The sequence below is a fragment of the Streptomyces neyagawaensis genome, assembly GCF_023516595.1.
Taxonomy (GTDB): Bacteria; Actinomycetota; Actinomycetes; order Streptomycetales; family Streptomycetaceae; genus Streptomyces; species Streptomyces neyagawaensis.
This window is the reverse complement of record NZ_JAMGBG010000119.1, coordinates 1-93,354: the sequence shown is the minus strand read 5'-3', so window position 1 is coordinate 93,354 and position 93,354 is coordinate 1. Positions and strand designations below refer to the sequence as shown.

Annotated in this window: 87 protein-coding genes and 6 pseudogenes; 60 read left to right on the top strand and 33 right to left on the bottom strand. The window is 69.5% G+C overall.

The window, feature by feature from the left end; all coding sequences use genetic code 11:
* Positions 1–129: 129 nt before the first annotated feature.
* From M8J73_RS35175 to M8J73_RS35165, 3 genes are all read right to left on the bottom strand, one after another.
* On the bottom strand, positions 130–618 hold the full coding sequence (locus M8J73_RS35175) for a hypothetical protein (RefSeq protein ID WP_055539165.1): 489 nt from the start codon (positions 616–618) through the stop codon (positions 130–132).
* Positions 615–1,226 (bottom strand): DUF4913 domain-containing protein, encoded by a 612-nt coding sequence (locus tag M8J73_RS35170; RefSeq protein WP_055539166.1) that lies wholly within the window; start codon positions 1,224–1,226, stop codon positions 615–617. Before M8J73_RS35170 ends, M8J73_RS35175 begins: the two co-directional genes overlap by 4 nt.
* A gap of 204 nt (positions 1,227–1,430) precedes the next feature.
* Positions 1,431–2,186, bottom strand: coding sequence for a DNA-methyltransferase (locus M8J73_RS35165; RefSeq protein ID WP_055539167.1), 756 nt, complete (start codon positions 2,184–2,186; stop codon positions 1,431–1,433).
* A gap of 374 nt (positions 2,187–2,560) precedes the next feature.
* Between M8J73_RS35165 and M8J73_RS35160 the strand changes: the two genes are divergently transcribed.
* The 31 genes and pseudogenes from M8J73_RS35160 (at position 2,561) to M8J73_RS35015 (ending at position 29,118) form a co-directional block, all read left to right on the top strand.
* Positions 2,561–3,676 carry a C40 family peptidase gene (locus tag M8J73_RS35160; RefSeq protein ID WP_055539168.1) on the top strand — a complete coding sequence of 372 codons (1,116 nt, stop codon included), beginning with the start codon at positions 2,561–2,563 and terminating at the stop codon, positions 3,674–3,676.
* A 272-nt stretch (positions 3,677–3,948) separates the two neighbouring features.
* Complete coding sequence (locus tag M8J73_RS35155; protein WP_055539169.1) at positions 3,949–4,257, top strand: DUF6112 family protein; 309 nt, start codon at positions 3,949–3,951, stop codon at positions 4,255–4,257.
* Complete coding sequence (locus tag M8J73_RS35150) at positions 4,257–4,940, top strand: hypothetical protein (protein ID WP_055539170.1); 684 nt, start codon at positions 4,257–4,259, stop codon at positions 4,938–4,940. Before M8J73_RS35155 ends, M8J73_RS35150 begins: the two co-directional genes overlap by 1 nt.
* A gap of 37 nt (positions 4,941–4,977) precedes the next feature.
* Positions 4,978–6,330, top strand: a complete 1,353-nt coding sequence (locus M8J73_RS35145) for an SCO6881 family protein (RefSeq protein ID WP_249829510.1) — start codon at positions 4,978–4,980, stop codon at positions 6,328–6,330.
* Between the two features lie 91 nt (positions 6,331–6,421).
* Complete coding sequence (locus M8J73_RS35140; protein WP_055543007.1) at positions 6,422–7,894, top strand: SCO6880 family protein; 1,473 nt, start codon at positions 6,422–6,424, stop codon at positions 7,892–7,894.
* Positions 7,895–7,961: 67 nt separating this feature from the next.
* Positions 7,962–8,420 (top strand): DUF6238 family protein, encoded by a 459-nt coding sequence (locus tag M8J73_RS35135; protein ID WP_055543008.1) that lies wholly within the window; start codon positions 7,962–7,964, stop codon positions 8,418–8,420.
* A gap of 28 nt (positions 8,421–8,448) precedes the next feature.
* Positions 8,449–9,963 (top strand): putative type IV secretion/conjugal transfer ATPase, encoded by a 1,515-nt coding sequence (locus M8J73_RS35130; RefSeq protein WP_055543009.1) that lies wholly within the window; start codon positions 8,449–8,451, stop codon positions 9,961–9,963.
* Between the two features lie 557 nt (positions 9,964–10,520).
* Positions 10,521–10,892, top strand: coding sequence for a hypothetical protein (locus M8J73_RS35125; RefSeq protein ID WP_240501770.1), 372 nt, complete (start codon positions 10,521–10,523; stop codon positions 10,890–10,892).
* Positions 10,893–11,300: 408 nt separating this feature from the next.
* Positions 11,301–11,609, top strand: a complete 309-nt coding sequence (locus M8J73_RS35120) for a hypothetical protein (RefSeq protein WP_055543012.1) — start codon at positions 11,301–11,303, stop codon at positions 11,607–11,609.
* 379 nt (positions 11,610–11,988) lie between these two features.
* Complete coding sequence (locus tag M8J73_RS35115) at positions 11,989–12,339, top strand: hypothetical protein (RefSeq protein ID WP_055543013.1); 351 nt, start codon at positions 11,989–11,991, stop codon at positions 12,337–12,339.
* 250 nt (positions 12,340–12,589) lie between these two features.
* Positions 12,590–12,937, top strand: a complete 348-nt coding sequence (locus M8J73_RS35110; protein ID WP_055541437.1) for a hypothetical protein — start codon at positions 12,590–12,592, stop codon at positions 12,935–12,937.
* A gap of 47 nt (positions 12,938–12,984) precedes the next feature.
* Positions 12,985–13,482, top strand: coding sequence for a hypothetical protein (locus M8J73_RS35105; protein ID WP_206187980.1), 498 nt, complete (start codon positions 12,985–12,987; stop codon positions 13,480–13,482).
* A gap of 106 nt (positions 13,483–13,588) precedes the next feature.
* Positions 13,589–14,026 (top strand): hypothetical protein, encoded by a 438-nt coding sequence (locus M8J73_RS35100; protein ID WP_055541436.1) that lies wholly within the window; start codon positions 13,589–13,591, stop codon positions 14,024–14,026.
* Positions 14,027–14,977: 951 nt separating this feature from the next.
* Positions 14,978–15,724 (top strand): hypothetical protein, encoded by a 747-nt coding sequence (locus M8J73_RS35095; protein ID WP_055541435.1) that lies wholly within the window; start codon positions 14,978–14,980, stop codon positions 15,722–15,724.
* Positions 15,721–16,386, top strand: coding sequence for a hypothetical protein (locus M8J73_RS35090; protein ID WP_055541434.1), 666 nt, complete (start codon positions 15,721–15,723; stop codon positions 16,384–16,386). Before M8J73_RS35095 ends, M8J73_RS35090 begins: the two co-directional genes overlap by 4 nt.
* Before the next feature lie 29 nt (positions 16,387–16,415).
* A complete protein-coding gene (locus M8J73_RS35085) occupies positions 16,416–16,820 on the top strand; it encodes a hypothetical protein (protein WP_055541433.1) in 405 nt (134 codons plus the stop codon).
* 318 nt (positions 16,821–17,138) lie between these two features.
* Positions 17,139–17,528: a hypothetical protein gene (locus M8J73_RS35080; RefSeq protein WP_249829509.1), complete on the top strand. Its 390-nt coding sequence runs from the start codon at positions 17,139–17,141 to the stop codon at positions 17,526–17,528.
* A complete protein-coding gene (locus M8J73_RS35075) occupies positions 17,525–18,340 on the top strand; it encodes an SPDY domain-containing protein (protein ID WP_055539293.1) in 816 nt (271 codons plus the stop codon). Before M8J73_RS35080 ends, M8J73_RS35075 begins: the two co-directional genes overlap by 4 nt.
* Positions 18,341–18,398: 58 nt before the next feature.
* Positions 18,399–18,521 carry a hypothetical protein gene (locus tag M8J73_RS45010; RefSeq protein WP_274757697.1) on the top strand — a complete coding sequence of 41 codons (123 nt, stop codon included), beginning with the start codon at positions 18,399–18,401 and terminating at the stop codon, positions 18,519–18,521.
* Positions 18,512–19,372, top strand: a complete 861-nt coding sequence (locus tag M8J73_RS35070; protein ID WP_055539292.1) for an SPDY domain-containing protein — start codon at positions 18,512–18,514, stop codon at positions 19,370–19,372. The genes M8J73_RS45010 and M8J73_RS35070 overlap by 10 nt, the downstream gene beginning before the upstream one ends.
* A gap of 15 nt (positions 19,373–19,387) precedes the next feature.
* A complete protein-coding gene (locus M8J73_RS35065) occupies positions 19,388–19,981 on the top strand; it encodes a hypothetical protein (protein ID WP_055539291.1) in 594 nt (197 codons plus the stop codon).
* 5 nt (positions 19,982–19,986) lie between these two features.
* Positions 19,987–20,256: pseudogene (locus M8J73_RS35060) on the top strand (SPDY domain-containing protein); the annotation flags it as partial.
* A gap of 101 nt (positions 20,257–20,357) precedes the next feature.
* Entirely contained in the window at positions 20,358–20,756 is a 399-nt protein-coding gene (locus M8J73_RS35055; protein ID WP_107423988.1) for an SPDY domain-containing protein, read from the top strand.
* Between the two features lie 35 nt (positions 20,757–20,791).
* The gene (locus M8J73_RS35050; protein ID WP_079054900.1) at positions 20,792–22,621 is read left to right on the top strand and encodes a type IV secretory system conjugative DNA transfer family protein; all 1,830 of its coding nucleotides are present in this window, start codon (positions 20,792–20,794) and stop codon (positions 22,619–22,621) included.
* A 14-nt stretch (positions 22,622–22,635) separates the two neighbouring features.
* Positions 22,636–23,226 carry a hypothetical protein gene (locus M8J73_RS35045; RefSeq protein ID WP_055539290.1) on the top strand — a complete coding sequence of 197 codons (591 nt, stop codon included), beginning with the start codon at positions 22,636–22,638 and terminating at the stop codon, positions 23,224–23,226.
* Between the two features lie 30 nt (positions 23,227–23,256).
* Complete coding sequence (locus tag M8J73_RS35040) at positions 23,257–24,105, top strand: hypothetical protein (protein ID WP_055539289.1); 849 nt, start codon at positions 23,257–23,259, stop codon at positions 24,103–24,105.
* 83 nt (positions 24,106–24,188) lie between these two features.
* A complete protein-coding gene (locus M8J73_RS35035) occupies positions 24,189–24,506 on the top strand; it encodes a hypothetical protein (RefSeq protein ID WP_208921735.1) in 318 nt (105 codons plus the stop codon).
* A 98-nt stretch (positions 24,507–24,604) separates the two neighbouring features.
* Positions 24,605–25,480, top strand: a complete 876-nt coding sequence (locus tag M8J73_RS35030; RefSeq protein ID WP_055539379.1) for an adenine nucleotide alpha hydrolase family protein — start codon at positions 24,605–24,607, stop codon at positions 25,478–25,480.
* A 5-nt stretch (positions 25,481–25,485) separates the two neighbouring features.
* Positions 25,486–26,757, top strand: coding sequence for a DNA cytosine methyltransferase (locus M8J73_RS35025; protein WP_055539380.1), 1,272 nt, complete (start codon positions 25,486–25,488; stop codon positions 26,755–26,757).
* Complete coding sequence (locus M8J73_RS35020; RefSeq protein ID WP_208921737.1) at positions 26,757–27,866, top strand: DnaB-like helicase N-terminal domain-containing protein; 1,110 nt, start codon at positions 26,757–26,759, stop codon at positions 27,864–27,866. Before M8J73_RS35025 ends, M8J73_RS35020 begins: the two co-directional genes overlap by 1 nt.
* Positions 27,867–28,080: 214 nt before the next feature.
* Positions 28,081–29,118 (top strand): SPDY domain-containing protein, encoded by a 1,038-nt coding sequence (locus tag M8J73_RS35015; protein WP_055540936.1) that lies wholly within the window; start codon positions 28,081–28,083, stop codon positions 29,116–29,118.
* A 144-nt stretch (positions 29,119–29,262) separates the two neighbouring features.
* Here the strand turns inward: M8J73_RS35015 and M8J73_RS35010 are convergent, their stop codons facing one another.
* A complete protein-coding gene (locus M8J73_RS35010; protein ID WP_055540937.1) occupies positions 29,263–30,150 on the bottom strand; it encodes a DUF5655 domain-containing protein in 888 nt (295 codons plus the stop codon).
* Between the two features lie 201 nt (positions 30,151–30,351).
* Positions 30,352–31,593: pseudogene (locus M8J73_RS35005) on the bottom strand (IS3 family transposase).
* Between the two features lie 95 nt (positions 31,594–31,688).
* Here M8J73_RS35005 and M8J73_RS35000 point away from each other — a divergent pair.
* Positions 31,689–32,833: pseudogene (locus tag M8J73_RS35000) on the top strand (IS3 family transposase).
* Positions 32,834–33,079: 246 nt separating this feature from the next.
* On the opposite strand, the gene M8J73_RS34995 reads toward M8J73_RS35000, so the two are convergent.
* Positions 33,080–34,063 carry an aldo/keto reductase gene (locus M8J73_RS34995; protein WP_107467889.1) on the bottom strand — a complete coding sequence of 328 codons (984 nt, stop codon included), beginning with the start codon at positions 34,061–34,063 and terminating at the stop codon, positions 33,080–33,082.
* Between the two features lie 93 nt (positions 34,064–34,156).
* Positions 34,157–34,417 carry a hypothetical protein gene (locus M8J73_RS34990; protein ID WP_055539549.1) on the bottom strand — a complete coding sequence of 87 codons (261 nt, stop codon included), beginning with the start codon at positions 34,415–34,417 and terminating at the stop codon, positions 34,157–34,159.
* A gap of 1,277 nt (positions 34,418–35,694) precedes the next feature.
* On the opposite strand from M8J73_RS34990, the gene M8J73_RS34985 reads away from it, so the two are divergent.
* From M8J73_RS34985 to M8J73_RS34970, 4 genes and pseudogenes are all read left to right on the top strand, one after another.
* On the top strand, positions 35,695–37,125 hold the full coding sequence (locus tag M8J73_RS34985) for a glycoside hydrolase family 43 protein (protein WP_055539551.1): 1,431 nt from the start codon (positions 35,695–35,697) through the stop codon (positions 37,123–37,125).
* Positions 37,126–37,435: 310 nt separating this feature from the next.
* Positions 37,436–38,317 carry a histidine kinase dimerization/phospho-acceptor domain-containing protein gene (locus tag M8J73_RS34980; protein ID WP_055539552.1) on the top strand — a complete coding sequence of 294 codons (882 nt, stop codon included), beginning with the start codon at positions 37,436–37,438 and terminating at the stop codon, positions 38,315–38,317.
* Positions 38,295–38,465, top strand: a pseudogene (locus tag M8J73_RS34975) (helix-turn-helix domain-containing protein); the annotation flags it as partial. The gene M8J73_RS34980 and the pseudogene M8J73_RS34975, both read left to right, overlap by 23 nt.
* Before the next feature lie 100 nt (positions 38,466–38,565).
* The gene (locus M8J73_RS34970; protein WP_308408372.1) at positions 38,566–38,730 is read left to right on the top strand and encodes a helix-turn-helix domain-containing protein; all 165 of its coding nucleotides are present in this window, start codon (positions 38,566–38,568) and stop codon (positions 38,728–38,730) included.
* Positions 38,731–39,131: 401 nt separating this feature from the next.
* Here M8J73_RS34970 and M8J73_RS45795 read toward each other — a convergent pair.
* From M8J73_RS45795 to M8J73_RS34950, 4 genes and pseudogenes are all read right to left on the bottom strand, one after another.
* A pseudogene (locus tag M8J73_RS45795) lies at positions 39,132–39,343 on the bottom strand (transposase); the annotation flags it as partial.
* A gap of 62 nt (positions 39,344–39,405) precedes the next feature.
* The gene (locus M8J73_RS34960) at positions 39,406–40,920 is read right to left on the bottom strand and encodes a carotenoid oxygenase family protein (protein WP_079054921.1); all 1,515 of its coding nucleotides are present in this window, start codon (positions 40,918–40,920) and stop codon (positions 39,406–39,408) included.
* 34 nt (positions 40,921–40,954) lie between these two features.
* Positions 40,955–42,424, bottom strand: coding sequence for a benzaldehyde dehydrogenase (locus M8J73_RS34955; RefSeq protein ID WP_055539553.1), 1,470 nt, complete (start codon positions 42,422–42,424; stop codon positions 40,955–40,957).
* A 53-nt stretch (positions 42,425–42,477) separates the two neighbouring features.
* Complete coding sequence (locus M8J73_RS34950) at positions 42,478–44,121, bottom strand: MFS transporter (protein WP_055539554.1); 1,644 nt, start codon at positions 44,119–44,121, stop codon at positions 42,478–42,480.
* A 220-nt stretch (positions 44,122–44,341) separates the two neighbouring features.
* Between M8J73_RS34950 and M8J73_RS34945 the strand changes: the two genes are divergently transcribed.
* The 4 genes from M8J73_RS34945 (at position 44,342) to M8J73_RS34930 (ending at position 48,222) form a co-directional block, all read left to right on the top strand.
* Positions 44,342–44,836 (top strand): VOC family protein, encoded by a 495-nt coding sequence (locus tag M8J73_RS34945; RefSeq protein WP_055539555.1) that lies wholly within the window; start codon positions 44,342–44,344, stop codon positions 44,834–44,836.
* 4 nt (positions 44,837–44,840) lie between these two features.
* Positions 44,841–46,517 carry a bifunctional 3-(3-hydroxy-phenyl)propionate/3-hydroxycinnamic acid hydroxylase gene (locus tag M8J73_RS34940; protein WP_249829508.1) on the top strand — a complete coding sequence of 559 codons (1,677 nt, stop codon included), beginning with the start codon at positions 44,841–44,843 and terminating at the stop codon, positions 46,515–46,517.
* Entirely contained in the window at positions 46,514–47,356 is an 843-nt protein-coding gene (locus M8J73_RS34935) for a fumarylacetoacetate hydrolase family protein (protein ID WP_249829507.1), read from the top strand. Before M8J73_RS34940 ends, M8J73_RS34935 begins: the two co-directional genes overlap by 4 nt.
* A gap of 80 nt (positions 47,357–47,436) precedes the next feature.
* The gene (locus M8J73_RS34930) at positions 47,437–48,222 is read left to right on the top strand and encodes an IclR family transcriptional regulator (RefSeq protein ID WP_107467897.1); all 786 of its coding nucleotides are present in this window, start codon (positions 47,437–47,439) and stop codon (positions 48,220–48,222) included.
* Between the two features lie 176 nt (positions 48,223–48,398).
* Here the strand turns inward: M8J73_RS34930 and M8J73_RS45630 are convergent, their stop codons facing one another.
* Positions 48,399–48,851: an ATP-binding protein gene (locus M8J73_RS45630; protein WP_332836409.1), complete on the bottom strand. Its 453-nt coding sequence runs from the start codon at positions 48,849–48,851 to the stop codon at positions 48,399–48,401.
* Between the two features lie 195 nt (positions 48,852–49,046).
* Between M8J73_RS45630 and M8J73_RS34920 the strand changes: the two genes are divergently transcribed.
* The 9 genes from M8J73_RS34920 (at position 49,047) to M8J73_RS34880 (ending at position 59,109) form a co-directional block, all read left to right on the top strand.
* Entirely contained in the window at positions 49,047–50,528 is a 1,482-nt protein-coding gene (locus M8J73_RS34920) for a carotenoid oxygenase family protein (protein ID WP_107467898.1), read from the top strand.
* A gap of 6 nt (positions 50,529–50,534) precedes the next feature.
* Positions 50,535–50,912, top strand: coding sequence for a nuclear transport factor 2 family protein (locus M8J73_RS34915; protein WP_107467899.1), 378 nt, complete (start codon positions 50,535–50,537; stop codon positions 50,910–50,912).
* A 45-nt stretch (positions 50,913–50,957) separates the two neighbouring features.
* The gene (locus tag M8J73_RS34910; RefSeq protein ID WP_308408371.1) at positions 50,958–52,262 is read left to right on the top strand and encodes an MFS transporter; all 1,305 of its coding nucleotides are present in this window, start codon (positions 50,958–50,960) and stop codon (positions 52,260–52,262) included.
* Positions 52,263–52,428: 166 nt separating this feature from the next.
* Entirely contained in the window at positions 52,429–53,874 is a 1,446-nt protein-coding gene (locus tag M8J73_RS34905) for a FadR/GntR family transcriptional regulator (protein WP_107467901.1), read from the top strand.
* A 146-nt stretch (positions 53,875–54,020) separates the two neighbouring features.
* Positions 54,021–54,872: a DUF8021 domain-containing protein gene (locus M8J73_RS34900; protein ID WP_229913974.1), complete on the top strand. Its 852-nt coding sequence runs from the start codon at positions 54,021–54,023 to the stop codon at positions 54,870–54,872.
* A 34-nt stretch (positions 54,873–54,906) separates the two neighbouring features.
* Positions 54,907–56,211 (top strand): acyl-CoA dehydrogenase family protein, encoded by a 1,305-nt coding sequence (locus M8J73_RS34895; protein ID WP_055542665.1) that lies wholly within the window; start codon positions 54,907–54,909, stop codon positions 56,209–56,211.
* Between the two features lie 18 nt (positions 56,212–56,229).
* Positions 56,230–57,030 carry an SDR family NAD(P)-dependent oxidoreductase gene (locus M8J73_RS34890; protein WP_249829506.1) on the top strand — a complete coding sequence of 267 codons (801 nt, stop codon included), beginning with the start codon at positions 56,230–56,232 and terminating at the stop codon, positions 57,028–57,030.
* Positions 57,031–57,060: 30 nt separating this feature from the next.
* A complete protein-coding gene (locus M8J73_RS34885; RefSeq protein ID WP_249829505.1) occupies positions 57,061–57,579 on the top strand; it encodes a flavin reductase family protein in 519 nt (172 codons plus the stop codon).
* Between the two features lie 66 nt (positions 57,580–57,645).
* Positions 57,646–59,109, top strand: coding sequence for an aldehyde dehydrogenase family protein (locus M8J73_RS34880; protein ID WP_249829504.1), 1,464 nt, complete (start codon positions 57,646–57,648; stop codon positions 59,107–59,109).
* 208 nt (positions 59,110–59,317) lie between these two features.
* Here M8J73_RS34880 and M8J73_RS34875 read toward each other — a convergent pair whose 3' ends face one another.
* The 17 genes from M8J73_RS34875 to M8J73_RS34795 form a co-directional block, all read right to left on the bottom strand.
* On the bottom strand, positions 59,318–60,538 hold the full coding sequence (locus M8J73_RS34875) for an MFS transporter (RefSeq protein ID WP_249829503.1): 1,221 nt from the start codon (positions 60,536–60,538) through the stop codon (positions 59,318–59,320).
* Between the two features lie 56 nt (positions 60,539–60,594).
* Positions 60,595–61,809 carry a PucR family transcriptional regulator gene (locus M8J73_RS34870; protein ID WP_249829502.1) on the bottom strand — a complete coding sequence of 405 codons (1,215 nt, stop codon included), beginning with the start codon at positions 61,807–61,809 and terminating at the stop codon, positions 60,595–60,597.
* 77 nt (positions 61,810–61,886) lie between these two features.
* Positions 61,887–62,903 (bottom strand): amidohydrolase family protein, encoded by a 1,017-nt coding sequence (locus tag M8J73_RS34865; protein ID WP_249829501.1) that lies wholly within the window; start codon positions 62,901–62,903, stop codon positions 61,887–61,889.
* A gap of 4 nt (positions 62,904–62,907) precedes the next feature.
* Complete coding sequence (locus tag M8J73_RS34860; RefSeq protein WP_123994214.1) at positions 62,908–63,429, bottom strand: 3-hydroxyanthranilate 3,4-dioxygenase; 522 nt, start codon at positions 63,427–63,429, stop codon at positions 62,908–62,910.
* A gap of 26 nt (positions 63,430–63,455) precedes the next feature.
* Positions 63,456–63,881, bottom strand: coding sequence for a RidA family protein (locus M8J73_RS34855; protein ID WP_123994215.1), 426 nt, complete (start codon positions 63,879–63,881; stop codon positions 63,456–63,458).
* Positions 63,881–64,642 carry a 2-keto-4-pentenoate hydratase gene (locus M8J73_RS34850; protein ID WP_055539665.1) on the bottom strand — a complete coding sequence of 254 codons (762 nt, stop codon included), beginning with the start codon at positions 64,640–64,642 and terminating at the stop codon, positions 63,881–63,883. The genes M8J73_RS34855 and M8J73_RS34850 overlap by 1 nt, the downstream gene beginning before the upstream one ends.
* A complete protein-coding gene (dmpG, locus tag M8J73_RS34845) occupies positions 64,639–65,676 on the bottom strand; it encodes a 4-hydroxy-2-oxovalerate aldolase (RefSeq protein WP_055539666.1) in 1,038 nt (345 codons plus the stop codon). The genes M8J73_RS34850 and dmpG overlap by 4 nt, the downstream gene beginning before the upstream one ends.
* Positions 65,661–66,623 (bottom strand): acetaldehyde dehydrogenase (acetylating), encoded by a 963-nt coding sequence (locus tag M8J73_RS34840; protein ID WP_055539667.1) that lies wholly within the window; start codon positions 66,621–66,623, stop codon positions 65,661–65,663. Before M8J73_RS34840 ends, dmpG begins: the two co-directional genes overlap by 16 nt.
* Positions 66,620–67,471, bottom strand: coding sequence for a 2-keto-4-pentenoate hydratase (locus M8J73_RS34835; protein WP_055539668.1), 852 nt, complete (start codon positions 67,469–67,471; stop codon positions 66,620–66,622). Before M8J73_RS34835 ends, M8J73_RS34840 begins: the two co-directional genes overlap by 4 nt.
* A complete protein-coding gene (locus M8J73_RS34830) occupies positions 67,468–68,943 on the bottom strand; it encodes a 2-hydroxymuconic semialdehyde dehydrogenase (protein WP_055539669.1) in 1,476 nt (491 codons plus the stop codon). Before M8J73_RS34830 ends, M8J73_RS34835 begins: the two co-directional genes overlap by 4 nt.
* Positions 68,933–70,429 carry an amino acid permease gene (locus tag M8J73_RS34825; protein WP_055539670.1) on the bottom strand — a complete coding sequence of 499 codons (1,497 nt, stop codon included), beginning with the start codon at positions 70,427–70,429 and terminating at the stop codon, positions 68,933–68,935. The genes M8J73_RS34830 and M8J73_RS34825 overlap by 11 nt, the downstream gene beginning before the upstream one ends.
* Positions 70,426–71,715, bottom strand: coding sequence for a kynureninase (gene kynU, locus M8J73_RS34820; RefSeq protein WP_055539671.1), 1,290 nt, complete (start codon positions 71,713–71,715; stop codon positions 70,426–70,428). The genes M8J73_RS34825 and kynU overlap by 4 nt, the downstream gene beginning before the upstream one ends.
* Before the next feature lie 128 nt (positions 71,716–71,843).
* Positions 71,844–72,734, bottom strand: a complete 891-nt coding sequence (locus M8J73_RS34815) for an alpha/beta hydrolase (RefSeq protein ID WP_055539672.1) — start codon at positions 72,732–72,734, stop codon at positions 71,844–71,846.
* Positions 72,731–73,900 carry an indoleamine 2,3-dioxygenase gene (locus M8J73_RS34810; protein WP_079054936.1) on the bottom strand — a complete coding sequence of 390 codons (1,170 nt, stop codon included), beginning with the start codon at positions 73,898–73,900 and terminating at the stop codon, positions 72,731–72,733. The genes M8J73_RS34815 and M8J73_RS34810 overlap by 4 nt, the downstream gene beginning before the upstream one ends.
* 100 nt (positions 73,901–74,000) lie before the next feature.
* Positions 74,001–75,116, bottom strand: a complete 1,116-nt coding sequence (locus M8J73_RS34805; RefSeq protein WP_055539674.1) for an ArsR/SmtB family transcription factor — start codon at positions 75,114–75,116, stop codon at positions 74,001–74,003.
* A gap of 6 nt (positions 75,117–75,122) precedes the next feature.
* Positions 75,123–76,415, bottom strand: a complete 1,293-nt coding sequence (locus tag M8J73_RS45625) for a threonine aldolase family protein (protein WP_372504069.1) — start codon at positions 76,413–76,415, stop codon at positions 75,123–75,125.
* Positions 76,416–76,432: 17 nt separating this feature from the next.
* On the bottom strand, positions 76,433–76,966 hold the full coding sequence (locus M8J73_RS34795) for a helix-turn-helix domain-containing protein (RefSeq protein ID WP_229913975.1): 534 nt from the start codon (positions 76,964–76,966) through the stop codon (positions 76,433–76,435).
* Positions 76,967–77,481: 515 nt separating this feature from the next.
* On the opposite strand from M8J73_RS34795, the gene M8J73_RS34790 reads away from it, so the two are divergent.
* The 11 genes and pseudogenes from M8J73_RS34790 to M8J73_RS45620 all read left to right on the top strand — a co-directional run.
* Positions 77,482–78,297: a polyphosphate polymerase domain-containing protein gene (locus M8J73_RS34790; protein ID WP_055539686.1), complete on the top strand. Its 816-nt coding sequence runs from the start codon at positions 77,482–77,484 to the stop codon at positions 78,295–78,297.
* Positions 78,294–78,971 (top strand): DUF4956 domain-containing protein, encoded by a 678-nt coding sequence (locus tag M8J73_RS34785; protein ID WP_055539676.1) that lies wholly within the window; start codon positions 78,294–78,296, stop codon positions 78,969–78,971. Before M8J73_RS34790 ends, M8J73_RS34785 begins: the two co-directional genes overlap by 4 nt.
* Positions 78,971–80,755 carry a CotH kinase family protein gene (locus M8J73_RS34780; protein ID WP_055539677.1) on the top strand — a complete coding sequence of 595 codons (1,785 nt, stop codon included), beginning with the start codon at positions 78,971–78,973 and terminating at the stop codon, positions 80,753–80,755. The genes M8J73_RS34785 and M8J73_RS34780 overlap by 1 nt, the downstream gene beginning before the upstream one ends.
* A gap of 86 nt (positions 80,756–80,841) precedes the next feature.
* A complete protein-coding gene (locus M8J73_RS34775) occupies positions 80,842–81,588 on the top strand; it encodes a response regulator transcription factor (RefSeq protein WP_055539678.1) in 747 nt (248 codons plus the stop codon).
* The gene (locus tag M8J73_RS34770; protein WP_055539679.1) at positions 81,585–83,156 is read left to right on the top strand and encodes a sensor histidine kinase; all 1,572 of its coding nucleotides are present in this window, start codon (positions 81,585–81,587) and stop codon (positions 83,154–83,156) included. The genes M8J73_RS34775 and M8J73_RS34770 overlap by 4 nt, the downstream gene beginning before the upstream one ends.
* Positions 83,157–83,187: 31 nt before the next feature.
* Positions 83,188–84,024 carry a fumarylacetoacetate hydrolase family protein gene (locus M8J73_RS34765; protein ID WP_055539680.1) on the top strand — a complete coding sequence of 279 codons (837 nt, stop codon included), beginning with the start codon at positions 83,188–83,190 and terminating at the stop codon, positions 84,022–84,024.
* Between the two features lie 152 nt (positions 84,025–84,176).
* A complete protein-coding gene (locus M8J73_RS34760) occupies positions 84,177–85,466 on the top strand; it encodes a bifunctional glycosyltransferase family 2/GtrA family protein (protein WP_079054937.1) in 1,290 nt (429 codons plus the stop codon).
* Between the two features lie 17 nt (positions 85,467–85,483).
* Positions 85,484–87,730, top strand: coding sequence for an ArnT family glycosyltransferase (locus M8J73_RS34755; protein ID WP_055539681.1), 2,247 nt, complete (start codon positions 85,484–85,486; stop codon positions 87,728–87,730).
* Positions 87,731–87,781: 51 nt separating this feature from the next.
* A complete protein-coding gene (locus tag M8J73_RS34750; protein WP_055539682.1) occupies positions 87,782–88,525 on the top strand; it encodes a response regulator transcription factor in 744 nt (247 codons plus the stop codon).
* Positions 88,522–90,057, top strand: a complete 1,536-nt coding sequence (locus M8J73_RS34745; protein WP_249829500.1) for a sensor histidine kinase — start codon at positions 88,522–88,524, stop codon at positions 90,055–90,057. The genes M8J73_RS34750 and M8J73_RS34745 overlap by 4 nt, the downstream gene beginning before the upstream one ends.
* Before the next feature lie 307 nt (positions 90,058–90,364).
* A pseudogene (locus M8J73_RS45620) lies at positions 90,365–90,600 on the top strand (IS110 family transposase); the annotation flags it as partial.
* Positions 90,601–91,101: 501 nt separating this feature from the next.
* Here the strand turns inward: M8J73_RS45620 and M8J73_RS34735 are convergent.
* From M8J73_RS34735 to M8J73_RS34720, 4 genes are all read right to left on the bottom strand, one after another.
* The gene (locus M8J73_RS34735) at positions 91,102–91,287 is read right to left on the bottom strand and encodes a hypothetical protein (RefSeq protein WP_229913984.1); all 186 of its coding nucleotides are present in this window, start codon (positions 91,285–91,287) and stop codon (positions 91,102–91,104) included.
* Between the two features lie 556 nt (positions 91,288–91,843).
* Positions 91,844–92,431 carry a TetR/AcrR family transcriptional regulator gene (locus tag M8J73_RS34730; protein ID WP_055539685.1) on the bottom strand — a complete coding sequence of 196 codons (588 nt, stop codon included), beginning with the start codon at positions 92,429–92,431 and terminating at the stop codon, positions 91,844–91,846.
* 133 nt (positions 92,432–92,564) lie between these two features.
* Positions 92,565–93,050, bottom strand: coding sequence for an SRPBCC family protein (locus tag M8J73_RS34725; protein WP_249829499.1), 486 nt, complete (start codon positions 93,048–93,050; stop codon positions 92,565–92,567).
* Between the two features lie 31 nt (positions 93,051–93,081).
* The coding region (locus M8J73_RS34720) for an FAD-dependent oxidoreductase (protein ID WP_249829498.1) at positions 93,082–93,354 on the bottom strand (273 nt) is incomplete at its 5' end.

Below are 93,354 nucleotides of genomic sequence, written 5' to 3'. Positions count from 1 at the left end.
CGTCGAGTTCCTCGTCGAGGTCCTGGCAGTCCCGGGCTATGTCCAGAATCATCAGGTGATGTGGGTTGGCGAGCGGGGGCTCGACGGCCAGCACCTCCGCGACGCGGTCGAATATGAAGGGCGGACGGGTCAACGGGCAGGGCCTTTCAGGGGCGTGGGTGCGGAGGGCGGAAGACCGGGCCTCACGTACGGCGGCGGGCTCGGCTTGGGAACCGGCGGCCGTTGGGTGTCCAGCTGCGGTGAGCGGGCGCGGGCGGCGTGCGACCGCGCGCTGGTCGGACGCCGGGCGATGCCAAGGCGGTTTCGGGCGGTCTCGTAGACATCGTTTTGGATGCGCGGGCGTACGGCGACGACGTGGATCTCGGTGCGGTGGTCCGCGCCGGGCGGAGCCGGGCGCTGAGCGTAGACGATGCGCCAGGCGTTGCGGTGATCGACGTAGAGCTTGCGGTATCCAGCGAGTTCCTCGGTCAGTTTGCCGCCGAACAGCTGCGCGTTGACGACCTTCTGGAGCTGGCCGAGGGCCAGGTCGCGGATGTCGCCGGGGGCCTGGAGCAGGTCGCTCAGCGCGCGCGGGTCGAAGGACAGGCCGAAGGCCGGCCGGGCGTCGGGGCCGCTCATGCGTCGGTCCGGCCCGGATCGTCGGCCGACTCCGGCCCTGCGCTGCGGGAACCTGTCGAGCGCCCGGAGGGTTGGGGGCCGGGCAGCAGCCGGTGGGCAGGCCGGTCCTGGTCGGTCATGCACGCCGACAGCGGCCCGCCCGGAGCGCGGACGGCGGTCATGGCGTGGGTGAGGAAGTCGCGGTGCCACACGAACAGACCCGCCATACCCGCATCGGGGTCCTTGTGTTGCTGGTAGGACAGCCACAGGGCATGGAGCCAGGCGACGACGTCCTCGTGTTCCTGCCACTGCTGGCACCACGGGGTGGCGGTGGTGACCTCCGCGCCGTAGATGGGCATCAGGAAGTCGTCCACCCAGTCGGAGAGCGAGTCGAGTTCGTCCTCGTACTCCTCGCCGTCCAGTTCCAGGATCGGACGCGGCTCTGACGGGGCGGACGGCACCGGCAGGCCGGCGAACCCCGGAAAGTCGAAGCCTCCGAACGCGCGTGGTCCGGGTTCAGTGGACAGGCTGTCGAGCTGCTTGGCCTGCTCCGCCGACTGCGCCAGCAGCCTGCGTACGCCGGCCTCGATGCTTTCCAGTTCCGCATCCGGCAACCGGACCGGTTCCATTTCCCCATCGTCCGGAGAATTTATGGACTCAGGCACGAAAGGGTCCTCCTTGAAACCACTTCCAATGGGTCGATATGACGGCTACAACCATCGCGATAATCCCCGGTTTCGCTAACCGGGAGTCCGGTGCTATAACGCGTACACGCAGCGCCGAGGAAGGAATCCGAGACTTTACTTCCGGCTGCGGCAGCGAGTCCGTACAGGTCAGGAGGACAGGACGAAATCGTCCTGGTTCAGGGTCCGTTGCAGAGTCTCGTTGAGCCGGTCGGCGGCGATCGTCGCGTAGTGTTCGGTCTTCTCGACGCCGATGAAGTCACGGCCTTCCAGAAGGGCGGCGACGCCCGTCGAGCCGGAGCCGGCACAGAAGTCGAGCACCGTGCCCTGTTCGGGGCAGATCTTGACGAGCTCGCGCATCACCTCGACCGGCTTCTGCGTGATGTGCTGCCGGTTCTTGCCCGACGGCTGCGACGCGCTGTAGAGGCCAGGCAGGTAGACCGGATTGCGAGCGGCATCGATGGCCCCCTTGGAGGCCCAGACGACGAACTCGCAGTTCTGTGTGAAGCGGCCCTTCTGGGGCCTGGCCTGCGGCTTGTGCCAGGCCAGCACTCCACGCCACAGCCATCCGGCAGCCTGGACCGCGTCCGTGGTGATCGGCAGCTGCCGCCAGTCGGTGAACAGCAGCGCCGTCCCACCGGGACGTGCCAGGCGGTGGGCTTCGGTCATGATCTGCGTCAGCCAGAATCCGTACGACCGCTGATCCATGTTCTCGCCGGTGAAGTCGGCGAGTCCGTGGCCGGCATCGGCGGAGGTGTACTTCTGCTTGGCGCTGCGGGACGTACGTTCCTTCGCGGTCCGGCCACCCGAGTTGTAGGGCGGGTCGGTGATGACGGAGTCGACGCAGTTGTCCGGCAGGTCGGCGAGAACGCTGAGTGCGTCTCCGTGATGCAGGGAAAAAGGCAAAGAGGTGCCCCAATTCGAGTCGGGTGAGATGCAGGGAGTGAACTCCGGCTCGCGGACGTACCCCAGGCAGGCCGAATGCGGGCAGGACGGCACCGCAGACCTACAAATGGAGGGGCGAGGGGAGGGACCAAAACTGTAAGGCACGATCCCCGGTTGAGACGCATCGCCCGTCTCCCCGTCCCGGAAAATCGGTCTCTGATCGCCCGCGATTTCGGCAACCGGGGATTCGCCCTTACTGTTGTGGAACTGCCCGGCGAACACCGCCGGTGGCCCCATCTCTTTTTTTCGAAGGAACCCCTTGTGACAGCTCTGCACTCTCCCCTGCCCGAAAACCGGTCCCCGGACCGCAACCATCGCTCCGGAGGCGCCGCCGCTTGAAGGGCATAGCCGCCGGCATCGGCGTCGTCGTCCTCTCCCCCTTTCTCCTCGCCGGCACAGCCATGCTGATGGCCTCCTCCAGCCAGGCCGCCCAGACCACTTACTCCCCCCTCGGTTGCGTGGACGACGTCGACAGCGACGCAGTCGTCGAGCAGGTCACCAAAATCCTCAACGGCGCGTCCGCCAAGGACGTGCACATCGAGGGCCTGTCCCTGCCCGAGGAACAGATTCCCCACGCCCAGACCATCGTGGCCACCGGGATCAGCCTCGACGTCCCGAAGAAGGGCCAGGTCATCGCGCTGGCCACTGCCATGCAGGAATCGCGGCTGCGCAACCTCAATTCGGGTGACCGGGACTCGCTGGGGTTGTTCCAGCAGCGTCCGAGCCAGGGCTGGGGCACTGCCGAGCAGATCCGCGATCCCGTCTACGCGAGCGAACGGTTCTACAAGGCGCTGCTCGCCGTGGAGGGTTGGCAGCAGCTGACCGTCACCCAGGCCGCGCAAGCAGTTCAACGATCGGCCTACCCTGACGCCTACGCCCAGTGGGAGCCCCTCGCGACCGCCCTCCAAAAGGCAATCGCCGCCACCTTCCCCGACGCTGACCAGAACGCGACGGAGACGGAGACCGCCTCCAGTACCACGTCTTGTACGGCCACCGAAGACGGCCCCGGTTACGGCACCATCCCGGAGGGCGCCGTGCCGAAGGGCTACTCGATCCCCAAGGACGCCGACCCGAAGGTCCGCAAGGCGATCGCGTGGGCGATGGCGCAGCTCGGCACGATGTACCAGTGGGGCGGTACGTGCACGGCGCCGCACGGCCCGGATCCGATGGGCCGCTGCGACTGCAGCTCGCTGACCCAGCAGGCGTACGCGCACATCGGCATCACGCTGACCCGCACCACGTACACCCAGATCAACGAGGGCAAGGCCGTGTCTCCCAAGGCACTCAAGCCCGGTGACCTGATCTTCTCCCGCGGCAGCGCCGCCCGCCCCGAACACGTCGGCATGTACATCGGCTCGGGCCTCGCGATCGAAGCCCCCCGCACCGGAAAGCCCGTTCGGATCAACCCGCTGGCGGACTGGGTCATCCTCGCCGCCCGCCGCGTCATCTAACCCGGCGCTGTCCGGGTCGGGCTCCCCCAGGAGCGGAAGACGCCCGGAACCGCCCCGCAGTTCAACACGGGAACGGACGCGAACCCGCACGACGTCGCTGGTGCGCCCCAGTCTCGGCACGAACGCTGCTGTGCCCTCGCGGGCCCTTCGTGCGCGCCGACTGGCCCGTCGGGTCCCGCGCGGCTGTCCGCCCGCAACTCCTCAGCCACCACATCCCCTCCCTTCTTCTTTGATTCCCGCGCGTCGGCTCGGCGCGCGCAAGGAGCCTTCCTTTGCACCTGCTCGACACCGTGCACTACCTGGCCTACGACCCCGGCATCACGCCCTCGGGCGGTGGCCTGCCCGGCCTCGCCGTGCTGAAGAACGTCGTCAACAGCATCAACATGTTCGCGATCGTCGCCGTAGTCGGAGCGCTCGCCGTCTCACTCGGTGTGTGGGCCTGGGGCCATCACACCGGCGGCCACCAGGCCGAGGCCAACGGCAAGAAGGGCGCCGTCGTTTCGGCCGGAGCCGCCCTCGGCCTCGGCGCCGCCAACGGCGTCGTCGCCTTCTTCTCGGCGCTGGGATCCCAGGTCCACTGATGCCGAACCGATTCCCTTCCCTGTCCGGCTACGGCGTGGGCTGGTCGACCCGGCGGCGCATCACGGTCATCGTGATCTGTCTCGCCGTCCTGCTCGCCCTCGCCGCCGCCGTCGCCCTGCTCACGGGCGGCACAGGAAACAGCAACAGCCGGTCGGGCGCTCCCTCCGGAACGGGCACTACTGCCTCCGCGTCCGCCCGCCCGACGGCGTCAGCCGGTGCCGGAACGGTGGCCAGGCCCCCGTCGTCGGCCGACCCCGTGGCCTTCGCCGAGGCCGCCGCGGCGATGCTGTGGTCGTACGATACCCGCAGCACCAGCCGCGCTCAGCAGCTCGCGGCGATGAAGGCGTGGCTGACGGCGGAGTCCAAGTACGCCGACTGGACGTCGATCGCCGCCCAGGTGCCGGATCCAGTGCTGTGGTCGCGGATGGCCGATCAGGACCAGTACGCCACCGCCACCGTGGATGAGGCGCATTACCCATCCGCGTTCAAGCAGGCTCTGGCGGACGATCCGTCGGCGATCACCGAGGCGTACATCTACGCCGTCACAGTCACCGGCAAGCAGCAGATCACCTGGACGAAGGGTGGCGCCGGCGCCGAGGGCCGCTCCATCACCCTTGCCGTGCAGTGCCGCCCGAACACCGACTGCTCCCTGGTCTCCCTCGCCCCCCGCGTCGTGCCCTGACCGCCCCAAGCACCTGAGAAAGGAGGGCTGACTCCCTGTGGGTTTCTGCGACCTCCCCCTGACCGACACCCTGTGTGCCGTCGGCGAAGCGGTCGACTTCGCCTCCGACCCGGGCGCGGCGATCGGCAACTGGATGGCCAAGAGCGCGGGCGAACTCGCCGCCGCCGCAGCCGACCTGGCTGCCGAGGCGGTCGACACCACGACCAAGGTCGACCTGAACGCCGCCTGGTTCCGCGACAACTACAAGATGATCCTGCCCATCGGGCTGATCGTCCTCGTCGCCACGTTCTGCGCCCAGCTCGTACGTGCCGCGATCCGCCGCGACGGCCATGCGCTCACCCAGGCATTCACCGGCACCGCCACCGGCGTGCTGTTCGCCTTCACCGCGATCGCCTTCACCACCGTCGCCATCGAAGTGGTCGACGCCTTGTCCGCCGGGCTGTTCAAAACGGCGAACCTGTCCATCGATTCCGCCGTACGCCGCCTGATCAAGGTCGCCCTGATCCCGGGCCTGTCCGCCATGGGCTGGCTCGTTGCCGTCTTCGCCGGGATCGGCGCCGCCCTGGGCGCCTTCCTCTACTGGTGCGTGATGATGGTCCGCAAGGTCGGCATCCTCGTCATGGTCACCCTCGCCGTCTTCGCCGGGGCTGGCGGCGGCTGGGAGGTCGCCCGGCGCTGGCGCAAGGGCTGGATCGAAGCCACCGCGACCCTCGTCGTCTCCAAGCTCCTGATGACCGTGATCTTCGTCCTCGGCATCTCGGCGATGGGCAAGACCGAGGCCAAGGACGGCGTCGCCGCCCTCGCCGACGTCATGGCCGGCATCGTCATCATGGCGCTCGTCCTGCTGTGCCCGTACGCGACGTTCAAGTTCGTGCACTGGGCCGCTTCCGAGGGCTCCGACGGCGAGACACTGCACCGCTCTGGCGGAGCGGGCGCGCAGCTCGCCCGCCAGCATGCCGAACGCGCCGGGCGTAAGGCCGCCGCTGCGGTCGCGACCGCCGGAACCGGCGGTGCCGCAGCTGGAGCGAGCGCCGCTCCCCAGGGCCCGGACGCGGGCGGCTTCCCCGGCGACATCGCCACCAACTCCACGTCGGACACCGGCAAGGACGGTGGCGGTTCGAACGCCCCGTCGTCCGGAGACGACGGGATCAAGGGCGGTGTGGAGAAGGCAGTTCAGCCTCCTCCGACCAGTCCGCGGGACGACACCAGCGGCCATCTCGGGGGCAGCCCCGGACCTCAGTCCGGTGGGGGATCGTCTGGCGGCAACGGCTTCATGTCCTCACCCCCGGCCGCCGCCCCCGCCCCTGCGCCGCAGGGCACCCCGCCGGCCCCGGGCTCCACGACTACGGCTGGAACCGGTACTCCGCCGCCCCCGCCCACCGGCTTGTAACTCCGCCCCGTGCTGGGACGGCGCCCCCACACTCCTACCACAGGGACGCCGTCCCAGCTCCCGCCCCGCGCCTTCTCGGAAACCGGCTCCTTTGTCTGAACTCTCCGTCTCCCCTATCACGGTCAAATTCCCGCACCGCTCACGGCGCGGCATCCTCCTCGGACTCTCCCTGCCGCAACTCATCATCATGTCCAGCGCCTTGGCGCTCCTCCTGGTGACGGTGATAACCACGGGGCTGCTCGGGGCAATCGCCCTTGCCCCACTCTGGGCGATCGTCACCGCCCTGGTCGCCGTCCGCCGCAACGGCCGCTCTCTGATCGACTGGGCGCCGATCGTCGCCCGCTACGCCCTCCGGCGCCGTACCGGCCAGACTCTGTGGCTGGCCCGACCCGTTTCCCGACCTCGGCAGGAGGGCGTGCTCCATCTACCGGGCAGTGCCGCCTCATTGACGGTCGTCACCCCTGGTGACTCCGCGAACAAGGCCGCCGCCGTCCACGATCCTCACCACCAACGGCTCACCGCCGTCGCCCGTGTCAGCAGCCGCGCGTTCGCACTGCTCGACCCCGCCGCCCAGAATTCGAACGTAGCGGGCTGGGGCCGGGCCCTGGCCGGCATTGCCCGCACTGGGCACGTCGCCACCGTGCAGGTCCTGGAACGCACCGTTCCCGACTCCGGCGACACTCTGGCCCGGCACTGGGCACAGCACGGTCGCCCCGAGGCCCCGGTCGCCGGGCGGATCTACTCCGAGCTGGTCTCCTCCGCCGGCCCGGCCGCCGCGCCGCACGAGGCCTACCTGGCCATCAGCCTGGACCTCAAGGCAGCCAAACGGCTCATCAACCAGGCCGGCGGCGGACTGCCCGGCGCGTTCACCGTGTTGGAGCAGACCACCTCCGCCATCGCCCTCGCCGCCCGCAACGCCGGGCTGATGGTGACCGGCTGGCTCAACGCGCGAGAGATCGCCGCGGTCATCCGTACTGCCTACGACCCAACCGCACTGTCCGCCCTCCAGCAGTGGTCCCCCTCCGGGCGGGCCGAGGCTGACCCTGCGGCGGCCGGGCCCGTCATCCAGGTCGAGGAGTACGACCGCCTCGGCACCGACAGCGCCCGCCACGCCACCTACTGGATCGAGAACTGGCCCCGCACGAAGACCAACGCCGGCTTCCTGCACGGGCTTATGTTCACCGCCGGCGTTCGCCGCAGCCTCTCCCTTATATACGTGCCCCAGGGGCTGGAGTCGGCGCTGCGCGATGTCCAGCGCAGGAAGGCCGCGATCATCGCCGACGCCAACGAACGTGCCCGCCGCGGACAGGTCGACTCCGAGGCCGATTCCATCGAGTACGCCGACGTCAAGCAACGCGAGCGGCAGCTGATCGCCGGGCACGCCGACGTCGCGCTGACCGGGCTGCTGACCGTGTCCGCCGCGACCGACGCTGCGCTGGATGCGGCGTGCGCGACGATCGAGACCGCCGCCGTCACAGCCCAGGTCGACCTGCGACGGCTCTACTATCAGCAGCCCGATGCCTTCACCCTCGGCGCTCTGCCTTTGGCTCGCGCCGTCCTGTGAACACCCTCACTCAGCCATCCAGCCTGCCCGGCGCTGACTTCGCCGCCCCGCGGCAACAAGGATCCCGTTGAACGCACCCCACCCCACTGACGCGTACCCCTACCTCCGCGCCGCCACCGCCGGCCTGCGCCACCACACCCGCGCCCACACCGCTGGTGGCGGAACGGCCGACCGCCTGCACCTGGACACGCTGCACGCCCACCTCACCGCCGCCCACCATCTGCTCGAACAGCTCATGGACACCACTCGGCCCCCGTATCCGGCTGCCGGGCGTCATCTGGCCGCCGCGCACCTGCGGCTGTGGCAGGCCACCGCTGCCGTTCACGAGGCCTTCCACACTCTGCCCAGCGGCGAGAAAGACCGCGTCAGCACAGAGGAGTGCCAGCCCGAACGGCTCCCGGACGGCCCGCTGGTGCTGACCATCTGCCAGCGGCACCTGGCCGCCTCCCACGCAATTCGCCGCAAGACCACCCCCACCGACCTCTCCACCCCGCTGCACGGCCACAGCAGCAGCTGTGCCCAGTAGTCCCGCGCCGAATCGAGCACGCCCTGCCATGACCCACCGGCCCGCCCGACGCGCACGCCGCGCCTCGGCCTCTCCCCTGTTCACCCCCCACGGCGCCGATCGGGCCAGCCGCAAGGCCGCACGCCGTCAGCTCGCCGAAGCGGAAGCCAAGGCCCGCGCCGAAGCCGTCGCCCACCCCGACGGCACCGCGCAGGTCGAGCCCGAGATGCCACCGCCCCTGTATCCGCCCCACGGCCGTCCCGGGCCCGGCTCCGCCCGCGGCGGCCGGCTGAAGCTCCCCCAGCACCGCATGACCACCGCGGTCGCCGCGGGCGCCTACCCCTTCCTCGCCGAAGGCGGCCTGGGCGCCGACGGCGTCTACATCGGTCGCGACGTCCACGCCGAAGCCTCCTTCACCTTCGACCCGTTCACGCTGTACGGCCGCGTCGAGGGCTTCACCAACCCCAACGTGTTGCTCGCCGGTGTCATCGGCCAGGGCAAGAGCGCCCTCGCCAAGAGCTTCGCGCTGCGGTCGATCGCCCACGGCTACCGCGTGTACGTGCCTTGCGATCCCAAGGGCGAGTGGACACCGGTGGCCAGCGCCCTGGGCGGCACGTCCATCGCCCTCGGCCCTGGCCTGCCGGGACGGCTCAACCCTCTGGACGCCGCCCCGCGCCCGTACAGCGTGTCGGAAGCCGATTGGGCGGGCGAGATCCGCAAGCGCCGCCTGCTCCTGCTCGGGTCCCTCGCCCGCACCGTCCTCGGCCGCGATCTGCTGCCCATGGAGCACACCGCTCTCGATGTCGCCCTCGACGCGGTCGTCACCCAGGCAACGGCCTTCCCCCGCACCCCGCTGCTGGGCGACATCGCCGCCGCGCTCAACCATCCCGACCAGCTCGACGCCGCCGCCGGTCTCATGTCCGGCCGCCTCGGCGAAGCGGCCCGCGATCTCGCCCACGCCATGCGCCGCCTCGTCCACGGTGACCTCGCCGGCATGTTCGACGCCCCCTCCACCGTCGCCTTCGACCCCACCAGCCCCATGCTGACCATCGACCTGTCGCGGCTCGGCGGCTCTGGCGACGACACCGCCCTCGTTCTCGCCATGACCTGCGCAAGCGCCTGGATGGAATCAGCCCTCATGGACCCCAACGGCGGCAGACGCTGGATCGTCTACGACGAAGCCTGGCGCCTCATGCGCCACCCCGGACTCCTCCAACGCATGCAGTCCCAGTGGAAACTCTCCCGCGGCCTGGGGATCGCCAACCTCATGGTCATCCACAGATTGAGTGACCTGCTCACCGCGGGCGACGCCGGATCCAAGGGCCGCGCCTTGGCAGAGGGCCTCCTCGCCGACTGCTCGACCCGCATCGTCTACCGCCAGGAGACCGACCAACTCCACGCAGCCGCAGCCCTCCTGGGTCTCACCACGGTCGAATCCGAGGCCATCGCCCACCTCAACCGCGGACGAGGTCTGTGGAAGGTCGCCGGGCGGAGCTTCATCGTCCAGCACCTCCTCCACCCCCACGAACTGTCCCTGTTCGACACTGACGCCCGCATGCACTGAAAAAGCGCCGAGTTCACGAAAACTGAAGCGCCTTTGCTGCTTCTCCGGCTCCGCTTCGTCCTGTGCTCCGCCACCTCCCACCCCCCTGCCTGACAACCCGCTGCCCGTACTGGACCTGGCTCCCTACCTGACGGCACTGGCCGCAGCCCAGACGCCCGCCGAGTTGAGCTTCGTCACCAACGCTCAGCTGGACGCCGTCGAGCCCTTCCTCGACACGGTCGTCGACTACCTGGCCGCCGCCGCACAATGGCGTCGGGTGTGAACCTCCGTCCCGCCGCTTCCGCCGCCGCAGTGCCGCCGCCGTCACCGTCGCCCACGAAGGCAACACCGACACGGAGCCGCTGACCTCGAAGGGGCCGGCCCTCCCGTCACCCGCGCCGGAACTGGAACCGCCCTTGTCTTCTGATCTTGACCAGCGAATGTTGCTGCATTCTGTGGCCGACCGGCTCAACACTGTGGCCGACCACCTACCGCTCCCCGACCAAATCCGCCCTGGTCCCGGGCTGAGCGAGATCCTGGACGACGAAGTTCGCCGTCTGGCACGCCTACTGGCTCACTTGGCCGGGGAACACGCCTTCCGCCACCGGGCCGCCACTCGCTATCCCGCCCAGATCACGGCCACCCAACGTCGCACCACCCTCGCACTCGCCCGGGCCGCCGAGCCCACCGGTGCGGCGCTCGCCGCCCTTGGCGCCGCCATCCAGCACCTCGGACTGCTGACCTATCTCACCCAGCGGTCCCGCAGCCCCACCCGAGCCAGGGCGATCACCGCCGCGCACCAGGGGCTTGAGGACCGGCTCGGGGCAACCCGTTCGCACCTTGCCTATGCCGCGAAGCAACTGCGTGCCGTCGCCGACACCCAGTCGACACCAGCCGCGGCAGCACCCTCCCCTTCAGCGGCCTCTGCCACAGCGCCCCATACTCCCTGACCCACCATTCCAAGGAGCACCTCATCGCCCTGCCCGCCTTCGCCCGCCGCACCGCCTCCTGCTCACCCTCGAACCCGTACTACTGACCGCGCTCGCATGTGGAACCTCCGGCAGCACCGCCATCGACAGCACCACCGAGGGCACCCGCACCGCCTCCTCCACGCCGAGCGCCATGACGCCGCCGCCGAGGAAGGAACTCGCCCAGATCGCCCACCGCTCCGAGACCATGACGAGAATCGCTCCGAGCAACGTCTCACCCGATCAGGCCGAGCGCCAGCTCCACCGCAGCGTGGGGCGCTTGAAGAGCCTCGGTTTCGTCGTTGCCGTCCGCCCCGTCGCCGACCCAGCGCGTACCGACGAGCGGTCTGTTCCTGCGCCTCCGACCGGCCGGTCCCCGGGCAGGCACCGATGAGTTCTGCCGACGACACCTTCACCGAAGCCCGCCGGACCTACTGGAAGCGTCACATCACCCAAACGGCCATGAACCTGGTCCCGCGGACCACCGGTGTGGCGCAGGCGGCCTTCTCGCCCGTGCTGGAGCAGCTCGTCATTGTGTACAACCTCGCCTCCGGCCTCGTCGCCGGCCTACGCCTCTCCGCCGACAGTCCTCTCGCCCGCGGGACCACGCCCGACGACCCCACGCCGGTGACCAGCAAAAGGATCTATCTCTGTTCCACCACTTCCACTTCCGGGCCGCTCCCGACCACGGGTACATAGCCACCGCCGATCCGAGCTTCCCACCCCATCTGGCCGAATGGCTCCTCGTCCGCGAGCAGTTCGAGCCTGTCCCCTTCTCCCCCGGCCTGTTCAGGCTCGCCGAGCCAGAACGCGACGGGCTGCGCCGCGTCGGCCAAGCCGTCCACGACCTACGCAGCCTCGGCTACGAAGTGCGAGACGACAGCGCACACAACGCCGTCCCTACCCGGGCGCCTGCCGGGCCAACGACCTGCAACGACTGGGCGGAACGGCGCTCCCGCATCGCGCGGACCGCAGCCGTGCGCCCCTCCGGCATCACGGCCCTGGCCACCACCGCACCGACACCACCGACTGCGGCCGCCGCCGAGGCGAACTCGGGGCGAGGACGGGGAAGGTAGGCATGAGCGAGCCGATCCGCATCATCCGTGGCGACGGTGGCGAGGTCGAAGTCGAGGGCACATGCGACGCGTTCGCCGCGCGGATCCTGACCCGCGCCGGCTTCCTGACGTTCCCCACTTTGCGCGGGCGGTGGATCCGGCTGCCCTTCGACCTGGGCCGGGCTTGGGAGAACGAGCACGCCAGCTGGGCAGCCGACATGCTCACTGCCGCCCGCTACGCCGTCGATCTCGACCCGGACCTACGCACTGCCCCGCTCGCCGCAGCCACGCCACCGTCGGACCCGAGCCGTACGAAGGCCGCGATGACCGCCCAGCCGCCCCGGCCCTCCGGCGCACGACGCCAGCCCCGCTGACCTGACCACGGCCTATACGGCTCTGACGTTTATCCCCGCGCGACGGTGCTCAAGCGTCGGTCCCCCCAAGTGACGGCCATCAACCGGCCCAGTCCGACACGCCTACCTGCCGGGGTGACGTCATCCTCGCCCCGCTCTTCATCCGCCCCGCATTTGCAAGGTCCTTTTAGCCATACCCCTCCCGTCCCCGCCCTCTTGGAACTGTCACAACTGGAGCTGCCGGATCTGCGCTTCACCGCACCGCGATGAGATGACCCTGCTCCGCTGCGCCATCGTCACGCTGTTGGAGCACGGCCGCTGGATGGCCTCCGACGAGATCCCCCTGACCGAAATACTCAGCGGAGCCAGCGACTACCTGGCCCGCTTCGCCGGCCCCGGCAGCGACGACACCCCGGTCCCCTCAGCCGGCGAGCGGGCATGGGTCGACGCCGAACTGCGCCTGGCCGTTGCCCGTGCCGCCGGGCTGGATGCCGTCAGCACTCTCGATCCCCGCATCGACAGCACCCTGGCCACCGAAGCCTCGCGGTGCTGGCGGCGCCACATGGACCTGCTCGACCGCGCCGCCCAGCACTACCCACGCCCCTCTCACACCCACTGAACCCACTGGCGCCGCAGACCGCACCCCGACACGAGGAGATTCCGTACTTGGGAGTCCGAACCCACTGGACCGTCACCCACATCTGTACCCACGACGTCGTCCACGATCTGTCCGACCGACCGGCCGACCAGCGCGCCGGCTTCGCCCGCTGGCTCGCTTCCAGGGACTGCACCGACTGCTGGAAGGCGGCCCGCGACGCCGACAGCCTCGGGAAGGAGGAGTGGCTGGCCGCGAAGCGCGCTGAGGAACAGCAGGCCGCCGCCATGTGGGCCGAGCAGTTCAAGATGCCACCGCTGGAGGGCACCGAACGCGCCCGAGGCTGGGGCGAGCGCTCCCGCCACCAGTTCGCTACCCGCGCTTATGCCGCCCTGGTCGTTGAGGGAACCTGGGACGAGGCGGACTGGACGGTGCTGGAGGAGAAGATTCGCACTATCACCCGGGCCGGATGGTGGATCGACCAGCGTGATGCGGAGGGCACCGATCTGCCCGAACTTCTCGACGCCGCTTCCGAGAACGACCGCGGCACCGAGAACCCGTACCGGTAGACGATCAGCGGTTATACCCGACGATCCCCGGTTAGTGAAACCGGCGATCCTCCGGAGCATTGATGCTCCCACCGCCACCGAGCTGCTCGTAGAAGGACCGGCTGCCTTGCCCGACGCTCCCCACCCCTCGCCCATACCCTCCACCTGGCGACCATCCCAGGAGACGCTGACCGCTGAGAGGGACATCACCCACGCGCACTTCACCCCCGGCGACCAGGTCGTGATCCCGCGACGCGTCGCCAACGGCGTCCTGTCGGGCGACATCATGACGATCGTCGCGCCCTCCTGGCACCTACCCACGGACGAGAACGGCTGGCGGTTGCGCAACCCGCACGGCGGTGACCGCACCTTCATCACCGCCCATCCCCGCTACCTGATCCACCGTGGCCACCACTGCCCCGACTGCCTGATCCACCGGCGCGCCCTGGAGGACTTCGTACTGCCCAAGCTGCCCATCGGGAGCGGGCCCTTCGACTGCGGGTGGTACTCGATCAACCCCCTCAACCAGCTCGTCCACATCACCGATACCCAGGGCGGCCGATGACGCTCCCTGTCCGGCGCCCGGGACTCACCGCCGGCACGCTGCGGGAGCACCCGCACCGCCACAGCGACAGCGACAGCGACAGCGACAGCCGGCGATCTAGTCCGAGAGTGCCCCTGATCACGGCCGGCCACGGCATCCACGAGTCGGACGGACGCAGCGCCCATGGGTACGTACGTGATCGTGCGCGTGGCACCCCTGGGGTGCCCCCACCTCCGAGGCGTTCGCCGAAGCCTGGGCCGTCCCGTCTCCGGTCGAGAAGGGGCTGACCAAGCACACGGTGGTCGCCCACTGACCGGGCCGAGCAGATTACGCCTCGGACCGCCCCGTGTGGACGGAGGCGCAGAAGTTCGACGAGTGGGCCGAGCACCTGGACGTATCTTGCTGAAAATGGCCGGCCACCACCGACCGGCACGGCGACGGCATGCCATCTGGCACGCGGCAGCGCGGCTGCCCCCTGCCGACCTAGCTCTGAACGGATCCTCCCCAGCGCCCCAGCGCCCCAGCCCACGCGCTCCGCTCCACCATGACGGACTCCATGTCCTCGACGCCCGTCGTCCCAGGCGCTGCGGTGCAGTTTCCGGCGAACCGTACGACCGCCCGGTCAGCACCCAGGTCGCGCACCTCGCCGAGGCGTCTCCGCCAGGTCACCGCTACGGACGAAGCCGCTGACTTTTCACGAAGGTGGACGCCACGCACAAGGGCGTCCTGGCCTCCTTGGGTAACCCGCTTTGCCCGGCAGCCGACTCCTGCGAAGGGCACGGCCAACCCACGAAGCGGAACACCTCGCCCCGCCCGGCAGCCGTGCCCAGCCGAGGCTGGCCCGAGCGAGACGGAAGCCTGCGCCGTCTGTGTCTGCCCGCCACCCCGCATCCCACCAGTCCGCGTCCCCTGCCCACCGCGCCGGCCCCACCGGCAGTGGGACATGATCCGCGCTCTTTCTCAAGGAGACTCTTGTCCGCCCCCGACGACTCCATCGCTTCCTTCGCCGCAGTCCTAGCCGGCGAACTGCCTGGCCAGTGGAGCAGCCAAACCCAGCCGGACCTCAACGGCCACGCCGCTGAGGACGACCTGACCGCCGCTGTCTGGGACATGGACCAGGTCGCCGACGCCCTTGCCAAGCACAGCGTCAACCACTGGGCGGTCGTGACTCGACCCGCAGATGGCACAAGGCTGTTCGTCATGGACCGCAAGGGCCGCGACGACGGCTTCCTCATCGCCGCCATGGCACCCGAGAACCTTCCCGCTGAGGCGTTCCGCGGAGTCCGTGAGCCTGATGGCCTCGCCGTCGACGCGAACCCGTTCCGTGCCGCCAAGCATGTCCGCCTCCGGCTGTTGCCCCGCTATGAGCAGGCCCTCGCCCAGGTACGGGACAACGCCTCCCGCCTCGCCGCCGCAGCTCGTGTCAAGCAGACGGTGGTGATGACGTGGTCGGGCGAGGACATCGTGACCGCCGAGCCCGATCGCGACGACATCGTCCAGGCGCTCACCGAGTACGGCTTCGCACTCCACGAGGACCGGCATGTGTTCGTGCTGTCCGACGGCGATTCGGCTCGGGTGGCCGCCGCCGTCCGCGCCGTCGGCCACCGGCTGTCCGAGCTGGGCGTCGGCGTCCTTCTCTCCCGCCCGGCCGGTCGGCCAGCACTCGCCACCGCTCCGGTCCAGCCGCCCGCCTCACCGGTCCCTCACCGGGTCCGGTGAGGGGCCGACCGCCCGGTGACGAGCCGGAATTCCTCGTCACCGACTACGTCACGATCACCCGGGATCCGCGCACGCGTCTCGTCGTCGCGATCGGGGGCGACGATCGCGCAGCGGGCATCCTGCAGCAGTCGGGCGGGTTCATCGACGCTCCCGGGCCCCGTGGCCCCTACCACCGCCAGCCACACACCATGCGCACCGAAGATCAGTGTCTTGGTTCGACCGCTGCGGCCCTGTCCCTGCTGCAGGCCGGATACAGCGTCCACCTAGACCCCGAACTCAACATGCTGAGCACGAAGGACGAGGACCGGAAAACCGCCCACCGATACCTCGACCAGCTCGCCGACCGCGCCAGGAACGCCACGAGCGGCCACGAATTCGCCGCAGTCCTCACAGAACTCGTCGCCCCTCACGACGACGTGCTCCACCGCCTGCACAACATCCTGGTCTCCGCCTTGGTGACCTGGGCCGACCGTGTCCACGGGCCTGGACGCGACACCGATCCCGCCCAGCAACTGATCAACGCAGCCCGCAGTTTGTCGCGCTTGACTCGCCAACTGGAAGACATCCGCGCCCTGGCCGCCCGTACACCGACAACCACCCCAGCGCCCAGCACGGCGCAACCGCCCAGCCCCCACCCACCGGCTGTGGGCCGGCACCGCTGACCGCCCTTGCCCAGCAGGAGATCGACCCCATGGGAAACCGTGCCGACGAAGAAGGCACCGACGTCGAGTTCTACCGAAAGCCCCTGACCGACACCGTCCACGCCGACACTCCGACCGGTGCTCCCGCGCAGCTTCTGGACCTACTCGACCGTCTCGGCTTCGAACGCAAGACGGTCGAGACCGCAGGCCCGGTCTACGTCTGGCATGAAGCCCCCGCCGACCTCAGCGAGGACGGGAAGAAACGACTCGCCACCCGCGCCCTTCCCACGCTGCTGCTGGCCGGGTACGTCGTGCACATCCCCGACGACCTCTTCGACCCGGCCGCCTACGAGGACGCCGTGTCCCGTCTCAGGACCCCGTCCACCAGCAGCACGCCGGGCTCGGTGCCGACCTCCATGGCCGGAGCCGAGGACCGCGCTGCCCGACGGCGGTGAATTCGCCGTCGGGAGCACCGTGCCCGAGGCACCCTGCCCAAACGCCTCTGTATGCCCGGCAGCCCCGCCAAGGCCGGCCCCGCGCCCACCCACAGGAGTTTCGTCATCCCCGCCGTCGGCCCCACACCGCCGCCCATCACCGTGTACGACGCACCCCGCCTGGCCACCGCCCTCTTCCGCCACTACCTACGCGCCTGCATCGTGCGCTCTCCCGACGCAGCCCATCCTCTCTCCGGAGGGCGCCCTGAGGCAGCACTGGATGAATCCCGGCGCCTCGGCCACCACACCTGACCCTTACCTGCCTGCTTCAGGAGGCCCGTGACCGACTCCCCCATCCGCCCAGTCCCGTACGCCCGATCCATCGCCGAACAGATCGGCCGACTCAACGAGCAACTCGCGCTCGCCCCACCGCGCGAGGCCGCCCGGGTCCTCGCTGCCGTCCTCAACCCCGAGGACGGCATTCTTGGCCGGCTCACGGGCCTGATGATCACCGGCGCCCAGTTCGCCAAGCACCATTCCGAGCAAGGCATCCTCCCGCCCGAGGTCTGCCTGGCGATGGGCCGCGCAGCCAACGAACTCCATGACATCGTCCTGGACCTCGACGAGCACGTAGACCAGTTCGGCACCTTCGCCAGCCCTGGGGCCTCGCCTCCTCCGACGACACCGAAACCGGTCGCCTCCGCGCTCGTCGTCCGGAGGCGCCGGTGAGCCGGAAGCAGTGGACCGGCTGGGGCACCCGACGTACGGGCGGCGAGCAGGCCGAGCAGCACTACCTCATCGAGCCCCGCCATCTCGCCGGCGGGGGCGACATCGGTCACGTCATCGAGTTTCTGCGCGCCTGCGGCTGGAAGGGTTCTGCTCACCGCGGTGGCCCGTTCGTCCTCGAGAGCCCCGACCGCACCATCCGCATCGGCTACGACCCGCACACCCAGCCTGGCGGCTGGACCATCTCCGGCAAAGCCGTCGGCGCCCAGCAGCCGTGGCACGCCACCTTCGGTCGGCAAACCCCGGTGGAGATCGTGGCCAGTGTCACGGACGCCCTCACCCGACCCCGCTCGGCGCACGCGCCCAACGCCTGGGCGCCGCTTCAGCAGCAGGGCTGGACCAGTGAGCGCGGCGAGGACCAGACGTTCACCGCCGTCCACCCCGGCCGGGACACCTGGCTGCTGTACCGCCAAGACGAGCGCGGCCAGGCGATGTGGTGGGCCGGCGCCCGCTCCGAACACGGGCGGACCTGGGACGCCGTGTTCACGCCCACCACCCCGCTGCACCTCATCGAGGCGTTCGCCACGGCGCTGGCCGACCCGCAGCCGGTGATGCGCCCGCGCGGACACGTCCCGCCCAGCAGGCGGATCCGCACCACGTCGGTCTCGGTCCTGCCCTCCCAGCTCACCTCGTGGCAGCAGGCCCGCATCACCGCCGCCCGCGCCGCCACCTGGGCCCGCTTCGCCACCACCCGCACCCGCGCACAGCCCAGGGCGAGCGGCCCGTACACATACGCCGGTGGCCGACGCCGCTGACCCACCTCCGGCGGCCTCGCTCGCTCCTTCCCCAACACCCCACCCACGAGGAGGGTTCATGACCGACGCCACAACCGTCGACCAACTGCGCCACCCGCTGAACGACACGGTGCGCGTGCTGGAACGCACCCCGAGCCATACGGTGCACGGCACTACCGAGCGGTGTCGTACATGCCGGTGACCGCGCGTCAGCTGGCCGCCTTCCGGCGCGATCACGAGTCGACGATCCCCCGTGCCACCAGCCCCCGCTACCTCGCAGGAGCGGGCGACGCCCGCCACGTCACGCACGCCCTGCTCGCCGCTGGATGGAACATCACCTCCGACCCGGCCTCCCCCGAGACCGAGCTGACCAGTCCCGACCTGCAAACTCGGCTCCAGGCCGCACCCCAGTTCACCCCGTCGGGCAACTGGTGGCGCCTGACTGTCGAGCCGCCCAACTCCCGCACCTGGTACGCCTCGTTCACCCGTCACGTGCCGACCGAAATCCTGGCCGGTCTCACCGACTCACTCCTCACTCCCGTCCCCGAGGACGTGGCCGACCCGTGGGACCTCTTCCGCTCGGCAGGCTGGAGCGTCACCCAGAGCGAGAACGGCACCGGCTTGGAAGCCCGCTCCCCCGACCAGAGGGCGATCGTCGAATACAGCCGTCCCCAATACGACGAGACCCGCGCCTGTTCCTGGCGCATCCGTGCGAAGGAGTACCCCCTCGACGCCGCCGAGTCCTCCTTCGTCGGCCGCTCGATCTGGGACGGCTGGCTCGACGGGCACACGCCCGGACACACCATCGCCGGCTTCATCACCGCCCTGACGAGCGACGAACCGCTACTGCGCGGCTGGGGCCACCACGGCTGGCATCACGCCGTACAGCACGAACCGACCAGCCGCACCGGCAGGGACGTCGCCGACGCCCACCAGCAGCGGCTCAAGCACGTCCAGGCCCGCGTACGCGCCGCCCACCGCCAGCGGCTGAATGCCGCCCCCTCCCCGGCCGTCGCCGCTCCCGCCGCTGCCTCGACTGCTCGCGCCCGATGACTGAAGAAAGCCCCTGTGACCACCCCACCCTCCTCTCCGAGCATCGTCCACCAGCAGCGCCTCGACCAACTCGCCGCGTTCCTCCGCACCAGCGAGCAGGTCCTGGCTTCTTGGGACGTTTATTCCGACCAGCACACCGATCCTGACGGCTGGCCGTACGACGACGAGACCTACGGACAGCGCGCGGCCCGACAGGACGCCGACACCTGGCAGGCTGCCGCCCAGGTCCGGCCCTTCGCCCGCGAACTGCTCTCCACCGCTGAAGACCAGTTGCAGCAGCTCCCCGCCCAGGCCGTCCAGACGCACTGGCCGTGGCACCTGGCAAGCGCCGAAGCCGCCCTCGACGAACTCGACGCCTTCGAGGAGCACTACCGCGCCCGTCTCGACGACCTTCCGCCCTCCGCCCATCCAGGGACGGAGGTGTACGACGACCTGATCGACGCCCGCAACGCTGAGGCATGGCACGCACTGGACGAACTGGCCCTGCACGCCCCGGCGATCCTCGCCATCCACACAGCCACCCGGAACGCCCGGCCCCGCCTCGAAGCCCTCGCGCCCCGTCCGGCGCCCTCGGCCTCCGGCGCCCCGGAGCCCGTGGCCCGGAGGTGAACCGGATGCGCTTCCTGTCCCAGGACGCAGTCGACGAGGTGCTCGTCAGCCCGCCCTGTCTGGCCGACGGCGGGGATCCACGCTGGATCACGGTGGCCCTCCACCAAGCCAGCGGCTGGCGCTACGACCACGCCCCGCTCTCCCCGGTCGTCCATCTGGTCCGTCCCGACCAACAGGCCGAACTCAGCCTGTACCCGGACCCGGACAAACCATGGTGGACGATCCTCCACGCCCTCACCACTGAACACCCGGCCTGGTACGCCCGATTCGGCGCTCGCGCCCCGGTGGAGATCCTCGCCGCGTTCACCGACGCCCTCACCGACCCCACCCCCGCAACGGAGCCGAGCGATCCCTTCGAGATCCTCTACGCGGCCGGATGGGTGGAACACTCCGACGTCTCGGCCTCCTCCCCGACGGACCAGTCCGAGTCGAGCGCGTCGGCCAAGGGCGAGGCAGTTGGTTCATCACCACCTCCCTCCCCGGCGACCCGGACGCCGTGCTCTGGCACGCCCACCTCGACGCCAACACGCCGCTCCACCTCGTCGCCGCGTTCACCCGGGCCCTCACCGATGCCACGCCGCTGCGCCGCGACCTGCTCGGGCTTCCGCCTCAAGCCCGACCCCACATTCACACGACCCCCGCGCCGACGGACCTGACCGACGACGCACTGGATCCGTTGGAGGAGCGCGTCCAAGTCCTCGCCGCCCGGCGCCGACGCCGGGTGCCCGCTCTGCCGCCGCGTCCGCCGGAGCCGCCACCGCGGCGTACACGCTGAACCGGCGCCACGTCCCTACCCCGAAGACTCTTCCCTTGCCTAACGCCTCCCCCGCTTCGCCCACCGGCGACGGCTACGACATTGCCTTCAAGGTTCTCCTCGGCGTACTGGTCGTCGCTGTGCCCCTGTCCAACCTCGCCTGGTTGTCCGGCAATCTCACCGCCCGGTTCACCGGCCCCGGCCCGTGGGCGCCGTACCGACCGATCGACGCTCTCCTCCACCCGGACCAGCTCTGGCCAGCTGCGGGAGAAACGTCCCTGCTCATCGGTACCCGCATCATCCCAACCGTGGCGTTGATCGTCCTCGCCGCCACCGTCGCGGTCGTCTGGTCCCGGCACAAGAACTCCGGCGGCGGCCGGAAGAAGAAGATCGCCGGGATGGCCAAGGCGAAGGACATCGAGCCGCTGATGGCCAAGGCGATCACCGCCAAGGCCCGCTCGCTGCGCCCGAGTCTGAAGGGTGCCAAGCACATCGACGTCGCCGATACCGGCGTCCTCCTCGGCAACCTCCAGGGCACCCGTCTCGAAGTCCGCATGGGGTACGAGGACGTCGCCGTGGCCATCATGGCGCCGCGCTCCGGCAAGACCACCTCGCTGGCCATCCCCTCCATCCTCAATGCCCCCGGCCCGGTCCTGCTCACCTCGAACAAAGCCGCCGGCGACGCCTACACGGCGACCGTCGAGGCAAGGCGGCAGGCAGGGCGGACGTGGTCGATGGACCCGCAGCAGATCGCCCATGCCGAGCGACAGATGTGGTGGAATCCGCTCGCCGACGCCAAGACTCTGGACGGCGCGGGCCGCCTGGCCGGCCACTTCCTGGCAGCGTCCGTGGACGCCAGCCAGCAGGGTGACTTCTGGTCCAAGGCCGGATCCAACATCCTCTCCCAGCTCTTCCTGGCCGCCGCACTGGACGAGAGGCCCATCACCGACGTCATGCAGTGGCTGGCGTTCCCCGCCGACCGCACCCCGCTGGACATCCTGCGCGACCACGGCTTCAGTGCCGTCGCATCCCAGCTCAAGGGCACGGTCGAAGGCCCGCCCGAGACACGGGACGGTATCTACGAGACGGCCCGCCAGTACGCCGCGGCCCTCCTCGACAGCGAGATCGCCGCCTGGGTCACCCCCCAGCCGGGCATAAGGGAGTTCATCCCAGCCGAGTTCGTCACCTCCACCGACACCCTCTACCTGCTGTCGAAGGACGGCGGCGGCGGAGCATCGGCGCTCATCGCGGCGTGCGCGGACTCCGTGATGCGGGCCGCGACCGCGCAGGCCGAACGGGCCGGCGGGCGCCTGGACCCGCCGATGCTCGCAATCCTCGACGAGGCCGCCAACGTCTGCAAGATCAGCGACCTCCCCGACCTGTACAGCCACTTGGGCTCGCGCGGAATCATCCCGATCACCATCCTGCAGTCCTACCGCCAGGGCCAGAAAGTCTGGGGCGACGCGGGCATGGACGCCATGTGGTCCGCGAGCACCGTCAAGGTCATCGGCTCCGGCATCGACGACCCCGACTTCGCCGACAAACTGTCCCGCCTGATCGGCGACCACGACGTCGAGACCACCGCGACCTCCAGCTCCAACTCGGGCAAGTCGACCTCCGTGTCGATGCGGCAGGAACGGATCCTGCCCGCGGACGCGATCAGGGCCCTGCCCAAGGGCACCGCCCTCCTCTTCGCCACCGGCATGCGCGCCGCCATGCTCGACCTGCGCCCCTGGTACGCCGAGCCCGGCGCCGACGCCCTCTCCGCCGCCTCCGCCCGCGCGTCGAAGGGCATCACCTCCCGCGCCGTCGCCAAGCACACCCCCGAGCAGAGCGACAACGGCCCCGCCGCCCGACCGCCCTCCGTCGTCGCACACCGCCCCTGACCACCTGGAACGCCATGGCTGTCACCGACCACCACGACATCTTTATCGGCTCGACGGACGACGGATGGACCTTCGTCGTCCTCAACCGCCCGATCCGCAACGCCGCCAGCATCCTGACCGGCGCGGGCTTCACCGCCCGAAAGCACCAGGGCCGCACCGTCTACCTCCTGCCGCCCGAGACGGCCCCCGACGCCCACGAACGAGCCGGCATCGCCGCCTACGGGCTCATGGCCCATACCCAGGACCTCGTCGACCTCGCCTGGACGACCCGCCAGCCCGCAGCCTCCGCACCCGCGGTGACCATTCGCTTCGCCGATCAAACGGTCTACGCGATCACAGCCACCAACCAAGCCGACGCCATCCTCCTCCAGCACGGCTTCACACCGGCACGAGCGCAGCGGCAGTACGAACTGCCGGCCGGTCTGGGCGAGCGCGACGTGCTCAGCACCGTCGTCCGCACCGAAGCCCACCTGCACGCCGACGGTATCGGTGTACGCGTCGACCTCGGCATCGCCTCAGCCCAGGACATCCCCCTGGCACCGCCCAGGATGCGCACCACGCCCGCTCCGCCCTCCACCTCACAGGGCCAGCGACGCACCCGCTGAGCCCTCCCTTCGCCCGGAGTACCGCACCTCATGCGCCAGATCGACCTGTCCACCGAGATCGCCCAACTGCGTGAGCTCGGCAGTGACTTCGCGGACCTGCACAGCGAGGTCCGCTCCCTGACCCCCACCCCAGGCACCGACCTCCGCCGACAGCTCATGGCGCACATCGTCACCGTCAACGAGCTGGTGCAGCGCACTATGGAGCGCCTCGCCGTCCTCAGCGGCAGCCAATACACCATCGTCCCCGGCAGCCGCCCTGCCCTCGAAGCACTCGCCTCGGTCATCTACACCGCCAGCGTTGCCGCGGCTGACCTGGCCGGCGCGCTGTTCGCCAACCCCGTGGAAGGAGCCCCGTTCCCTGGCCCGTCGATCGACGAAGCCGCCGTCCGCGCGGCGCGACAGAGAGAGGCGGCTCAAGTCATGGCCGACCACCTCGCGGACGCCGCCCACCGGCTCGACCTGGCCTACACCGGCTGCTACTACCTGGCCAGCGGCATCACCCGTGACCTGGACAACCATCCGGGCCGCTCGTCGGAATCCACCGTCCCGGTACCGGAGATCACGGACAGTCAGTGCGCAGCGCTCGGCGCCCTGGTGGAAGCAGGCGGCATCCTCTACGTGTCCAGCAGGAAGGGCACACTCCACGCCACCACCAAGAGCCACGGCAGGGTCAACATCGCCTCCTTCAAGGCTCTGCAGAAGCGCGGCCTCGTCCACGTCGACACCGGAACCGACCTGATCCAGGGCCAGCACATCAGTGTCACCGCCGCTGGCCACCGGGCCTTGGAGATACACACACCCGCTCGTACGACGCCACCGACCACAGCCGTAGTCGCGAAGCCACCGGCTCCTGCACGTCCTGCGGGCATCATCCGCTGACCAGCTCCTCAGCACTCTCCTTCGTCACAGCAGGACACCCCGAGTCACACGCCGCCACCCCATTCACGCCGCTGTCTGGAGACATGCCCCGAACCCCCTGTCCTCGCCCGACGCCCAGCCGGATCAGGCAGCGCGAGAACGGCTCGCTCTACATGGACACCCATGCCTCGACGCGCGTCGCGATCACCACCTGGCGTGCCCTGGAACGCAAGGGTTTGGCCCACCGTGACCTCGACGCCCACCCCGCCTCGGCCATAGGTCAGCGTCTGGCGGCGACCCCGCTCGGGCTGACCGTTCTCAAGCACCTCTCCGGCGTCGCCTTCCCACCCGCCGCGACCCAGCTCTGGCCGCCGGATCCTCCGAGGCACTTCATCACAGCCCCCGCCGCCCACCGACGCTGACCGTCGCCTGCCTCCAGCGTCCCCCTCAAGGAACCGTCATTTCCGCAACCCCTGTCTTTCGCTCCATCTCGCTTGGCGCAGGCGTGCAATCCAGCGCCATGCTGGCGTTGTCCGCCGAGGGAGTTCTCCCGAAGGTCGACTACGCCATATTCGCCGACACCGGCTGGGAACCAGCCGCCGTCTACACCCACCTCGACCGCCTCGAACGGGAAATAGCCAAGCCCGCAGGCATACCCATCCTGCGCGTCGCCGCAGGGAATATCCGAGACGACGCACTCGATCCCGAGCACCGCTTCGCCTCCATGCCCCTCTATATCCTCAACCAGGACGGGAAGCAGGGCATGACCAGGCGTCAGTGCACGGGTGAGTACAAAATAAAGCCAATCAAGAAAAAGGCCCGGGAAATTCTCGGCTACCCCTACCCGCAGCGGATCCCGAAGGACGTCTTCGTCGAGCAGTGGGTCGGCATCTCTACCGATGAATTCCACCGGGCCAAGGACGCCGACGTCCGCTACATGCGAAACCGCCACCCCCTCCTCGACCTCAATTGGTCCCGCACCGACTGCGTCCGCTACCTGACGTCCATCGGCCTGACGGATACGCCAAAATCGAGCTGTTTGGGCTGCCCATTTCACGGAAACGCACAGTGGAGAAATATCCGGGACACGAGTCCGGAGGAATGGGAGGACGTGGTCGCGTTCGACGCAGCCATCCGCCAGGGCAACGCCCGCGCCAACGCCTCCGGCAACCCGCTGCTCGGGCAGGCGTTCCTGCACCGCTCCCGAGTCCCCCTCGACCAGGCCCCCATCGACCACGTCACCGCCGCCGAATGGGCAGCACGCCAGCAGGAACTCGACGACCGCCCCACCACGGTGGACGAAGTGGAGCAAGGTGTGGTCGACGGCTGCTCTCCCTGGGCCTGCCGTGGCGCCGGACCCGAGCCGGTTCAGGGTGACTTCGGGCTGGCTTCTTGAGGCGAATCGTCCTCGACCTCTTCGCCGGCCCCGGCGGCTGGAGCCACGCGCTCACCGTCCTCGGCTCGCGGGACATCGGCCTGGAATGGGACGAGTGGGCCTGCAAAACCCGTGCCGTGTCGGGGCAGTTGACGATCCGGACGGACGTCGCCCGCTATCCGACGTGGGTCTTCTCAGGCCGCGTCCTCGGGCTGATCGCCTCCCCGCCGTGTCAGGCCTGGTCGATGGCCGGCAAGCGCCTCGGGCTGGTCGACCAGCCCCTCGTTCACCAGGCCGTCGCCGACCTCTCCACCGGCCGCGACACCCGCGAGCAGCTGCTCGGCGCGTGTGCGGACGAACGCTCTCTCCTCGCGGCCGAACCCATGCGCTACCTACATGCCCTCAACACCGTGGGCGAGCCCGAATGGGTGGCCATGGAAGAAGTTCCCGACGTCCTGCCCCTGTGGAAGCAGTACGCGGCCATCCTGCGCGGCTGGGGCTTCTCCGTGTGGACCGGCATCCTCAACGCCGCCGACTACGGCGTACCCCAGACCCGGAAACGGGCAATTCTGCTCGCTTCCCGCGTACGAACCGCCGAACCCCCACCGCCCACCCACGCGAGAACGGCGGAGCCAGAGTCGCTGTTCGGCCCGGGCCGCGCCCGCTGGATGTCCATGGCCGAGGCCCTGGGCTGGGGCGCCACCGACCGTCCCGTGCCCACCGTGTGTGCCGGCGGCGGACCAGGAGGCGGCCCTGAACCCTTCCCGTCCGGCTCCCGCAAGACACTCACCAACGCCCGCGCCCGCGGCACCTGGACACCCCGCCTCGACACGGAGACGGTTCTGGCTTCTCCGCGCGAGAGCTCCGGCGGATCCGCGAGGCAGGGTTCCCGCAAGACCCACCCAATGGCTACGCCAGCCCCTACGTCCAGCGCCGAGGTCAACCGCTGGTCGTGGTCCCTGCGCAGCAACAACCAGGCCAACGCCACCGTCCGCCGGGCCGACGAACCGGCCGGCACGCTCTTCGTCGGCCATCGCGCCAACGAGTGCACGTGGGTCGCCGAGCCCGCCGTCACAACGCCGGGCCGCGAGCAACTGCCCGTCCCGGAGGCGATCCGGATCACCGCGCAGGAGGCGGGCGTGCTGCAGAGCTTCCCCGCCGACTACCCCTGGCAGGGCAACAAGGGCCAGCAGTTCTCCCAGATCGGCAACGCCGTTCCCCCACGCCTGGCTGCCCACCTGCTCGCCCCACACCTGAACAAGCCCTTCGACCCCAACGACTTCACCCTCGCCGCCTGATGCCCCACACACCCGATTCCGACGAGGACGACAACCTCGACCGCGTACCGCCCCCGAAGCCCGTGCACTACGCCGAGCAGGCTCTCCTCGGCGCCCTGCTCCTGGAACCCGCGCGTCTGGCCGACACCGGCACGCTGGAGGCCTCCCACTTCGACAACCACACCCACGCCGCGCTGTTCACCGCGATCCGTGCCCTCCCGCCGCCTGACCTCAACGATCACGCCAAGGACACCACCTGGCTCAACGCCGTCCTGAAACAAGCCCGCGCCCACGCTCCCGGCTTGAGCGCCACCTACCTCCATGTCCTCATCCAGTTCTGCCCGCGCCCGAAGCACGCCGCGGCCTACGCCAGCATGATCCACGCCGACAATGCCCGCCGAATCCTGCGCGGGCACGCCGAGCGCCTCGCGGCGACCGCCACCGACCTCGCCCTGCCCAACCCGGCGGCCACCACCCTCGCTGCGGCCGATGCCCTCAGCCGTGTTCTGGACGACCTCGCCGGGCAGTTCACTCCACACCCTGGCTCTCTCCCCCGCACCCCGCCACCGGCCGCCGTCACCCGGGCGTGCAACGACGAAGACCTCGACGAGGAACGACTCCTCCTGGCGACCGCCACCGCCTACCCGGCAGACGTACAGCAGATGCGGTGGCTGAGCGCGGAGGACTTCACGCTGCCCCTGCACGGCGCGCTCTGGCAGTGCGTGACCGCGCTCGTACACCGCAGCGACATGGTCGACCCGGTCACCGTCCTCGGCGAAGCTCAGCACCGCGGGCTCCTCACCGACACCCTCACACCCCGCGACCTGATGGCCCTGATCTCCACCCCCGCCGGGTCCCCCGAGTACTGGGGCGAGAGGGTCCTTCAGCGCGCTCTCCTCGCCCGCGCTCACGAGGTCGCCGACCGGATCACCACCTATGCCGACGACCCCGCCAACACCCCCCACCAGCTCATCACCGGCAGCCGCCGCGCCCTGGCCGACCTCAACTCCCTGCGCACCCGCTGGAACCGAGCCACCGCACCAGCCCGTACGCCGGCACGTTCCGCCTCCGCTCCACGGGCCGGCCCGCCACCCAGGCCAGCCATCACCACCTCACGCACCCACCGCTGACCCCAACCCCGCCGGTTTCCACTGGTCTCAGCAGCCGAGGCCCGATCTGAATCGAGCACCTCGATGACCGACACCTCAGTCGACGCCCACGTACGCTTCGACACCCACCCAGCCCACGCGAGCGCCATGGCCGCCATGCTCTCCGGGCACCCACCGCAGCGCCGCCCAGGCCCTGCTGGCCGTCCGCGGCTTCGAAGACCTCGACGAGCACACGATGGTGCTAGCACGGATCGACCACGAAGAGCCTTACTGGGCCCACCAGGCCGCCCACGCCCTGCGCGCCGAAGGCGTCACCACCGCCAATACCCCCACATACCTCAACGGGGAGACCGTCTCCTTGCACGGCGAGAACCATCTGCGCAGCATCGTCGACAGACTCGAGTCCCCCGCCCAGGCCCTCGCCTCCTTCCAGCGTCTCTACGGCGACGCCCTACGCCCCGGATCCGCCCCCATGTCCGACACCGAACAGCAGACCGCCCGCGCCCGCACCAGCCTCTACGCAGCCGATACCACGCCGGACCCATCAAACGCACACGTGGAAAGAGTGCCCGCCTACGCCGCCGACCCCGGCGACCACGAAACGGTGCTGAACCACTTCCTCAGCGAGAACCACGACTGGGAGAAGTACCGGACCTGGGACGACAACACCACCATCGCCAACCACGAATCGCTCACCCTGCGCGTCCTCTTCGACCATAACGCCCGATCCCGGGACCTGAAGTGGACCATCGCCGCGTACGAGACCCCGGTCAGCGACCGCATGTGGCACATGACCGTCACCGCCTCCACTCCCGCCCCCGTCCTGAACACCCTGCTCGCGGTTCTCGCCGCCGGTGACGCCTGGGAGCCAGCCATCGGCAGCCCCGCCATCGACAAAACCGTCACCGAAGCTGCCCGCCCCCTCACCGACGCGGGCTGGACCCACACCGTGGACGGACGCTGGCTGTGCTGGCAGACCAGCCGGGGAGACGTCGGTGTGCAATTCGAGGCCTTCGCCGCCCAAACACCCCACACCCACCTCGATACGTGGACCCTCTGGGCCGGCCCCAGCATCAACCACCCCACGTGGGCCATTCACGCCTCCGCCTACACCCCCGCCGGCCTCCTCGCCCACCTCGCCGAAGAACTCGCGCACGGAACCGGCACCCGCCGGACCCACCCTCGTCAAGCAGCCCAATACACAAGCCAGACCAACACCACAGCCCCGCCCCCGGCGCCACACCAGCCTCTCCCGAAGAGCCGTCGACTGTGACTGCTGGGACAGGCCGACTGCCGTGTCAGATCGGGCACGCACTATAGCGGCGGAGTGTCGGTCGCAGGAACCGGGACTTGCCCCATTCCACCGCCAAAGTCCTGACCGCACGGTACTGCTGGATGTCTCGCCGCTATAAAGCCTCTACGCCACGGCGTAGCCGAGACGGAACAGGCCTTCGGCCCGCTCCAGATCCCGGTCCGTGCGCAATCGCACTTCCAGGTCCCCCGTACCGTGGTGCCCCAGCCCCGTGACATCACGGGTGAACCCCGGAGACAGTTCTACCTGTGTGGGGTCCACCTTGAGGTACACCAGTACCTTGGACTGCCGCGGGGTGCACACGCAGGCGAAGTTCCGAAGTCGCCGGAAGGCGCGGTACTGCTGGCGCTGCACCGCGATCGCGTCACCGCCCAGACCCCGCAGAACCTCATCGACCGCCGCCGCCAGATCCTCCATCCCACTCGCTCCCCCGCGCGCTCGCGGGGCTGCGGCCGCACGGCTTCCCGACCGGGCGCCCACAGGCTGTCCGACGACCGAGGCCACGGTCTCCAGGCCCAGGTGCTCGGCGCCGTAAAAGCGGTAGCGCACCAGGTCGATGCTGCGGCGGTGCTCACGAACGGCATGGACGTCGTAGCGGTTGAAGTCACCGGCCACGCAGATGAGCCGTGGCGCGCTCCACACAACCTGGGAAGCGACCGCCGGTCCGAGCCGCTCGCGCACCAACCGGTGAAACGCATCCCGATGATCGAGGAGCCAGGACATGTAGAAGAGGCCCTGGTTGATCACGCCGGCGTCGGTGCCGCGCTTGTACTCGACGATCACGGGCGCGTTGTTCTCGTCTAGGCCGAGCGAGTCGATACGTCCCCCGTGCACAGGACCGGTGCTGTACTCGCTCGCCAGGAACCGCACGCCCAGCATTGTCTGCATGTGCGCCTCGACGAGACCCTGCACATCCGCCTCGACCTCGGCAAGGCGCGGCGCGACCTCTGTCACGTTGCCTTCCGTCGTGTGGAACAGCTTCAGGCCCGACACTCTTCCCCTCCTCGGCTCGGTGATCGACAACGCCGCAGAGGTGCAAGATTGTTTCCGCGCCTCTCCATCACCAGGGATCTGCGATTGGATGGCAGCAGTGTCCGCCCTTGCCTGCGGAACGCGCGACTGTGCGCCGTGGGCTTCACGAGCCGACTCATACGGGAAACAGCACAATGAAGCGCTCCGGGATCGGTGGAGGCTCTATACGCTGACTCCCGCCGCCGGTTGGGGCTGGTGTTGAGCGTAGTAGTTGATCTCGTGCTCGTGGGGCGGGATGTGCCCGATCGCGGTGTGGAGACGCTGGTAGTTGAACCAGTCGGCCCATTCCGCTGTGGCGAGTTCGACGTCGGCCAGGCCATGCCAGGGCCTGCGGGGCTTTATCAACTCGGTTTTGTAGAGGCCGATCTGGGATTCCATGAGGGCGTTGTCCAGAGCGTCTCCGACCGTACCGATCGAGGCGTCGATGCCGGCCTCGAGGAGGTGCGCGGTGAACGCGAAAGACGTGTATTGACTGCCCGCATCCGAATGATGAACCAGCCCCGGACCAGCGGGAGTTCCGGCTCGGTCACGGCGCCACAAGGCCATGTCCACGGCGTCGAGGACGAGCTTGGCCCGCTTGCTGGTGGAGGCGGACCAGCCGACGATCGCCCGGGAGAACACATCCACGACGAACGCGACGTAGACGACCCCGGACCAGGTGGCGACATACGTGAAGTCGGCGACCCACCGCTGATTCGGGCGAGACGCGGTGAAGTCGCGCCTGAGCAGGTCAGCGGCCCGCTCGTGGCCGTCGTCCCGGATGGTGGTGCGGATCTTCCTCCCTCGTCGGGCGCCCTGGAGACCGAGGCCTTGCATCAGCCGGGCGACCGTGCAGCGGGCCACCGGTATGCCTTCACGATGCAGCTGCCGCCAGACCTTCCGCGACCCCGTAGACGCCGAAGTTGTCCGTGTGGACACGGCTGATCTGCCTCCTCAGCTCCGCGTCGCGGACTGTCCGGGTCCTGGGAGCGCGGTTCTTCGCCGCGTAGTAGGTGCTCGTCGCGATCTTGAGTCCGTGGCTGGTCAGGACTCGACAGATCGGCTCGACTCCGAACACCTCGCGGTGAGCGTCGATGAACGCTACGAGCGCTTCGACGGCCGGTCGAGCTCGGCCGCGAAGAAAGCCGACGCCGCCTTCAAGATCTCGTTCGCCCGCAGCTCGGCGTTCTCGGCCTTGAGCCGCTTGATCTCCGCGGCCTCGTCTGACGTGGTGCCGGGCCGCCGGCCGGCGTCGACCTCGGCCTTGCGGACCCACGTCCGCACCGTCTCTGCGGCACCGATGCCCAACTTCGCCGCAATTGCCTTCATCGCGGCCCACTCGGTCGGGTAGTTGGGACGGATCTCCGCGACCATGCGCACCGCACGCTCACGAAGCTCGGACGGATAGGGGGACGGACGCGCCATGACTCGATCCTCTCAGGGAATCGAGTGGTCTGCCCTGGGTCTGATGGAGTCGGATTGCTGGACAATTGACGATCCAGCAGCTTCCGGAGGCCGTGATGCCCCGCAGATATCCGCCCGAATTCCGCCGCAAGGTTCTCGATCTCGTCGCATCCGGAAGGAAGGTCGCTGAGGTCGCCCGGCTCCTGGGCATCAGCGACCAGACGATCTATGTCTGGCGTCGCCAGTACCTCATCGATACGGGGCAGTTGCCCGGCACGAACAGCAGCGACCTGTCCGAGCTCGCTGCGGCCCGCAAGCGTATCGCCGAGCTGGAGGCTGAGGTGGCCATCCACCGGCGGGCTGCCGAACTGCTGGGTGAGGTGACGTCCCCAAAAGACGGTTCGAAGCCATCCGCGTGATGGCCCGTGAGCACCTTCCGGTGCAGCTGGCCTGCCGGGTGCTGCATGTCGCCGAGTCCGGGTACTACGCCTGGCGGGACCGTCCGCCGTCGAACCGGCTGGTCAAGCACGCGTGGCTGACCGAGGCCATCGTGGGCATCCACACCGCCTCCCGCGGTACCTACGGCTCCCGCCGGGTGCACGCCGAGCTCCGTCTGGGCCTGAGCATCCATGTCAGCCACGGCACCGTGGAACTGCTGATGCAGCGCGCCGGCCTGCACGGCCTGCCCGGCAACCGGCGCCACCGCGCCAAGCACGTGACCCCGTCCGTCACCGACCTGGTGGAGCGCAACTTCACCCGTCACGCCCGCGACCAGTTATGGGTCACGGACATCACCGAGCACCCCACTCTGGAAGGAAGGGTGTACTGCGCGGTCGTCCTGGACACGTTCTCCCGACGCGTGGTGGGCTGGTCGATCGACGCCTCGCCCACTGCGGCCCTGACCACCAACGCCCTGGCCATGGCCATCGGCAACCGCTCCCCGCGGCCGGGTGGCACCATCATCCATTCCGACCACGGAGTGCAGTTCGGGTCCTGGGCGTTCACCCAGCGCGCGAGGGCCTCCGGCCTGCTGCCCTCGATGGGCTCCATCGGGGACTGCGTGGACAACGCGATGATGGAGTCCTTCTGGGCCCGGGTCCAGGTTGAACTGCTCAACCGCAGACGGTGGCGAACGCGTCTGGAGCTGTCCACCGCACTCTTTGAGTACCTGGAAATCTTCCACAACCGACAGCGCAGGCATTCCGCGCTGGGCATGCTCAGTCCGGTGGAGTACGAACTCCGCACCCCGCCGGTAGCCTGAAACCAGGCAACTCGACTCCACGCAACTCGGGACAGTCCGGAGCCTCCATCAGACCCGGAGCGCTTCACATCGAAACGGCTCCCGCAGTCACGTACATAACCAGATGGGAGGCCGTCGCGTGACGACTGCTGTGCCCCTGCCCCGCTCCCTGCTCACCCTGACCGCCGCCCTTCTCCTGTGAGGTCCGTCCGCAGGCCAGGTGCCCTGTGGGTGGTCTTGGAGCGTTTCGCCTGTGAGTGATGGTTGTCAGGAGTGGTCCTCGGTCGCCGGGGGTGCGTTGTTGAGATCGGCGAGGTCTTGGGGCGTCAGTTCTAGGTCCGCTGCGTGAATGTTGTCCCGTAGGTACGTCGGGCGGGTAGTACCGGGGATGGGGATGATGTGCTGGCCCTGGGCGAGAGTCCAGGCGAGAGCGATCTGGGCCGGGGTCACGGCGTGGCGCTCTGCCACCGTGCGCAGGACGGTGACGATCTGTAGGTTCGCTGCGCGGGCCGGAGGGGTGAAGCGGGGGTGGCGGGCGCGCAGGTCGCTGGGCGGGAAGGGGGTGTTGGGGGTGATGGTGCCGGTGAGGAATCCGCGTCCCAGGGGCGCGAAGGGGACGAACAAGGCACCGTTGCGGGCGCACCAGCCGACGGTGTCCTCCTCATGTGCCCGGGTGCCGAGCGATAGTCGAGACCAAAGGGAGAGCTCGGACTGGATGGCGGCGACGGGGTGGATGCGATGTGCCTGTTCGGCCTCCTGGGTGCGGACGTCCGAGAGGCCGAGGTGGCCTATCTTGCCCTCTGCCACCATTTCGGCGAGGGCGCCCCAGCTGTCCTCCAGAGGCACGGCCGGGTCGATACGGTGCAGGTAGCACAGGTCCACGGTGTCGGTACGCAGGCGGCGCAGGCTCGCCTCGACCGCGTTGCGCAGGTGTGTTGGTCTGCCGTCGCGATGCAGCGCCATGGCCGCGAGGTCGTCCACGACCAAGCCGACCTTGGTGGCGAGGAACGCCTCGCAGCGGCGGAGGCCCAAGGTCTGGCCGATCAGCGTCTCGTTGTGACCTTCACCGTATACGCCCGCGGTGTCCAGGAGTGTGACGCCAAGGTCCAAGGCTGTGTGCAGCAGCGCGGCTGAAGCCTGGTCGTCGGGTTGCGGGCGGGCGTACATCCAGGGGCTCATTCCGGCACAGCCCAGGCCGACGGCTCCGAGCGGCCGTCCGGAGGGCAGGAAGGGTCTGGTCTTCGTGTTCATCGGTCAGCCGCTGTTTCCTCGTCCGGTGTGTCATTCACGCGGTGGCCGGCACGAAAAACGGCGCGGATCCAATCACATGATCAGCAGCTCACGCTACCCTGCCCCGGAAGCCCAACCAGCAACCAGGGCGTCGGCGAGGGCTTGCCAAGTCATGTGGCCGTAGCGCCACCACACCGGCCCGTGCGGGCCGTGGGCCGCGAGCAGGCGCAGGGTGGTGGCCAGCATCGGCACCATGCCCGTGTAGTCGCGGTAACCGCCCGGCGTCGGATCGTCGGGGGTGTGGGCGTCGTTGTTCCACTGCCCGCGCCTGTGCTCGCGGGCGAGTTCGCCGACCTCGCGCATGCAGGTCTGCATGGCGAGCTGCCCGATGTAGCTGTAGTAGCCCCCCGTCGTGGATCACCCGCACGGCCCACGCCCGGACGAGGGCGAGGACCAGGTCGTCCGCGGTCTCGGCGGCCGCCGCCTCGCTCGCCAGGGCCAGCCACCGCTCCCGACCGCAGGCCAACCCCCTGGATTCGTTCTTCACCGCGGTGACCCCGTTGGCCAGCAGGGCTGCGGTCAGGGCCAGCGCCCGGCGGGACACGTCGAGACCGGTGGCCTGGGAGATCGCGGGACGTAGGCGACCGAGTCGTGTGCGTCCACCGCGGCCCAGTCGTCGATGATCCTGCGGGAGTGGAGCGCGGAGTCAAACGCCTCATGCATCCGGGGGTCCGGCTCTCGCTGGAACGCGTCGAGTTCGAAGTCCCCGCCGCCCGCCTCCTCGACCACCCGGCTGATGACATCGGGATCCAGTGCCCACGCCGACCGCGCACAGCACGTGCCTCGGCGTCACACCGGACGCCGGGACCACGAAGCGCGTGCCATCGATGACGTGTCCTTGCCACACCTTGCCCATCTGCCCAGCACCGCAGATGTGCGTACGACGTTGTGATCTCCATGGCACCAACAGACATGGTGGTCCAGCCCGTTCACGCGGTTCCCCCTCGTCACCGGGAAAGCAGGAGCGCGGGAAACGGTCAGCCACGACAGTTTGCCACGGCGAACTCTCGGGCTTCGTGGGGGTCGCCTCTCAGGTGTCGCCGTACGCCTTCGTCACGTCGCGTGCTTTCCGTTATGGGCGACGTGTCGGTGCGTCTCCTGTAGCACGACCCCGTCCAGAGGTCAGGGGACGGAGGGAACGGAGGAGCAACGCTGTTTCTGCGGTCTTCACCCATCTTGACACCCGCTTTAACCCCGCTCTAACTTTTGCCGAATCCACGAATGATGTCCGATATGTCGAACGAGATGTCATTCGTGAGTCACTGCCCAGTCGCCCTCGCTTCCGCTCCGCGACGTGAAACAAGGATGTCTCTGTCATGAGCGTTGCTCCCGCCACTGCCGGCATGGAACAGATCGCCCCCCGGCGTTTCTCCACGGCCACGGCGCTCGCTGTCCTCGCCCCAGCGAGACGGCCGGGACGGGTACGGCCACTCCCCTCGCGCGCGTCAGCGACGTCGGCGCCTCGGGCACTGACCTGGCCCTGATCGGACAACGCGCCATCGGCACAGCCACCGGCTTCCAGTGGTCACGCGCCCGGAATCACATTGCCGCCCCGTCCCGGCACCCGTAGAAAGAAAAGACAGGACACGCACATGGCAAGGCTGCTCACCCGGCTCGCGGCGATATTCCTCACCGTCGGCCTCTTCTTCACCTCCCAATCCCTGGCCGCACCCGAGCGGGCGGCCGCCGCGGACCCGGGCTATCTGATGCTGCACTTCACCGGGGAGGGTTCTGCCGGTCAGCAGATGTACCTCGCGCACAGCGCGGACGGCCTGCACTGGAACGACCTCAACGGTGGAGCGCCGATCCTGCGCTCCACGGTCGGCACCAAGGGCGTGCGTGACCCCGCGCTGGTGAGGTCCCCTGACGGCAGCAAGTACTGGATCATCGCGACCGACCTGTGTTGGGGCTGCGGCTCGACGGTGGACGGCTCCATCAACAACGGCAGCCGCAGCATCGTGGTGTGGGAGTCGACGGATCTGGTCAGCTGGTCGGAGCCGTGGCTGCTCAACGTGGCCGGCGCGATCCCTGACGGGCGCAACGCCTGGGCGCCGGAGGCGATCTGGAACCCGGAGACCAACGACTACGTCCTGTACTGGGCGACGAACGTGCCCCTCGACGGCAAGACCAAGCACCGCATCTTCTACGCCCGCACCAGCGACTTCCGCTCCATCACCACCCCGCAGATCTACATCGACCGGCCCGGTGCCCAGGAACTCATCGACACCCAGATCGTCGAGGTCCCGGCCGGTGTCGGCAACTACCGTTACGTACGGGCCTCCGGTGACGGACAGATCACCCTCGAAGGCAGCAACTCGATCCTCGGGACGTGGACCAATCTCGGCAACCTCTCCGGCATCGGCCTGACCGGCGCCCAGGTCGAGGGCCCGATGTGGATGAAGTTCCGCGACCGCAACGAGTGGACCCTGTACCTCGACCAGTACGCCTCCCGCGGCGGGTACATGCCGGTCACGACGACCAATCCCTCCGCCGTCGGCACCTACCAGCTCCCGGCATCGGGCAGCTACAGCCTGGGCGTCAACAAGAAGCGCCACGGCTCGATCATGACGCTCACCGCCGCGGAGGAAACCCGGGTCCTCGCCCGGTACGTCAACACCCCCGCCAAGCGGCTCCAGTCGTTCAACTTCCAGGACCGGTACGTCCGGCACGCCAACTTCGACGTGCGCATCGACCAGAACATCACCAGCGACGACGCCAAGTTCCGGATCCGGCCCGGTCTGGCCGGCACCGGCACCGTCTCCTTCGAGTCGGTGAACAACCCCGGCTACTTCCTGCGCCACGCCAACTACGACTTCCAGCTGGTCCGCAACGACGGCACCGCCCAGTTCGCCGCGGACGCCACCTTCAAGCAGGTCGCTGGCCTCGCCGAGCCCACCTGGTCCTCCTTCCAGTCCTACAACCACCCCGACCGCTACATCCGCCACTACGCCTACCAACTGAAGCTCGACCCGATCACCACCGCGACAGGGCGCGGCGACGCCACCTTCCGCGTGACGGACTGATCCGACCCGACAAGGTGGGGGCGCCTGCACGGCGCCCCCACCCACCGATCGCTCCACCAGACCGAAAGGAGCTGTCCGGCATGCCGGATACTTTTCGAACGCGCGGCGTGACAGCACAGCGCCGCCCGAGTTTCCGGCAGGGCGCTCTGGCAGCCGTGGCGGCCGCCGTCTCGTTTCTGGCGGCGTCGTCGATCCGGCGGCCCCTGCCCGGGCGGCGGAGATCACCGACGGCCTGGCCCTCTGGTACAAGCTCGACGCCACCTCGGGCACGGTGGCGGCGGACGCCTCGGGCAATGGCCGGGACGGAACCGTGAATGGCACCGGCGGCTGGTCCGGTTCCGGTGAAGGGGGCCGTCGGCTGCGCCTGTCCGCCGAGCCCGTCACCGGACCGGCCGGCACGACGGACGCCGTGGTGGTCGCGGCCGTCGACATCTCCGGGCACCTGGACAGCCACGGGCGGCTGAGGCTGTTCCTCACCATCGCCTGTGCGGTCCTGGTAGCCCTTTCGGCCATGGCCGGCCGCTGGCTCGCCGGACGCGCCGTCCGGCCGGCGCTCACGGCACTCGACCAGCAAGAGGCCTTCTTCGCCGACGCCGCCCACGACCTGCGCACACCCGTCACCTCGATGCGGTTGCTCGCCGAGACCGGCCTGCGCGGGGAGGCGGACAGCCACGAAGTGCTGCGCCGCACACTGCGCCAGTCCACCCGGATGAGCGAGCTGGTCGACGACCTGCTCACCCGCGCCCGGCTGATGGCCGGCGCCGTCCCGCTGGAACGGGAGCCACTACGGCTCGACCAGCTCGTCGATGCCGTCGTCGCCGACACCCCGGCGCACGGGCACCAAGTGGCCGTCCGGGCCGAAGCCGTGGTCGTCCTCGCCGACGCGGGACTGCTGCGCCGCGCCGTCGCCAACCTGCTGGGCAACGCGCTCACCCACGGCCACACCCCGGGTGAGCTGGACGCCTCACCGAATCCTCCGGTTCCACCGAGCAGACTTCCCGCGGTCCCCCGAACAGCAGGCGACGAGCAAAGGGCGTGCACCACCGGTTCTACGGGACTGGGTCGCAGGCGCACGGAGCGAGGAATCGGTTTCATGGCCGGATGCGGGAACACATGGTGGCCGAGCGGTTCTACTGACCTTCGCGGCGTGATGTCGTTGGGGGCAGACGATGAATCGTCGCGGTATGCCTGAACGGCAGGCGTTTCGCGAGCGAATCCGGCTGGAGGCCGCGGAGCGATTCGCTGCGGGTGCCGCCGATGCCGAGGTCGCCAAGCACCTACGGGTAAGTGTGCGCTCGGTGCGGCGTCGGCGCCGGGCGTGGCACGACGCCGGCACCGAGGGGCTGCGGTCTGCCGGGCCCACGTCACGGCCCAAGCTGAGTGAGGCCCTGTTCACCGTGCTCGAGCAGGAGCTCGCCAAGGCGCCGGTTCCGCACGAGCATGACGCTGTCGGCGATCGCGCGGATGCCGCACGGGCACGGTTTCAATCACCAGGTCCCGGCCCGCCGGGCGATCGAGCGCGACGAGGAGGCCGTGGCGGGCTGGGTGACTGAGACCTGGCCACAGGTGGAAGGCCCCGGCCCGCCCGTACAGCCTCGGGATTGACGGTTGGTTCCGGGCGGGCCGCATCCGGCGGCTATGGAGTTCGGCCCTGCAGTGAAGCGCCCAGGAAAGGCGTGGCACCCATCCTGGCCGTTTGGCGGCAGTGCGATAGCGGCACGGCTGCACCGCTGAGTTGTCACACGCTTCTGAGACCCTCTCAAGCGGGACGGGCGCATGGGCAGAGAGGCGCTACGTCGGCTTCGAGGGAATGCGCGGATGCAGGGCACCCGGCAGCTCGCGTGCCTGGGTGGAGTGCGCAACGGCCGGGATTCAGTCGAACAGCCCCAGGTGCAGACCCGGTTGTTGGAGTGGCCCTGTCCGACGGCAGAACATCGCACGCGGTGGAGCGGGTCACTCCGCGGGAGTGGTGTATCGACGGCCACTCGGTGATCTCTTCTTTGAGGCTAGTCGGTCGGGAGGGCGGTCTCGTAAGTTTCTGACTCGATCGGGTGGAGGCGGGCCTTGGCCAGGAGGCCGAGGCCATGTATCGACGGGTTTCGGTCCAATCGTCGTTCTGCTCGGCCAGCACCGCTCCGACCAGGCGGATCAGGGCGGGGTGGTCGGGGAAGATGCCGACCCCATCGGTGCGGCGGCGGACCTCCTTGTTCAGCCGTTCCTGGGATGGGATTCTCGCCGGCGTCGCAGCGGAACCGGAGGACCGGATCCGGAGCAACGCCGCTACCTGTCGTCGCCCTTCGCTGCGATGGCACGGTCCAGAACGTCGTGTTCGGCCCAGCTTCCGTGGAAGCCGAACGGCACCCGGCTGGGGAGCTTGACCCGGGCCAGCGGGGTGCGGCGCAGGTCGGCCGCGTCATGGACGAGGAGCTCGCTCAGGTCGGTGGCGCGGTTCCACCACAGCGAGAGCAGGTAGCCGTCGTCCTCGCCGCGGGCGTTCTCACGGGCCACGAAGACCGGTTCGCTCGGGCTGGTCAGGCCGTCGGGTCCTTCAACGACGGTGGTGCTGTCGAGAAGGTAGTCGTGACGGGCGAGGCCGTCGGACATGGTGTCGTCGGCCAGGCTGCGCGTGGTGACGAAGTAGCCGTAGCGGTGGGGCCGACCCGTGTAGGCGTCGTTGATCTTCGGGAACTCGCCGAAGACGCCGCTGATCATCTCCTCCGTGGCCCGTCCGGTCGCCAGGTCGACGCGCCAGCGGTAGGGCAGCGCCGGCGGGAACCACTCGTGGGAGCCCACCGGCGTGGAGAGACGGTCGACCGGGCTGCCGAGGCGGCTGATCCGGTGCCCGTCGACGATCAGCTCACCGTCCTGCTCGTAGGCATTGTAGAAGTGGGTGTTGGCCCAGTGGCCGCCGAGCTCGTGCCAGGTGATCTCATGGGTGTGGCGGTTCATCAGGACGATCTGGACGCCGTGTTCAAGGGAGCTCTCGTCCCAGACGACGCCGGGCCTGCTCTGGGCCACCAGGTCGAGGCGGAACTGGGCGGGCGTGACAAAGAAGATCGCGTACGTGTCGCTCACCGCGAAGTCGTGCATGAGGACCGGCACGCCGATGTCGAAGGAATGCGAGTCCTTGATCTCGGCCGTCTTCACGTCGGCGCGGTACCAGGTGATGGTGGGTCCGACCGCGGCGAAGAACAGCATGTCGCCGGTGTCCGGGTCGGTCTTGTAGTGGCCGGTGCACAGGACGTCGACGCCGCCGTGGAAGTCGTACGTGCCGAGGGTGCGCAGCGTCTCGGGGTCCAGCGCGTGCGGCAGTCCGCCGTCGAAGTAGACAAGCAGGTGGTCGTCGAAGAGGCCGGCGTTGATGTTGGCGACGTTCTTGGCGCGCGGGGCGCCCTTGGGCAGTCGGCCCTGGGTGCCGCCGTTGACGAAGCCGCTGTAGATCGCCTCGCCGGCCTCCACCTCGACCTTCATCGAGTCGGTCTGGACCCAGCGGGTGCGGTAGGCGGCCTTGCCTTCGCGGAGATAGACACCGCATACCATGCCGTCGCCCTCCCACCAGTGGTAGCGGTCGGTGTTGCGGGGCTGGAAGCGGGGATTGGAGGAGACGCGGAACAGCGCGCCCGCGAGGTCGGACGGTATCTCGCCGTCCACCTCCAGGTCGTACGCCTCGTTCTCCTCCGTCCAGGGCGCGAAGGGGCCGTTGAGGAACCTGTTGCCGGTGTGCCAGTCGGCTCCGGCGCCGACGGGGCTCTCTCCGGTACCGCGGGGAACGACGGTCATGGGGTTCGCGGGCATGGGGCTCTCCGTGCGGGTTGGTGTGTCGGGGCGGTCAGAACGGGTAGCGCGGGAGTTCGCCGCGTACGGTGACCCACTGCTGTTCAGTGAAGGCCTCGAGGTTGGCGACGGAGCCACCGTGACGGGCGCCGGTGCCGGAGTCGCCGACGCCGCCGAAGGGGATGTTCGGTTCGTCGTTGACCGTCTGGTCGTTGATGTGGACCAGTCCGGTGGGCACGCGGTCCGCCAGGGCGAGGCCCTTCGCGACGTCCCGGGTGAGGATACCGAGGGACAGTCCGTACTCGGTGCCGGCGGCGAGCCCGGCCGCCTCGTCCAGGTCCCGGAAGGGGACGACGGGCGCGACGGGACCGAAGATCTCCTCGGCGTACGCGGGCGCGGTGAGCGGTACGCCGGTGAGCACGGTGGGCCGGTAGAACAGGCCCTCGTAGGTGCCACCCGCGGCAAGCCGGGCGCCGGCCTCGACCGTGTCCGTGACGATGCGGTGGACGTTGTCGCGCTGAGCGCTGTCGATGAGCGGTCCGACGGCGACGTCCTCGGTGGCCGGGTCGCCCACCCTGAGCGCGTCGGCGTGCTGGGCGAGCAGAGCGGTGTAGTCGTCGGCGACCGAGGCGTGGACGAGGTGACGGCTGCTGGCCATGCAGATCTGGCCGGCGTGGACGAAGGACCCCCAGGCGCCCACCGAGGCAGCCTGCTCCAGGTCGACGTCGTCCATCACGACGAGCGCGGAGTTCCCGCCCAGTTCCAGGTGGACCCGCTTGAGGTGCCGGGCCGCGGCGATACCGATGGCGCGCCCGGCCCGAGTGGAACCCGTGAACGCGATGACAGGAACCTGCGGATGTTCCACGACGGCTGCCCCGACGTCCGCCCCGCCGGGCAGGACATGCAGCAGACCGGCAGGCAGGCCCGCCTCTTCGAAGACACGGGCGAAGACGGCACCGCCGCTGATCGCGGTGCGGGGGTCCGGCTTGAGGACGACCGCGTTGCCGAGGGCGAGCGCCGGGGCCACGGCCCGCATGGCCAGGATGATCGGCACGTTGAACGGGGCGATGACGCCGACGACCCCGACGGGGGTGCGGCGGGAGAAGGACAGCCGCTGCTGCCCGGAACGCAGCAGCTCACCGTAGGGCGCCCCGGCCAGGGCGGCGGCCTCGAAGCACTCCTCCGCACCACCGCTGCTGACCTGCAGGGCGGCGAACGGCCGAATCGCACCGGACTCCCGTACCAGCCAGGTCTCGATCTCCTGCTGGTGCTCCTCGAAGAGACGCGCGGCGCGGCGCAGGACAGCGGCACGGTCGGAATACGGCCGCGCGGCCCACTCCCGCTGGGCCCGCACCGCCCGCTCCACCGCCCTGTCCACGTCGGCCGGTGTGGCGGTGCCGACGCGGCCCAACGTCTTGCCGGTCGCGGGCTCGACGGCGTCGTACTCCTCGCCGGTGCCGATGATCCACTCACCCGAGCCAGAGAAGATGCGGCCTTCCCAGGTGCTGCTGTCCAGAAGAGTCATGGTGTCCCGTTCCATGTCAGGGGCTGTTACGGCTGTGCCCTCGGGGCTGATGGTCAGGCGCTGGGGAGCGACTTGACGGAGTTCGGGGCGCCGGCCGGTGCGGTGGCCGCCTCCTGGGCGGACGTGCCGACGGCCATGGCATCAGCGGCTCCGCTGTGCCGCAGGGCGAGAGCGGCGATTACCGCGCCTGCCAGGGCGGCGCCAGCGCAGACGTACATGCTGAGATCAAGGCCCGATTCGAGGGTCTCGCGGGCGAGCGGGGCCACGGCGCCCGATAGGCTGCCGAGGTCGGCGTTGGCGACTGCGAGTGCGCCTCCTTCGGTGTTGACGGCCTCGGCTACGCCCAGAGCCTGTGGCGGAAGGCCGGAGGAAGCGAGCTTGTCGGCCAGGCCGCTGCTCGCCGTGCCGAGTGCGACGGCGCCGACGACCGCGGGGCCGAGGGCCTGCCCGGTCTCTCGGACGAGGCTGGTGACCGCGCTGGCCATGCCGGCGTACCGGATGTCGACCGTGCCGACCGCGACGGCCGTCAGCGACGAGAACATCGTGATGAAGCCGACTCCCATCAGCAGGATCGGTCCGGTCATGGACGCGAGGCCCGTCGCGTCGCCCGGCAGCAGTGCCATCCAGAACTCTCCGGCGGCGAGCGACAGCAGCCCGCCGACCAGCAGGGTGCGGGGGTGCACGTGCTGCAGCAGTTTCGGCAGGAACGGGGTGAGCAGCAGCGGGACCGCCTGAACGAGCGCGAAGGGCAGAGCGGCCTGGAACGGGGAGACGTGGTGGACTGCCTCCAACTTTATGCTGAGCGCATAGGCCGTGCCGATGAAGCCGAACAGGGCGAGCAGTCCGATGGCGGCGGCCGCGGCGAAGGCGGGGGTGCGGAACAGGTCCAGGCGCAGCATCGGCGCCCGTGATCTGCGCTCCACGGCGAGGAACGCCGTGAAGGAGGCGGCGGCGAGGACGAAGGCGAGCACGATGTGGGGCTCGGAGTAGCCGTCGCTCGCGCCCTCGATGACGGCGTAGAGCAGCGCCAGCAGGGACACGGCGATGGTGAGCTGGCCGGGCCGGTCGAGGCCGCGGTCGGCGGTGGCCTGGCGGGAGTCGACGACCCAGCGACCGCTGACGGCGGAGGTGACCAGGCCGAGCACCGCGAGCGGAACGAAAGCCCAGCCCCAGTGGGCGTGCTCGGCGATGAAGCCGCTGATCAGCGGGGCGATCATCGCGCCGAAGGCGAGGCTGAGTGCCCAGTACGACAGGGCCCTGGCGCGGGCGACGGGCTCCCAGGTGCCCGCGACGATCACCGCCAGCGAGGAGGGGAAGATCGCTGCGGCTCCCAGGCCGGCCATCGCCTGGCCGGCGATCAGCTGGGTCATCGAGCCCGCGGTGGCGACGACCAGGCAGCCGGCCGTGATCAGCAGCCCGCCGAGGACCAGCAGGCGCTTTCGTCCGAACAGGTCGCCGAGGACACCGAAGTTCAGCTCCAGGATGGCCGTCGGGAGGATGAACGCGGCCGGGATCCAGGCCAGGGCGGCGGCCGACGCCCCGAGGTCCTGCTGTATCTCACCGATGAGCGGCGAGGCCAGGGGAATGCCGATCTGAGCCACGCAGATGGCGAAGCAGGCCGCCACCAGCGTGGCGCGGCCCAGCGGAGCGGGCGTGTTCGGAGAGGGAGCGGGGCTCTCGGCAGCGGGATCGGTCATGAGGGATGCCTCCGGCGGTGCTCCGTGGACGCCGTTGACTGAGCGACGCACCGGACACCATGTCTCGGAAACCCGGACTTGGGTTTCATTTGGCAGGACCGTGCACTGCGGACTTGCCTCCAGTCAAGGGGCATGAAGGCGGAATTTTGCGATTGACGACCGGAGATCCGACCGCTAGCGTCCTATAAATCAGTTACTCAGTCCTGATATTGGAGACAGTATGAGCATCACTGGGCTCGGGCACACCGGCTTCTGGGTCGACGACCTCGAAAAGATGCGCGACTTCTACAGCCGGGTCCTGGGGCTGACGGTGACCGATGAGGACGAGGAGCGGCGCATCGTGTTCTTCTCGTCCCGCCCGGACGAGGAGCACCACGAGTTCGTGCTCCAGGAGGGCCGGACCGCCCCAGCCGGAAGCAAGCTCACGCACCAGGTGTCTTGGCGGGTGGACTCACTGGAGTCGATCATCGACTTCCACCACCGGTTCCGCGCCGAGGGCATCGAGGTCCAGCAGGAGGTCACCCACGGCAACGCGATCGGGATCTACTTCTTCGATCCCGAGGGCAACCGCAACGAGGTCTACCTCCGCCTGGAGCGTGACGTGCGCCAGCCGTTCCGCAAGAGCATCGATCTGGACCTGTCCCCCGAGGAGATCATGGCCGAGGTCGAGCGGCTGCTGACCGAGGGCGGACCGGCCTACCAGCCGGTCCAGTAGTCCCATGCCCACGACATCCGAGACGCCGCCTGTCCTGGTCGTCGGCGCCGGACCGACCGGGCTGACGGCCGCCCATCTGCTCGGCTCGCGAGGTGTACGGGTGCTGCTGGTGGAGCGCAACACCACCACAAGCAACGACGCCAAGGCGATCAGCCTCGACGACGAGTCCCTCCGTACCCTGCAGTCGGCCGGCGGCCTGGACGAGGCGGTCTACCCGATCCTTGTGCCGGGCACCGGCACGAGATACTTCGGCGTGGGCGGGCGGCCGCTCGTGCACGCCCGGGGCACTGGCGACCAGCGCCTGGGACATCCGTTCAAGAACCCCTTCGCCCAGCCCGACCTGGAGCGGGTGCTGTGTACGCAGCTGCGCCGCCTGCCCGGCGTCGACGTCCGTTTCGGCACCCGGCTGACCGCCCTCGCCCAGCACCCCGACCGGGTGCGCGTGTCCCTGCGAACAGGCGGGGAGGACGGGCCGGTCGAGGAGTTGGACGTCTCGTACGTCCTCGGCTGCGACGGCGGCCGCAGCACCGTGCGCGACCTGCTGTCCGTCCCCATGCGGGGACGCAGCTTCCCTGACGTGTGGCTGGTGGCCGACACCCTCGAGGACACGCACGACCAGCGTTACGGCATGCACCACGGCGACCCCGACCGACCCGTCGTCATCGTCCCGGGCCAGGACGGGCGTTGCCGCTACGAGTTCCGCCTCAAGCCGGGCGAGTGCGAGGCCGGTACCTCTCCCCCGTTCGCCCTCGTGCGCGAACTCCTGCGGCCCCACCGGGAGATAACGCCCGACCAGATCGAGCGCGCGGTCGCCTACAGCTTCCACGCGTTGCTGGCCGACCGGCTGCGCGAGGGCCGCTGCTTCCTGCTCGGCGACGCCGCGCACATGATGCCGCCGTTCGCCGGCCAGGGCCTCAACTCCGGGATCCGGGACGCGGCCAACCTGTGCTGGAAGATCTCCGAGGTGTTGGCGGGCCGGGCCGGTGACGCGATGCTCGACACCTACGACAGCGAGCGGCGCCCGCACGCCCGCGCCGTGATCGACCTCTCCGTGCGCCTCGGCCGGATCGTCATGACCACCAGCCGCCCGCGTGCCCTGCTGCGCGACGCGCTGGTGCGCACTGCCATGCACATCCCGCCGGCTCGCCGCTACCTCACCGAGATGCGCTACCGCCCCGACACCCGGCTACGGGCGGGGGCCGTCCTCCCGACGAACGGCGCGGGCAGTGGGCTGGTCGGCACGATGCTGCCGCAGCCACGGGTGCTGCACGGACCGCACCACCGCCCCGCACGGCTCGACGACATCCTCGGACAGGGCTGGAGCCTGCTGGGGATCGGCGTGAGCGACACCGACTGGGCAACCGTCGTCCGGGCCGGCCTCCCCGAGGCCACCGCCGTGGATGTCTTCCTGGACGACCGCACACCGCGTGACCGGGCCGGCCGAACGGGGATCACCGACGCCGACGGCCGACTCGACGCCCTCCTCGCCGGGCTGACCGGATCCTTCGTCCTCGTACGTCCTGACCGGTTCGTGGCCGCCGTATTCGCCCCCGATCGGGCCCAGTACGTCGGCGTGACGCTGCGGCGCTTCGCACGCCCCCGCCCCACCACGGGCACCACCACCGCCACCTCCGATCTCGCCCCCGAGATCCCGTACGACTCCCCAGGAGTACCCCGATGAGACTGAGCACCGTCCGTATCGCCGACGACCGCGTGACCTCCGCCGCCCGGCAGGAAGGCGACGAACTCGTCCTGCTCCCCTACGCCGACGTGGGCGCGCTGCTTGCAACCGGCGACGACTGGCACGAGCGTGCGGCCTCCGCCGACGGCGAGCGCCTGCCCCTGGCCGAGTCGTCACTCGCCCCACTGGTCCCCCACCCGAACAAGATCGTCTGCCTGGGTCTCAACTACGCCACGCACATCGAGGAGATGGGCCGCCCCACCCCCGCCCATCCCACCCTCTTCGCGAAATACGACGGCTCCCTGATCGGCGCCCACGACGACATCCACACGCCGCCGGTCAGCGACGATCTCGACTGGGAAGCCGAGTTGGCAGTCGTCGTCGGACGCCCCGGCCGCCACGTGCCGCGCGAGAGGGCCCTGGAGTATGTCGCCGGCTACACGGTCGCCAACGACATCACCGTGCGGGACTGGCAGCACCGTACCCGTGAGTTCCTCTCCGGCAAGACCTTCGAGGCCACCACCCCGGTCGGGCCCGCGCTCGTCACCCCCGACGAGCTCCCGCCCGGTGCCTCGGGGTTGGACATCTCCTGCAGCGTCGACGGGCACACCATGCAGAAGTCCAACACCGCGGACCTGCTCTTCGACGTGGCCGAGACCGTCGCGTACATCAGCACCATCATCACGCTGCTGCCCGGCGACCTGATCCTCACCGGCACCCCGGGCGGCGTGGGCGCCGGTCGCGATCCGAAGGTGTTCCTTCGCCCCGGACAGGAACTGATCACCACGGTGGAAGGCATCGGGGAACTCCGCAACACCGTCATCAAGGAACAGCTGTGAACCATGACCACAGGACAACCGGCGGCCATGCGGCACCGCAGGGTCTCCACCGGCCCACGCCCACCCACTAGAGTTCTCGTATGTCAGGAAACATGTCTCCCAGCTACCGCGAGCGCAACTCCACGGCCGACCGGGCGCTGGACATCCTGACCATGTTCGACGACGTCCATCTCGTCGTCTCCGGAGCCGCCGTGGCCGAGCGGCTCGGCGTGGCGCGCTCCACCGCGTACCGCTACCTCCAGAGTCTGGTGGCCGGGCGTTTCCTCGAAGAAGCCCCGGGCGGCGGCTTCCGGCTCGGCCTACGAGTGTTGGAGATCGCCCGACTGGCCCGCCACAGCTACGGTCTCTCCGAGGTCGCGGTGCCGTCGATGGAATCGCTCGCCGAGGAGGTGCACGAAACCGTGCTGCTGACCCGGCGCACCGGCGACCTGGTGGTCTGCGTCGACCGCGCGGAAAGCACCCGCGCGGTGCGGATCTCGTACGAGCGCGGCAGCGCCCTGCCGATCAACGCCGGCGCCTCCGCCCTCGTCCTGCTGGCCTGGAGCCCGGACGACGAAGCCCGCGGGCTGCTGCAGAGCGCCGAACTGCGCCGCTTCACCTCGGCCACCCTCACCGACGTCGACGCCCTGATGGAACGACTCGGCCGGATCCGCCGCATCGGCTACTCCGTCACCCGGGGCGAACTGGATCCCGACGTGGTCGGCATCGCTGCCCCGATCCGGGACGAGAACAAGCGGGTGGTCGCGGCGGTCAGCGTGGCCGCCCTCGCCTCCCGGGTCTACCCGGAGGCGGAGACGGAGATCGCTCAGAAGGTCCTGGCCACCGCGCAGGAGATCAGCGAGCGGATGGCCGTCGTCGCGGGCTGACCCCTGGTCCTGCTCCGTCCGGGCGGGGTGGCGCGGCAAGCCGTGCCAGGGCTCGAGCGTGCGCCTGGCACACAGTTTTTCAGTATCACGGCACAGTCGACGGTCTGTCGGACCGTCGGGCCCCGTACCAGCGCGAGCACCGCGCATCATCTCTGGCACCCGAAGACACCGACTCATCAACGGCCCTGCACGAAGTCGGCTGCGGGAAGGACCAGGCGGAAGGTGCAGCCCTCGCCCGGGACTGCGTCGAGTTCGAGGCGGCCGCCGTGGCTCTGGGCGATGGCCGCGGCGATGGCGAGGCCGAGGTACGTCCCGGCCGGTCGGTGCCGCCGGTTCTGGGTCCGGTCTCTGTCGTGCCCACCCGCGCGTGGACACGGGTGGGCGGCTGGGTGTGGATGCGGGCGTTGCGCAGCGGGTTCTCCAGGATCTGGCCCAGTCGGCGCGGGTCGCCGAATATCTCGGCCACGTCGATTTCCTCGGTGCCGCTCGGATCTGCCGATGGCGGCAAAGCCACCACCTTTCTTTCTGCGGAAACTCACCCGAGTCGGCCCCGTGCTGACCAAACTCGCCTGCCCCCAGCGAGTTCTGTCAGCGACTGACCACGACGCAAGGCAACGACTCCGAGCCATAGCGTCAACACGGAAACCACAGGGATAACAGCCCAGGTCAGCGAGCGTGCGCGGCGCCTGGTGCCTGCCCGGCCGTCACCGGAAGTGGGGTGCGGTGATTCCACCGTCTGGTTTGGGCAGCGACCGCGTCCTACTGTCAGAAAACCGCAGCTCGTGGCGAAATTCTGCGCGACGGCAGTCAAAGGAGACGGCTTCATGGCAAAGACTTTTCCACCCGAAATCACCATGGGAATGGACGAGCCGTGCCGGTTCGATATCGAGGTGTTCGATCTGGAGGTCGTCGAGGGCACAGTACCCGCGGACATCGATGGTCTGTTCGTCCAGGCGGTTCCCGACCAGGTGTATGTTCCCGAGGTCCCGGTGCTGTGGCCGATGACCACCGCTGCGGGCGGGGACGGTGCGGTACGCGCGTTCCGAATCAAGGACGGCTGCGTCGACTTCCGGACCCGCTATGTACGCACCGAGCGTTTTCTGCTCGAGCGCGAGGCCCGCCGATCCCTTTACGGGAATTACCGGGATCCGTACTCCGACGACCCGAGCGTCGCCGGCGCGAGCCGTACGACGGCGAACACCGCCATCTACTTCCACGCCGGCCGGATGCTGGCGTCGAAGGAAGACGGACTGCCGTACGAGATCGATCCCGTAACCCTCGAGACCCGGGGCGTGTGGGATGCGCACGGTGATATCACGAGTCTTACCTTCACGGCCCACCCGAAATTCGACTCGGACACCGGCGAGATGTTCGGTTTCGGTTACGCCGCGAAAGGCGAGACCACACGCGACATCGCCTACTACGTGATCGACGCCTCGGGCAAGGTGATCCACGAGACCTGGTTCGAGGCACCGTACTCGGCCATGATCCACGATTGCGCGCTGACCGAGAACTTCATGCTCTTCCCGGTCATGCCCATTACCAGCGACCTCGACCGTCTGAAGGCCGGCGGCCCGCACTTCGTGTACGACGGCGACCTTCCGCAGGTCTTCGGAGTCATTCCGCGCTTCGGCGATGCTTCCGAGGTGCGCTGGTTCCAGGCCCCGCCGGCCTTTCCCGGCCACACGATCAACGCCTACGAGGAGGACGGCGTCATCGTCTTCGACCTGTACGAGGCGGACGGCAACGGCTTCGCACCGGTCGTGCCCGACAAGAACGGCAGGCCGACGCCTCCTGGCAGCGTCACCACACGGCACGTGCGCTGGCACATCGACTACCACACCGGCGAGGAGCGGCTCACCGAGCGGGAGGTGCTGGCAGTCGTCAACGGCGAAGGGCCGCACATCGACCCGCATCGCGAGTCGAAGCCGTACCGCCACGTCTTCGTGCCGACGCTCGACCGCGACAAGCTCGAGACCGACGTCAACGGCCGCCCCTATCCGGTGATGTTCAACCAGCTCAGCCACTTCGATCTGGTGGCCGGGACCCGTGACGACTGGTATCCCGGGCCGGCCGCGACGTTCCAGGACCCTGTGTACTTCACCAAGTCCCCTGAGTCCGCGGAGGACGACGGCTATCTGATCGCCACGCTCAACTGGCCGACGGAAAAGCGCAGCGAACTCGTCATCCTCGACACGCTCGACCTTGCAAGCGGGCCGGTCGCCCGGCTGCGGCTTCCTGTACGCATGCGCCTCGGCATCCATTCGACGTGGATCGACGGCGCCCTCGTCCCCTCCTGGAGGTGACCCACCATGTCCGGCGACCAGCCCAAGGACATCGTGCTCAAGATGATGTCACTCCTCGTCGATCCCTCGACCTCGGAACAGGCGCGCGAATACCTCACCGAGTCCTATATCCAGCACAACCCCAACATCGACTCGGGAGCCGACGCGATCATCGAGTGGACGAAAACCGATCAGGCTCGCGCAGCACGGGAATCCATGCGCCCTGCGCCCGAGCCTCCGGTATTCGTCGCCGAAGGAGACAAGGTCGTGATGATGCTGGCCCGGGACCTGCCCGACCCGGACGCCCCGGGAAAGACCTACCGCTCCTACTGGTTCGACATGTGGCGGATCGAGGACGGCAAGCTCGCCGAGCACTGGGACGGCGCTCCCAAAGAAGCAGGATAGACGTCGAATTCGGGCAACGGAGCCCGGTCGCGAGAGGGTTTTCGAATGTCGTCATATGCTCGTATCTCCGCTACGATCGCCGCTTTCCTCTGCATGTCCTTCGGCATGTCGGCGATTTACGTCGGATCTCTGTCGGTCTTTCTCGGTCCGGTTTCGGCATCGATGGGCTGGGGCGTCTCCGTCTTCACCTTGGTGTTCACGGTGTCCGCCTACATCGGCGCTTTCAGTACTCCCTTCAGCGGGCGCCTGATCGACCGGGTCGGGGTGCGGATCCCGGTCACCATCGGTGTCGCGACCTTCGCCCTGGGGCTGTTCGGCCTGTCCCAGATACACTCAACCGGCTTCGTGTTCTGGGCATCCGCCGTCTGCATCGGCATCGGTGCCGCACTGGCCGGGCCGGTAGCCCACGTGCGCGTCGTCTCCTCGTGGTGGGACAGCAACCGGGCGCTCGCCCTCGGTCTGGTGGTCGCGGTGGCCCCCGCACTGTCGCAGTCCCTGGTCGCGCCGGTGGCGCGATGGCTGATCGACGCATTCGGCTGGCGCACCGCCTACGAGGTGCTGGCCGCCGCTGTCCTGGTCGTCGGATGCATATCGGCCCTGTTCTTCCTGAAGGTGCGGAGCGCGGATGCCGCCACGGATTCCCCGGCTGCTGTCACGCCGTCCCCAGCGGTCCTCGAAGGCGTGCCCGCGAAGCGGGCATACCGGTCCCAGACCTTCTGGACCTTGACGGCGGCGGAGTGCCTCGCGACGAGTTCGTTGATCGGCACGCAGGCGCACATGGTGCACTGGTTCACCGGCCGCGGCGTCACCGGCGGCACGGCGACCTTCCTGGTGTCCCTCATGGCGGTGTCCGGGATGGTCGGCGTGCTGTTCTCCGGCTCCCTCACCGACCGCATCAGGTCGCACCGCGTCGCCGCCGTGCTCTACACCCTGCCGGCGATCAGCCTGGTCCTGCTTCTCGCCGCCGGGGACACCTTGTGGATGCTGGGCGTCGGAGTCGTCCTGATGGGATGCGCGCTGACCGCCGTGACGCTCCTGTTGCCCTACCTGATCACCCGGTACTTCGGGCTTCGGGCGTCCGCCGAGATATTCGGCATCAGCCTCGCGTGCAGCATGATCAGCATCGGAACCGGGCCCACGCTGATCGGTATGGGCTTCGACACCTCCGGCAGCTACACGCTCCCGATCTCACTCGCTGTGGCCGCCACCACCGTTTCCGCGCTGCTCATGTTCACCCTGAAGCCGTACATCTACGCGGTGGTCAAGCCCGCTCCTCGCGATGCGGGCAGGACGCACACGGTCACGGGCGGGACGGACACACGCCTCTCCGGACAGGAGGCAACCCCCTAGCGTCGGCGAGCCGCCGGCAACCGAGTGCGATCACGCCCGTTGCTCCGCCACCCCCCGGATCTGAGGGACAGCGATGAACACAATTAGACGCTCTCGCGGGCCCTTCGATGGCCCCGGCGGAGTACAGCGCCCCCTTACGACCGGAGCGACCGGAGCGACGGGAAACATGCTGTCGGAGCTCTACTCCAGCGTGGTCGGCGACCAGGAGCGACTGACCAAGCTGCCTCTGGTTGTCGCCCGGGACATGGAGGAACGTTTCATCCGCGATGGCTGGCCGGTCGGCAAGGTTTACGGCAGCGAGGCCGACATGGCCGCGTACTACGGCGTCGGCCGGGACGTCATGCGGGAAGCCGTACGCGTGCTGGAGGCACGTGACGAGGTGCGGGTACGACGCGGTCCGCAGGGCGGCATCGCGGTCGCCAGGCCGGGCGGGACACATCTGCTGGTCATGATCGGGGGTTACGCCTACCTCACCGGCCTGGGGCTGCCGGACATCGTCGAGGCGTGGAGTGCCGTCCACATCAGCGCCGTACGTCTCATCGGTGACCGGTCACGGCAGGCCGGCGGCAGGCCGATATGGGAGAACCAGGCGGCGGACGACGGCGGGATACCGGACACCGCCGGGCTGCTCGGGCGGTTCGCCGCCGAGGTGATCGACGGAAGCGGCAGCGGTCCGCTGAAGTACTTCAACGACGTCCTGGCCCCGCTGTTGCCGCGGATGAGTACCGCCCTGGGGGCCGACGCGCTGGCCGACATACGGCAGCGGATCATCCATGACCTCGATCGCGGCCGTACGGAGGACGCCGTGCGTCTGGCACGTACGCTCTTCTGCGGCGCGGCGCGGGACACCCTCGCGCAGGTCGCACGGACAGGCGGCTGGAAGGGCACGCCGGTGCCGGAGCCGCTCGAGCAGATGCGCATACCCGCCTTCGCGGCCGTGCGGCGGATGATGTCGGAGATCACGCCAGAGGAATGGGTGCGAGGCCGGCCACTGGGCAACGAGTGCGAACTGGCTGAACGATTCGGCGTCGACCGCAGCGTTATCCGCCAGGCAATCCGCATGATGGAGGACGCGGAGACAGCGGTCACGTTGCCCGGACGCGGACACGGCCTGATGACCCGGTGCCCGAGCCCGGCCCCCCTGAGCCGTCAGGTCTGCGTCTACCTCGCATCGCACTCCGAACCGCCTGAGGGCGCCGCCCTGGCACTCGGCAGTCTCATGATCGAGATGGCCGAGATCGCCGCCCGGAAGACAGGTCCCCGCGATGCCGAGCTTTTCGACGCGCTCTTCGATGAACTGCGGCAACTGACGAGTGCCGCACCGATAGCCAGCGTCCAGCTGATCGAACGGCTGCAGAACCGTCTTGCGCGCAATGTGCTGCTGTCGCTCTTCGTGAATGGCATCAAGGCCTATGTGTCCTGGAGCATGAGCGAGGAGTTGCATGCGCCGTCCTGGGTCATCGAGTTCTTCGCCCAGTCCACACACGATGTCCTGCGGGCCATCGGCCGTCGTGACGCACCGGAAGCGGCCCGGCTTCAGGCCGTGAAACAGGAAATGCTCGCGCAGTACCGCCGAGCTGTGCTCGAAGGGCAGGAGCCGGAATTCCGGTGAATCCGGTGAATCGCACCCGGCCCCTTCGCAGTCGATAACCCCGACAGATCCGAATACGCCGTCTGGTTACCGAGAGGGACGAGACCTAGGGTCAATCTGCCGGGGCCGATAGAAGACATCCACTCGAAGAGCAGGAGCGGGCAGGAATGCGAACCCTGACTGGTGGTGCCGGAATGACGCACAGCTGGGAAACCGAGCGGGACCTTTTCAGGCACGGGGAGAGCTTCCTGCAGAGCTTGGTGGGGCACGATCCGGGCCTCGCGAGCCTCGCGCGTTCATTCCGGGCGACGGAGAACGCCGATGAGGTCGCACCAGGACAGGGGCTCTGGGCGACCGCCGAGGATTTCCTCGGCCTACAGACCTTCGCCGATCCGGTCCAGGGGCAGCTCATGACCATGGGGGTCGTCGTCACGGCGGGACAACGCCAGCCGTTCGGCCTGCGACTGAAGGTCGTCGGGGACGAGGTGACCGAGGCCGAGGCCGTCATCAGCACGGATCCGAGCGGGCACTTCGCCGATGTGGACCAGTTGCTGGCACCCGACGTGCTCTACGGCGCACCGGTTCCGCCCGACCGAGCCTGCGACCGAGACGGGCTGGCCCTTGCGGCGGACAGCTACTGGACCGCACTGCAGGAAAGCGACGGCAGCCTGGCTCGCTTCGGATACCGCTGTGACCGTTATGACAACGGCAAGAAGGTGACGAACACCCTCACCACTCTGCTGTCTCCGGACGCCACCGTCCACACCGTCGCGAGTTGCCTGAACAACACCCGAGGCGCCAGGCCCAAGGCCCGTGGGCGTCGCTGTCCCGTTGTCGACGTGGCCCGCGGAATCGCGGCGAGTGTGGTCGTCGTCGACTTCCACCCCGTCCCCGGCAGCCCGCGACCCGACAACGGCTCTTTTTACATGATGGCCCTCTTCAAAGTGGTCGACAACGAAATACGCAGTATCGACGAAATACGAGAAATCCTGCCGCTCGGCACACCATCGGCTTGGTGAGCGAAAAGATATGTATATGAAAGAAGCGCCAGCTATGACTGATCCAGGGTCTATACACGAGTCACCGTTCACGACACCGGAAGGGCGCCGCATCCGTGACGCCGTGCGGGCAGCGGTACCGCTGATCCGGGAGTACGCCCCGGAAGGTGAGAAAATCGGCTGTCTGCCGTCGCCCACGCTCGATGCGCTGCACGAGGCCGGAGCGTTCCGGGCCTCAGTGCCGCTGGAACTCGGAGGCTATGCCCTCGGGGCGCGCGATCTGGCCGAAATCGTCAGCGCGGCGGCGAGCGGCGACGGATCGGCGGGCTGGACCGCCATGATCGCGAGCGGGTTCACCCGGGTCATGCTCACCTTCCCGCAGGAGACGGTCACCGAGGTCTACGCACGCGCTCCGCAGTGGCCGGGGCCGGTCGTTGCGAGCGCCTCGCTGTTCTCGGAGAGGATTCAGAAGGCCCGCCCGGTTCCGGGCGGCTACGTGATCGAGGCCGGGAACAGGTGGGGCTTCGGCAGCGGCTCCAAGCACGCCGCCTATCTGGTCGTCGGCATCGAGGTGGAAACCGCCCCCGGCACCACGACGCGCGCGATGGCGTTGCTGGAGAAGGGCCAGTACGAGATCGTCGAGGACTGGCACGTCATGGGACTGTCCGGTTCCTCCAGCAACAGCGTCACGACACCTGCGGAAGTCTTCGTCCCCGAACGGCGCGTCGCAGATCTCGCCGGCCTGCCGGGGCGTCTGGACGGCCTGCACCAACGCTACGCGGGGCTGGGCTTCGCCCTCGACGCCCGAGGCCTGATGCTCATCGTGGCCATGGAGACCATGGCTGTGGTCCTGGGAATGGCCAAGGGCGCCTTCGACTGCTTCCTCGACCAGAGCCGGCGCAAGAAGCCTTTCAACCTCCCCTACGACACGCTGGCCGCCACTCCGTCGGTGCAGGTCGTCGCGGGCAAGACGCGCGCCATGATCAACGCGGCGGAAAGCCTGCTGTTCGGCCGCGCGGATCACATCGACCGCAAGGCGCGCGCCGGACAGCCGTTCACGGCGGCCGAGGAGTCCGAGATCACCATGGACTTCGTGCACGCCGGCAATGTCTGTGGTGCCGCCATCGACGCGATACAGATCGCGCTCGGCTCGTCCACGGTCGGTCTGCGCAACCCGATTCAGCGCTTCGCACGCGATGCGCGGGTGGCATTGACCCACGGCTCCACCCGGCTCGACCCGGCGGCGGAGATCAGCGGACGGCATCTCCTGGGGCAGACACCGTTCACCGACGGCATGGCGGCCGTGCCCGGAGTGGCCAAGGCCGCAGAGGCCCCGCGCATCGTCGAACCCGTCGCTTGAGCTGGACCAGGAGACATCATGAACCTCGAACTGAACGGCAAGCGGGTCCTCGTCACCGGCAGCAGCTCAGGCATCGGCACCAGTATCGCGCTGGCATTGGCCGACGAGGGCGCCCACGTCGTCGTGCACGGCCGGAACCGGGAGCGCACGTCCAAGATCGCGGCGATGATCCGGGAGAACGGTGGCCAGGCCGACGAGGTGCTCGGCGACCTCACGGACGCCGACCAGGTCGACGCCGTCTGCCGGCGGCTGCTCGACTCCGGCGGCGTGGACATCCTGGTCAACAACGCGGGCGGACGCCATGGAGGCTGGGAGCGCGACGGCTGGTTCGGTACCTCGCCCGGCAACTGGCTCGAGACGTACAAGCTGAACGTGATCTCGACCGCATCCCTGGTCAACAGCCTGGTCCCCGCCATGAGGGAGCGCGGCTGGGGACGCGTCATCCAGATCGCCAGCGCCATCGCCCTGCACCAACCGCCCAATTTCCCCGACTACCAGGCGGCCAAGGCAGCGGAGATCAACATGACACGCAGCCTGTCCCGCGGCCTGGCCGGAACCGGCATCACGGCCAACTCCGTCAGTGCCGGCATCATCCACACGCCCGGCTCCGCCGCGGAACTCGCCGCCATCGCTGCCGAGATGCGGCTGGAGGGCGGGTGGCAGGCGCACGAGCGCCACATCGCCGTCGAGGTGTTCCGCCAGACCGCCGGCCGCATCGGCAGGCCGGAGGACATCGCCGCCGCCGTCTGCTACCTGGCCAGCCCCCGCGCCGACTTCGTGACCGGCGTCAACTTGGTCATCGACGGCGGCATCAACTGAACCGCTCAGGCGGCGAGGAGAGAAGTGTCGATGCAAGCATCCCAGGAGACGCCCGAAGAGCTGCGCCACGCGTTCGGTCACCTGCCCTCCGGAGTGGTCGCGGTCTGCGCCCTCGTGGGTGGCCGGCCCGTCGGGATGGCGGCGAGCTCGTTCGTGCCGGTCTCTTTGAAGCCGCCGTTGGTGTCGTTCTGTGCGGCACGCACTTCCCGCACGTGGGAGGCGCTGCGCCAGGTGCCGAGCCTCGGTGTCAGCGTGCTCGCCGAGGACCACGCGACCCTGTGCCGGGCGCTCGCCTCCTCGGCAGAAGATCGTTTCGCGGGTGTCCGATGGGAGGCCGGGGAATCCGGCGCGGTCTTCCTGCCGGGCACGGTGCTGTGGCTGGAATGCGCGCTGGACTCCGAAATCGAGGCGGGCGACCACGTGATCGCCGTACTACGGCTGCACGGGACCTCATTGTTTCCGCAGGTGAGGCCGCTGGTGTTCCACCAAGGGCACTTCGAGCGACTCGGCCCGTCCCAACCCCCCGCCCGGACACATGCTTCGGCGTGACCGACGGGCGGCGATGTCAATCGCGCAGCGGCTGACCCCCCATCACCCTACGAGGAGCAGAACATCATGACGCTTATGGAAGCAGGCGACTGGTCGGAGAGGATTTTCTCCGGTGAGTGGATCAAGGGTTCGGGCGAAGTCTACGACGCGCTCGAGCCGGCGACCGGTGAGACCCTGGGGCGGGTCGGTGCGGCCACGCCCGACGACCTGGGGCGGGCTGTGGGGCAGGCGGCGCAGGCGCAGCAGCAGTGGGCGGCGCTGCCGTACGTCGAACGGGCACAGGTCCTGCGGCGTGCTGCACACCTGTTCGAAGAGCACCACTCCGAGATCGCCGACTGGATCGTGCGGGAGTCGGGGGCGCTGAGGGCGTTCGCAGAGTTCCAGACCTCTAACGGGGCAGCGGAGGAGTGCCACGAAGCCGCGGCGCTGTCCGCCGCGCCGTTCGGGGAGGTGCTCCGCTCCGTGGAGGACCGGCTGTCGTTCTCCCGTCGGCGCCCGGTCGGCGTTGTCGGTGTGATCTCCCCGTTCAACGCACCGATGGTGCTGGCGATGCGAGCGGTGGCGCCGGCGCTGGCTCTGGGAAACGCCGTCGTCCTCAAGCCCGACCCCCGGACCGCGATCTGCGGCGGTGTAGTGATCGCGAGGATTTTCGAGGAGGCGGGACTTCCCAGCGGCCTGCTGCACGTACTGCCGGGGGGCGCTGACGTCGGCGCGGCACTGGTGGATCACCCCCAGGTGCCCGTGATCGCCTTCACCGGATCCACGAGGGCCGGAAAAGCGATCGCGGCAGCGGCAACGCGGCATCTGAAGCGCGTCCACCTCGAACTGGGGGGCAACTCGGCGCTGATCGTCCTGGAAGACGTGGATGTGGAGAAGGCGGCGTCCGCGGGGGCGTTCGGCTCCTTCCACCATGCGGGGCAGATCTGCATGGCCTCAAGCCGGCATCTGGTGCACGCGTCGATCGCCGAGGAGTACGTCGAGTCGCTGGTCCGGCGGGCGAATGCCGTGACAGTGGGAGACCCGGCGAGGAGCGAGGTGGCAGTTGGTCCCATGATCGACGAGCAGCAGCTGCAGGCCGCGCACGCTGTCGTCAACGACACCGTGGCGGCAGGCGCTCGGCTCGTGGCAGGTGGCACCTACGAGGGCCTTCTGTACCGGCCGACCGTGCTGGCCGACGTCCCCTTGACCGCACGCGCCTACCGGGAGGAGATATTCGGCCCGGTCGCACCCGTGGTGCCCTTCCACAATCTGGACGAGGCGGCGAGGCTGGCCACCGGAACCGAGTACGGACTCTCGCTGGGCGTGCTGACCCGGGACATCGCCAAGGGTCTGGTATTGGCCGAACGCATTCCCACCGGGCTCGTACACATCAACGACCAGACGGTCAACGACGAGGCCACCGTGCCCTTCGGCGGTCGCGGCGACTCCGGCAACGGTTCCCGTCACGGCGGCGCCACCGCGAACCTCGAGGCTTTCACCGAGCAACAGTGGGTGACCGTCCGGGGCGACATCCCCGCCTACCCCTTCTGATTCCAGGCTGCCCCGGCGCGGAGCTCAGGTCACCGTGAACCAGTTGAAACGGGTGCCGGGCCGCAGTCTCCCCCAGACTGAGCGGGTAACCGCAGCGGCATCAGCCTCCCCGCTCGCATCTTCGTAAGTCCAGGGGCGTAGGGGCACCGACGAAACGCGCTGGCCAGCGGCTACGAATGGCCCTTAGCCGTCGCCATCCCGCAAGGGGTCACGGCTGCGACAGGACCGTGACGCGCTCGGTGGGGCGGCTGCGGGCTCCTGACATCGCTGTGAGCGCAACCGCGGCAGCGAGCGCGATTGCTATGAGCACGGCGCTGGAGACCATGAAGGCGCGATCCACTCCGATGTGTCCGATGACGCTGGAGGCCAGGAACGGCGACACCGCCAGCGCGCCGGCGATACCGGCCTCCCACAGGCCCAGAGCCTTGGCGAGGTGGGCCTCGGGAATGCGCTGTTGGACAAAGGCGATCAACGGGATGTCGGTCAGGGCCGACGCGAGTCCGGTGACGGCGAGGAGCACGGCGATGGCCGCAGGCGCGTGGACCAGGCCCAGCGGAAGGCGGAAGGCTCCGAGCAGGGCCCAGGCCAGGACCGCGGTCACGGCGAGTCTGGGCAGCGGCAGGCGTACGAGCACCAGGGCGCCGGCGATCTCGGCGAGGCCGGCGATGCCCAGCATGAGCCCGTACTGACCGCCTTGGCCGACCAGAACCACCAGGCCGACGGCCAGGAACCCACTGGCCACGGCGAGCGCGAGGACGAAGGTCGCGATGACGACCAGCACATCGGGCGCCGCCCGCAGGGCCGCGAGGCCGGCGGCGAGGTCCGCGCCCAGCCGGACGCGCGGCCCGGCCGGGGCGGGACGGCGGACGCGCAGGGCGTACAGGGCCGCCGCGGAGAGCAGGAAGGTGAGCCCGTCCACCACCATGACCAGCGGAAAGGAGCCGAAGGCGAGCAGCGGGGCGAGCAGCAGCGGTCCGACGAAGAAGGCGGCTCGGAAGGCGACCTGGAGCACGCCGTTGGCCTGCTGCAGATGCTCGGCCGACACGAGCTGGGGCACGATCGCGTTCCGTGCCGGTGCGAAGGGCGCGCCGATGAGGGCCAGCAGGGCCGTTCCCAGGACCAGTACGGTCAGGTTCAGCGCACCTGCCAGCAGCATCCCCACCCCGGCGGCCACCATGGCCGCGCGGGCGAGGTCGGTGCCGATCATCAGGCGTCTGCGGTCGTAGCGGTCGGCGTACGAGGCGGCCACGAAGGTGGCCAGGAACGCCGGGGCGTACGCGGCCACGGTGACGAGCGCGACCGCCGACGGGTTGTGGGTGAGGGCCCATGCCTGCCAGGCGACGGCGGCGGTGTACAGGCCGTCGCCGAGTCTGGAGACGCCCTGGCCGACGAAGAGCAGCAGGAGGTTGCGGTCGCTGAGCAGTGCCATGCCGAAAGGGTCCTCGGCGGCCCCCGCACTGCTCAACTTATTCGTCGGAACACTAATCAGTCGGGGATCTCCAGATCGCGCATGCGCAGGTGCAGTTCCGCCAGGAAGCGCGTCTGCGCGTCACGCGGGTCGAAGCCGCTCACCTCTCTGATGCGTTGGAGGCGGTAGCGGAAGGTGTTCGGGTGCAGATGCAGCTGCGCGGCGGCGGCGTTGGTGTCGCCGAAATGGTCCAGGTAGCAGCGGAGTGTGGCCAGGAGCTGGGTGTGCTGGCGCCGGTCGTGGCGTTCCAGTGCGGAGACGGCGCCGCCCAGGGTCTCGCCGTCCTGGCGGAGGGCGCCCCGCAGCCGGGAGAGGGCGTACAGCAGCTGGACGTCCTCGAAGGCGGCGACGCGGGGGGCCGACGGGTACTGCTGTTGCAGCCCGTTGATCCGGTCGACGTGGGATCTGGCGTACGGGATCCGGCCGGGTTCCGCAACGGCGGAGCTGACGGCCAGCACGATGCGCTCCCGCAGCGCCGCACGGTCCCACAGGTCCCGGGCGACGTTCACCGAGCGGGCCCTGGCCTCGGTGTCGTCCGTGGATGCCGGCCAGGGCAGCACCGCGTAGGTGGCGCGGTCGTGCCGGGTGACGAGGGATCGGGGGTGCACGGTCGTCAGGTACAGACGCAGCATGTCCGACGGGGTCTCGCCGAAGGCCGCATCATGCGCCGACCGGCCCGGCGCGGCGGCCAGGACAGTGGCTTTGGTGGTGGACAGCCCCAGCCGCGCGGCGGCCTGTTCGGCGTCCGCCGTCCCGAACAGGAGGGCCTCCAGGTCGTCATTGTCAGTGGTGCCCTGCCCGTCGCGGCTCATACGGACGGCGATCGTCTGCGCGGCGGCGCGGAAGTGCGCCGTCTGCTGTGGGTCGAACGGGGTCTGGGTGGTGGCCCACAGGTATCCCAGGTGCGGACCGTCGTGCTGGACCCGGCAGGCCATCCGGGGCTTGGCCCGGTCGGAGGCCGGGTCCAGGAAGACGGGCTCCGGGGAGGCGATCAGGCGGGCGATGTCACCCCGGGAGCGCAGCACCTCGACGAGCCAGGGCTGGGCCTGCCGCTCCAGGATCCCGGAGACCCTTTCCTCGTCCGCGCTCTGCTGTCCTTTCGACCAGGCGAGCACCCGGAACTCGGTGTCCTCCAGGACGATCGGCACGTTGAGGAGTTCCCCGGCGGCGTCGATGACCGAGAACAGGTCTTCACGCCGGCCGGCCGTGCCGTCGCGGCCCAGCTGGGACATCTCACCACCTCCGCAGGTCCGGCAGTCATGTTAGGCGGCTTGTGCACTGGTCCTGGCCCGGCACCGGGCACCGCCTCTCAACCGGCGAGCCCGAGGAAGCGTTCGGCGTTGCCCCTGCGGATCGACGCCTTCTCCTCGGGAGAGAGGAAGCCGCTCTCGCGCACGACGCGGCCCGCGGGCCGCTCACCCAGCGGGTACGGGTAGTCGCTGCCGACCATGACCTGTCCGGCGCCGTAGGTGTCCACCAGCAGTCGCAGGGCGCGCGGGTCGAAGACGACGGAGTCGACGTGGAACCGGCCGATGTAGTGCGACGGAGGGTGTTCGGAGGTGCCCACCACGTCGGGGCGGCCCCGCCAGGCGTTGTCCATGCGTCCGAGCCAGAGGGCGAAGGATCCTCCGCCGTGCGCGAAGCAGATCTTCAGCCGGTCGTCGACACGGTCGAAGACCCCGCCGAGGATCATCGCCAGGAGCGACAGATGGGTCTCGGCGGGCATGGCGGTCAGCCACTGCGCCATCCAGCGGCGCAGTCGGGGTGAGTCGTCCATGTCCCAGGGGTGGACGAAGACCGGGACCTGAAGCAGGGCGCAGTGCTGGAGGAAGGTCACGACGCCCGCGCTGTCCAGGTCGTGGTCGCCGACGTGGTTGCCGATCTCGACTCCCCGGTGCCCGTTGGCCAGGCAGCGTTCCAGTTCGCGGCAGGCCGCGTCGGGGTCCTGCAGCGGCACCTGGCAGAAGGGGACGAGGCGGTCGGGGGCCGGGGCGACGATGTCCAGGGCCAGGTCGTTGAAGATCCGTGCGATCCGTGCCGCCTCGGCACCGCTGCGGCCGTAGTGGAAGAAGGCCGGCGTGGGCGAGACGACCTGCATGCCGATGCCGTCGGCGTCCATGTCCTTCAGACGGGCCGACGCGTCCCAGCACTCGGCGCCGATTCGCCGGAACTCCCGGGATCCGAGCATGATCATCGCGTCGGCCTCCGACTCGACGCGCAGCCAGGGCGCCTGGGGACCGGCGTCGGCGCGGAGGTCGGGCCAGCCGTGCGGGACGTAGTGGGTGTGGATGTCGATGGTGTCGGTCTCGTGCGAGTGCTCGGGCACGGGGTCATCCCTTCCCGGGGTGCTCGGCCCCACAGGAGCCGCAGATCCGGGCCTGCCGGTCGTCGTAGAAGGCGGCGAAGACGGGGGGCAGGTCGGCCACGATGTCGGTGACCTGGAGCTCCACCTCGTGGACGAGGGCGTGGCAGGCGGGGCAGTACCACTGGAACTTCTCCAGGGTGCCCGGCTCTCGGACGCGTTCGATGACCAGGCCGATGCTGTCGGCTTCCGGGCGCTGCGGGGAGTGCGGCACGTTCCCGGGCAGCAGCCAGGTCTCGCCCTCCCGGATGTGGACGGCGCGCGGGCCGTCCTCGGTCATGACGTCGACGTACATGGCGCCGCGCACCTGGTGGAACCACTCCTCGTACGGGTCGACGTGGTAGTCGGTGCGCTGGTTGGGGCCGCCGACGACCTGGACGATGAAGTCCGCGCCCAGGGCCATGGTGCGGTTGTTCACGGGCGGCTTGAGCAGGTGGGCGTGGTCGTCGATCCACTTCTGGAAGTGGATGACCTCGGGGAGGGCGGTCATGACGTGTCTCCTTGGAAGAGGGCGGGTCAGTGTGCGGAGCGGCGGCTGAGGGCGGCGATGGCCTGGATCTCGATGAGCAGGTGCGGGTGCGGCAGCTGGTGGACGGCGACCGTCGTGCGGGTGGGGCCGTGGGCGTCGAAGTACTCGGCGTAGACCTCGTTGTAGCCACCGAAGTCGTTCATGTTCACGAGGTAGGCGGTGATCTGGGCGATGTCCTCCAGGTCGGCGCCGACCGACCGCAGGATGGCGCGCAGGTTCTCGATGACGGCGCGGGTCTGGGCCCGGATGTCGAGGGTGGTCGTGCCCAGGGCGTCGGCCTCGGCGCCCGCGAAGGTGTTGTCCGGCCTGCGGGAGCTGGTGCCGGAGACGAAGACGAGGTCGCCGACGACCTTCACGTGCGGGAACCGTCCCCGGGGGGTGGCCTGCCCGTCGACTACGCGTGCGGTGTTCATCAGCGGCCCTTCAGGGTGACGGTGCCGAGCCCCGCGATGTCGCAGACGGTGACGCCGGGGGTGAGCGGCAGGGCGGCGGTGGCGGCGCCGGCCAGGACGATCTGTCCGGGGGCGAGGGGGATACGGCGCCTGCGGCAGATGTCGAGCAGGGCGTGCAGGGCGGCCAGGGGTGCTCCGAGGATCGCCGCGGTGGATCCGACGGCCTCCGCCTGCGGGGTGCGCAGCCGCACCGCCTTGTTCGCGACGTCGGTGAGCGGGTGCCAGGAGCCGACGGCGTACCCGGCGGCCGAGGTGTTGTCGGCGATGACGTCGGTGACGGTGAAGCGGAAGTCCTGGTAGCGGGAGTCGATGATCTCGATGGCCGGTGCGACCGCGTCCACGCACGAGGCGATGTCGGTCGCAGGGTCGTCGAGATCGACCTGTCGGCTCAGCCGGAACGCCACTTCCGGTTCGACCCGGGGATGGATGAAGTCCGACAGGTCCACCTCGGCGCCGTCGCCGATGCGCATGGCGTCGGTCAGGCGTCCCACGATGATCTCGGAGACACCCATCTGCGCCATCTTGGCCTTGCTGGTGAAGCCCAGCTTCACGCCGGTGAGCCGCTCTCCCCCGGTCTGCCGCAGACCGACCAGGGCTTCCTGCACGGCGTAGGCGTCGTCGATGCCGAAAGAGTGGGTGTCTGCGAGGCCGGGAACGGGGGTGCGCCGGCGAGCGGCCGTATGCAGACGCAGGGCCGGTTCCAGGCGATCGGGCGTGCTCATGCCGTTCCTCCTGCCTCGGCGGGCACACGGGCCAGGTCGAGGGCGATGTCGGTGAGAAGGTCCTCCTGGCCGCCGACCAGACCGCGGCGGCCGGCCTCCTGGAGCAGCAGGCGGGAGTCGAGCCCGTGCCGTGCGGCCACGCGCGCCGCGTGCAGCAGGAAGCTGGAGTAGACGCCCGCGCGGCCGAGGGTCAGGGTGTCGCGGTCGACCTGGACGGGCCGCTCCCGCAGCGGCCGTACGAGGTCCTCGGCGGCGTCCTGGAGGGCGAACAGATCGCAGCCGTGGCGCCAGCCGAGCAGGTCCGCCACGGCGACGAACGGCTCTGCGGGGCAGTTCCCGGCGCCCGCTCCCTGTCCGGCGAGCGCGACGTCCACGCGCAGCGCCCCGCGCTTGACGGCCGTGACGCTGTTGGCGACGGACAGCGACAGGTTCTCGTGCGCGTGGATGCCGATCTGCGTGTCGTCGGCGAGCACCTGGCGCAGGGCGTCGACCCGTTCGGCCACATCGGTCATGGTCAGTCGGCCGGCGGAGTCGGTGACGTAGACGCAGTGGGCTCCGTAGGACTCCATCAGCCGGGCTTGTTCGGCGAGTCGGGCCGGGGCGGCCATGTGGCTCATCATCAGGAACCCGGCGACGTCCATGCCGCTCTCGCGGGCCCAGGCGATGTGCTGCGCGCTGATGTCGGCCTCGGTGCAGTGGGTGGCCACGCGCACGCTGCCCACGCCGAGAGCACGGGCCCGGCGGAGATCGGCGATGGTGCCGATGCCCGGAAGCAGCAGGGTGGTGAGGGTGGCGTTCTCGATCACCTCGGCCGCGGCCCGGATCCATTCTTCGTCGGTGTGGGCCCCGAAGCCGTAGGTGGCGCTGGAGCCGCCGAGGCCGTCGCCGTGGGCGACCTCGATGGCGTCCACCCCGGCCCGGTCGAGTGCGGCCACGATGTCGCGGACTTGGGCGGTGGTGTAACGGTGCCCGACGGCGTGCATGCCGTCCCGCAGGGTCACGTCCTGGACGTAGAGGTTCACTGGCTCACCCATCCTCGGAGTTCGGCCATGCGCTCGGCTGTCCGCAGGGCGGCGGAGGTCATGATGTCGAGGTTGCCGGCGTATTCCGGCAGGTAGTGGCCGGCGCCGCGGACCTGGAGGAAGCAGGTGACCTGCGTGCCCGTCACATGCCGGCCGAGGTGCGGGATCCACACCTCCCGCAGGGCGTCGAACTGCACGTCCTGCACGAGTTCGTAGCCGGGCACGTACTCCTGGACGTCCCGGACCGCCTGCCGTACCGAGTCCTCGACGGCCCGCAGCGTGCCGGCCGTGGCGTCTTCGACGACGCAGTAGACGGTGTTGCGCATGGACACCGGCGGGTCGGCCGGGTTGAGCACGATGACGGCCTTCGCGGTGCCCGCGCCCGCGACCTCGCGCAGGGCCCGGGCGGTGGTCTCGGTGAACTCGTCGATGTTGGCACGGGTACCGGGCCCGGCGGAGCGGGTCGAGAGGGAGGCCACGATCTCGGCGTAGACCACCGGAGCCACCCGGGAGACGGCCGCGGCGACGGGTACGGTGGCCTGCCCGCCGCAGGTGACCATGTTGACGTCGTCGGCGGCGAGGTGCTTCTCCAGGTTCACCGAAGGGACGGTGAGCGGCCCCGAAGCGGCCGGCGTGAGGTCGACGAGCAGTTTGCCGTGGGCGCGGCAGACTTCGGCGTGCCGGGCGTGGGCGCCGGCCGATGTCGCGTCGAACACGATCCGGACGTCGGCGAACTCGTCCATCTCCAGGAGACCGTCGATTCCCGCAGGGGTGGTGGCCACGTGCAGGCGCCGGGCGCGCGCCAGGCCCTCGGAGGCCGGGTCGATGCCCGCCAAGGCCGCCATGCGCAGGTTCTTCGACTGCCGGATGACCTTGACCATCAGGTCGGTTCCGATGTTCCCCGAGCCCAGGACGGCGACCTTGACGCCGTCGGCCCGGGCGGTGGTTCCGGTGCTCATGCGCTGTCCTCCGTACGGGGCTCGATCAGGGCCTCGACCGTGCCGAGTCCGTCCAGTTCCAGGCGGTAGCGGCCACCGTCGTTGATCTCCGCCATCGGTCCCAGGGCACCGGACATCACCACGTCGCCGGCGCACAGGGGCCGGCCCCGGCGGGCCAGTTCGCGCGCCAGCCAGGTGACGGCGACGACCGGGGAGCCGAGGCAGGCGTGACCGGCACCGAAGGAGACGGGCTCGTCGTCGCGGTACAGCGTCATCCCGACCCGGGCCAGGTCGAGCCCGGTCAGGGTGTGCGGGACGGTGCCGAGGACGACGGCGCCGCTGGAGGCGTTGTCGGCGACGGTGTCGGTGATGGTCAGGTCCCATCCGGCGACGCGGGAGTCCACGATCTCGACGGCCGGCAGGACGAAGGCGGTGGCGCGCAGGACGTCCGCGACGGTGGCGCCGGGCCGGTCGAGGTCACGGTCGAGGACGAAGGCGATCTCCCCCTCGGCGCGCGGCTGTATGAAGCGGTCCAGGGCGACGGGCTCGCCGTGGGCGAGGAGCATGTCGTCGAAGAGCATCCCGAAGTCGGGTTCGAAGACGCCGAACTGCTCCTGTACGGCGGGCGCGGTCAGGCCGATCTTGGCACCGACCCTTCGTGCTCCCGCGGCCAGCCGCGCGGAGGCGAGGCGGCTCTGCACCTCGTACGCGGTGTCGATGCCGGTGTCGCCGAGCAGGTCACGGACGGGGGCGCAGGGCGTTCCGGTGGCGGCTGCGCGGGTCAGGCGGGAGACGGCGGCCTCGATGGCTTCGTCTCCTCCCGTCGGCGGGGCGGGTGTGGTCGGCTCGGTGTCGGTGTCGGTCGTCATAGCTGCACGCACACATTCGTGGGCTCGGTGTAGAAGTGGAGGGAGGAGGCGCCGCCTTCCCTGCCGATGCCGGAGAGCCCGGCGCCGCCGAAGGGAGAGCGCAGGTCGCGCAGGAACCAGGTGTTGACCCAGGCCATGCCTACGTCCATACGTTGGGCGACACGGTGACCGCGGCGCAGGTCGTTGGTCCACACGGCGGCGGCGAGACCGTAGTCGGTGTCGTTGGCCAGGGCGATGGCCTCCTCCTCGGTGTCGAACGGGATGAGCGCGGCGACGGGACCGAAGATCTCCTCGCGTACGGGGCGGTCGGCGTTGGTCAGCCCGGTCCACAGGGTGGGTTCGATCCACGCGCCGCCGTCGAGGGCCGGGCCAAGGTGCGGTGTGCCGCCTCCGGTGACGACCTTGGCGCCGGCCTGCTCGGCGAGGTCGAAGTAGCGCAGCACCTTGCGCCGGTGCTCCTGGGAGATCAGCGGGCCGGTGGTGGTGTGCGCGCTGAACGGGTCGCCGAGCCGCAGCCGGCCGGCCCGCTCGGCCAGGCCGTCGACGATGTCCGTGAACACGGCCCGGTGGACGTAGACCCGCTCGGTGCACAGGCACACCTGGCCCGTGTTGGTGAACACCGACCGGCACAGCCCGTCGAGCGCCTCGTCGACATCGACGTCGTCGAAGACGATCGCGGCGTTCTTGCCGCCGAGTTCGAAGGACACCGGGCGCACCCCGGGCGCCGCCGCCCGCATGACCGCGGTCCCGGTGGCGGACGATCCCGTGAACGTGATCCCGTCCACGCCCGGGTGGGTCACCAGGAACTCGCCCGCGGAACCGGCGCCGAAGCCGTGCACGACGTTGTAGGCCCCGGCGGGCAGACCGGCATCGGCCAGCACCTCGGCCAGCAAGGCCGCGGTGGACGGGGTTTCCTCGCTGGGCTTGACGACCACCGCGTTGCCGCAGGCGAGCGCGGGGGCGACCTTCCAGGTGAGCAGCAGCAGCGGCAGGTTCCAGGGCACGATCACGGCCACCACGCCCAGCGGTTTGCGCACCGCGTAGTTGAGGGCCTGGCGCCCGTCCGGCAGGTCGGTGAGGTAGGAGTCCTGGCCGGCCGCGGCCACGATGTCGGCGAACGTGCGGAAGTTGGCGATCGCGCGGGCGACGTCGAGCTCGCGGGCCTGGGTCACGGGCTTGCCCGTGTCGCCGACCTCCGCGGCCACGAACTCCTCGAAGCGCTGCTCGATCAGGTCGGCCGCCCGGCGCAGCAGCGCGGTGCGTTCCCGTACGGGAGTGTGGGCCCAGCCATCCGCCAGGGCGCCGCGCGCCGAGCGGACCGCGCGGTCGACCAGGGTCCGGTCCGCCTCGTGCACCTGGGCGAGGGGCGTGCCGGTGGCCGGGGCGGTCTTCGTGAGACAACGTTCCTCGTCGGGTTCGGCGAAGGTGCCGCCGACGAAGTTGCGGATGACGGGCAGCGGTTCAGCGGACATGGGGTGCCTCCTGAGGGTCGGGTTCGCCCGCCTCCTTGTTCGGCGCGACGGGTGCATCCCGGCACATCACGTGGCGGACCTTGAGGGCGTAGACCTGGAGCAGGGCGAGGGTGAAGCCGGAGCCGACCCAGGCGGCCTGCGCCATCACGGGCACCACCGCGGCGGTCGAGGCCACCGCCAGCACACCCGCGATGCCGGCCCAGGCCGTCCAGGCGCCGCCCGGAACCCGCAGGTCCCGCGGTGCGGCCGGTTGAGCGGAGCGGCGGAACGCGAGGTAGGACGGGAGGATCAGCAGCCACACCAGGAGGACGGTGAAGATGGCGACGGAGACCAGGAGGTCGAAGACGCCGTTGACCTTGAAAGCGGCCAGCAGGGCTGCCGCGACGATGCCGACGGCGGAGACCAGCAGGGCCCGCACCGGGACCCCGCGGCGGCTGAGACGGGCCACGGCGGCGGGGGCGCATTTGTCGTGGCCCAGGGAGTCCAGGAAGCGGCTGGCCGCGTAGAGCTGCGCGTTGGCCGAGGAGATCGCCGCGATCAGCACGATCGCGTTGGCCAGCGAGGCGGCGGCCGGAATGCCGACCTGGGTGAAGACGTGGACGAACGGGCTGCCGTCGACGCCCCCGTCACCGCCTGCGACGTCCCGCCACGGCACGAGGGTGACGATGAGCCCTATGGACAGGATGTAGAACAGTCCCAGGCGCCAGATGAGCGCGCGCATCGCGGTGCGGATGGACCGTGCGGGGTCGGCTGTCTCCGCCGCCGAGAGGGAGACGGTCTCGAATCCCACGAAGGCGAACATCACGACGGACAGGGCGGTCCAGACGGCCGTCAGCCCGTTGGGGAAGAAGCCGCCACCCGAGGTGAGGTTTCCCAGGCCCGTGGCCGGCGTGTGCGGCAGTCCGACGAACACCAGCAGCAGTCCTGCCGCGATGAACACCACCACCGCGGTCACCTTCACTCTCGACAGCCAGAACTCCGCGAAGCCGAAGGACCCGACGCTGAAGAGGTTGACGCCCAGTACCACGGCGGCGACGGCGGCGATGAGCAGGAGCATCGGGGCCTGCGGCCACCAGTAGCGGATGTAGATCGCCGCGGCCACCACCTCGCCGCCGATGGCGACCGTCGTTCCGGCCCAGAACAGCCACCGGACGACGAAGCCCGCCCACGGGCCGAGATAGAGGTGGGCGATGGTCCCGAAGGTGCCGCGCACGGGATGGGCGATGGTCATCGCCCCCAGCACCCGGGCGATGATGGCGACGAGTACCGCGCCCGCGATGTAGGAGAGGATCACGGCAGGGCCTGCTATGCCAATGGCCGAACCGGACCCCAGGAAGAGGCCGGTGCCCAGCGCGCAGCCGAGGCCGATCATGGTGGTCTGGCGGTGGGTGAGCGAGCGGACGAGCTCGCCCGGGGGCCGTTGCTCCCCGCCTGCGACGGCCGCCTGCCCAGGCGGGAGGGGGGCCGCGTTGCCGGTCTGGGTCATCTCTCCCCCGGTACGCAGTGGGCCAGCGCGTCGGCGGCCCGCCAGCAGTCGTGGAAGGTGGAGTAGAGGGGCACCGGCGCCAGCCGGATGATGTCCGGCTCGCGGGCGTCGGCGACGACTCCGTGCTCGTGGCGCAGCCTGCGGGCCAGGTCGGCCGCGCTCGTACGGCCGACGCGCAGCGACAGCTGGGCGCCTCGGCGTTGCGGGTCCCTGGGAGTGATCAACGTCAGTGGACGGGTGTGGGTGATCGCGTCGAGAAGTCCCTCCAGGTACCCGGTCAGCTTCTCGCTGCGCCCCCGCAGCGCCGCCATGCCGACGGTGTCGAACAGTTCCAGCGAGGTGCGCACCGGGCCCATGGCGAGAATCGGCGGATTGGAGATCGCCCACGCGTCGGCGGTGGCCGGCGGCCGGGAGACCGGTTCCATCCGGAACCGGGTGGCGGCGTCGGTGCTCCACCACCCTTCCAGGCGCTGCAGGCCGCGCTCGGTGACGTGCCGCTGGTGGATGAACACCCCCGACAAAGCGCCGGGTCCGGAGTTGAGGTACTTGTAGGAGCACCAGGCGGCGAAGTCGACGTCCCAGTTGTGCAGATGGAGCGGGACGTTGCCTGCCGCATGGGCGAGGTCCCAGCCGACCGTCGCGCCCGCGGCGTGGCCGGCCGCTGTGATGGCGGGAATGTCCATCAGCTCGCCGGTGAGGTAGTTGACGCCGCCCAGCAGCATCAGGGCCACGGTGTGTCCCTGCCGGTTGAGGAAGTCGACGACGTCCTCCGTGCGCAGGCAGTCCTCCACGGGACGCGGACGCAGCCTGGTGACCGCCTGGTCCGGATCGAGGCCCCGGAAGCGCACGTGGCTGCGCACCGCGTAGCTGTCCGAGGGGAAGGCGCTGTCCTCGATCACGATCTGTGTCCGCTCGCCCTGGGGGCGATAGAACGAGACCATCAGCAGATGCAGGTTCACCGTCAGGGAGTTCATGACGACGGTCTCTTCGGGCAGCGCCCCGACCAGGCGCGCGGCCGGCTCGGTCAGCAGGCGGTGATAGCCGAGCCACGGGCGTACGGCGTCGTGGTGGCCTTCGACGCCGAAGCGGCTCCAGTCGGAGAGGTCCTGTGTCAGTTCCGCGAGGGTGGCCCTGGGCTGCAGGCCGAGGGAGTTGCCCGCGAGGTACGCGGTCTCGGTGTATCTGCCGCCGTCGGCGGGCGGTACGTGGAACAGCTCGCGGTGCCCCGGGAGGGCTTCGTCGAGCTGGTGGGCCTCGGCTTCGGAGGCGGTGGGTCGCGCGACCAAGGCAATGCCCTTCTCGAAATGGTGCCGGATGACCGATGCGGGTCGACGCAGGCGCCGAAGCTGAGCGCCGGGGGCCCGAAGGTGGTGATGAGCGGGGTGGGTCGCTCTGGTGGCGGGGAGTGAAGCGGTCAGCGCCGAGCCGCGGCCAGACGCATCAGACGGAGGGTTTCGGCATGAACTCGGGCGGAGGGCACGGCGAGTTCCACGGGAGAGTCGAAGTGGTTGCGCCCGGACTGCTCGAACGCGGTGACCGGGCAGCCCTGCCGGCGCAGATGCTCCGCGAACGCGCGCGACTGCCGCTTGAACTCGTCGGTCTCACGTTCCCCCCAGGCGATCACCACGGGGCAGCGGACCGAAGGGGTCAGCAACAGCGGACTGCAGTCCTGGACCTCGCTGCCGTCGATGCCCACGACATCGTTGACGTAGGTCTGCCGTACCGGGGTCAGGTCGTAGATCCCGCCGAAGAGCACCGCGCCCGCGATGGGGTCCGCGGGCAGACCCCACTGCCGCCACGGCGTGGCGAGCAGCATGGCGGCCAGGTGAGCGCCGGCGGAGGATCCGGAGACCACGATCCGCTCGGGGTCGATGCGATGGTCGGCCGCCCGGCGCCACAGCCAGACGAAGGCCCTGCGCACCTGGTCGACGATGTCCGAGAGCCGGGCTCGCGGGGCGAGGGTGTAGTCCGGAGTGACGTAGACAGCACCCGCCTGCACCATGGCGGGAGCCGGGAACGCGGTGTCCTCCTTGGACAGCTGCTGCCAGTATCCGCCGTGGACGAAGAACAGAGCGGGTCGGCTTTCCGGGCCCGGTCCCGAGGGACCGTAGACGTCCAGCCGATCGTCGTCTCCCGGTCCGAAGCGCAGGTCGCGGCGGGCCACCGCGGCCAGCTCCTGTCGGGCGAGACGGCTGCGGTCCGCGTAGTCGTCCAGGAACGGCCGGATGTCGTCCACCATGCTGCTGGGTGAGTACTGGGCGTCCAGCTGGTGCTGGTCGAAGTCCCCGTACAGAGGTGCTGTCATGGCAGCAGCCGATCGGTGGTCTCCTCCCGCGACTTCTTCAGAAAGGCGACGAAGTCGCTGCCGCCGGTTCCCTTGGCGGTCTCCTGGTCGCTTTGGAATCGCTTGATGTAGCGCCCGGTGATGCCGATGTGCTGGGCCCGGAGCCGGACCAGGGCGTCCACCGCCGCGTTGTACGCGTCGCCGAGCCGGGGGTGGGTGCCGCGATTGCGCTCGACGCATTCACGGACCGACGGACCGGCCTCGAGATCCTCCAGGAAGCGACGGTGCGGCGCGGGCATGTATGCGCGCATGCCGGTCAGGAATCCCGCCGTCATCCCGTGCGGGTGCGGTATGTCGAGTCCGGCGTCGAAGGCCTGGATGAGGGAGCTCTGTGCGGCGCTCCCGCCGGCCAGCACCAGCGGTTCCCGGTCCACGCCCTCGAAGCGCAGCCCCGGCGCGGACCATCCCGTGAGGAACGGCCTGATGCGATGGTAGAAGACGTAGTGATCGCACCAGCGCTCGACGTCGAGGAACGCGTCGGTCACCTTGTCGACGACATCGCGGATACCGAGCAGCGCCTCCGTGAGGCCGGCCTGGTCCTCGTCCGCCGCCGCGTGCTGGGCCCGTACGAGCAGGCGGAGCCCGGGAGCGCCGGCGAGTTCGACGCCCACCGTCGCCAGATAGAACCACTTCTCGTCGACGCCGCCGAGAAACGTCACCTGGGTGTCGATGTTCGACATGCTCAGCGGTTCGCCGGCGTCGATGCGCCGCCAGTTCTGGAGCACGATGGAGGCGTGGGAGATGATCGGCGCCCGGTCCAGGGTTTCGGCGAGCGTGTGGAGCGGTTGCGCCAACGGTGCCGGAAGCGTGTCCGCGGGTGTGTCGGTGGCCCACACGTACGCGTTCGCGAGAGAGCACAACAACAGCATGGCCCGTTCCTGCTCCCCGCTGGAGTGCAGCCGGTCCGGTGCGAGGACGGCCAGCGATTCGACTGCCGGGCGCATCCGCCCTGTCATGATCAGGGCCGCGATGTTCCGCCCGAGCCGCTCCCACGGTTCGTAGTACGTCGGCAGCGCGTCCACCGGGTCCTCGGCGGGCACGAACCCGTGCACGGCATCGATGGCGTACTCGCCCAGCGCGGCCACTCGGGGCCGGGGAGCGCGTATGCGGGTCGTTTCAGGGATCATTGCGCTTCCTCCTCGTGCGTCTCCACGAGGCTGCCCTTCCCGCGAGCTGGGGCATATGGACGCCGGCACGAACTCGGCGCCCTCCCATTGGTCTCGGGCACTATGACGTCGCGGTGTCGTCGCCCCTCAGGAAGCTCTCCAGGCCCGGGGTCAGGCCCGCCACCTGCCCGGGCACGAGCCGGTACAGGACGTAGTAGCCCTCGCGGCGGCGCTCCAGCAGGCCCGCGTCCGCCAGCACGCGCAGGTGCTTGGACAGGGCGGCCTCGCTGACGCCGACGAGCGGGGCCAGTTCCTGGGTGCTGCGTGGGCGTTCGGCGATCAGCCGGAGGGCACGCAGCCGGGTGTCGTCGGCGAGCGCCCGCAACGTGCCGACGAGCCGGGTGGGTGGAATCCTTGGGCGGGCTTCCCGGGCGATGGAGGAGACCGGGAAGACGAGGCCGAGAGGCCACGGACCGTCGCAGTTGACGCGTACGTGCGGCCACACATAGGAGCTGGGGGCGAGCACGAGGGTGTCGTCCGGACCGATGGCGACCTCGTGATCGTGCGGTCGCTCCAGCCAGAAGCGTTCGGTCTGAGGATCGCTGCGCACCTCCGGCCACAGGCCGCGCAGCATCCCGTACAGACCGCGCTGCTCGATCTGGTGTCCGGCCTCGCTGACGCCGGCGGCGAGTTCGGGTTCGAGCCGTGCCCATTCCTCCTCGAACGCCTCCCGCCAGTAGCGCTCCAGCATGCTCAGGAACCGTTCGAGCAGCGCGCGGGGGTCGTCGAGGAGCATCGCGGCGATGGCGTCGTCGCTCTCCCGTGCGAGCCGCTCCCGCAGCAGCCGGCGTACGTCCGGTTCGTCCAGCACGTGCGGGTCCCTGCCCTGGCCGCCGCCCGGCCATGGCGAGAGCAGCGGGATGGCGAACTCCAGCCGGACCAGCTCCGGATCCGCTGTGCGCAGGGCGGCCAGTTCGTCGGCGAAGTCAGTCAGTCCGCCGGTCGGCTGCGGAAAGAGGAACTCCGGGAAGTACGAGCGCACCGCGTAGGAGAACGCCTCGATCTCCCGCTTCAGCGCCGGGGACAGCATGCGCATCGCGCGCACCCAGCCGTGCTGGACGGGGTGGTGCTTGGGCTCCACCAGCACATGGAGACTCAGTACGGCTTCCATCGTCGGCGAGTAGGCGAACCCCACCCGCTCCGCACCAGTGGCCGGAATCCGGAACACGATCGTCATGACCCATCATCCTCTACCGGGCAACGGCCGCGGGCACGCCGTTCTCGCCGTACCTGCCCCGACATGCTGAGCGTATGCAGGACGGCGTCCGCTGGCCGTGCCGGTCTCCCGCAGCACCGCGCTGCGCCATCTGCGGCACTTGCCACTGCCACAGCAGGTGGTCCCGAGGGTGATCGGCGTGGACGGAGCCGCGGCCGCCGCGCGCTGAGCAAGCCGCCTGGCCGGCTCCGGTCGGTGGTCAGCGGGTGTGGCGGCGGACCGCGTCCAGAAGCTGGTCGATGTCTTCGGAGGTGTGAGAGAAGGAGGTGACGAGGCGGACGATGCCCGGCGCCCAGCGATCGTGGTAGAAGGTGTAGCCCTCCGCGAGAAGCCCTTCGGTTGCCTGCTGGGGCAGGCGGTAGAAGAGGATGTTGGCCTGCGAGCTGCTGAGGAGTTCGGTGCCGGGATGGCCTTGAGACCGTCGCCGAGCCGGGCGGCCATCGTGTTGGCCCGGCGGGCGTTTCGCAGCCACAGACCGTCGGTGAGGTAGGCGTCGAGCTGGACGGTGTGAAAGCGCATCTTGGAGGCGAGCTGGCCGGCACGCTTGGCACGGAAGGCGAGTTCGCTGGCCAGTGCCGGATCGAAGGAGACGATGACGTCCGCGGTCATCGCGCCGTTCTTGGTGGCCCCGAAGGACAGCACGTCGATGCCGGCCTGCCAGGTCATCTCGGCCGGTGTGACGCCCAGGTGGTCCAGGGCGTTGGCGAAGCGGGCGCCGTCCATGTGGCAGCGCAGTCCCGCGTCCTTGGCGATGGTTGCCGGACGGCGGATCTCGTCGAGGGCGTAGACGCTGCCGCGCTCCGTGGCCTGACTGATGCTCACCACCGACGGCTGCACACTGTGAACGTCACCGGCCCTGCGGCGCACCGCCTCGCGGAGCGCGTCGGGGTCGATCTTGCTGTCGTGGCCGGGAACCGTGACGAGTTTGGCGCCGCCCGTGAAGAACTCCGGCGCACCGCACTCGTCGACGTTGATGTGACTGGCCGGGTGGCACAGCACGCTGCCCCAGGGTGGGGTCAGGGCAGCCAGACCCAGGCAGTTCGCGGCGGTTCCGGTGGAGACCGGGAAGACCTCGACCTCACGTTCGAAGATCTCGCTCAACCTGTGGCGGACGCTGCCAGTGAAGGGATCGTCGCCGTACGACAGGGCATACCCGGCCGCCGCCGCGGCGACAGCCTGCGCTATCTCGGGCGAGGCGCCCGCCATGTTGTCGCTGAGGAAGGCCTGATTGGAAGGGATGACGTCGGTGCTGATGCTCATAGGTGAGGTTCCTTGGCTCAGGTGCCGATGGGGGAGGCGAAGACGCCGGTGATGTCCACCGCCTCGGCGGCGGTGCGGTAGAAGTGCGGGACATCGCCGGCGAAGGCGAGCATGTCGCCGGGGCCCAGGTCCTGCGGGGCATCGACCGGCCAGGCGGTCACGTGCCCGGCGGCGATGAGCAGGTGCTCGATCGTGCCGGTGGCGTGGGGGACGCCGGTCAGCTCCGTCTCGGGCGGGATACGCAGCCGCCAGTTCTCCAGGCTGATGCGGCGCAGCAGGTCCCGGGCGACCTCGCCCGGCTCAGCGGGGTTGCCCGGCCGGTAGACCGGCCCGGTGTCGGCGTCGCGCGCCGGCAGGTCCGCGATCGGGATGCGCAGCGCGACGGCGATCGCGTCCAGGGTGCCAATCGTCGGATTGCCCTTGCCCGCCTCCATCTGCGACAGCGTGGCCTTGCTCAGCCCGGCGCGCCGGGCAATCTCCGCGGCGCTCATGCCACGCTGCCGGCGGCGCAGACGGATCTTCGCGCCGACCGCGGCCGCGGTACTGCTCACCGGCCGCTGGCCGGACCCAGACGGCGCGGCCATCGGTGGCGGGAGTGGGTGGCGGAGTAGGACACGCGGATACGGCCAAGGTCATTTGGCGACCACCGCCGAATTCGCCAACGGTGTCCTGAGAGGGACGTGACCGAAGCCGGCCCCGAACTGCCCGCCGGCATCAACCCCCTGGGCACCCGAGACCGATACCGGCCGTCGCTGGGTCGGCCCACCGCACTGCGGGTGGTCAGCGCCGCCGCCCTACGGATCATCCACCAAAACCGACCAGAGCTGTCCCGGACCGTGAGGACGCCGCGTCAACGCGCGCAGTTCATCCATTGGCCATCTTGAGTACTCCTGGAATTACCTCGCAATTCTCAGCTGCTTCTCACATCCCACCGGTTTTGTGTCCTGCGTCGCCCGATCGGGCCGTACGACGAAGGAGGCGCATGGTGGCACTACCGGTGACCACGTGGCGGAAACCCGAGAGCCGGGGGGAGGAGCAGCGCCCGGCAGAGGAGCAGCCGTTGCACGTGGCCAGCAGGCTGCACTCGTTCAACCGGTTCGAGCTCAAGTACCTCGTACCGGTCGAGGAGGCGGCCGAGATCCGGGACGAGCTGGCCGAGCGGATGGACCGCGATCTGAACAGCCCGGTCGGCGGGTACGGCGTGTGGAGCCTGTACTACGACACCCCGCAGCTGCGGTTCTACTGGGAGAAGATCGAGGGCCTGAAGTTCCGGCGAAAGCTGCGCATCCGCCACTACGGGAACCTGGACGGGGTGACCGACGAGTCCCCGGTGTGCGTGGAGATCAAGCAGCGCGTCAACCGGGTCACACAGAAGCGCCGCATCACCCTTCCGTACGGCGTCGCCCGCCGGCTGTGCGACGGCCGGGAGATGGTGGAGCATTCCGCCAAGGAAAGCGCCTTCATCCAGGAGGTGCTCGAACTCGTCGTACGGCTGAATCTCCAACCCACCGCGATCACCGGCTACCAGCGCGAGGCCCTGGTCGGCCGAGACGCGGACACCGGACTGCGGGTGACCTTCGACCGGCGCATCCGTGGCCGGGACCGGGACTTCCACTTCGGGACACCGACCCCCGAGAACCGGTTCACCATCCCGCCGCACCTGTCGGTGATGGAGATCAAGGTCAACGAGCGCACGCCGTACTGGATCACGGACCTCGCGGCGCGTCGGAACCTCAACCTGATCCGGGTCTCCAAGTACGTGCAGTCCATCGAGGCGTTCGGCCTGGCACCCCGGTCCGTGTTCCACATCCACGAGGCGGACCACCAGCCGCCGCACACGTATTCGGCGCACGAAGCGCCCTTGAAAGCAGGAGCACAGTGAACTTCGATCTGCAGGAACTCAGCGGTACGTTCAGCGTTACCGACGTCGTCGTCGCCATGGCGCTGTCGTTCATTCTGAGCACGTTGATCGGCCACGTGTACCGGTACACGCACCGCAACGTCTCCTACAGCCAGTCCTACGTCCAGACGCTCATCATCGTCGGGATGGTCGTCGCCCTGATCATGCTGGTGGTCGGATCGAACCTGGCACGGGCCTTCTCGTTGGTCGGCGCGTTGTCGGTGATCCGGTTCCGGAACGCCATCAAGGAGACCAGGGACGTCGGCTTCGTCTTCCTGGCTATGGCCATCGGCATGGCCTGCGGTGCCCGCTTCTACACCCTCGCCGCCGTCGCGGCCGTGGTGATCTGCGTGGTCGTCGTCGTGATGTTCAAGTTCAACTGGTTCGCCCTGAGCGTCCAGCGCCAGGTCGTCAAGGTCCAGGTCCCCGCGGGCGAGGACTACACCTCGGCCATTCGTGACGTCCTCATCCGGTACACCACGGAGTTCGAGCTGGTGAGCACCGAGACGATCCGCGGCGGCGCGCTGACCGAGGTGTTCTACACGGTGCGCATGAAGAAGGGCACCGAGCCCGGCGACCTGGTGGCCGCGCTGCAGGAGCGGACATCGGGCCAGCGGGTGACCGTGCTGACCGGTTACGACTCGACCGACCTGTGATGGCCGGCGGCAGCGAGGCGGCTCCCCGGCGCAGGCCGCGGCGGCTCCGCGACCGGATCCCCGTACGGCTGCGGCACCACTGGAAGCCGGCCGGCGCCCTCTGCGCGGGACTGGTGGTGATGGTCTACTTCTTCGGCGACGCCCGAATCTCGCCGTACGTCACCTCCTCCTCCCGCGTGGAGGCGGACGCCATCACGCAGAACGTCGAGGGCACGGTCGACCTGTACGACACCTCGGTCTCCCACTCCATCCAACTGGAGTACGACCAGACCGACTTCACCAAGATGATGAAGGAGTTCCGCGAGGACGGGACCAAGGACTACATCGAGGCCGACCTCACCATCGACGGGGTCTACCTCGAGGACGTCGGAATCCGCCTCAAGGGCAACTCCACACTGTTGTCCCTGCGCGGAAGCGGCCAGGGCATGCCCGGTGGCGGCCGGACCATGCCCGAAGGCGCCGAGCAGGGCGCCCCGGAGGCGCAGCAGGACGGCGCAACCGGGGGCCGGGACCGCGGCCAGGCCAATGGCCGCGGTCCCGGCGGGGCCGGTGGCATGGGGGGCGGGATCACGCAGTACAACCTGTCCGACAAGAAACCCGAGGAACTGCCCTGGCTCATCAAGATCGACGAGTTCGTCGAGGGCCGCGCCTATCAGGGCGAGCGTGAGATCTCGCTGCGCCCCGGAAGCAACGGCCAGGTCCCGGTGAACGAGGCCCTCGCGCTGAGCCTGACGGACACCACCGATCAGAAGAACGAGCGGTACGCCTTCACGTCGGTACAGGTCAACACCCGCCCGGTCGCCACCCGGTTGATGGTCGAGAGCCCGGACACGGATTACGCGGAGTCCATCGCTGACGGCAACGGCGTGCTCTACAAGGCGCGGGCCGGCGGCAGCTTCGAGTACAAGGGCGACGACCCGACCGACTACGAGGAGTCGTTCGAGCAGCTCAACAAGGTGGGCAGTCAGGACCTGGAGCCGGTCATGAAGCTCATCAAGTGGGCGAACGAGGCGTCGGACGAGGAGTTCGAGAAGGAACTCGACCAGCACGTGGACGTCGAGTCCCTGGCGACGTACCTCGCCGCGCAGAACCTGCTCATGAACTTCGACGACATGGCCGGACCCGGCAAGAACTACCTGCTGTGGTACGACCTGGACACCAAGAAGTTCTCGGTCCTGGGATGGGACTACAACTTCACCTTCACCGGCGATGCGACCTCGGGCCCGGACGACGACACGGGCATGGGCGGTGCCTTCGGTGGTGGCGCTGGAGGTGCCACTGGGCAGAGCAGCCAGGGCGGCCAGGGCACAGGTGGCCAAGCCGCGCAGAACATGCCCTCCGGGATGCCGTCAGGAATGCCCGAAGGAATGCCTGAAGGAATGCCTGAAGGAATGCCTTCGGGGATGCCTTCGGGGATGCCCGAGAATCTGCCGGAAGGCATGCCGTCCGGAATGCCTTCCGGTCTGCCGGGCGGTCAGAACGGCCAAGACGGTCAGGGCGGTGAGGGCGAAGGCGGTGGGTTCGCCGGCATGATCGGCCACCCGCTGAAGGAGCGCTTCCTGGACTCGGACACCTTCGATCCCCTCTACAAGAAGGCGTACAAGGAGCTGTACCAGAAGTTCTACGGCTCCGGGACCGCACTGAAGGCGCTGAACGCCATCGCCGAACAGGCGGGGAAGGCCGGTGCCGACGGCAAGGAGCTGGACTCAGCCGTCGAGAAGCTGCGAAAGACGGTCACCGAGCGTACCGCGGCGCTGGCCAAGAACAAGGAGGTGACCGGCTGATCCCCGGTGCCCGGACGGCAGTCCCCCATGGGGCGCCGTCCGGGCGTTCGGCGCACCGCGAACGCCTCACCAGCGAAGGAAGGTCCATGCCCGTCGTGCCGTCGGCGCCCGCGCCACCCCAACACAATGTGCTCGTCGTCGAGGACGACCCCAGCATCCGCACCTTGCTCACTTCCGCCCTGCACGCCGCCGGCTACTCCGTGAGCACCGCCGACACAGGCCAGACCGCCATGTTCGAGGCCGGTCGCGGCCAACCCGACCTGATCGTGCTGGACGTCGGCCTTCCGGACATCGACGGCTTCGCGGTGACCCGTCATCTGCGGGCTGAGGGCGTCTATACGCCGGTGCTGTTCCTGACGGCGCGCACAGACGTCGAGGACCGCATCATCGGCCTCAGCTCCGGCGGCGACGACTACGTCACCAAGCCGTTCCACGTGCAGGAGGTGCTGCTGCGCATCCGTGCCATCCTGCGGCGCAGTGACATGCCACCGGGCGGAGGGACCAGGAGGCCGCCGCTGCGGTACGCGGATCTGGTGCTGGACCAGCAGACCCACGAGGTGCGCCGGGCCGGGCTGCCCATCCAGCTGTCGCCCACCGAGTTCCGGCTCCTGGTCTGCCTGCTTGCGCAGCCAGAACGCGTGGTGGGCAAGAAGCAGATCCTGTCCGAGGTCTGGCACTACGACTTCGCCGGTGACGCCCGCATCGTCGACACCTACGTACGCAACCTGCGGCGCAAGATAGACCGGTTCGAGCCCCAGCTCATCCAGACGGTCCGCGGTGTCGGCTACTGCCTGCGGGCCGCGCGCCCCGGACCGGGGGCGGCGGCGCTGTGAGGCGGTGGCTGCGCCGGCTGAGACCGCGCTCGCTGCGAGCCCGCCTGGTGCTCGGCGTCACGCTGCTGGCCACCTCGGCGGTTCTGCTCTGTCAGGCGGCAGGACTCGCCCTGCTCCACTCCTGGCTGACGGACCAGGTCGACCGGCGACTGACCCGTTTCCAGCCGGTGCCCCAGCTTTACAAGGACGTGGCCGACGGCCGGACGGCGTCAGGGGCGCCCGGCAGGACGGGCAGCCTCCCTTCGGACTACCGGGTGTACTTCTACGACAGAGGCGGCCACCGGATTGCCATGTCGCTGAGCGGCGACGGGGGCAGTGCCGGGCCGCGACTCCCGAAGGCGGAGGCGGAACTCGGCCTCAAGAACGGCCGCCCCGCCACGGTCGCCGCGACCGACGGCGGCAGCACCTGGCGGGTGATCGCCCGGTCCGGCACCGACGGCACCCGGGTCGTGGTGGCGCTGCCTCTGAAGGAGGTGGACGAGGCGACCTCCCGAATGCTGTGGTTCAGCCTCGCTATCGGGGTGGCCGTCGCAGCGGGGGTCGTCCTCTTCGGCACCCTCGCCGTGCGGCTGGGACTGCGGCCGCTGGTCGGCGTCGAGCGCACTGCCAGGCGCATCGCCGAAGGTGAGTTGGAACTGAGCGTTCCGGACCGGCATGCGGTCACCGAGGTCGGCCACCTCAGCCATGCCCTGAACACGATGCTCGACCGGCTGCGCACCGCGCTGCGTCGCACCGAGGCGTCGGAGCAACGGCTGCGCCACTTCCTGGCGGACGCCGGCCATGAACTGCGAACTCCCCTCACGTCTCTGCAGGGCTTCGCCGAACTCCTGGTGCAGGAGCCGGAGATGAGCCTGGAACGACGCCAGGAGGCGCAGCAGCTGATCGTGCGGAACGCCGACCGGATGAGCCGTCTCATCGAGAGCCTGTCCCAACTGGCCAGGCTCGGTGAGGTCCCCGCGACGCGGTGGCAACCGGTCGACCTCCTCTCTCTCGTGGCCGACGGTATCGCTGCCGTCGCCGTGCGACACCCCGGGCGCAGCATCGGCCTCGGCACTCTCGCCGACCCCGAGGACGACGCCCGCGTGGACGAGCTGGACGTCGTCGACGCCGTCGGCGACCCGCATCAGCTGGCGCAGATCCTGTCGAATCTGCTCACCAACGCGTGCGTCCACACTCCGACCGGGACACACATCCAGGTGCGCGTCGGCACTCTCCGAGTCCGCCCACACGGGCCGGGCACGACGGGACCGGGCCGTACCAGCGCCAACGCTCCGCTCATACCCGGCACTCGGGTCTGTGTCGTCGAGGTCGCCGATGACGGGGCCGGCCTGACCGAGTCGCACGCGCGGCGGGTGTTCGAGCGGTTCTACCGCGCCGATTCGGCCGAGCGGGCCGCGGCAGCGGGGTCCGGCCTGGGGCTTGCGATCGCCGTCGGCGCCGCGGAGGCCAACGGCGGACGTCTGGAACTCGAGGCCAGGCCAGGTGAAGGCTGCACATTCCGTCTGCTCCTGCCGTATCAGCCCGCCGTTGCAGCGACGGCTGCCCCGGCTCCCCACACCTGCGTATAGGGCCGCATCGCTACCAAAAGGAGTGCCACCGGTGAAGCTCAGCACCGTACGACTGGGACACGGCCGTACAGCCGCCGCACGTCTGCAGAAGAAGCACTGCGTGGTGCTGCCCTACCCGGACGTCGGGGCGCTGATCGCCTCCGGCGAGGACTGGCGGGAACGAGCCGCTGAGGAAACCGGTGAACGCCACCGGCTGGACGACATCTCCTACGCGCCCCTCATCACCCGGCCGAGCAAGATCGTTCGTGTGGGACCCAACTACGCCGCACGGGTACGAGAGACGGGCACCTCCTTCCCCACCGTTCCGGTGTTCTCCGTGCGGCAAGGCGGCCAAGGCGTTGCCGGTGCCCGCGACGCCATCTGCCTGCCGGCCGAGGGACGGAACGTGGACTGGGGCGTGGAGTTGGGCCTGGTGATCGGGTGCCGGACCCGTGGAGTCACGGCCCGGACGGCGCTGCGCCATGTCGCGGGCTACACCGTCGTCAACGGCGTCGCCGCGCGGTGCGACTCGGGAAGCGCCCCCGCGGTGGGACTGTCCACGGACGTCACCCTGGTGGGACCCGCCATGGTCACCACCGACGACGTGCCGATGGGCGGCCGCGGTCTGACGATGAGCTGTGTCATCGACGGGCGGGTCCGCCAGAAGGCGAACACCTCGCAGCTGATCTTCGACGTCGCCACCGTCATCGCCCAGGTCAGCACCGTGACCACGCTGCTGCCCGGAGACCTGATCACGATGGGCACACCGGCCGGACCCGGCACCGTTGGCGAACCCGAGGTCCTTCTGTACCCCGGTGCGGACATGGTCACCGAGATCAAGGGTGTCGGGGAACTCAGGAACTCCGTGATGCGGTCGTGTCCGCAGTGAACCGTGGGAGCGCTTTCGGCCATAGATCTGACTCCCCGTCAGTTCCCAGCATTTTTTCCCCGCCTCCACAGGCAGGGCGGCAACAGTGAGGCCGCGGCCCGGACCAGGGCCTCAGAGCCGCAGTCTGCCGTCCCCTCACGCCTGAGGAAGCCATGACTCCCACCCCCCACCTCACCGAGACCACCGCCCGCCCGGAGCGCTTGGCCCCGTTCCAGCAGGTCGAGCGGTCCCTTCACGCACATGCCGGTACCGCGACGGTCGACATCGTCGTGCCGGTCTACAACGAGGAACGCGCCCTGCCCGGCTGCCTGCGCACACTCCACGCCCGACTGGCGACGGACTTCCCCTTTCCGTGGCGGATCACTGTCGCCGACAACGCCAGCACCGATGACACCCTCGCCACCGCCCGTCGCCTCGCCGACGAACTGCCGGGCGTCGGCGTCGTGCACCTCGACCGCAAGGGCCGCGGGCTCGCCCTGCGCACCGTCTGGGGCGCCAGCGACGCGGACATCGTCGTGTACATGGACGTGGACCTGTCCACCGGCCTCGACGGGCTGCTTCCGCTGGTTGCGCCCCTGGCCAGCGGTCACTCGGACCTCGCCATCGGTTCCCGGCTGGCACCCGGGTCGCGCACGGTGCGCGGCCCACGCCGTGAATTCATCTCCCGCTGCTACAACGGCATCATCCGGCTCACGCACGGCGTCCGGTTCACCGACGCCCAGTGCGGATTCAAGGCCGCCCGCACCGAGGTGCTGAAGCCGTTGCTGCAGGTGACCCGCGACGACGCGTGGTTCTTCGACACCGAGCTGCTGCTGCTCGCCGAGCACAACGGACTGCGTGTCCACGAGGTCCCCGTCGACTGGGTCGAGGACGTCGACACCAGGGTGGACATCGTGGGCACCGCCACGGACGACCTGCGAGGACTGTGGCGGATGGGGCGGCTCAAGGCATCCGGCGGCGCCCGGGTCGACGTACCGTCTCGCCCCGCACCGGCCGCCGAGCACCCCGACGCGGTCCTCGCACCCGCCACCCGACGTGGCGCCTTGTCCTGGGAGGTCGGCTGCTTCCTGGCGATCGGTGTCGTCTCCACGGCCGGGCAGGCGCTGCTGTACTGGCTGCTGCGCGGTTGGTGGAGCCCGGCTGTCGCCAACCTGGTCTCGCTGCTCGTCCTCACCGTCCTCAACACGGAGGCGAACCGACGCCTCACCTTCCGGTACTCCACGGCTCCGCCCGCGCGGGCGCACCTGGGCGCCGGCGGCCTGTTCGTCCTGGGCTACCTGGTCACCTCCGGCGCGGTGCTGTGGTTCAAGTCGATCGACCCCGGGGCCTCGACAGCCGCGGAGACCGCGATCCTCGCCACGGCATCCGTCGCGGTCACCTGCGTGCGATTCACCGTGCTGCGGCTGGCCGTCTTCACCAGCACCCCCCGCCGTACCCGTTGACGAGAGCGACTTCCTACATGAGCAATCCCACGCACCTCAAGCCCGTAACGGCCGCCTCAACACCCGACGATCCGCCTGCGTTCGTCCGCTCGCTGCCCGCCTGGGCGGCACCGGCCGCACTCGGAGCGATCCTCGTGCTCGCGGCCGTCCTGTACGGCTGGGCACTGGGCTCTCTGGGATGGGCCAACAGCTACTACTCCGCGGCCGTGAAATCGATGGGGAAGAGCTGGACCAACTTCCTCTTCGGCTCCTTCGACCCGGCCGGGGTGATCACGGTCGACAAGCCGCCGGCCGCGCTGTGGCCGCAGGTGGTCAGCAGCAAGGTCTTCGGGTTGCACGGCTGGGCGCTGGTGCTGCCGCAGATGATCGAGGGCGTGGCGGCGGTCCTCGTCCTGCACCGCACCGTGCGGCGCTGGGCGGGCGAAGGGGCGGCGCTCGTCGCCGCACTGGTGCTCACTCTCACGCCCATCACCGTGGCCATCAACCGGGACAACAACCCCGACACGCTGCTCGTCCTGCTGCTGGTGTCCGCGGCGTACGCGCTCACCCGCGCGTTGCAGGCCGAGGGCAGGATCGCGACCTGGTGGCTGTGTGCGAGCGGCTTCCTGATCGGGTGCGGATTCCTCACCAAAATGCTCGCCGCCTGGATGGTCATTCCCGCGTTCACCCTCGCCTGGCTCGTGGGAGGAAGCGGCCCCTGGATACCGCGAGTGCGGAGTCTGCTGGGCGCGGGGGCCACCCTGGCGGCGTCCTCCTTGTGGTGGGTCGCCATGGTCGCCCTGTGGCCGGGCGACCGCCCCTACATCGGCGGCAGCAAGGACGGTTCGGCCTGGGATCTCGTGGTCGGCTACAACGGGCTGGGCCGGGTCTTCGGCTCGAGCGACGGAATGTCCCAGAGCATGGGCGGGTTCGGCGGCGGGTTCGGTGGCGCGTCCGGCCTGGGCCGGTTGTTCAACGCGCAGGTGGGCGGCCAGATCAGCTGGCTGCTGCCGGTCAGCGCACTGGCCTTGGCCGTCGCCCTGGTCGGCGTGGTGATGCGCCGACGCGGCATGCTGTCCGCCGACGCCCTGCTGCCGGCCTCCGGCTGGCTGCTGTGGGGGACCTGGCTGGTGGTCTGCGCGGCCGTGTACTCGACACAGAAGGGCATCTTCCACCCCTACTACACCACTCAGCTCGCTCCGGCGATCGCCGCCCTGTGCGGCGGACTGACCGCCGCCCTGGTCCGTGTCCACCGTGCCGGCGTGCGCTGGGCGCCCCTGGTGGGCGTGGCCGCGGTCGTGGTCAGCGCGGTCTGGGCCGTAGCACTGGTCCGCCGTGACTCCGACTGGAACGGCTGGCTGGTGTGGCCGGTCCTGCTGCTCGGCTGCGCCGCGGTCGTCCTGCTGCTCCTCGCGCGGCGGCGTGGTCGGCTGCTGACGGTCGCCGTGGGTGCTGCCGTCGCGTCGGTCCTGGTGGCCCCGGGAGCGTGGGCGGTCAGCGTACCGGGCTCGACATCCGCTATGGGCGGGTCCAACCCGACGGCCGGTCCGACGACGTTCGGCTTCGGCGGGGGCGGCCGCATGCCCCGGCAGAGCGGGAACGACGGCGACCTTCCGTCGGGGATGCCGTCGGGCTTCCCGGGTGGTGACGCGCCTTCGGGGCAGTCCGGTCAGCCCTCCTCCGGCGATGTTCCTTCGGGAATGCCGTCAGGTATGCCGTCCGGTATGCCCACAGGGGGAGCGACCGGCATGCCCGGCATGTCCGGAGGCTCTACCTCGGGAGACAGCGACATGCCGTCATTTCCCGGCGGCGGTTCCGGGATGGCCCCGAGCGGACGCGGTGGCTTCGGCGGCGGCGCGGAACTCACCAGCGAGCAGCGCAAGATCCTCGACTACGCCGTGGAGCACGCACCTCAAGCCCGCATCAAGCTCTCCGTCGAAGGCGGTGCCATGGCCGCCAGCTCCTTCATCCTGGGCTCGGACGAGACCGTCATCGGCATGGGTGGTTTCACGGGCAGCGACAACGCGCCGTCGGTGGACCAGTTGAAGGAGTGGACGAAGAGCGGGGAACTACGCTACGTCCTGGGCTCCGACACGAACAGCGGCGGCAGGCCGGGCATGACCGGGTCCCGCAACTACAGCAAGCAGCGTTCCGACTGGATCGCCGACAACTGCACCCAGGTTCCGGCATCGGCGTACGGCGGCACGACGTCGAAGGCGAGCAGCGGTAGTGCGATGGGCTTCGGAGCAGGAGCCGACGTGCTCTACGACTGCACTGCCAAGTAGGCGACGCCGGAGCAACAGGGACCACCCGGGAGAACGGACCAGCATCACGTCATGACCGAGCAGTCCGCAACGACTCGTCCGCGACATCGGCTTCTCGTGGTCGAGGACGAGCCCAGCATCCGCACCCTGCTGGAGGCGACGCTCCGCCTGACCGGATACGAGGTGAGCAGCACCGACACCGGACAGTCCGCCCTCGTCGAGGTCGAACGCCTGCGACCGCACCTGGTGCTGCTCGACGTGATGCTGCCCGACCTGGACGGCTTCGAGGTGACCCGCAGGCTGCGGGCGGCGGGGGACGAATGTCCGATCCTGTTCCTGACCGCCCGCACCGGCACCGACGACCGCATCCAGGGCCTGAGCGTCGGCGGCGACGACTACGTCTCCAAACCGTTCAGCATCGAGGAGGTGCTGCTGCGTATCGAGGCCATCCTGCGCCGCACGGCACCGGTGGACGCGGCACTCCCGCTACCGAGCGTCCTGCGCTACGCCGACCTCGAACTCGACGAGGGCGCTCACGAGGTGCACCGCGCGGGACAGTACATCGCCCTCTCCCCGACCGAGTTCAAGCTCCTGGCCTACCTCCTGTCCAACGCCGGCCAGGTGGTGAGCAAGGTCCAGATCCTCGACCACGTCTGGAGCTACGACTTCGCCGGTGACGCCAGGATCATCGAGACGTACGTCCGCTACCTGCGCAGGAAGATCGACTCCTTCGAGCCGCCGCTCATCCAGACCGTGCGCGGCGTCGGCTACTGCCTGCGGCTGCCCCGCGACCACGAGGGAACGCCGGAGCAGTGATCCCCCGCCTGCCACGGCCACCCGGCTCACTGCGACAACGACTGATCCTCGGCGTCACCGTCCTCGCCACGGCGGCGGTACTGACCTCCCAGGCCATCGGCTACGTGGTGCTCCGCTCCTGGCTGCTCGATCGCGTCGACCAGCAGCTGGTGGAGTTCCACCCCCCGACCCCGACCTTCCACGACGCCCTCCGGAATGCTTTCCCCGCGCCGACCGAGCACCTGGACGCCCTGCCGTCGGATTTCCACGTCTACTTCTACGACTCCTCCGGGCATCGCCTGAACAACTCCCTCGGCACGGAGGCAAAACCGGGGCCTCGGCTGGCCGATCAGGCACAGGACCTCGACCTGAGGGACGGGCACCCGGAAACCGTGTCCGCCATCAGCGGTGACGGCCGCTGGCGGGTACTGCTCAGCCCTGGCCCGGACGGCATGAGCGCGGTGGTCACCCTGCCGCTCGACACCGTCGACGGCGCCACCTCGAAGCTGCTGTGGCTGAACGCCGTGCTGCTCGCTGTCACGATCGCCGGCCTGCTCGCCCTGGGCAGGTCGGTGGTGAGGCTGGGGCTGCTGCCACTGACCAGGACGGAACGAACTGCCCAGCACATCACCGCGGGCCGGCTCGACCTGCGACTGCCGCACACCGACCCGCGCACCGAGATCGGACGACTGGGCCGGGTGTTGAACTCCATGCTCGACAGACTGCAGACCGCCCTGCTGGCCCGCGAGACCTCCGAGGCACGGCTGCGCCGGTTCATCGCGGACGCCGGGCACGAACTGCGCACTCCGCTCACCACCATCCAGGGGTACGCCCAGCTCGCGCTGCGTCCGGAGCGGCGCCCGGAGCGTGAGCTGCGGGAGGCCAACCGGTTCATCGCGCAGAACGCGGAGCGCATGAGCCTGCTCGTCGACGACCTCCAACTGCTCGCCACCCTGGACCGCGAACCCTCCTACCGCAGAGAACGGGTCGACCTGCTCTCGCTCGCGGCGGACGCAGTGAGCGCGGCCGCCGTCCACAGCCACTCCCACCCCGTCGACCTCGGCCCGCTGCCCACTCCGGCAGATCCGGGCGGCACCGAGGAACTCGACGTGGCCGAGACCGTCGGCGACCCGCGCCGACTGGGCCAGATCCTGGAGAACCTGCTGTCCAACGCCCGCATCCACACGCCGCCGGGCACCCGTGTCCACGTACGGGTGGGCACGACAGAGACCGGACCCGGAACCGGCGGCACCGACCGGCCGGGACGCACCTCCGCATCGCCGCCGCTCCCGGAGCGCCTCCCGGTCAGCGTGATCGAGGTGGCGGACGAAGGACCGGGCCTCGCCCCCGTCGACGCCGAGCACGTCTTCGAGCGCTTCTACCGGGCCGACCCCGCCCGTTCCCGCAGCCACGGCGGGAGCGGCCTCGGCCTCGCCATCGCCGCGGCCATCGCCCAGGGCCACGGCGGCCGTCTCGAACTCGACACCGTCCCGGGCGAGGGCTGCACCTTCCGCCTGCTCCTCCCAGCAGCCGACCTCGGGCAGGGCCGTTGATGAGTCGGTGCCTTCGGGTGCCAGAGGTGATGCGCGGTGCTCGCGCCGGTACGGGCGTCCGACGTTCCGACAGACCGTCGGCCACGCCGCGTCATGGCTGCGCCGAGGGTTGTCAGGCGCCGGCGGCGGGCGGCTCCGGGCGGGTCCGCCGTCGGCTGGGCTCCTGCCGCCGGGGCTGGTGCAGAGCTCTCGTACTTGGGGCGGCCTGATCGACGCGCGGATAGCGCGGCAGCAGGAAGATCAGCAGGAGAGCCCGTTGTACTTGACCTGCGGAATCGACCGGGCTGAGGATCACCACGACGTCGCCATGGTCGACCAGGACGCTCGACTGCTCGGCAAGCTCAGGATCGGTGATGACGCATCGGGCTTGCAGGACCTGCTCCCTTGCTGGCCGAGCACGGTGACAGTCCTGAGGACCCGATCCCGATCGCGATAGAGACTTCTCGTGGACACCTTGTGACCTGTCTGCAGGCTTCTGGCCGCCGGGTATACGCGATCGACCCGATGACTGTCGCTCGCTACCGCCACCGGCACGTCGTCTCGGCTGTTCGAGGGGGGTGTCCAGGTGTGAAAGCGGGGGCGTGGTGCGGTCGCCGCCGGAGGAGAACGACATCAGCCGCGGCGACCGCGGGACGCCAGCGAGCAATCCACGGCCCGTTCAACGCCCCTCCGGGCCTGTCGGCGCCCGGGGTGTGCGGGAGTCACCTCGGTGGACTGGCACACCGCAGGGGCGGGACCTGGAACCGCCGGGAGCCGCCGCAGCGCACGGTTCCGGCGTCTTCTTCCCGTTCCGCCCGCTGTACCCGGTTCCCCTTGTGGAGACCGCTCACCTGGCGGGCGGGACGCGCGGACGTCGACCCCACGCGCCTGGCCATCGGTGGAGCGAGTGCGGGCGCGGGGCTCACAGACAGCCGTCCGCCCATGGATGGCCGCCGTTTCCGCACCGTCCACCACCCCTACCGGGCCGCTGCCGGGTGGCACACCACCCACTCGCCGAAGCCCGGCGCGAAGGACCTCGGCACCTGCGGCGGATAGACGTGCACCTCAGGAGCCCCCCTCACGGCTCGGCCGGGAGGTTTCCCCCTCGGGAGCGGCTTGGTCCCCTGGCTGACCTGGCTCGGGGATCCTCCACTGCGTATGGTCGGGCCAGAGCAGGACACCCAGGGCACCCTCCAGGTCCACGAACGACAACATGTCGGGCCAGACCGTGCCATTGAGCACGTTGGTGATGGCCTGCCGATTGACACCGCTCCTCTTCGCGAGGGCGTTGGCGCTGACTCCCGCTCTGCCATCGCCTCAGCGAGCTTGCGGGCTATGGCCTGTGCGACGAGAGCACCTCGATGCGGCTCCATCACGGCGTGCGGCCAGTCGCCGTCGATGACGAAGCTGCTCGGCTTCTTGGCACGTCTGATTCCTCGAGGCACGGCATAAGCGTGGCCGAGGTGCACCCAAGGTGCGCCTGCGCCACCTGACACAAGCCTTCTTGCGGACAGGGTCTGGGCCAGCCCGCAGCCCACTGCTGGCACGCTCATCGTGGGAGCTGACCGCGTCGCACTCGATTCCGGCGTGGCCTGCATTGGCGCTGCACTTCCACGTCGCGTGCGTGGACCCGGCCGTGGACTCGTACGCGGAGTCTGTGGGGTGTTGTGGTACCTGGCAAGCGGGCGGTCATCCACGAGGCTGAGGTCCCAAGCGGACGCGATTACCGCCTAAACCGGTCAGCCGGTTTGAGGGCTGCGGATCTCCGAGAAGGACAGCGCGTGCGGCGTCGTGATCGACAGCGACTTCAGGCCATGGCCAGGACGGCCGAGACCAAGGACCGCAGGCAGACGCGCTCGGCTTCCTCGTCCGGCAGGGAGAGGTGTTGCATCGTCAGTCCGTCGAAGCCGGCCAGGAAGAACCTCGCGATCGCCTCGGCGGGCTGGCCGAGCCGGTGACCGGTGCGTTCGGCGGCCTGCTCGACCTGCTTCGTCGTCACCGCCAGGATCTCGCCGTGGTGGCTCTGAAGAGCCTCCTTCAGGTGTGGCGTACGCAGGGCGAACATGCTCAGCTCGGTGAGCAGCTGATACGACGCGGGCTGTTCGAGCACGGTACGCCAGAGTGCTTCGGCGAGCGTGACGAGGGTTTCCTCGAAGCTCGCGTCCGTGGGCGCGGCCCGTGTCACCTGGTCGACGAGGTCGTGCGTGAGCTGTTGCATGACGGCCCGGTACAGCTCCTCCTTCGTGCCGAAGGTGTAGTGCAGGGTCGCCTGGGCCACGCCGAGCTCGGCGGCGATGGCACGGGTGCTGCCGGCGGCGACGCCCTCCCTGGCCATGAGGCCGATGGCCGCCTTGATCAGTTGTGGGCGGCGCTCCGCCGCGGATACATGAGCCATGAAGCGATCCTATCCGACTCAGTCTGTCGAACAGGTCGCTCGACAAATCGTCGGTACATGATGAGGGCCGCTCCTGGGCGGCGGCCGGCTGGACCGGCGGACCGGCCGCCGGCCCAGGAGCATTCACCGTCTGTCAGCGAGCGGTCCTCGATGCCTCGGAACGGAGCAGGGTGTTGAGGTTGGCCATGGAGGTGCGCATTCCGGCGCGCATCGCGGGCTGCTGTACGGAGTCGAGGAGCTGGCCCAGCGGGCCGAGGCCGATGCTGTATTCGACCTGGTAGAGCATCTCCGTCGCCTCCTGTCCGTCGGCGGTCTGGACCGGGCGGAACTCGAAGATGTTGGTGATGTCCTGGAGCGGGGCGAATCCGACGCCGGTGTCGACGCGGCGCTTCAGGGGCACGATCTCCTCGACGGTCCAGACCGAGTCGGTCTTGAGCGGGCCGAGGGTGCGGTTGCGCTCGGAGTAGGTCTTGCCGATGGTGGCGACGCCGTGGTGGTCGGTGACCTCGATGGCTCCGGCGACCCACTCGGCGTACCGGTCGGTGCGGGCGATGACGTCCCAGACTCGTGTCACGGGGGCGTCGATGACGGCGGTCTCGCTGACCACGTACTTGTTCATCGCGGGATTTCCTCTCGGATGTCGCTTGCGCTCAGTTCTGGTGGTGGAGGAGTTCGGTGGCGGTGTGGCGGCCGGAGCGGACCGCGCCGTCCATGTAGCCGTTCCAGTAGGGGGAGAACTCGGCGCCCGCCCAGTGCACGCGGTGGTGGGGGCGGTCCCTCCACTGGCCGAAGTCGGTGAGCACGCCGGGGGCGGCGACGGAGGTGGGGCCGCCCTGGGTCCACTGCTCGGCGGTCCAGTCCTGCTCGACGTATTCGACGGTGTCGAAGGCACGGTCCCCGACGACCTGGGCGAAGCAGCGCAG

Coding starts and splice junctions, on each gene's coding strand:
- M8J73_RS34885 (WP_249829505.1), top strand. CDS start 57,061: ATGCAAGCATCCCAGGAGACGCCCGAAGAGCTGCGCCACGCGTTCGGT.
- M8J73_RS34875 (WP_249829503.1), bottom strand. CDS start 60,538: ATGGCACTGCTCAGCGACCGCAACCTCCTGCTGCTCTTCGTCGGCCAG.
- M8J73_RS34890 (WP_249829506.1), top strand. CDS start 56,230: ATGAACCTCGAACTGAACGGCAAGCGGGTCCTCGTCACCGGCAGCAGC.
- M8J73_RS34910 (WP_308408371.1), top strand. CDS start 50,958: ATGTCGTCATATGCTCGTATCTCCGCTACGATCGCCGCTTTCCTCTGC.
- M8J73_RS34725 (WP_249829499.1), bottom strand. CDS start 93,050: ATGAACAAGTACGTGGTCAGCGAGACCGCCGTCATCGACGCCCCCGTG.
- M8J73_RS45625 (WP_372504069.1), bottom strand. CDS start 76,415: ATGAGCATCAGCACCGACGTCATCCCTTCCAATCAGGCCTTCCTCAGC.
- M8J73_RS34870 (WP_249829502.1), bottom strand. CDS start 61,809: ATGTCCCAGCTGGGCCGCGACGGCACGGCCGGCCGGCGTGAAGACCTG.
- M8J73_RS34905 (WP_107467901.1), top strand. CDS start 52,429: ATGCTGTCGGAGCTCTACTCCAGCGTGGTCGGCGACCAGGAGCGACTG.
- M8J73_RS34935 (WP_249829507.1), top strand. CDS start 46,514: ATGAGACTGAGCACCGTCCGTATCGCCGACGACCGCGTGACCTCCGCC.
- M8J73_RS34780 (WP_055539677.1), top strand. CDS start 78,971: ATGGCCGGCGGCAGCGAGGCGGCTCCCCGGCGCAGGCCGCGGCGGCTC.
- M8J73_RS34895 (WP_055542665.1), top strand. CDS start 54,907: ATGACTGATCCAGGGTCTATACACGAGTCACCGTTCACGACACCGGAA.
- M8J73_RS34750 (WP_055539682.1), top strand. CDS start 87,782: ATGACCGAGCAGTCCGCAACGACTCGTCCGCGACATCGGCTTCTCGTG.
- M8J73_RS45010 (WP_274757697.1), top strand. CDS start 18,399: ATGACCGACGCCACAACCGTCGACCAACTGCGCCACCCGCTGAACGAC.
- M8J73_RS35120 (WP_055543012.1), top strand. CDS start 11,301: ATGAGTTCTGCCGACGACACCTTCACCGAAGCCCGCCGGACCTACTGG.
- M8J73_RS34945 (WP_055539555.1), top strand. CDS start 44,342: ATGAGCATCACTGGGCTCGGGCACACCGGCTTCTGGGTCGACGACCTC.
- M8J73_RS34960 (WP_079054921.1), bottom strand. CDS start 40,920: ATGCCCGCGAACCCCATGACCGTCGTTCCCCGCGGTACCGGAGAGAGC.
- M8J73_RS34940 (WP_249829508.1), top strand. CDS start 44,841: ATGCCCACGACATCCGAGACGCCGCCTGTCCTGGTCGTCGGCGCCGGA.
- M8J73_RS34950 (WP_055539554.1), bottom strand. CDS start 44,121: ATGACCGATCCCGCTGCCGAGAGCCCCGCTCCCTCTCCGAACACGCCC.
- M8J73_RS35175 (WP_055539165.1), bottom strand. CDS start 618: ATGAGCGGCCCCGACGCCCGGCCGGCCTTCGGCCTGTCCTTCGACCCG.
- M8J73_RS35130 (WP_055543009.1), top strand. CDS start 8,449: ATGACCCACCGGCCCGCCCGACGCGCACGCCGCGCCTCGGCCTCTCCC.
- M8J73_RS35045 (WP_055539290.1), top strand. CDS start 22,636: ATGGCTGTCACCGACCACCACGACATCTTTATCGGCTCGACGGACGAC.
- M8J73_RS45630 (WP_332836409.1), bottom strand. CDS start 48,851: ATGGCTCGGAGTCGTTGCCTTGCGTCGTGGTCAGTCGCTGACAGAACT.
- M8J73_RS34840 (WP_055539667.1), bottom strand. CDS start 66,623: ATGAGCACCGGAACCACCGCCCGGGCCGACGGCGTCAAGGTCGCCGTC.
- M8J73_RS34995 (WP_107467889.1), bottom strand. CDS start 34,063: ATGAACACGAAGACCAGACCCTTCCTGCCCTCCGGACGGCCGCTCGGA.
- M8J73_RS34900 (WP_229913974.1), top strand. CDS start 54,021: ATGCGAACCCTGACTGGTGGTGCCGGAATGACGCACAGCTGGGAAACC.
- M8J73_RS35035 (WP_208921735.1), top strand. CDS start 24,189: ATGCCCCGAACCCCCTGTCCTCGCCCGACGCCCAGCCGGATCAGGCAG.
- M8J73_RS35115 (WP_055543013.1), top strand. CDS start 11,989: ATGAGCGAGCCGATCCGCATCATCCGTGGCGACGGTGGCGAGGTCGAA.
- M8J73_RS35085 (WP_055541433.1), top strand. CDS start 16,416: ATGGGAAACCGTGCCGACGAAGAAGGCACCGACGTCGAGTTCTACCGA.
- M8J73_RS34835 (WP_055539668.1), bottom strand. CDS start 67,471: ATGACGACCGACACCGACACCGAGCCGACCACACCCGCCCCGCCGACG.
- M8J73_RS34830 (WP_055539669.1), bottom strand. CDS start 68,943: ATGTCCGCTGAACCGCTGCCCGTCATCCGCAACTTCGTCGGCGGCACC.
- M8J73_RS34930 (WP_107467897.1), top strand. CDS start 47,437: ATGTCAGGAAACATGTCTCCCAGCTACCGCGAGCGCAACTCCACGGCC.
- M8J73_RS34990 (WP_055539549.1), bottom strand. CDS start 34,417: ATGCAGACCTGCATGCGCGAGGTCGGCGAACTCGCCCGCGAGCACAGG.
- M8J73_RS34955 (WP_055539553.1), bottom strand. CDS start 42,424: ATGACTCTTCTGGACAGCAGCACCTGGGAAGGCCGCATCTTCTCTGGC.
- M8J73_RS34855 (WP_123994215.1), bottom strand. CDS start 63,881: ATGAACACCGCACGCGTAGTCGACGGGCAGGCCACCCCCCGGGGACGG.
- M8J73_RS35150 (WP_055539170.1), top strand. CDS start 4,257: ATGCCGAACCGATTCCCTTCCCTGTCCGGCTACGGCGTGGGCTGGTCG.
- M8J73_RS34755 (WP_055539681.1), top strand. CDS start 85,484: ATGAGCAATCCCACGCACCTCAAGCCCGTAACGGCCGCCTCAACACCC.
- M8J73_RS34920 (WP_107467898.1), top strand. CDS start 49,047: ATGGCAAAGACTTTTCCACCCGAAATCACCATGGGAATGGACGAGCCG.
- M8J73_RS35055 (WP_107423988.1), top strand. CDS start 20,358: ATGGGTGGAACACTCCGACGTCTCGGCCTCCTCCCCGACGGACCAGTC.
- M8J73_RS35110 (WP_055541437.1), top strand. CDS start 12,590: ATGACCCTGCTCCGCTGCGCCATCGTCACGCTGTTGGAGCACGGCCGC.
- M8J73_RS35015 (WP_055540936.1), top strand. CDS start 28,081: ATGGTGCTAGCACGGATCGACCACGAAGAGCCTTACTGGGCCCACCAG.
- M8J73_RS35170 (WP_055539166.1), bottom strand. CDS start 1,226: ATGGAACCGGTCCGGTTGCCGGATGCGGAACTGGAAAGCATCGAGGCC.
- M8J73_RS34915 (WP_107467899.1), top strand. CDS start 50,535: ATGTCCGGCGACCAGCCCAAGGACATCGTGCTCAAGATGATGTCACTC.
- M8J73_RS34730 (WP_055539685.1), bottom strand. CDS start 92,431: ATGGCTCATGTATCCGCGGCGGAGCGCCGCCCACAACTGATCAAGGCG.
- M8J73_RS35040 (WP_055539289.1), top strand. CDS start 23,257: ATGCGCCAGATCGACCTGTCCACCGAGATCGCCCAACTGCGTGAGCTC.
- M8J73_RS34810 (WP_079054936.1), bottom strand. CDS start 73,900: ATGATCCCTGAAACGACCCGCATACGCGCTCCCCGGCCCCGAGTGGCC.
- M8J73_RS34985 (WP_055539551.1), top strand. CDS start 35,695: ATGGCAAGGCTGCTCACCCGGCTCGCGGCGATATTCCTCACCGTCGGC.
- M8J73_RS35020 (WP_208921737.1), top strand. CDS start 26,757: ATGCCCCACACACCCGATTCCGACGAGGACGACAACCTCGACCGCGTA.
- dmpG (WP_055539666.1), bottom strand. CDS start 65,676: ATGGGTGAGCCAGTGAACCTCTACGTCCAGGACGTGACCCTGCGGGAC.
- M8J73_RS34880 (WP_249829504.1), top strand. CDS start 57,646: ATGACGCTTATGGAAGCAGGCGACTGGTCGGAGAGGATTTTCTCCGGT.
- M8J73_RS34815 (WP_055539672.1), bottom strand. CDS start 72,734: ATGACAGCACCTCTGTACGGGGACTTCGACCAGCACCAGCTGGACGCC.
- M8J73_RS35070 (WP_055539292.1), top strand. CDS start 18,512: ATGCCGGTGACCGCGCGTCAGCTGGCCGCCTTCCGGCGCGATCACGAG.
- M8J73_RS34860 (WP_123994214.1), bottom strand. CDS start 63,429: ATGACCGCCCTCCCCGAGGTCATCCACTTCCAGAAGTGGATCGACGAC.
- M8J73_RS34825 (WP_055539670.1), bottom strand. CDS start 70,429: ATGACCCAGACCGGCAACGCGGCCCCCCTCCCGCCTGGGCAGGCGGCC.
- M8J73_RS34805 (WP_055539674.1), bottom strand. CDS start 75,116: ATGACGATCGTGTTCCGGATTCCGGCCACTGGTGCGGAGCGGGTGGGG.
- M8J73_RS34850 (WP_055539665.1), bottom strand. CDS start 64,642: ATGAGCACGCCCGATCGCCTGGAACCGGCCCTGCGTCTGCATACGGCC.
- M8J73_RS35030 (WP_055539379.1), top strand. CDS start 24,605: ATGCTGGCGTTGTCCGCCGAGGGAGTTCTCCCGAAGGTCGACTACGCC.
- M8J73_RS34775 (WP_055539678.1), top strand. CDS start 80,842: ATGCCCGTCGTGCCGTCGGCGCCCGCGCCACCCCAACACAATGTGCTC.
- M8J73_RS34760 (WP_079054937.1), top strand. CDS start 84,177: ATGACTCCCACCCCCCACCTCACCGAGACCACCGCCCGCCCGGAGCGC.
- M8J73_RS34970 (WP_308408372.1), top strand. CDS start 38,566: ATGACGCTGTCGGCGATCGCGCGGATGCCGCACGGGCACGGTTTCAAT.